This window comes from Marinicella sediminis, from assembly GCF_002000055.1.
GTDB classification, from domain to species: domain Bacteria; phylum Pseudomonadota; class Gammaproteobacteria; order Xanthomonadales; family Marinicellaceae; genus Marinicella; species Marinicella sediminis.
The window spans coordinates 57,672-173,014 of sequence record NZ_MVBD01000009.1 but is presented as its reverse complement, the minus strand read 5'-3'; the positions used below and the strand labels follow the sequence as shown (position 1 = coordinate 173,014).

Below are 115,343 nucleotides of genomic sequence, written 5' to 3'. Positions count from 1 at the left end.
GCGTGAGAATAAATACTGATGGTGCCCACATGATCTTGTGGAGGATCACCCGCTTCACTCAGTTTTTCTTCTATGACATCAACCATATCACCACTGGATTGAACGTATCCCAAACCTCTGAGGGTATTCAAGGTTTGGCTGTCCACATTGATGGAGGCATTCATCCCAGTGATTTGATACTCATCCAAATAATCCTGCAAATCGGACTTGAGGTTATTGGCCAGCGCTTGATGCTGATCGATGATGTTGTTCAATTCCCGGGGGTCATCAATCAGGTTATAGAGTTCCTGGCGGGGGCCATGGATGTATTTGTGTTCGTTTTTGATGATGCCCCGCTGTTCACCCCAACCACGGGAAAACCTTGGTGAGAGGGTTTCCAGGTATATCTCCGCGTTGGTATCAACGGGCTGATCTGCACGTGCCAACACCTGTCCTTGAATGTCTTCAGGTACCTCAAGACCTAGCACATCCAGCACTGTGGGGAAAATATCCACCAAGCCAACCCATTGCTTGATTCGGGTTCCGGCATGTTCCTGATTCGGGTACTTGATGATCAGCGGAACATGTTGGGTGGCGTTGTAAATCAACAATGAATGGGTTGCTTCATTGTGCTCTCCATTACCTTCTCCATGATCAGAGGTGAATACAATGAGTGTGTTGTCATAGACCCCCAATTGTTTCAACTGGTCAATCAACATCCCAAACGCTTCATCCGAATAGGCAATTTCTCCGGAATACAGATCATGGATGAATGACTGATCATAGGGTGCAGGTGGTTCATGTGGATGGTGGGGGTCAAAATAGTGCAGCCAGGCGAAGAAAGGTTTGTTGTGGTGGTACCTGATCCACGGCATGATTGCTTCATTGACTGCGCCGGCAGGTCGCTCATCAAAAAACAACTGATGTTTAGGTATGGTGCGCTCACCATGCACATCTTCATACTTCTGAGTGATGTGTTCGTTGTAGTAATCAAAACCCTGATCAATGCCAAATTGAGACGTGAGGGGAAATGAACCAATGGCTGCCCCGGTTTCATAGCCAGTGTTTTTCAGGATTTCGGCCAAGGTCAATTGTTCCGGTCCCAGAGAAAACAGTCCGTTGTCCCTGACTCCATGGGTGAATGGCACCTTCCCCGTGAACATACTGCTGTGAGATGGCAAGGTGATCGGGATGTGGGTCACGGCACGCTCATAAACCACCCCATCTGAAGCCAATTCATCAAGGTTGGGGGTCAGGGCATCTGACTTGCCATAAGTACCGATGTGATCAGCCCGGGTGGTGTCAAAGGTCACAATCAGTACATTGAAGGTGGGTTCCGGACTGCGTTCATCACACCCGGTGATGATCAAAAAGGCAGCCAAAAACACCAAATTCATAAACCATTTGGTTTTCATAAATGATGTTCTTGAATGATTGATAAAGTGTTACTGATCCTGGTCTTCTTCAATGGTGAAGTCGATCAGCTCAACAGGAACTGAAGCGGTGACCAGATTCCCCTGCAGGCGCATAACGGCGTTCAGGCTGTTTAAATTGGTCAGCATGGTGCCCATGGCGCCATCATTCAGGCTGATACCGTGATGGCCTTGTCCGCCGGTGGTACCGGTATCGACACCAATCGCAGTCATGGTTGGGTCAAACTGCCAAATACCAGCCAGGAATGAGCCGTTGGCATAGGCGTTGGCTGTGCCGCCGCCACCAAGGGTGATGGTGTTTAATCCAGTCATCAGTCCTGGGTATGCCATCGAAGTCACTTGTACAGCACCTGTACCCACCACATTAGAATAAACACTGAATACCGCCGATCCGAAGAAAGTATTAACCATTTCAAAGGTGGCCATGGTGATGGTGCCAGAAGTTTCGACCGGTGAACAACAAGCGGTACCCATCGTGTTAATGGCGGTATCATAGCGGTTTCCAACCATTTGGCTGGCCACACCTGCGGTTCCGGTGGTATTACCCGAGTCGTACTGAATGCCAGAACCAGGAACCCGAACGGATTGCCCTGAGTTTGCAGAGGCCTGGTTTTTATTGGTTTCAGTGGCGGTGTCTTCAATGCCCAACAATTCAGGTAAGCGGGAGCGAATGGATTTAAAGGCTTCTTGAAAACTTTTTTGTTCCGATCGGCTCATACCGGAAAACAGTTGTTCACGGTAGGTTTTACGTTCTTCAGAACCCATGCTTTGCATGTTTTTATAATGATCAACAACCGATTGTTCTGCCTCGGTGAGGTTTACCTGGGCCTGTGCTGCATGCGACCCAAAGACCAATGCGGTCATCAAAAATACCTGTTGTGTTCTGATGGACATAAACTTCCCCTTCTCTGACTTTAATTAAGCTAACAATTCAACCAAACTCGTGATGGTTACCACTGATCATTGTGGCAACTTCTCACCATGAACCATTCAGGTTTGACTGACCTGAATGCTGTTGAATTCTATCGATATATATCTTACAACAAAACACTCAAATAATCTTATGAATTTCTACAAATCTCTGTCTCAATGGCCAGGGCATCATGCCGGTCATTTTTGTTGGCTTTGACGAAGGGTTTGACGTGTTGTGGCGGAATCAGCCTGACTTCAAAGCCCATAGACTGGAACTGTCTGCCCCAATGATTGGCTGAATAACACGATTCCATGACGATGGCATCAGGCTTAATGTCCAGAATTGGTTTAATCAGTTGGGATCGTGTGACCTTCTTATTGAAGATGACATGATGGTTGTGATCTAAGCCACACAGTTGGAAGACTGTTTTTGCCAAGTCGATGGATAATAATTTACAATGTTTCATGATGAATGTCTCCGGTTAGTTGTCCTTGTAATTTTACAAGCCTGGTACTTAGATACCGTCACTGGGGGCGTTCATCACATCAGGCACTCCCTAAGAAATATCATACAGTCACTTCAGACAATGGCCACAGCTTAATTTCTTTCAGTATTCCAAAATCATGGTTTTAAAGGGTTCTGCGTAAGCCCCCCCCAAATATGGGTTTTTTAATAATATAAGAATATTTTTATTCTCGACCATTCAAGCCTGTTATAGTTATGAATTTACCTATATATTTCCAAATATAGATTTTTAATTTCAAAGTAAAAGTCCGCTTTTGCCACATATTTTGTGTGATCTCATTGCAGCTCAATATATCACTTTCATACATCAAAGGGATTTTCTGTGTAAATATTGGGTCTTTAATTTCTTGGTTTGCTTCTAAATTCCACTTGGCACTCCACAGATCAAAATTGGACGAGCCTATGGTAACCCAATCATCTACTATAATTACCTTACTGTGTATAAAATGGTTTTGGTATTCATAAATTTTAATATTGTTTTTAAGAAATTTTTTGTAGTATCCTTGACCAATGTATCGAGACATCATGCTGTCCGTCCTTTTCCCTGGCACCATCAGTTTTATATCAACACCTCGTTTGGCAGCGTGTATTAATAATCGGCGTAATTTTAAAGAAGGCACAAAATAAGCACTGGCTAACCATATCCGATTTTTACTGGTCTTAACTTTATGGTGTAAATGTGTTCTGATTTGATTAAAAAAATATCCATGGGTATGACCTATCTCCCAATTATCGCACCATGTTTATGATGATATTTTCAGATTGAAAGCGTCTACAATTCTCACGCCATACCACTATGGAAAGTGCCCGCACGGCCTTTCCAGCTATGTTCCGTCGCTCTTTATCGAAGGGTTTCCTGTCATTAAACGGGCTGTGTGTTGAGCTTCCAATTTGTAAGCCACAAGAACCTTTGTGCTTTTCGGTGGTCGATAAGTCATCTATGATCATTAGACAAACATGTATATCTGCCAAGGCTCGACCAATCATTTTCCCCTTAACAGCTAAAGGAACTCATCATGAAAATCATAACGGCTTTACTCTTTTTGACCACCTCATTCAACGCCTTTGCCGGCGAACAAAATATTCTGGAGGATCCCAAAGTTGATTTGCGGGTGGAACTGCTCAGCATCGTCTTCAGGTTAGCCGAGAGTCACGAATATAGCTCGAAAGACTTTGTTCAATATGTTGACCACATTGAAGAGCATTATGACCCGCATAAAAACCACCCACTGATCAACTTCATCAAAAAGGTCCGGGATGAAGACAGCCTGGGTTATGACCGCATCATGAACATGGCCATCAGCATCAGTCCACCACCCAACATGCAACTATTGAATCTGGCGAATCAAGGGACACCAGAAGGCTGGAAAAAAACAACCACAAAGACGTTCCTCAAGCTGTTGAATGAGTTTTACAGAGACTCCAACAGTGAACAGTTTTTTACTGAACAGGCAGCGATGTATCAAAAAGTTGCTCAACGGTTCCGCCATTCTTATGATGATTTAAACCTCAATTGGTATCAATCATTTTACGGCCAACAGCCCAAAGGAGCTTACCGTCTGGTGAATGCCGTAGGTAATGGCGGTCATAACTATGGACCAAATGTTCAACTGGCTGATGGTACCACCATTATTTATGGCATCATCGGCGCCTGGACCATGGACAAATCTGGTTTGCCGATCTATGAAAAGAAAGATTACTTTTCCACCATCCTGCACGAAATAAACCACTCCTTCATCAACCATTTGGTCGCAGGATATGCCAAAGATTTATCCGACAATGGACGGCTTTTATTCAACAAGCTGGAACCACAAATGAGCAGACAGGCCTACACCAAATGGCAGACCATGTTCTCCGAAGCTCTGGTTCGTGCCGCTGTGATTAAATACCTGAACGACCATGATGCCACAACAGAGGAAATCGAGAGGGAATTGGCTGAGCAACTTGATTCAGGCTTTGTGTGGACAGCAGAACTGGTCAATGAACTGGAACGCTACAGCAAAAACCGGAAACAGTTTCCAACCCTTGAATCATTCATGCCTGAAATCGTCGGTTTTTTCCGGCATACGACAATGAACATTGATAAGCTCGTCAATACAGTGGCCGACCAAAAACCCAGAGTGGTCTCTGTGACACCGGACATCAACCAATCCACTGATGTTGATCCAGACATCTCCCGGATCACATTCACCTTTGACAGAGTCATGAGGGGATCTTATTCATTCCATTTTGGCAAAAAAGGCCGGGAAGCCTATCCAGCAATCGATCAGGTCAGTTTTGCAGATGACCGCAAATCGGTGACCATTGAAATCAGCTTAGTTCCAGACAAAGACTATCAACTGGTCCTCACTGGCCTCGGGTTTAAGTCGCTTACTGGGTTTGGTTTGGTTGAGCACGAATTGAATTTCAAAACCACATCATCACCTTCCAGTAGTCATTAAAAATCAGCTTTGGCCGTCCTGGTAATTCAGGCCGGCCAATTCTCTGACTGAAATGGCATCAGCCATTCACCCAATGCCAACTAAATGCCAGGACAGCGACTTCCAGCAAACCCAGTTTGAGTGATTAACTGGTTAATTTTGCAGAGAAGTGTAGAAATACAGGGATATGGTATAGCTTGAAAATTCGAGACTCTTAAAATTTGGATTCTCATTCTTTTCATGGTGCTGGTATTGAGAAAATGGTCAACCAGGCATCCGGTTACCGCTTCTTTCTTTGTGCCGGTGGATTGTTATTTAATCACAGGTCAGATATGATCAGCAGGTCATCAAAACGCTCAGCTTATGCCATCAAACACGCACATCAAATCCTTGATCAAGAAACTGAAAAGCCCTGCTACCAGTGAAAGCGAATCGCTCAGACAGGAATTGAACCAACTGATCAATGACGACTTGTTTCTCAATTCCTATCTGCAGGATGTGATCGATGCAGCCAAACAAAACCAATCAGATGATGAGTTGTTGCGATTGTTTGGTATCATCAGCCAACGACTTGAGTATGTTGAACACTGGGACAACGGTGAAGTAAACCTGACCCGGAAATTAATTGAAGATGGGATGATTGCACCTCACCAAATCAAGCCACATATCCGCTATTCTGATGAAGAGTACAGCCGCTTTTATGCCAAACAAAATGCGGTGATTGCAGGTCGTGTTGCTGGAAACAAAAATGCCTTCAATCGATTTCGCGATCACACACAATTAAAATTCAAAAGAAACTATGATCATTGCATCAGAAAAAGTCACGCCATCAGTGTGATCGAATCTCACATGTCCATGCTGGATTCAATGAACCTGCGATGTAACAGGAAATGGCTGGACATTGGTTGCGGCAATGGCTTGATTGCCAATGCGGTTCATCCAGGGCGCCATACTGGCAATCATTGGCAGGTTGTGGGTTGTGATCTGCAGGAAAGTAAAATACAAATTGCCAACAACAACCGGTGTAAAGGTCGCAGTTTCTATCAGCAAAATGTGCTGGACCAGTTGAATTTACACCACAGCAATGAGGCTCATTTCGACATCATCAGCATGTTTGAATTTTGCGAACATTTGAGTGACCCATTTTCCCTGTTAAAACAAATCAACGAACACCCCTTTAAGCTGATGGTCATCGCCACGCCACTGGAACAAAAGTTTAACCTGATTGGTGATGTAACTCCCGACCCGGTTCATTTGTGGTCTTTTTCTGTCTCTGCGATCAGTCAAATGCTGAGTTCTATTGGTTTAGATGTTGTGTACGATTCTGAAATCAAAGTGGGTCGCCATGGTAAAGGCATGGACTGGTTAACTGTGATCGCATGCAAACCGGAATATACGGCCTCATTCAGATCCTTCTGAAAGATGTCCATAACAGCATGCCTGTTACTCATCTTTTTCACTGTGATCTGATTCCGTTTCCTTCTGAATCCCCGCTCCAAACGTTTCCTATCCAATAAAGACATTAAAAAAATATGGAAGACCGAATCACGGGAGGGGTATTTGACAATAAGTCCAAGGTTGTAGGAATGCTTGTTCAATCCATCAAGCGAACAAAAGCAGCTCCGGCCCTCAGAAAAGTTCACCAAAATCCTCTGGCCCTTTGATTGCTTTGTTGTACAGATGATGTCAGGGCCATTTAAGAATTTAGATGGCCCTGACTTTAATGTGCCATGATCAGATCGCCACTGCTCATAAGATTGAATGCAACTGCGATTGGATCATAACCTTGCCGATTCAGTCTGCATACCCGCGTTGTAACAACCGACGCACGGCTTTGCTGTCAGCAGAAACCGTTATGACAGTGACCACATAGCGTTTCAGCCAAGCCTTTCTGGCCAGTTTTCGTATGGCCCCTTCACGGCTGAAGAAGCGTAAATGATGGCCATTGTATGCTTCCAGGGTAAAACCTTCGAAATCACCAAAATGATCAAAGATCAAACCACTGACCTTGCCGGAAAAAGCCCGGGATTTGCTTTTGCCAGGAGGTTGCAATCCATTGGTTTCTGACAGCCAGTCATCACCGTTGGGCTCAAAGAATCCATCATCAGATCCATTACTTGTGCCGTTATCAACGCCTTTACCAGGACCGTCATCACCTGGTTTGTTTCCCCCTTCATCTTTGGGGTCAGTAATGACACCGTCAGGAGTGGTTGGAATGGCATTGATGTCGCCACCCAATGCGGCTACTTTTCTGGTGAACAACTCCAGATAACGCATGAATGTTGCATGCCAATAGCTGTCTGCCTTCAGGTGCTCTGCACGCCAGCGAAACATGGAAAGTAACCGCAGGTGCCTGTGCACCATGTCGGCTTTCGTGCTGACTGGAATACTCACCTGAAAGGCACCCACCACTTCACGCCAAATGCTGATTTTTTTTCTGGCCCGCTCAATTTCTTTCGGGTCAGGCTGTTGAATCAATACTGCATGGTCACCAACGGCATCAAAAACTGACAAGTCAGTGATCAGCGTGCGGTTATTGCCCAGATCATAGACTCCCCGAGGTATGGCCTTCTTGCCTTTGGTTGTTTTAGTATCATCCACATTGATGTCAATGGATGCCAATAACTTCACGGCTTCTTTGAGGCTGATCTCCTGTGATTTGGGGCGAGGGAATTTGACCCGACGGCCATTGTTGGTAATTTGCTGGATGGCCAAATCATAGCGCTGCCCCTTTTTGATGCCCAATGGAAAATGGATCGAGATCACGCCATTTTGACGACCAAAATGTTGTGGAATGGGAACATATTTGGTACCACCAGCTGGAAACACAATGGTGTGATCATCCACTTTGCGAATCTCGTGACGATGATACATCTGATCAGCCAGCTGGATCACCGCATCTGCTTGCCAGGAGGGAATATAGATCTTTACATCCGTGCCTTCCGGGGCTTTGTGTTGCCAGTCAATGAACAGTTCATCAGCTGGCAATTCCGCTGTTATTGGCCGGGGCGTGGCTTCAATCTCAAAGGTACTCAATCCCATTCTTGAGGCGTCGATGCCTGGATTAGCCACTTCTGTGACCATCAGGTTGCGTTGGGACAATTTATCAGAAGTCGATGGTTTGGATCCACTGGGTATCGGGGTACCGGCATATTCAACCTGAGCCACCAGGCACTGATGTTCATTCATCAATAAGGTTGATATGGGTACGCTGTCGCCCGCTCCAGGGGCTGATTCCATGCTGAAATCAGTTAAATTGTTATCAATCAATGCGCCAAAAAACTGTGACACTTCCGAGCCAGTGGGTTGAATGGTCTGTTCATTCGGGGCGTCTGCATTTTGAGGTGTGGTTCGCGTTGCCGCATAGAATGGAATGGACAGCCATTGACTGTCCGCTGATTGACCAGGCACCGACAACGGTGGAGTGGCACCATTGTCCATATAGCCCTGAATGGGATCACCACTGCCGTTGCGATTGAAAGTCAGGGCCGCTGTGGTTTGTGACCTGAAAATCCGGAAAAACACCCGCACATCATCTGCTGAAGCAGCATTGCCATTCAGTCGAACCCGTGCAACTGCAAAGTTGTAAACTTTTTTCGGATTAGGCCCAGTCGTGTCAGGTAAAGCACTCAATGCCGATTCTGACTGTTTGACTTTCAGTTCATTTTCAAACTCACTGATGCCAATGTTGTTGATCAGATTTTGAATAAAAGCATTGGCATCACTGCGTGAGGCCCCCATTTGCAGGGTTTCTCCAGCAATGTCATCACCTTCAGTCAACCGGAACACGCGCAAGTCTGAACTGAGCCAGGTTTTCGCATCCGGATCATCCAGGTCCAACATAAAGGGGTTGGCTGATTTGACTAATTGGATCCAGGCCCGGTCGGTCAGCACAGCAGAGGCTGCCGGGGTATTTAAACTTGCATTGACCTCCATGTCCTGATGGTTGCCACCAAAAGAAAAGGCTGTGCCTGCATCAATGGTTACCTGATAAGTAAAGGTGATGCGTTGCAGACGATCTGGAAACCCGGGATCATCGGAATCCACAGATATGGGCGTGATATCAACACCGGTTAATCCAGCAAATGCTGGAGCCCTTGAAACCAATTGTGCCGGTGTCAAACCAGCAGTGATGCCTCCACCCGGAAACTGATTGGGCTTGACTCCCTGAACGGTAACCAGCACAGCAGCATTGAACACTGGGTTGCCGGTGACTTCATCCTGGCTGAACGTGCTGCGCTCTAAGATAATTTCTATCGCTGGTTTGGGTTTGGCCAGCCATTTAGTGATGTTGACAAAAACAGCTTTGATTTGATTAAAAGTGCCCATGTCATCATTAAAACCATGGTTTTTAGCTGCGTCAGGTCCCGTTTTATTCAGCAATGCGCCCACCATATCGATGTCACCGGTTAAATTGATGTCAATGTAATGGTGGAAGGTTGAGCCGGTGACCACGCGACCAACACCTGACTTTCTGCCATCGTAGGTACTCATGGTATTGACTGTTTTCACTGCAGCAAAAGGATCCAGCGCTGATCCGACAATGTCTTCAAATGTGTCGCCGCTGGCGGCATCCCTGTTTTGCTGAGCAATGGATTGACCGGTTGCGATCACTGCCGGTAACTCCCGATGACCTGCCACCTCAGGAAACTCAGTAAATGATTCACCATCAAAACTCAATGATTGGGTGTAATCATAGTCCAGGGAATAGCCCTGATCGATGGTCACCAGCCCCAGGGTTCTGCCTTCGTGCATATGATCAGGATAGATGATGATGTCACTGCCATCATGGCGTAATATGGGATGTGTTGGAGCCACTGGCACGATGGGTTGTGGCACCGAATCAGATTGGTTCTCAAAATAGACGAAGGCACCCGAACCGTCGTCATCAATGGTGTAGTCCCCCAGCGGGTTGGTTTGTACGGTGTCTGCCCTGCCCGGTCCTATCACATCAAAATTACTGGGAAATCCAACCGGCATTGGACTGGTCGAATCATTCGGACCAAACCAACAACGCATGGCCCGGACCCGTGGGATGTGGCCACACATCACAGAACCAATGGAATCGTGGTCACCAGTGGCAAACACCCCACCTCCGGCATCCATAAAGCGGGTCAATGCAGCAATTTCCTCATCTGGTATACTTGCAGGACTGCTGTTACCGGATGGCGGTATTGAATTGCGGCCATGATAGCCAATCAGCCAGATGACGTCATACTGCATCAGGTCATGAGTGGCCAGATTAAATGCATCGGCTGGATTGGCCGCATGCAGGGTGGCTGTGGTATCAAGGTTTTCACGATGGGCCGTGGCCACATTCATATTGGGATCCGCGTTCAGCGTGTCCACCAGGGTTTTGTATGTAAAATCTTTGGTCGCAGCCGGTTCATCAAATCGATAAACACCGTCTATAATGATCAGTACATTGATTGTCATGTTATTCTCCAGATTGGTTAAGACAACCTGCTCGTACACAATTCCTGTTCTGAGGATCTGTTGCCACTCATCAGGCTGTCATGAATTACGGACAACAATCATTGGGTTTTAAAAGGGTAACAGGAAACCCTGAGTGGTTGAATTCCCCTTCATTCAGCATTGACTTCGTATCATGAATACACTTTAAATGATTATTTCCATGTACTATATTTCACTATTTATTTGCAAATACACATGGGTATATTCTGATGAACCTGTCAATGTATTCCTACAACGGGCATGTGCATTTGCTTGATGGCACAAATAACAATGGAAATCATGGGTAAGGTTTAATGAAGTGAGGTTTATTCAGGACTTCTTTATTCGCTGAAAACCACACGATAATCAAGCCGATGAAAAACCTGCAATGAACGAATAAGTTAATTCAATGACCAAAATTATCAATTTGTGCAAATTAAAAAGGCCTTCATAAAGAAGGCCCTGTCATGAGATTAAAAGACGCTGATGTCAGTGTTTTCTGGTTTGATAAAATGCCATGGTTAGCAGACCAAACAGCAGTAGCACCAAAAACCTTGGGTCATTGACTGGTACCATTCTTAACAATTCCACACCAAAGGTCACCGGTGGTGAATTGGGGGTATTGGTATCCAACTCAATGGGTTCTTCTTCAGGAGTGATGGGCACATTACAGCTGTCCAGCACTGGGTCCTGAGCGTCAAAGGTGGTTACGTAACATACCGGACTGTTGGGTGGTACAGGTGCCAGACCAACAGGTAATTGCTCAAACAGGAAAGTACCATCAGCAAATGCAAAATTTTAAGACAACTTTTCTCTGACAACCATGTGAAAATGATGACATAAATATAATCAAATAGAGTATGAAAAGAGAAAGTTAAAAAATGTGTCAGTCATCTGAATGATTTTCATTGAAGTCTTGTTGAAATGAGATGCTCCACAGTGGTCTTAACGCCCCCAGGGCTGATAACGACAATCCTCGTGAATATGGTGGCCATGAATTAAGGCGGCTGAAAAGACATTGTGTTTTGACATTACGCCCAGTTCATTTATGATGAACCTGACAATGTGTGTGTTGAGTCCGTAACAAAACCCGGGTTTCAAATTGAGCATTCGTTACTTGTGCGCGTCCCAGATGCGCTGTTTCATAACCAACCAAGAGGAAGCTAAATGACAACCAATATTGATGTGATTGTTGATTTCGATGGCATCGTTGCCAATGTCCCACATGACAGCAACGATTATTACACCCGCTGCGAAGGGTATGTTACCTATCAGGGCGAAGGGGTTGATGGCGCCACGCTGAACCTGATTCAGGGACAGCAATATACCCTGACCTTATATGCCAAGGATGGTGATCAATGTAGCATAGAAGGGCTGCATGGTTTCACCGATACCGACCTTCAGTTCCTGAATGACGGCAACCCGAATCAACTGGCGTTTGTGGCTCAGGTAATTGATAAAGAAGGCAAGGATGTGTTCTTTGAAGCCAACTTCACCAACACGATGGGAAGTGCCTGTACAGCCAGATGGGATCCCACCATCATCATCACAGATGACCCGGATTGACCGGCAGCAACAAATCCATGAAAAGTCACAACAAACTGTTGTGGCTTTTTATTTGCTGACAACTTGATCCCACTCTGCACTTTGACGAATCTGGCTGAGCAAAGGTGACTGTGTAATTTCTTCAAGCGGATATTTTTTTTCAATGGCCTTGATGAGATGATGTTGAGTTAAACGCAGATTACCGATTAAGTCATGGGTTGTCGCTGCCACAAAGTGCTCCAGTCCCGTGTGACCCTCACTGATGTCATTGACATACGCCATGGCTTCATCCAACCGGGACAAATTAGCTAAATAATAAGCAAGGTGAACCCTTGCCATTGAGTCTTTCGGATTGGTTTTCAATTCACTCTGCGCCAGCTCAGCTGCGCGTTGATAAGCTGGATTTTTGTCTTCATTACCACTGAGCTTATAGGCATCAGCTAAGTTGCCCCACAATAAATATTGATTGTCCCGTAACGCCACTGCCTTTTGATAAGCTTCTACAGCTTCATTGTAGTTTTTGATGTAAAACAACATGGTACCCAAGTTTGAATATGCCACATCAGAAGGCCTTTGATCAATGGCCAAACGGGTATACCTGATCGCATTCTCAATGTCGCCCATCACATAATAAACCCCTGCGGCATTTCGATAACCGTAATGATTGTTGGGACTGATTTCAGTCAGTTTAAGAAATGCACTGAGGGCTTTTTCATATTCACCATTCTGTGAATGAAATATCCCGGTTTTCGAAATCACCCGCCAGTTATTTGGCGCCATTCGTCTTAATTGCTCATAAATACGCTCAGCATCCACCGGACGACCAAGCTTGTCCAGCGCACTGGCCAGGCCCATGTGTGCCCGGATCAGCCGATCGTTTTGTTCGATGGCCAGTTGGTATAAATCAGCAGCCTGTTGATAGCGGCCGTGTTTCATCGCTGCTTCTGCCGACAGATAATGGGTGCTGGCATCAGGGCCACTGATCGCTTCCAGTTTACCGATGGTATTTTGCATGGCTGTGAGCCACTGTTCATCACGGCTGACGGTGTATTGAACCAGTTGGGCTTCAGCCAGCCCTTCATAAGCCCGCGCGTAATCAGGTTCCAGCTCAATGGCCTGTTGAAAGGCCTCAAGCGCTTTTACCTGGTTATCCGTCTGATCATAACGGTATAAGTATCCCCTGCCCTCCACATACGCTTTGTAAGCCCCATCCAGCTGCGGTTTATCGGCATTCAAAGAGTCAATCAAGTGATCTGCAACCTGCCAATCCAGCAATGCCAATGCCTGTTCCCTGACTTTGGCATGGCCGGTAAACAGTTCATTGGCACTGACTTCGACTTCCGAGGTTTTCAATTGCTGACCACTTTGGGCATCTAATAAGTTGAGCACAATCAACCGGGTTGAACCCAGGTGTTGCATGCTACCAGTCAGGATCAGCTCAACGCCGTACTTATCGGCAACGGCTTTGGGAGTGGTTTCCTTCATCCGACTGATTTCTGTGGCTGGCACCACCCAGGTATTACCCAGCTCACTGGCGACTGTGGCCAAATCAGTGCCCAGATTCACCGCCAAACCATCTCCAAAAAGCTGAATCAAAGGATCTCCACTGATGTTGATGAATGGCAGAATAGCGACCTTGCTTGCCTCCTGTAATTGCCGCTGTATCAATTGCTGAGTGGTTGCCGGAAAGACCCATTCTTTGACTGTCCATCCCATGGCCAGGACAAAGGGAATCAAAATGGCGACCTGACTGAACCAATGACGACGTTGCCACCAGTTTTTTTGAAGAGTCAGCTCATCATGCAGGCGATGCAATTCGACTGCCAGATCGGCAGAATTCTGCCAGCGCTGGTCTTTTTTGGTGGCCATCATGCGCTGCAAAAGGTGCACCACATCAACCGGCAAGTCTGGAATGTGTGTGGTCACTGGCTGATGATCACCACTGCAGATGGCTTCCCTGACTTCTTTGACATCAGCGCCCTTGAATGGCTGTTTGCCAGTCAGCATCTGGTACAGCAATGTGCCCAGCGAAAAAACATCTGAACGTTGATCCAGGTTGAGATTCTGGGCTTGTTCAGGTGACATGTAAGCCGGGGTACCTGCCGCTGGTGTGGTGGTATCGGGATGGTGGGGAGTTGGTGACCGGTCTGGCAGCTGGCTGATGAGCCCGGCGATACCAAAATCCAGAATTTTGATGGTGCCATCATGAGTTAGCATGATGTTTTGTGGTTTGATGTCACGATGAATGATGTATTTTTGATGTGCGGCAACCAGCCCGTCTGCAATCTGACAGACCATACCAATGGCTTCACTCAACTCAAAACCATTATCAGGAATCAGTTCACTGAGTGCTTGACCGTCAACCCACTCCATCACGATGTAATTGCTGTTTTCAGCCCTCGCTATGTCATAAATTGTTACGATGTTGGGATGATTGAGTTTACTGGCCATACGGGCTTCTTCCAGCAAAGCATCATCATTCAGCAGTTGAGAAGCGGCGAACGGGCGAAGCATTTTAAGGGCCACATCGCGGTGCAGGGTTTTGTCTCTGGCATGGTATACCGCGCCCATACCACCCTGGCCAAGAATTTCCAACACTTCGAAATGAGCCAGGTCACCGGCCAGATGAAAGGTGTGCTGTTCACCCAATGGTTGTTGATTGATCGTTGACTTTCCAGGTGCCAGGGTCTGATCAGGGTCAGATGCTGTGGATTTTGGTGCCATGGTTCGATCTGGGTCAGTGTCAGCTGCATCTGATGGGTGCTGGATTTGATTTGGATTTCCCTGGACGGTGGTGATGGCTGCCCAATTCACATCGGTCGAGCCACAACCATTCAGTGGATAATCGCACAAAGCACACTGCGCGTTTTGAGGTGGATTCTGATGCAGACACTGCGGACAAACTGTCCATTTGTTATCGGTCATGCGATTCCCGTTCTTTCATCAGTCAGCCACTAAGAAATTAATTATAGAATTTAAAAATACCTACGTCAAATCAATCAACTGGGTCATTTCATTGAAGTGAATTATCAGCTAACTTCAGGCACACACCGTTTGATTCCTGCCTTGTTCTTTGGCCTGATAAAGCGCCTTGTCTGCCGCTTCAATAAACAACACAGTGTTATTGTCCTGGCTGACATGTGCACTGGCGGCACCAATACTGACCGTTAAGCTGATCGATTCTCCAGATTTATCGATGCGCAACTGCTCGGTGGCGTGTCTGATGCGTTCAGCCAGGATGAATGCTCCTTTGATGTCAGTCTCTGCGAGAATCACGATGAACTCTTCTCCACCAAATCGCCCGGCCATGTCACACTCGCGGATGTGCGCTCTGATGATCTCAGAAAAAGCCTTCAGCACCTGGTCACCAGTGGTATGCCCATGACTGTCATTGATGGACTTGAAGTGATCCAGGTCAAGGATCAACAGTGACAAATCATGTTCATAACGAATGGCGCGCTGCATTTCAAGAGCCAACGCCTCATCAATGTGTTGTCGGGTAAAAAGCTGAGTCAGGTCGTCTGTGATGGCCCGTTTGTACAACAAGCTGTTGTGCAAAGCGATGCTGGTGTGTGCCGCAAATGTGGTCAGGAATGGTATTTGTTGTGGATTGAAATTATGTGCCTGTTGCTGGTTGTCCAGATAAATCACACCAATTACCTGGGTATCCTGTACCAATGGAATCACCACCACACTTCGCCCACCACCATCTTCGGTTGGCGCCAGATCGTCCATGCTGTCATTCAGCATGCTGTCTCCAATGATCAGAATTTTGTTTTGCCGGAAACATTTTTGTACCAGTTTCTGGCTGAAGGCTCTGGGTTCAGCCGGTTGTGAGTGCCACTCGAAATCCTCAAAATGACGCACAGCCGGAATCTCCATCAGTTCATTACCAGGATCTTTAACCACCACAAAACCACGCTCCGCATTGAGCACTTTACTGACCAGATTCAGTGAGGTTTTCAGCAGTTCTTTGAGGGTCAGACTGCGATTAAGAATATGACTGATTGAATTTAAAATGCGCTGTTCTTTGAGCCTGAGCTCCTGGGCATTGATCAATTCGTGCAATTCATCATCAATTTTTCGGATCAATTTAATATTCAGGGTGTTGTCACCAAAATTGTCTTGAAGCAAAAACAAAAGTTTACGGCGGAAGTCATTGAATTCTGATGATAACTCGACCTCATCATCCTTGGTAGGCGGATGAAAACAAGTTTGAAACATTTCTTGTGATTCATTGTCCAGCCGTCGTTCATACCACATACTGAGGTTACCCAACTTTAACTCAGTGTCGGCATGCAATATTGGGGTGTCATCTCGTTCAACGCGCTGATTATCAGCCCAGGTTCCATAGCTCGAGCGCAAATCACGAATCAACAACGCTCCTTGTTGCCAGAACAACTCCAGATGTTGCCTGGAAACACTGGTGTTGAGTACTTCGACGTCTGCCTGATCGGACCGGCCAATCACATAACGCTGGCCAGCCAGTAAGCGCACACTGTGAAGCTCATTATCAACATCAATCCAGGAGAGGTAATGAATGGTGTTCTGCGTCATATCATTGTTGTTTGAAGGTGACTCATTATGTGATTCATTCACCGGAAATGTCAAATTGTCATGGATGTACCAATCGCTTGTATACTAATGTCTATCGACAATGTTTACTGGTGTGGCGAATGGACTGATAGAACAAGAAAATGGACCTGTAAAGGATCATTACAAGGCCCTGAAAAAATCAAAACCCCGGTAATGAGCCGGGGTTTTGTGCATGCTCACAGGAGCACCACTCAGTGAGAATGAAGCGCAGACGCCTGGACTTTAACTGATGTTAAACTGCCCTTTCATGATGGCCCAATGACCAGGAAAAGAACAGAAGAAAGTGTACTCCTCACCGGCATTCAGCCCTTCAGTTGAAAAGGTGATGGTGGTGCTTTCTCCACCGCCAATGACTTCGGTGTATGCCAGCACTCGATCATCATTCACAGGAACATAATGATTATCAAGACCAGCAGTCATTCCAGCCTGAGCAACACTTTGAAAATCGGATGTTTTACTCAGCACCCAGTTATGCCCCATGACATTCTTTGCCAATTGACCGGTATGGTTAAGGGTGAGTTTAACAGTTGTGCAATCCGCATCAACAGACAGTTCTGTTTGATCAAATTTCATTTGATCAGTGCTGTTGATGGATAACTCGCAAATCTTTGCTTGTGTGGACAAGGAGAGCAACATCAGGTTGGTTACAATAAACAGTTTCATAAAAATACCTCTCAGGATTGTGATTCATTGCCATGCAATGTTGTGGATAATGTATTGATGAATCGGATTAAAACACAGCCCATGTCAATGCCGATGCAGTATTGCGTGAAAGTCTGGTTCACACCAGCTTTTACAGACTGAGGATTCAGCCTGTATAGTGGTTGAACTTATGCGTATCATGGGTTTTAATGATCATGCCGCTCCAAGCAGCTGCAATACAAAAACTTTAACCAACACCATTTCTAACAAACAGGGAACCTGACGTTGAACACCCGCACCGCGCCTGATCAATCAACCACCTCCAACATGCCGATGAGCGATCGTTTGTGGTTAATTCCCGCAGTGTTACTGACAGCGGTCAGTTTGTTCAGTTATGCCAACACCGACACCACACGTGATTTCCTCATGGCCTGGCAGATCGCCAACACGGGGCATCTTCCTTTATTGGGTCCACAAATGGCTTTCAGCTTTGACATAGGACCCTGGTGGTTTTATCTGCTTTCCCCTGGGCTACTGGTGGGCCAAAGCTGGCTGATCAATGCCATCATCACCGCCATACTCAACGCCAGTAAGTTTTATCTGGTTTACCGGATCGGTCTGTTGGTGGCAGACCGAATGTTGGGCTGGTGTTTACTGGCTGGGTTGATGATGATTGCTTTAAACCTCATGCAAAGCATTACCTTCACACACACCAATCTGGTAGAACCCATGGTACTTTGGGTCATTTATTTGTCCCTTCAATTAAATGGCCAAAGTAAACCCATGCGGTGGTTGTTCGCCGGGGTTGTGTGCGGTTTGGCTTTTCATGCCCATCCTACGGCTTTCCTGGCTGGCTTTTTTGTGTTTCAGAAATGGCTCAGCAGTGAGCGCAAAGCAGTCAGTGCCGGTGCTTTCCTGATGGGCCTGGTGTTGGTCTTTCTACCGGTCATCATTCACGCCCTGATCAGCAATGAACCCATGATGTCCGGCTTGTTGACTTATGCGGATAAATACAAGCCCGCCTTGAACATGGGTGGTTTTCTGGATTTATTGGCAGGTATCTGGGTGGTTGGACCATTTGCCATGTTTAAGGCGATGTTTAACCCCACTGTGGCTTATGGGTTAACAGGGCTGCAACTTTTGTTGCAAATCACTGCTTTCCTGGCTCCTTTGTTTGTTTGGCGCTCCACTGGTCAACAACTAAAAACACTGCTCCTGAATGTGTGGCTGTTTATGCTGTTATCAGCCATTGGCTTATTGCTCATTCGCGCCAATACCCCCTGGTACATGACTTACATCATCAGTTTGAGCACTTCCCTGGTCACAGGCATTGGTTGGTATTTGATTGCCTGTCAAGGACATACGGTATTCATCACACGTTTATTCCTGGCTGTGATGCCTTTGGTTTTTGTCACCACCCAATTACAAACCACCTTGCATTTACACCACAGCACCTTAAAAGTACCCAGCTTGGTGCTGCACGACGCCAAATCTTTTGATGCATCCTTATCATTTGACAGTTATGAAATCCAGGCCCACCAGGCCAAGGCCCATGGCAATTACACCTGCTCACAACAACCACTTGCCGTACACGGCCCTTACAGTAACCTGTTGTTTGCCCACAGTGGCATGGAGCACCTGGGGATCTGTGGAAAAGGCTTGTATTATGGCCCGGCAGCAGTCAGCCGCCATGTGATCGGCGTGCCTCCTCAGTTTACTGAAGTCATCAGCGCTTCTGCCCTCAGCCAAATTGGCAACACCACCTTCTATGAGCCGGTCGATATATCAGAGCAGCAAATGGCCTGGGAAGAAAATTACCAGCATGATTACCAACGTCGAATCAAAAAGAACCCTGACTGGCAAAGCACTGAAGTCAAAGTTGAACTCAAGGGAGGTCAGCACCTGTTGATCACCAATTTGCCAGGCTTTAAAATGCCCATGAAGGTCATCAGTGTGTCAGTCAACGGCCAGTCTGTTGCTGCCATCCGCACTCATACCTATTCAAGCCTGTACCGCTGTACTGATTGTGCAGCACAAAGTGCCAGTTGGCAGGTAAGCTACCTGGAAGGCTCACCAGGAATGACCAATGTGGTGAGTTTTTAATGCGTTGTGTCTGATTTACCTGCTCAGATACTGATCAACTCATGTCATCATTGACGTGCAGGATCAAAAAACGGGTTGGACAACGGGGTCAACGTGGCATTGGTGGTGTTCCAGTTAATTGGTAGAGTTGGAGATTGCAAAGTCACATCAAATTGAATGTTCCGCTCATTCAAAAACACCAACCCCTGCACGCCAGCCAGTTCAAATGTCGGCTCCTGATAAGCACAATCAGGGCAAAAACCCCTGTTGGTATACATATCCAAACTGGTTACCTGATCATTTTGACCCGCGCCAATCGCCCAGACCGGCGCTCCATTTTCATTAAAATAGTAAATGATTGAGACGATGGCACTGCCTTGGGTACCCACTGTGATGCCCCAACCACTGTCTGAAGCGTCATAATAAGAGCCGGTCCATTGATTCACTGTGTCAGGCGCGCCAAAAATAAAGTATTGAAAATCTTCCGTTCCAGTCCGTCCACCGATGTCCCAGGAAAAAGTCGCTTGTTGTGCTGTACTGAAATCAAGATGAACTGAGCCAACCACGTCGAACTGAGTACTGCGGGTTTGTTCATCCCAGGTGAATGACACCAAATCAGCCTGCCAGTCTGGTGAATACTCATTGGCTGCCAGGTACCAGGTTGGCGTGCCGTCATCGTTGTAGGTATACCAGGTCATGAACAGGCGGTTTCCTGCCATTTGAATGTCCATGCCATGGCCGCTGCGTTGCGGATTAAACCACAAGCCGGCTGTGGGTTTGATACCCGCAGACAGGGCATCAGTCGGATCAGAACCATCGATGATTTCCTGATCATCATAAACCCCATCACCATCCCGGTCGAAGGCGAGACGTTCGCCTAAACCGCTGGGCAACAGCGTGTATGTAATCGGGTTTTCATTGGTAACCAGTGCCATCAGCCCCAATGGGCTTAACCGGTTGTCTAGTGAGTCAGCAAACTGCTGAACTGAAGGTTTGTATAAATAGTCGTTACCATGCCCTGATCGTGCCACCAGATCGACTTTGCCAGAATCGGCCACCTGCAAAAGTTCACTGACCCTTGCATCCACCTGAGAAGCTTGTGTGAGGGTGTATTGCTGCCCCACCCCAGCATGGCTGTCTTGTGACACCGGCGCGGTGTTACCCAATGGGACGAAGCCTGTATTCAGCTCAGAGCCCGAAAATGCCATCATCAAGGCGACCAAGTCTGCCACTTCCTGATCAGATGCAACACTGAATGCCCCGGCACTGAGGAATCTGGCAACCGAATCTACCGCTCCATCATGTAAAAAACCAAAACCAGCAAGCGATTGAGCACGCGACGTCTCAAACCCCACCTTGTCATACAAATTCCTTAATTGCGGGGTCTTGATGGATTTCTGGGTCGAACCGTCGACACTGACTACCCCCAGGTGGTTTTCTCCCATGGGGCCAATGGGCATGATGCTGCCACCCACATCTAAATTCAATATACCTGGTTTCAATGCACCATTGACTGCCATACCGGTAGGTAGTGTGTGGCAACTGGCACACTGAAACACACTGTCAAGCAAACCACTGTTATAAAGCGCCAGGCCATTGACCGGATTCCCCGTACCCAGTGGCTGACCTGCCGGCGAAAATCGTCCCGATGTATAATGATTGGTTAAATCGATGCTTTGAGGCAATGTATTGTCAATTTTTCTGAAAGGGTTTGGTGGAAAGGTGATGGTATCCAGCATGTCCTCAAATTGCTGCATCTGACTGCCATTCAATGCTTGATCATCCCCATTGAGGCCAATGAAAGCAGCGTTGAATTCTTCTAAACCATCTCGGTCTCCCCGCCAATGAAAAGGTTCATGCCCAATGATATCCTGGAAAGTCTGGGTCATCATCGGTCCTTTCATGGGATGGAAATCATCACATCCGGGGGTATTTAACAAGGCCACGGTGGTCTGACAGTTCTGATTGAAGCTTTTCATTTCACCAGCCGGATCGCCCAGATCCCAGGCCAGGCGGTCCATTCGTCCATCAACATGGCAGGACGCACAGGCGATGTGGCCCAAGCCAGAAGTCTCGTGGGTGTCATAGAGAAACCGGCGACCGTTTTTGATGGATTCTGGCAACGGGTTAAACACATCAGTCACCGAAACCTGTTGTTGTGTGCTGGTGTCAATGACAGAAAGCGTGGCTGCAAAATGATTCCAAACATAGAGCCGTTGCTGACTTTCATCCAAACCCAAACCTGTGGCACCCTCCCCCACTTCTATGATGCCCTGTCGTTCACCATTGGCATTGATCACAATCACATTATTAGAGCCCATACCTGAGACGTAGCCCCTGGAGCCATCATCTTGCCAAATCACTCCCCGGGGATCACCCAAGGATTGATCGCGGCTTTCCTGAGCAATGGTGCCGGCTTGGTAATCCAGGTGCGGGTTCAGATCGACCACCATCGGTTGATGAGGGTTATTCTCGTCAACCACACCCAGGTTAACGCGCAGGAACACCCCTTTAAGCACCGGTTCGAAACGCACTTCATTGGTCGCATCGGTACCTACCAGGGTGATTTGAGCAGTGGCTGAGTTATAACCGATGGCCATCCCAAGGTTCATCAGCCCGGAAACATAACTGACTTCAAAGGTATCGGTGTTGATCACTGAAATGTCATGATCCAACAACTCCCAACCAGGAACCCTTCCAGATAACCCAGCCTGTGGGCCGGAAATCATATGCGTCCAGTCTTCACCGTTGTCATCCAGCCAGCGACCATCAGGCTGTTGTTTAACAATCAGCGACACTTTAGGAGGCGTGGGTAGTTCAGGATCAATCGCCGGAAAAAATTGATTGCCATCATTGGGCGGTGGATTTTGCCCACCATAAGGAGAGGCTTGGCGATTGACCGGGTTGATCGACGGAAGGGTGTTTTCAGTTTCATCAATGCCACCTCCAAGGATGGTGGTTCGATTGCCTGACTCAAAACTGGCCACATAAACCCGACTGCCATCTGTGTTGACTGTCATAGCCCTTGGGTCCTCTGCCATCACATCTATGATCATGACAGCCTCTTCGGGGTCAGCTGGGTTGAATACCCAAACCTGGTTAACCTGGGAACAGCTGACAAAGGCACGTTCATTGGCAAAGACCACATCAAAGGGCTCATCACCAGTTGGTATCGTTTTAACTACCCTGCGAGCATTGAAATCAACCACTGAAATTGAGTCCGAAATGTGATTAACCACCCACAATTCATTGTTGTTGCGAAAACGCACTGAAACCGGATCCACACCCACTTTGACATGACCCATGCGCACCGGGTAACCCAATGACACATCAAACAACTGTACCCGGTTGTCAGCCGTATGGGTCACAGCCAGCCGGGATTTGTCTGGCGATATATCCAGGGCATGTACCGGGTGATTCTCCCAATTCACATAGGCAACTTCACTGGCCATGGCTTGTGGCGGGACCACCAACAGCAAAAGGTAAATACCAGGGATGATCAACAGGTGCAGGTTCAGATTGCTCAACATATCAAATGATTCTTTTTCAGAACCACATAAGATATCATCATTATGACCTGAAAAGACAGTGAAAATCGTCATTGATGCATCACAGCAAAAACGACTCCTGTGAATCCTCAGCCAGGAGTCTGTTTTACTCCGCCCTGTTGATGATGGATCAGGGACAAGTGGCAAACCAGGCAGTGGTGTCACCGGATTCAAAGCCATCTTTAAAAACTGAATCAACACCCACCTGGCGCATGCGCAAATCCGTGCCATCACTGCCAATTCTGGGCCCACCAACAACCAGATTTGTCTCCTGGGTATACTCGCCTGTCAATTCCAATTGACAAACATCGACCGGACCACCAATACCACTGAGCGGAAATGTAGGATCAACAGCTGTGGGTGCTGCCCCATTGAAAGAATCAAAAAACCAATAATCGCCCCAAAGGGCTTTGGTAGTGACAGGCTCGTTGTCCATATCAAAAAAAGTAAATACGGCACCGCCTTGGAAAGTGAATTGCGACCCTGTGTTATTGATGGGGCCCAGATCACGCTCGACCACACTGAAAGGACCTGCTTCAGGAAACTCAACAACCCTTGCGGTACCTTGCGAATTGTAGGTAAAGGTTACCCCGGCTCCATTGAATCTGGCACCGCCTTCTTTAACAAAAGTGAACCCATTGGGTGGTGCAAGCAACTCAATGGGTGTGTGATTGAAATTTGGTGAAGGTCCGGCGGTACTGGTATGAGTCACTCTGACCTGTCCATTAGGCAATTGATTTAACCCCATGAGTGTCCGGTCATCGAAATTGGATGCATAAGGTTCCCTGATGGCCCCGTCAAAAGGTCCGCTGGATGTATATCTTCCATAGAATGTATAACTGCCCCCTGCATTGGTGGATTGATAGATTTCAGTTTTACTGTCGGTCAAATCATGCGTACTGAGAAACATCCCATCAGAAGTTTGTGAACAATCCGCATTGTCAAAATTATTGGTGGTGGTGCCTGGGACAGTAGACTGACTCCATGAATTGCCGTTGTACCTGGACACTTCCAGATTGAAATCTTTGATGTAGGGAACCACCACATTCATTCCATCGGTACAAATATCTCCAAGGGCGAACAATGTGGCGGTGTTCTCCAGTGAAGTGCTGGTGATACCTGTGCCATCATACGGCGCGGGTATCCTGACCGCATCAAGGCGGTTGTTGTTACCATCATTCCATAATATGGCAAACAACAAGTCTGGGTTGGCACCTTCAGAATAGGTCCCGATTTTAACCTCCAATGGTGCCTGGTTAAATACCGGCACGGTATGCCATGCACCTTTGGTGGCACCTGCCATTAAAGGCATGGCAAGGCTAGTTAAGCCAAGCAAAAATAATAACTGACTGATCCGCATCATCTCACCTCAAGTTGTTGTGAACTTAACAACCATGCGTCAGTTATGTATTAATTACGCCACTATTTTGTGATGTTTTGCATCAAAAAAGTCAGTCTGCCAGTATTCAGTCAAATCCATTGGCAAAAATAACACTGAAGGAAGAAACCCGTAAAGTGAACTGCGCGGTTTCAGAAATGCTGTCATACCCAGGCCAGGTACTGATGTCACCGATGGTCAGGTGAAAATTAAGATTCAGGTTGGCGAGGTCTTCAATCAGATCGATTCCAAAGTCATCCGGATTGGCTGCCCAGTCGTTTAAGGTGGATTCTGCTATTGAGCCATCCAGTAAATTGGTATCAGGAATGGGCAGCATAAAATCCAGCCACCACTGATCTGGCCGCAAGGTATACCAACCAGCCTCTGTCTGATGAGCAATGAGATAAGGGTCGGTTTCATCGTCATCATCATGATCCCAGAAATAACCACTGATGGCCTGGGATTTAGCCAGGAAATCGCCAAACACGTTATGATAATTGGCAGAAATACCGGTACTGATGATTTGACCCCTGTTGGCTCTGAGGTTAAACCGGGCTCTGTCTGTGGCGTCAAAGTAGCCATCAAGATCATGATTTGGATCTGTGGCCGCATCACCAAACAACCCAAACGGAAACAAGGCATCAAGATTGATTGAATCGGTCTCACCGGTATTGACATCAGCCATCCAAATAACGCCATCACGATCTGAAAAGTCCAGCCCCATGCCACCAGGTGCAGGCACAAAATCACCGCCCAGTCCAAATCCAGGTTCAATCCTGATGTCAGAAATGGTTCGGTTCGTTGAATTGAGGTATTTGGCCAAAAACCGGTAAGGTTTGGATACCCCTCCAGCCAAATCAACATCAAACACCAGGTCCAACACACCGCCAGTTGAGGTGGTTGATAGTTTAAACCGCTTACTGGATTGAAATGGATCACTGCATTGTTTGACTGTTAAATCATTTGGGTTAACCCCGGCAGTCATCACACAGTTCGAGCCGTTGACATCATCATTGTTTACGATCCCGAGCCCTGGCGACATGACATCACTTTCCACCCAGATAACAGAACCCAGTTCATGGCTCAGGAATTCATCATCATAAATATGACTTTGATAGGTGAATTCAGGGATGTATGGCCCCGGGTCAGTGATCACATTGAGCATATTCCATTCCGTGATTTCGCCTGCCTGATTGGGTAATGATGTCATCAACAGTGTCATTAAACTGATGGTTGTGATGTAACAATAACGAATGGTTTGTTTCATGATTTTCCCCTGGCTTGATATATCAATATCATTTCATATAACTGGGCGGCATAACTTGACAAGAATCAAAGTAACTGTTGTTAAGTCAGGGACGTTTTTGCTTTGGGGGTTCTGATTTTCTGGTATACACCAATTCCACTGACTGGTCATCACCCTGAGTGGTTTGCAAATTGAGGTATTGATTGATGCGGTATTTTAATACCCAAAATCCGAGCCGGTTAAACAAACCCTGATTATAGGAAATGTAAAGGTCATCATTGATTTTTTTACCTGCTTCAATCACTGATTCTGATTGTGCGCCATTGCGTTTCACCGTCAACACATCAATCCCAAACTGCTGTTGTATTTGTTTAAATACCGGACTGCTCTGATTCAGTCCCAGGACGATGGCAGCTTGTTTCAGTGATTCAGAATCGAGATTACCGGCCCCTTTGATGCCTTGGCCAGTCATGATATAGGCCAGTTTTTCCACATCCGGCATGGTTGGTTCAGAATACAATTCTGAGCGCAGGTTCTCGACCGTCCCCGTCAGCTTCACACCCGCCTTTACATCATCCACAGTGGCTTGTCTGGTTGCTTTCACATTAAGTCTGGGGTTTGCAAGGTCGCCGGCAAAATTCAGTTCACCTGTGTCGATGTTGAGTTTTTGTCCATAAACTTCATACCGTCCATTGATCAGCTTCAGGTCACCATAACCAGTTAACTGTTGTTCAATACCTTGCCTGATATTCAACTGGCCGGTCATGTCCGCACTTAAGCCAATCACGTCCAACTGAACAGGATCTATAATCCTGGCATTGACATCCAATATTATGGGATAACTCAATTCTTCCGGCTCATTCTTTTGGTCTCTGATTACCACCAAATCTGGTGAGTTACTGACCCCCTCCGGAGGCAGGGACTTGATGGCCACATGACCGTAAGGGATGGTCACATCACCAGCGATACGCGCCTGCTTCTTGTTGGCTTCAACAGTCAGATCAGGTGAGATATCTATGGTCAGTTCAGGCAAATTCATCACGGTGAAGTGAGTGCCTTGCAGCTGACCTTTAAACACCCATTCTGGCTGAGTAATCATGCTTCCGGTCAGTAACAACTCACCCCGGTGACGATCACTTTGACTGAACCCTTGGAGTTCAATCTGATAAACCGGATCACGTTCCCGGCGGGTTTCAATGCTTAATGCCACCTGTTCGAGGCGGGTACCCATGCGGGTCAGCTTCAGGTGACCTTCAGGTTGCGACAGTTCCCAGAAAATATCCGGGCTGCGCAAAGAACCCGCAACCCTGCCAGATAAATGAACCGCGCCTCTGAGTTCACTGATTTCATCAGTCAACCCAGTGACCAGAGCCTGGTTGTTGATTTGACCTGACATGTCGGCATTGATCTGCCAATCCTGTTCACTGTCCTGCTGAAAGAGTTCTGCCTTGAGGCGAATAAAACTGTCATCATCAAGTACAACTGATGATGAGACACCGACATTTTGCCCTTCATTTTTGGCATTCAATGTGAGCTCATTGATACCCTGTGTGATCCACTGACCATCTGGCGTTCTGACGCCAAGCTGTCCGGCGGCTAAATGAAAATCCGAACTGAGCTGAACGGCCTGTTCACTGAGCTCATAACTGGCAGTGCCATTGATCAACCCAGTCACTCGCCATTGCTCAGGTAACAATGGTCTGAAAGCATCTGCACTGAATGACTGCACTGACAGCTGACCCGTGACAGGCGCCGAAGCACTGATTTGATCCGATTGCACACACAGTTGTCCGGCGGCCACTCCGTTCCAGCACACTTCAGAAATTTCAAACACTTCGCCCCAACTGATTTTGGCCGGCTGGTTCATGCTGATTTGTCGTCCGTCTGCCAGTACCACCTCGTGTTTCATCAGTATCCCTTGCCAGATTGGCATTGGTTGTGTTGTCATTAACTGACCTTGCAGATTGAGTGTTGTTTGTATTTCACCGGCCGCCATATTCAAATCAATGTCATGGCTGTTCAACCAACCTGTGGCGTTGAGTTCCACAGCACTGAGACTGCGATTCCTGAAGACCAGATCAGCAATCTGAAGCTGACTGTGCAGTCGCTTGTCCCAGGTACCGTCAAACAACCACTTGACTCCTGATGCCTTTACACCGGCGTAAGCAACAACAGCTGAATTCAGTGATCCGGAAAAATCAGGGTTTCCAAAGTCACCACTCAGCAAAATCTGCCCTTTAGCCTGACCCTTCAATTGAGGATCGATCAATGTCAGTTCCGGCCAATCCACTTTGATGGAACCTTCAACCATGCCATCACCATACTGACCATCAATATGCAGTTCATTGACCCCCAGACGAAGAATCAGGTCATTGGCCTGGTAGTTGTCTTTCAACCATTGACCGGTCCCACTGAATTTAAATGCCTGACTTTTCAATGTTCCTTGCAGTTGACTGTGATTAAGACGCAGATACCAATCATCATTATATTGCTCAGCATCCATTTGTAATTCGCCTGACACCTGTCCCGGCCAATCAAGTCCCCACCTGCCAGGATCAAACTCATTGACCGTCAAATGTGAATTGATGGTGACCGCTTCTTGCCACCCTACAGACAGGGACGCCAGTAGTTGTTGATCATCAGCTTCCCATTTGAGTTGTTCGACATCAAAGCCACCCAGACCACCTTTACCGGTCACCTCCAACCGACCTTCTGGGAACTGGCCATACAGCACTTTTGCCTGCATGCTGGCTTGATAACTATCAGGCTGACCACTGACTTCAGCCTGGGACAAGTCAAGCTGAACATCACCCTGCGCCATCTTGACTGTCAGTTGTCCTGGTTCAGCCATTTGTATATTCAGCACAGATCCGGCGCCGCTGCTCAATTGTGTCAGCCAACGAGTCTTGCCGGAGATGTGAGGGTGATCAACCGCCAATAGATGCCGGCCCGTTATACGATTGGCAGTTCCGTCAATGCGACTCTCCCCTGAGATTGTGAAGGCTTCTGCAGATTGATCATTCTGCCATTGCCAGCTGATGTCAGTATCGAATGGCCAATTTGCTGACATCATGACAGCTCCCCTTGCATTGAGATTAATTTGCTCGTGATCAATTTTCAACTCAATCACATCAAGATGGTCATTCTGCCAACTGAGTGCTGCTGAGATTTGCGGGATATCTTCGGCAAATTCCTGGTCCTGATAAGTCAGGTTGTTAACTTCAAATTGATCGATCATTAACCGCCCTGGTAAAGACAATGCTGGCAAAACCTGGCTGGTATCTGAGTTCTGGATATGATTCATACTTTGAATGTTGACATCATTGATTTGCAACATTGAAATGTGTACCTCACGCTTCCACAGCGACCAATCCAACTGGTATTGCAGCTGACCAATGGTGAGGTGATATTGATCATCATGATAAACCACTTGCCTGATCTCCAGCTGCTTGCCAAGTTGGCCATTCAGCTCTCCAAAGGTGACCGGTAACTGCTGATGATTGATGAGGTATCTAAGGGTTTGACTGGCACCTGCAGACGTATACAGCAAGTAATAGGCAATGATTGCGACCAGCAGCATCAGCACCATGGATATCAGCAACAGTTTTTTCATCAACCGAAGCATCATAAATCTGGTCCCACAGTGATGTGTAAGCGGTATGAAGCATTGTCCTGACTGATGGATTTAGCCAGATCAAGCCTGATGGGACCAATGGGTGAAAACCACCTGATGCCAGCCCCCACTGATTGTTTGAAGTCCAACTCTTTAGAAAAAGCATCCCCAAAGTCGGTGAATACCGCAGCAGCCCACTGGGCAGCCAGTGGGTGTTCATATTCTACACTTCCTGTCAGCAGATGTTTGCCACCGATGGCATCACCCTGCTCATTACGGGGCGTGACTTGTTCATAATCAAATCCACGAATGCTCTGGTCACCACCCGCATAAAACCGGTAGCTGGTGGGTAATTGCTCAAAATCACTGGTTGCGGTGCTGCCCAGTTGCATTCGGTACAGTAAGCGGCCTGCCTCACCCAAACCATGTATGTATTTACCATTAAACGTGAACTGGGCAAAAGATGCATCAGACAACAAATCCGTGCTGGCCAACTTAAGTTCGGCCTGCATCCTGTATCCTCTGTACGGCCTGGAAACATCATCAGCCTGAGTCAATGACCAACTGGTACCCGGCACATAAAGCACGGTCTTGCCGCTGGCAACACCGGTATCAAATGACTCCTGAACCCAATCCAGAAAATTGATGTTTTGCCAATGATTATCACTGATTCTGGTCTCACTGATTCCCCACTTCCTGATTTCCCGACTGACTTGATCAGTCTCTTCATCCTTGTAGGCAAGGTGTAGCCCATACCATTGATTCGTCGGGTTTTGTTGAGCTGGAATTTTATATGACATGTTTAAATCAGATGCCAGTTCAGAACCTTGCAGGTTTAACTGATATTGATGCCCCATTTTATTGACCCGGTGGTTGTTATACTGAAATGAGGCTTTGGCACCGGCATCTGTGGAGAATCCAACGCCCGCAGAATAATCAAACTTGGCTGCAGGGCTGAGCATAACAACCAGATCCAAGGTTGCAGCAAAATGTTCATCCTGCCGGACATCAAACAATACCTGGTTGAAATATCCGCTTGAATTGAGTTTTTGTTGAACATCGTACAATTCGGACCTGGATATATACTGTCCACTTTCCAATGGCAACAGATGATTCAGTAAATCGTTGTCCAATACGGCAGGCTCTTCCTTGATGGTGATGTTCTTCAGGCGATACCTGATTCCGGTATTGAATGACAACTCAACGGCTGCCTGGTTGGTGTCAGCCTGCACACGAATTTGCTGAACCGTAAAACCGGCATCCTGATAGAACAATTCATCAGCCTGATTCAACCACTTCTTTTTCACTGCCTCATAAGCAGATTGAATCAATGGTTTACCCACCTGTAACTGATGATTTTTGGCGGCTTCCTGCCACCAAGGTAAGTCTGCACCTTCACCAGTGATCTCCAGGTTTAGCTGACTGATCAGCGTCACCTGACCCGGATCAATGGTCAAACGGATGGGTTGACAATCGCTTCCAAGCGGAGAATTAATGGTGGTATCGGGATTGAAGTAACCAAAAGGCTGCATGGCAAGACGGACCTGGTCCCTGACTGCCTGACGTTGTCGACTGTTGGGTGTTCTTATCGACTGACAGTCAAACCTTGATCCTTCCAGATACAGTCTGATGTTGCTTTGTTGTTGGTCATTGACGCCATTGATGTCCCAATTAATGACTGATTCACAATGTGCAACCATCTGCCAACTGAGAAGCCCAATAAACAAACCGGTTCTGAGCTGTAATAAACCCATCAAAAAGCTAAAACCAGCGGCTCTTCTTGAACCATATCAGCAACACAACTGTCAGGCCAACACTGAAAGCAATGACCCAGTTAAAAGCCTGTGGATCCTCTGTGCCGGGTAACCCGGCTACATTCATGCCAAACAACCCCGACAAGAATGTCAATGGCAGAAAAACCGCAGACACAATGGCCAAAATGTATAACCGGCTGTTCTGCTGATGACTGATGATGGCCATGTATTGCTCCTGGAGCATCATGCAGCGTTCGCGCATCAGATCAAGGTTTTCAATCAATTTCATGAACTGATCAGTTTGCACATACATTTGATCATAGAACTGTTCAGAAAACGCCTTGTTCTTGGTTCGGTATAATTTATCTATGGCTTCCTTCTGGGGCAACAGATAGCGCCGAATGCTGGCGGTTTGTCTTCTGATTTGACTCATCATGGGATTAAATTGTGACAGGTCAATGGACTCCAGCTGGTCTTCAATGTCATCCAGCCGTTCATCCAATTTGTCAACAAAATCGTCAGTCAGTTCTGCCAATTGCTCAATCAGCATCAGAATCAACTCTTCACCATTACCCGGTCCGGTTTTTTGTTCCAGTTTGGCCCGGATGTTGCGGATGGATTGACTGCCATGACTGGCACTGGTGATGACCACATCAGGCCCCATCCACAAGCGCACTGAAATCATGTCCTCAGGTTGTGCCGCCTCATTGAAATTGATGCCTCTGAGAGACAGCAACACTTCATGATCATTCAGGTGTGCACGTGGGCGGGTTTCCTGATTCAGCAAAGTCAGTTGGGCCAACTCTGACAGGCCTGGGTGGTTGGCGATCCATTTACTGGCCTTTCGGTCGGTGTACTTCACATGGTGCCACAACCAGGCAGGCTCTTCACCTTCATTGGCCAAGCCGCCTTTGCCATTGAGCTGTAAAGTGGATATTTTGGATTCTGTCATCACTGAGCTCCTGGTTGACGGAACAGTTGGTCTGCATTGGTGACGTTTAAGTGAACATCTCGTTGTGGGAACGAAACCACCACCCCATGCTCGTTAAACCGTTGTTCAATTTTAAACCGAACGTCGCTTCTGACCAGGCGCATTTCCCTTCCTGATTGCACAGATACCCAAAAAAAGGCATCAAAAACCAATGCACTGTCACCAAAATCTTCAAACACCACAACCGTTTGCGGATCTGCCTGAATCAATTCATGATCAGCCATCACTTCACTCAGTAAGCGCTTGACCAACGCCACATCACTGCCATAGGCCACCCCTACCCGTACTGATGTGCGGATGTACGGATCATGCAAGGTCCAGTTGATCAGCCTCGATTCCAATACCTGGCTGTTGGGCACCACAATATGTGCACCGTCATTGCGCTTGATCTGAGTCGACCGATTACCAATCTCGATCACCATACCCAGGTTTCCATCCATTTCAATGATGTCACCAATTCTGATTGGCCGTTCCGACATCAGAATCCAGCCACTGAGGAAATTTTCGATGATGTTTTTTGCCCCAAATCCAAAACCTATGGCCACTGCACCGGAAATAAAAGCAAAGGTGGCCAACGGGATCCCCAGATAGCTCAAAACCGATAAAACCACCATTATCAGCATGGTGAAGAACAATATGCGTTGAATGATTGCCTTGGTATCCTGACTGATTTTGGTTTTGCTGAGGATTTTACGCACGATCAGATACGCCAACAGGCGACTGGCATACCAGGCCACAAAGATAAAAACAATGGAATAAATGATTTGCAGCCAGCTGACTGTAACTTCATTGCCTAAAGTGAAGGCGGTTGTTTTCAGGGCTTCAATCATCTTGAATCAATGTATAAATGAATAATCATTATAGTTCTGGTCAATAGACACTGTTGGCATATTTTCGTTCACCGGCTTCAATGAATACCGGCAAACGATTTTGCCTGGGAGGCAAGGTGCAAGTTGAGTAAGCAGTGAAAGCACACGGAGGATTGTAAGCCTTGTTAAAATCAATCACCACCTCGCCTTGTTCATTGACTTTACCATCGGTATACACAAATCTGCCTGGGCCATAGGTGCTTCTGCCATTGGTGCGATCTGCAAAAATCATGTAATAGGCATTGTCGGAATCCAGGGCATCCAGACTGTAAGACTTACCAGCAATATTGAACTCCAGGCGTCCTGGTGAGAGCGAATCATTCAAGACCCCTAAAACATTGACAGTGGGAATAATTTTAGCCGGTTCATAAGGCACAAAACGGGCCACTATACGCAAATCAGGGTCGTAGGGAAAATAATCGAGTCCTTTGAAATCTATCCGTGTTGGTGCCCTGGCATCTTTGATGCGAAAAGCCATTTTGTCGCGTTCGACCACATAAAACAAAAAACTGCCAATGGTGAATTCGGTGGTGACCTGTTCACTGGTATCAGCAAACACATCAATGGTATCTGCCAGTGGTTCGCCGTTGGCCATGATGCCACTGTCAGCAACGGGCACAAAACGCATGCTGCTGTCTGCTGACAACTGCAAATTACCTAAATAATCAGGACCGTGGGATAAGACGATGTCATTATCAGCCGCTGCTCCTATTCGGTTGTCACCGGTGTACAGCCATTCCAAACCGACCAGACTCAACCAACCGTGAGGCTGTGTTAACCGTTCAAGCCGTCCGTCTTTCCAATCCAGGTATTCCTGTGGCTGTGCCTGGGTATTGATGCTGGTTGTCAGCAAGAACGAAGTAATTAACAAACGTATCATGGGATTCCTTGGTGTTGTGTTAAATCCACATGATAAGGCCTCAGCAGTTAAATTCCAGTCAATTATCCAGCCAGTGGTGATTTAACGGTGCATGATCTGAAAACAATGATGTATACCGGAGCCCTGAAAGTCGGGATCAAAACTCGTTTTCGTGATATTTTCAACTTTATATTTATCTTTAATATCAGCATCTAAAGAAAATTTCTTAAAGTTATTTGAGAAATACATTCTGCCGTTATCAGACAATATATTCATGCATTTATTGATCAATTGACTGTGGTCTTTTTGTACCTCCCAATCTTCATCACGTGAATGGGAATTAGAAAAAGTCGGGGGATCTGCTATGATCAGGTCAAATGGGTCGCCCTGATAACCATCAAGAAAACGCAGTACATCCTGACGAATAAACCGATGTTCCGGTTGCCGCAAACCATTGAGTGCAAAGTTCTCTTCAGCCCACTTAAGGTAGGTATTAGAAGTATCCACACTATGTACTGCAGCGGCATCACCACAGGCCGCTGCCACAGAAATAGCACCGGTGTAACAAAACAGATTAAGCACCCGTTTGCCTCTGGCTTCAGACTCAACCCGGTTACGCAACCATCGATGATCAAGAAACAGTCCGGTGTCCAGGTATTGCTCAAGATCAACCAGGTATTTTCGCTGATGTTCCTGAATCACAAAACGATCTTCTTGTTCATTGAGTTTATTGTATTGCTGGTTGCTGCGTTGCTTTTGCCGGGTTTTTAAATGCAGTTTCTCTGCTTTTGGCTGAATCACAGACTGTACTGCCAGTAAGACTTGATTGAGGTGGTTTTGCGCTGCTTTGTCAGCAATGGTTTTGGGTGCCTGGTACTCCTGTATGTGAACATGATTTTGATAACAATCGATGGCCACTGCATATTCGGGTATATCTGCATCATATAAACGGTAGGCTTCAATGGCATGGTCATTGATCCAACGTTGTAGTCCTTGCTGATTTTTTTTCAGCCTGTTGGCCAGCATTTGTGCCGCTGCAGGCAACGCAAACAATTGCCCCTCAGGCACTTGAAGTTGTTGGGATTTATTGATGTCAAATAAACGCAATTGAATGGGGATGTTGCCATTGAGCAAGGCATAAGACCCACTGCCACGATAACCCAGCAACCAGGCCTTGGCTTCGTCAGGACACAAAATCGCTGCTCGCCCATCTTTGACTTTGCTGTGCAACCAATCCCTCAATTGTATCCAGCTGGACAGGTAGTTCTTTTGTAGCCTGACTCCATAAGGCGGATTACAGACAATGAGGTTGTTGCGTGGCGGAATCCTGAATTTATCCAGGGTTTGATATTGAAAAGTGATGCGCTTATTGTGAGGCAAATGAGCCAGGTTGTCATTGGCCTGCTTGACTGATGCTTTGTGGTGATCAACGCCAATTAACTGCCCTCTGAATTGCTGCATGCCAGCCTCAGCCCGCGCTTCTGCATTGAGCACCAACTGACTCCATTGCTGGGCATGAAACCCTTGCCAGGAGAATAATGCATGGCTTTTAAGCTGTTGGTTGGGGGCCATATCACAAGCCATTTGCCAGCCCTCAGTTAACAGTGTGCCCGATCCACACATAGGATCAATCAGGTTATGGTTTTGAGCAGCTGCCGCTGACCAGCCAGCCCTGATTAAAATCGCTGCTGCGAGGTTTTCCTTCAAAGGCGCCAGGGTATTGGTGCCTCGGTAACCCCTTTGGTGAAGGCTGTGACCAGTCAAATCCTGAAACACATCCAGCTGTTTATACTTCAGCCGGCAATAAACGCTTAAATGGCCATCGTTTTTTACCACTTTGGGTCGCCAGCCATATGTCTCATTGAGCTGATCACAAATGGCATCCTTGACCACCTGTGAAGAAAAGTGAGTGTTTTTCAATGCCTGATTGGTGCCTGAAAAACGGATGGCCAGGGTTTTGGGGGAGTCCAGACACAACGCATTCCAGTCAACCGAAGACACCGCTTTATACAGGTCATTCTTATCTGCACACGGTGCGGTATCGAGTTTCAAATAAACCCGGTTGGCCAATCGTGTCCACATGATGATGGTCATCAAAGCGTGGGCGTCGGCAGTGATGTTGACTCCAGCCAGACCTTCTGCCGCTTCTGTGGCCCCCAATTCAAGCAGTTCATCTTTCAACAGCAATTCGAGGTGTTTGGGGCAGGAAACAAAAGCTTGGTATGTGGTCATATCAATCCTGGTGAATGTGAACCTGAATGGTTTCAGCCATGTCTGAGGCTTTCTTTCTGGCGGCATTCAATGACCTGGCTGTGGCCAGACACACCCCTAACCGCCTTTTACCGTTGATTTCCGGCTTACCAAACAGACGAACCTGTGTTCCACGCTGAGTCAATGCTTCACCCACTTTGCTGAAGGTTGGATGATGTCCGGTACCATGAGCCACGATCACATGTGATGCAGAAGGCCCGTTGTGCTCTATGGTTGGAATGGGCAAACCAAGAATCGCCCGGACATGCAAGGCAAATTGACTCAGGTCCTGTGAAATCATGGTCACCATTCCGGTGTCATGAGGTCTGGGTGATACTTCAGAAAAAATCACTTCATCACCCCGAACAAACAGTTCAACTCCGAACAAGCCATAACCACCCAAAGCATCTGTGACTTTTTTGGCAATTTCTTTGGCTTTTGCCATCGACACATCTGTCATCGGCTGAGGCTGCCAGGACTCCTGATAATCTCCATCTTCCTGGCGATGACCAATGGGTTCGCAAAATGATGTGCCATCGCAGTGCCTGATGGTTAATAAAGTGATTTCATAATCAAATTTCACGAAACCCTCGACAATAACCCGCCCGGCTCCGGTTCTGCCTCCACTTTGTGAATAATCCCAGGCTTTTTGAATATCGTTTTCGGCATGAATGGTTGACTGTCCTTTGCCTGATGAGCTCATCACTGGTTTTACCACACAAGGCATACCCACCCGGTCTACAGCCTTGCAAAAGGCGTCATAATCTTCAACAAACTCATAGGCACTGGTGAGCACTTCCAACTCTTCAGCGGCCAGTCGCCTGATACCTTCTCGATCCATGGTCAACCTGGCTGCCAGGGCGGTTGGCACCACCCGCACCCCTTCTGATTCCAATTTGAGCAGTTCTTCAGTCGCAATGGCCTCAATCTCAGGCACCACCAGATCAGGTTGATGTTGTTCAATGACCGACCTCAACGCCTGCGGGTCTGTCATGTCGATGACCGCTGACTCATCAGCGACCTGCATGGCTGGGGCCTGCGCATAACGGTCAACAGCGACCACATGAACGCCTAATCGCTGCGCCTCTATGACCACTTCTTTACCTAATTCACCAGCACCCAGAAGTAAAATTTTAACGGGCTGTGTGCGGGCAGAATGAAACAATGATTCCATGTATTTATATTAGTGCTTGAACGAATCGGCATTATAACAGTTTGCTGTTCTGGCCGATAGACAAGAGCACTCCCATGACTTGCCTTCTGCAAAAAAAACCGATCAGTGACCTGACAAACTGGTAAAAAAACAAATGGCAAGTTATCATGTTGTGCTTTGAAATTCCAACGTGAGCAAGACATGAATAAAATCTTTGTTTTAGCAGCCATGATGCTGACCAGCTTCTCTTTGATGGCACAAAATACCCTGGTTAAAATGAGTACTTCTGAGGGCGACATCTACCTCAAACTGTATAATGACAAAGCACCTTTGACTGTGGAAAACTTCCTCAGTTATGTCAATGAAGATTTTTACAATGGCACGGTTTTTCATCGGGTCATCAGCACCTTTATGATACAAGGCGGAGGCTTTACTGAAGACCTTGAACGAAAACCCACCAAAGCCCCCATTCAAAACGAAGCCAACAACGGCCTGAAAAACCTGCGTGGCACCATCTCCATGGCCAGATTACCGGACCCACATTCTGCCACTGCTCAATTTTTCATCAATGTTCAGGACAATGCAGCATTGAACTTCACAGGTGAGCAAAACACCCAAACCTGGGGATATGCTGTATTTGGCGAAGTCGTGAAAGGCATGGATGTTGTGGATGAAATCAGGTTCAAACCAACCGCAGGGCGTATGCCATTCCGACAAGATGTACCGATGCAAAATGTGGTGATCAAGTCTGTGGAAGTGATTGAACAATTACCACAGGCTGGTGCCACAGAATAAACCATGACCACCTTGTTCATTTCTGATTTGCATCTGTGCGATCAGCAACCACAGACAACAAGGTCATTCATTCAGTTTTGTCATACCCAGGCCCGTCATGCACGGGCCTTATATATTCTGGGTGACTTTTTTGAATACTGGCTGGGTGATGATGCGCTTGATAAAACCGCGCAGCTGGCTCAACAAGCCCTGTGCGGGCTTCGGGAAAACGACGTTGAGCTGTATTTCATGGCGGGAAACCGTGATTTCCTGCTGGGTGAAACTTTTGCCGACTCTTGTGGCATGAAATTATTGCAAGAACCACATGTCATTGAATTACAAGGAGAACCTGTGTTACTGGTTCATGGTGATGCCGAATGCACTGATGATCTGGCATACCAGCAGATCAGGCAGCAGTTTCGTGATCCTCAGTGGCAAAATCATTTCCTCAGTTTAAGCATCGAACAACGCATAGAATTTGCCCAAAAAGCCCGCCAGGCCAGCCAACAACACACGCAGTCAAGCGAACAAACCATCATGGATGTTAATCAACAGGCGATTGATGATTTGTTTGATCACCACCAGGTCAAAACCCTGATACATGGTCATACCCACCGTCCTGCCATTCATGCCAACAACGGCCGGCGCCGCATTGTGCTGGGTGACTGGCACCACCAATCCAGTTTCCTTAAAGTTGATGACAAGGGGTTTGCTTTGTTCAGCCAATAATACAGTTGTCACCAGACCCATCACTCAACACTTGTGATGATTGGGTTTCAAGGCTTTTCATGATAAAATCCATCCCCTGATAATTAACAGAGATTGAGAATGACCGTATTTAATCATTTACTTCAGTTGAGAAGTGCACAAGGATCCGTATTAACCCATGGATTGAGTGACGAAGTGATCCAGGATTTCATCGCTTCAGATGAGCAATTGGTGACCGCCATTGAACTGGCGATGAAAGAATTTCAGCAGGTAAAGAGCCTTTATCCTGAGTTGATTGATATGGATGAAGAAGCACAGTTAAGTTTCATCCACAAAGATTTCATCAACTTTTATGCCGCTGATGCCGTAAACCCTTACGTGGCACTGGCTGGCAAAGGCCCGTGGGTTATCACCCTCAAAGGAGCCGTGTTACATGACAGTGGCGGATACGGCATGTTGGGTGCTGGTCATGCTGCTGACCATGTTTTGCAAACCATGGCCAAACCTCATGTGATGGCCAACATCATGACACCTAGCTACTACCAGAGACAGTTGTCTGACCTGCTGAAAAAAGAAATTGGTGTGGCCCATGAGGTATGTCCATTTGAAAAATTCATCTGCATGAACTCAGGTTCTGAAGCCGTCACTGTGGCCTCCAGAATCTCCGATGTCAATGCCAAGAGACAAACTGGCATCAATGGTGAAAATTATGGCAAAACCATCAAAATCATGGCCTTGGAAGGTGCTTTTCACGGCCGCACAGATCGCCCTGCCCAATACTCAGACTCCTCTCTGAAATCCTACAAAAAGAACCTGGCATCATTTCAGGGTCGAAATAACCTGATCACGATACCCATCAATGACGTTGATGCACTGAAACAAGCTTTTGATGATGCTGCCAACAACAATGAGTTCATTGAATCCTTCTTTATGGAACCTGTCATGGGTGAAGGCAACCCAGGTATGGCCGTGACTCCGGAGTTTTATCTGGCTGCCAGAGAATTGACCGAAGCTCATGGTACGTTGTTCCTGGTGGACTCAATCCAGGCTGGTCTGCGTGCCCAGGGTTGTTTGTCGATTTGCGATTACCCGGGATTTGAAAACCTGCCGGCACCTGATATGGAAACCTATTCAAAAGCCCTGAATGCAGGTCATTACCCACTGTCGGTACTGGCCCTGAACAAAAAAGCTGCCAGCATGTACGTGGTTGGGATCTATGGCAACACCATGACAGCCAATCCAAAAGCCTTGGATGTGGCCTACAATGTCTTGACTCAGTTGACGGCTGAAACCAGAGAAAACATCCGCGAAAAAGGCAAACTTTTTGTCAGCAAACTGAAGCAACTGGCAGAAAAAATGAATGGGGAAATCACCAATGTGCAAGGTACTGGCCTGCTGTTTTCATGCGAGTTGGACCCACAATACAAAGCCTACGGCAAAAACAGCATCGAAGAATACCTGCGTTATCACGGTCTGGGAGTGATTCATGGTGGTGAAAATTCATTGCGTTTCACCCCTCATTTCAACATCACCGAAAAAGAAGTTGATTTGATCGTCAACGGTGTTGAACAGGCTTTGATCAATGGACCAAAAGCCAATTCGCTGGATAAAGCCAGCTGAAGACAATCCGATTCAGTTAATAATGAAAGCCACTGCAGGCCAGTGGCTTTCTTATAAGGAGTTACAAACCTATGCAAACCCATGCAATTAAAGCCTTGTTGAATGACACCGTCGGCGTAGACACTGCCGTTGAGATCAAAGGCTGGATTCGAACCACCCGTCACTCCAAAGGCGGTTTTTCATTTCTGGTGGTACATGATGGTTCCTGTTTCGATGGCATCCAGGTCGTGGCCAACAATGAACTGGATAATTACGATGACATGCTCAAATTATTTACCGGGTGTTCGGTGATTGTGCAGGGTAAACTCGTTGAATCCGGTGGAAAAGGTCAAAAATTTGAGATTCATGCTGACCAGGTTGAAGTGGTCGGCTGGGTTGAGAACCCGGATACTTATCCGGTTCAGCCTAAACGCCATACCATGGAATTTTTGCGTGAAGTGGCCCACCTCAGACCCCGTACCAACACCTTCAGCGCCATGTTGCGGGTCCGCAACACGATGGCTCAAGCCGTGCATCAATACTTCAACCAAAATGGTTATTTCTGGTTGCATACCCCCATCATCACAGCCAGTGACTGTGAAGGCGCCGGCGATTTGTTCAGGGTTTCTACGCTGGACCTGATGAACCTGCCCAAGGACGACAAAGGAAAAGTTGATTTTTCCAAGGACTTTTTTGGAAAAGAAGCCTACCTGACGGTATCCGGGCAATTGAATGCAGAAACATACGCCTGTGCGCTGAGCAAGGTCTACACTTTCGGACCTACCTTCCGCGCCGAGAATTCACACACCCAAAGGCATTTAGCTGAGTTCTGGATGATTGAACCAGAAGTGGCATTTGCTGATTTGAATGATGCCGCTCAATTGGGTGAAGATTTTCTCAAATTTGTCATCAAACAAGTTTTGGATAACAACATGGATGACATGACCTTTTTCAATGGTTTTGTGGATAAGACAGCCATTGCCAGATTGGAAACACTCAGTGATGATCACTTTGAACGGGTTGATTATGCAGACGCTCTGGAGATTCTGAAAAAATCAGGCAAAACATTTGAATACCCGGTTGAATGGGGGCTGGATTTGCAAACAGAACATGAGCGATTCCTCACAGAAGAGCATTTCAAAAAACCCATTGTGGTAATGAATTACCCGGAAGAAATCAAGCCATTCTATATGCGCATGAATGACGATGGTAAGACCGTCGCTGCAATGGATGTCCTGGTTCCAGGGATTGGTGAAATCATGGGTGGTGCTCAGCGTGAAGAACGATTGGATTATCTGCTAAAACGCATGGAACAGCATCAGCTCAACCCTGACGAGTATAGCTGGTATACTGATCTGAGGCGTTATGGAACGGTGCCACATGCCGGCTTCGGTGCAGGCTTTGAACGCTTGGTGAGTTATGTGACTGGATTGTCAAATGTCAGAGACGTGATCCCATTTCCGAGAACACCTGGATCTGCGCGTTTTTAACAGACTTTGAACTGATCAGAAAAAAGGCAGCTCACGCTGCCTTTTTTACAGGTCTGGGTTTATTACTCTAGTTTTAATTTATTATAATACGCGGATTTAATAAACTGAGCATTCATGCACGTCGTCGAAGAATTTTTCACCCACCTGTGGCAACAATACACTGCCATCAATCCACAAGCCAAGGCCATTCATGCTTTACTGGAAGACCGCGGTGAAACCGTGGTTAATGACCATGTGGCATTACGTACATTCAACACTTCAAAATTAGGTATTGATGTCCTCAGCGATCATTTTCTTGCCATGGGTTACGAAAATCGCGGTGATTATGACTTTGTCGCTAAAAAACTGCGTGCTTATCATTTTGAACATGCCAAAAATGCAAACCTGCCAAAAATATTCATTTCTGAATTACTCACTGAACAATTTTCAAATGATTTACAGGACACCATCCGTGAACTCGATGAACAAGTCACTCCAGATCAAGTCAGGGAACCTGACTTTCTGTACAGTGGCAGACCCTGGTCATTGAGTTTCTCTCAATACATTGCTTTACTTCAGGAAAGCGAATACGCTGCCTGGACGGCGGCTTTTGGGTACCGTGCCAACCATTTCACCGTTTCCATAAATCACCTGACCACATTTTTTGATATCGAAAGCCTGAATCAATTCATCATAGATCATGATTTTGCCATGAATGAATCAGGAGGGCTGATCAAGGGAACTCCTGAACAATTGTTAGAGCAGTCATCAACCATGGCTCCAATGGTTAACCTGGAATTCAGTGACGTCAATCACCTGGTGCCCAGTTGTTTTTATGAATTCGCAAAGCGCTACCCCACTGAAACTGGTCGTTTGTACCAGGGATTTATTGCAGCCTCAGCTGATAAAATATTTGAAAGCACCGACACCCAATGATGTCTACCACAGCGGAATAAAAAAAGGGCTGTTTTTCAACAGCCCTTTTTGGTGTTACATCAAGCATCAGTTGCTTTCATTAACTTCCTGTTCAATTTTCGACCAGGAATCCCGCATGGAAACCACCTGATTGAACACCGGTTTATCGGTCTCATGGGTTTTATCCCTTTTGAAATAAGCATTGCGCTCAAACTGATAAACCACCTCGCTGTCCTGGTCTGCTATGCCTGGCTCCAACATGGCATTGGGAAGAATTTCAAGGGATTCAGAATTAATCGCATCCGTGAAGTTTTCCAATGAGGCTGGTTTAGGATGGTTAAACAGTCGGTCATATAAACGCACTTCGATGGGCTCAGCATGTTCCGCCGAAATCCAATGGATGGTACCTTTAACTTTGCGTCCGTCAGCTGTACCGCCACGGCTTTCCGGGTCATAGGTGCAGCGCAATTCAACCACATTACCCTGTTCGTCTTTGATGGCTTCACGACAAGTGATGTAATAAGCGTGACGCAAGCGCACTTCCCTGCCTTCAGTTAATCGAAAGAACTTACGATTGGCATTTTCTTTGTAGTCACTTTGCTCAACATAAATCTCCCGACTGAAAGGTATTTGTCGGCTGCCAAAGGATTCGTTCTGTGGATGATTGGCTCCGTTGAGCATTTCAACCTGACCCTCAGGATAATTCTCAATAACCACTTTCAAAGGGCGCAAAACGCCCATGACCCTGGGGGCGGATTGATTCAGGTGATGACGAATCGCATCTTCCAGCACAGTCATGGAAATCACAGATTCTTTTTTACTGACTCCAACCTGTTTAACAAAATCACGTATAGCTTCTGGTGGGTAGCCACGTCGGCGCAAGCCTGATATGGTTGACATCCGTGGGTCATCCCAGCCATCAACGATGCCTTCTTCGACCAATTTACTCAACCGTCGTTTTGATGTGATGGTGAAAGACACATTAAGGCGGGAAAATTCAATCTGTTGTGGATGACAATCAATGTCTATGTGATCCAGGAACCAATCATACAATGGCCTGTGATCTTCAAATTCAAGGGTACACAACGAATGGGTGATGCCTTCAATCGCATCAGAAATGCAATGCGTGAAATCATACATAGGGTAAATACACCATTTGTCACCGGTGTTGATGTGGTGCAGACGCCTGATGCGGTAAATCACCGGATCACGCATATTGATGTTTCCTGACTGCATGTCAATTTTAGCCCGCAACACCCTGGCACCATCGGCAAACTCACCGGCTTTCATCGCCCTGAAAAGAGCGAGGTTTTCTTCAGGACTGCGATCGCGAAAAGGGCTGTTCACACCCGGGCGGTTGAAATCGCCACGATTTTCCCGCATTTCTTCCGGGGTCTGGTCATCGACATATGCCAGGCCTTTTTCTATCAGCTCTTCAGCATAGGCATACAACTGATCAAAATAATCAGACGCATGAAATTGATTGGTTTTCCAATCGAATCCCAACCACTGAATGTCCCGCTGAATCGATTCTGCATACTCCCTGCTCTCTTTTTCAGGATTGGTGTCGTCAAATCGCAAGTGACAGGTTCCCTGGTAATCAGCAGCGACGCCAAAATTCAGGCAGATGCTTTTGGCATGCCCGATGTGCAGGTACCCATTGGGTTCTGGTGGAAAACGGGTAACCACATGGTTGTGTTTTTTATTGGCCAGATCTTCATCAATGATGTGGGTGATGAAGTTTTCGGTAACGTTTTTATCAGTCATCAGTCGCGGTCAGTTTTATCAACGTGTAAAGCGCCATATTTTGCCAGCAAACTGCTGAAAAATCGAGCTTCATGATGGTTTTAATTGTGGCCATCAGAGGACTGACTGCAGGCACATGACCTGTGGGAAGAACCCATGCTCATCAGACGCTGAATAATTGCCGGTCTTCCAGTCTCATGGCAGTGAGCTGACCACCCCACACCTTACCGGAATCCAGGCACGTGACATGCTGATCCTGATACAATCCCAGCGCCGACCAGTGACCAAAAATAATGTGTTGTGGTAATGACTGGATGACAGGGAAAGTAAACCAGGGTTTTAAAGAGGCTGACTTGGGCTGCTTCTTATTCTCTGTGAAATTCAAAGACAGGTCAGTCTTAACAAACCGCATACGGGTTGTGGCATTGATCACAAAACGATGTCTGAGCGGCTCATCCACTTCAGGGTCCCAGCTCTTTGGATTGTTGCCATACATGGCATTAAAAAAAGCAGTTGGATGGCGGTTCATCTCAACATGGGTATCATCAGCCAGCTTCTTGAATGCGGTGAGGTCCCAGCCCGGATAGAGTCCGGCATGAATCACCACCTGCTCGCCCAAATCCAGATACAAGGGACATTGCATCAGCCATGCCATCAATAAGCTGACATCCGGAGCCCTGAAAATGGCTTTAAACTCTTTGTTTGATACGCTTCCAGGGTTTTTATAAAAACGACCCAGCAAACTGAGATCATGATTTCCCAACACAGTCTGACAGCATCTCTGGTGGGCATAAATCCAGCGCAATGTATCCAGGCTACGACCACCGCGGTTAACCAGATCACCACAAAAAACCAGCCGGTCTGATTGCTGGTCAAAACCAATCTTCCTGATGAGTTTCATCAGTGCATCAAAACACCCTTGTACATCGCCGATGACGTAAGTGGCCATCTCAGTCAGACACCATATTGATCACGATAACTCTGCACTTTCTTCAGCGTTTCCTGGTCATCTTTGAGGTATTCAAATAATGAGGACAAGTTAGCTATGCTGATGGTTTGTAAGCCATACTGTTGCTGTAATTCCTGCATGGCAGATAACTCACCTGCCCCCTTTTCCTGCCTGTCCAGGGCCACTGCAATTCCAACCACACTGGCATCATGCTGGCTGATAAGCTCAATAGATTCACGCACTGAAGTGCCTGCAGAGACCACATCATCAACGATCAGCACCCTGCCCCGGACTGGTGCACCAATCAGCTGTCCTCCTTCACCATGGTCTTTCCGTTCTTTGCGGTTGAACGCCACTGGCAGATTTTCCTGATACAACTCATACCAGGCCACAGCAATTGTGGTGGCCAGTGGAATGCCTTTGTAAGCGGGTCCGTACAACATATCAAATTCGATACCGGAATGACGAATGGTCTGGGCATAATGGTGTCCCAGTTTCAGTAAAGAATGACCATCATCAAACAATCCGGCGTTGAAAAAATAAGGGCTTACCCTGCCTGATTTGAGGGTGAACTCACCAAAATTAAGGACATTTTTGTGGATGGCCAATGCCAGAAAATCCTGGGCTACGCTCATAGTAAATACAGTGATGAATGAGCGACTATCATCGGAGAACTGCGGCTATTTTTCAAGCCCTGAAATGTTATAATTAACCTTTTCAATTTATTTGACCCATGAAAATCATTACCCTCAATGCCAATGGCATTCGTGCAGCCCAACGTAAGGGTTTTTTTGACTGGATGAAGCAACAGGAAGCCGATGTGGTGTGTATTCAGGAAACCAAAGCACAGCTGCATCAACTGGATCCCAAACTCTTCGTGCCGGCAGGGCATCATTTTTATCAGGCCGATGCCGTTAAAAAAGGTTATTCCGGGGTTTCCATCTACACCAAGCACCAACCTCAAACTGTACGCTACGGCATCGACTGGCCTGAGTTTGATCAGGAAGGGCGCTGGGTAGAAGTGGATTTAGGAGATCTGATCGTGGCCTCATTGTATTTGCCATCAGGGTCAGCCAAAGAAGAAAGGCAGGCATTCAAATACCTTTGCATGGAACGCCTGGAACCAGTGCTGGACAATTTAAAAAACAAAGACAAGCCCTTCGTGGTTTGTGGAGATTGGAACATCGCCCACAAGAAAATTGACATCAAGAACTGGCGTGGCAACCAAAAGAATTCGGGATTTTTACCCGAAGAACGGGAATGGATGAGCAATTTGTTTGAACAGAAGAATCTGGTCGATGCTTTTCGCGTAGCTGAACCAGGAGAACACCAATACTCCTGGTGGTCAAACCGGGGGCAGGCCTGGGCCAATAACACCGGCTGGCGAATCGATTACCACATCACTTCTCCCTGTTTAAAGGACAAAGTAAAAAGCGCTCATATTTATAAAGATGAACGCTTTTCTGATCATGCACCAGTGGTCATTGAATACGACCTCTGAGTGAAAACAGCCCTGGCTTACTGACTTTTGACATGATCAATTTCATACCATGGTGTGGGATTGATCGGGCACCTGAAGCGAAACCCATCTGTGGTGATCTCAACGCGTGATACACGGCTTTGGTTTGGCTCAAGCGGAAATTTATCCAGTTGTGCATGGGTTTTGTTGTTTTGCAATTGAAAACCCACCAGTTTATTGGTTTTGTTGGTCACCACAAACTCATATGTACCGGCTTTCAGAGACCCCAGGGTTTCTTTGGTCTCAAAATAACCGCCATATTGATCCAGGTGAATGGTAGTCACACCATTCACTTGCCTGGCTTGTTCAGCCATTACCGGCCATGCAGAAAAAAATGACAGGGCCAAAAGTCCCATCAGTGAAAATAATTTAATCTGATTCATAAAAATACTCCTGTTGATTGATAATAATAACTCACAGGTCCAATATTACGAATTTAATGATACGATACATGTCAGATAATCTTTATTAATAGCTCATTAGTCCAATGGATGTTGTACAAGAAATTTTCAAAGCCATACATTTTGATGCCAACATATATTTGCATTCTGAATTTTGCGCTCCGTGGGGAGTGTCACCAGAACCAACCAACAACAGCAGCTTTCATGTCATTGCTTATGGCAACTGTCAGCTACAGATGGACCATTTGCAACCGATCCATCTGAACGCAGGTGACTTGATCTTTTTTCCGCGTAACTGCCCACACCAACTGATCAGCCCGGAATCAAACAACGAATCATCTACCACACTGATTTGTGGACAATTAACCTTCAGCCACATCAACAACCCGATTCTTGATGCACTGCCGGATGTACTACACATCAAAGCCAATGAAATGGAACATTGCAGAGGATTCAAGGGCTTGTTTCAACAAATTGTGACAGAAGCTGAAAACCAGGATGATGGCCGTCAGTTGGTACTGGATAAGCTGGCAGAAGTGATGTTCATTTATATCATTCGGTACCACATCACCTCTGCACAGGATAGCCATGTGTACAAAACAGGGTTACTTTATGGACTCAGCCACCCTCAACTGGCTCATGCACTGGTGGCTTTTCATGCAGCACCTGATTATGCCTGGAGCCTGGCTGAACTGGCCGGCAAAGCAGCGATGTCCCGGTCTAAATTTGCTGCTCTGTTCAGCAAAATGGTGGGCATGACGGCATTACAATACATGACGCACTGGCGCATGGAGCACGCCAGGCATTTACTGATATCAGAAAACACATCTGTCTGGCAGGTGGCTTTATCCTCTGGTTATCAGTCTGAAGCGGCTTTTATCAAAGTATTTAAAAAGCAATATGGCATGACTCCAGGACAGTTCAGAAAACAAGCAAGCTGACTCAATCAGCTTTTTGATTGCCCAGGTCATTGATCAACGAATGTTCATCCCAGCCAGTGTCCTGACTCAGACTGTATTGTTTGATGTGCTGATCATTGGCAAGGATATTGGCCACATTGTCCAATTGTTCCTGCACGTTGAGCACATGGCCTTTCTCATCTTTCTCGAAGTATGATTGGGCCATTTTACGGGTCAGAATCTCATCCTCATGCTGATACCTGAGTTTCGCTCGCTTAGCCTGATAGGCACGCATACCCAATTGTTTGAGCACAGCTTCTCCCATGGATGCCGATGACTCAAATGTTTCCCGATATATATGCCGAATACCCAACTGATACAAATGATAGGCAGTGGTGCGGTCTCTGGCCCGAACAAACAAATTCAATTTTGGGTGGTGTTCATGCAAATAAGCCGCCAGATCAATGACTTTTTCAGGATCATCCATGGCAATCACAAAACAATGAGCCTGTTCAATTCCAGCTGCATGCAACAAATCCATCCTTGTGGCATCACCGAAAAACACCTTCCAGCCAAATTTTCGCAACGTATCAATCATGTTGGCATCGTTATCCAGTGCAGTCACCTTGAATTGGTTGAATTGCAATAATCGACCAACGATTTGACCAAAGCGCCCCACCCCGGCAATGATGACTTTATTATGTTCATCGATGTCATCGGCTTGCCTTTGTACATCATCACCTTGCAAGATTTTTTTCAATAGCATTTTCTCATAATACAAAAACAGCAATGGCGTTATGGCCATCGACAAGGCCACCACAATGCGCAGGGTATCAGCAATGGCCGGTGCGATGACACTCTGGCCCACAGCAAGGGTGAGTAACACAAAGGCAAATTCACCGCCCTGAGCCAGCGCCAGGAAAAACAAGGCATGCTCTATTTTTTGCAACCTGAGAACCTTTCCTACGATGTACAAAACCAGTCCCTTGAGCACCATCAGGCCCACTGTCAAGGCAATGATCAACCAGAATTGTGCCGCAAACAAAGTAAAGTTAAAGGCCGCCCCTACGGTCATGAAGAAAATTCCCAGCAACAATCCTTTGAAGGGCTCTATATCCACTTCCAGTTCATGCCGGTATTCACTTTCGCTCAAGATAACCCCGGCGATAAAGACCCCCAGTGCAGGAGACAATCCGATCAATGACATCAATGCCGCTATCACCGAAACCAACCCGAGTGCTGCAGTGGTGAATATTTCTTTTTGCCTGGCCCGGGCAATGTAATCAAATAATGGGTTAATCAAATAACGTGATAATACATACACCACCACAATGGCACCGATCACCACCAATGGCTTGAGCCAGTCAGGTAAATGAGTGGTGATGTCAATGCCATGCGCAAGGTGTTCCCCTCCCTGGGGACTGACTGTCGCCAGCAATGGAATCACCGCAATGATTGGTATCACTGCAATGTCCTGAAACAACAAGGCAGAAAAAGATGCTTTGCCACCAATGGTGTTTTGCCAGCCTTTTTCATTCAATGTTGACATGATGATGGCAGTAGATGACAAAGCCAGGGTCAGACCAATGGCCAAACCGACCTGCCAACTTAAGGCAAAGCCGAACATGGCAATCATCATTATAAGAAGAGCTGTCAGCGAAACCTGCAAGCCACCTGCATTGAGAATTGTGATTTTCATCTTCCACAGATGACTGGGCTGAATTTCCAGGCCAATCACAAACAGCATCAATACCACACCGAATTCAGAAGCGTGATTCAACTGTTCAAGCAGGTGGGCTGAATCCATACCCAGCCATGGAGCCACCAGCTTGAGTACCACACCAACTAAACCACCGGCAATGAGGTAACCAAGTACTGAACCCAGGTTCAGGCGATTGGCCAATGGCACCAATAAAACCGCCATACCAAGAAACAAACTGGCAATGATAAAAGCTTCAGTCATGCTGAATTTCCAGCTGATCAAAACGGTCATTCATGGTATCAAATGCCAGACAGTTGGCTTCATTTATCCGCTGATGAACCAGATCATCCAGCAATGCACGAAATCGCTCGCGTTGTTCTGTCAGGTACTCTTTGGTTAGCAGCTGATCAAAATTACCTGCCTTGATTTTCAATCCACCATAGGTGATAAAAGGTGGCAGGAACTGCATGTTACATAATCGTGCGGTATGTTCAAAAGGTTTGAGTAAATCCCTGATGTTTCGTTCACCTGCATAATTAGCAGCATCACCACCAGAAGTGATGGATGAAATGAAGATTTTATCCTGTAATGCGTTGGCACCCGTACCATAAGCATAACCATGCTCCAAAACCAGATCCATCCATTCTTTGAGCAATGCCGGACATGAATACCAGTATAAAGGATGTTGAAAAACAATGACATCGTGCGCATTGAGCAGATTTTGCTCATGTGCCACATCGATCATAAAGTCAGGATAATGTTCATACAAGTCATGTACAGTGACCTGTGCTGTTGATTCCAGACCTTCAAGTAAAGTCCTGTTAAGCAGTGATGTTTGGTAGACCGGATGGGCAAACAGCACCAGAACTTTATTCATTTCCGGTGCTTGTAGATCGACAATGTTCAGTCAGTCTCATTACTGATGTCTTTGTATTTTGCTTTGGCAGACAGCAATGCTTCTCTTAACTGAGCTTCGGTTTGTTGTAATTCTTCAACCGCACCTTCGCGTTTGGCACGACCTTCTTCAGCGATTCGCAGGCTGTCATCAATGGTTTCAATCAGTTTCTTGTTCGCCAATTTAACCACTTCGATGTCAAACACCCCTCTTTCCATTTGCTCCCTGACTTTGCGGTTGGCCATCTGCAGGTTTTCTGCATTGGCAGCCAGCATTTCATTGGTCAAATCAGTGGCATCTTTGATGGTGTCCGCCGCTTGTTCAGAACGCCAAATGGTCACAGTCTGAGCCAATTGCTGACGCCACAGTGGAACTGTGTTAGCTATGGTTGAATTGATTTTATTGATCAGGCCTTTGTCATTCTCCTGAACCAGTCGAATGCTCGGTAAACTTTGTAAGGTAACCTGTCGGGTCAGTCGCAGATCATGAACCCGACGCTCCAGATCAGCGGTTGAAGATCGCAGGTCCCTGAGTTTTTGTGCCAACAACATGTCATCACTGCCTTCGGCTTCTTTTTCCATCGCAGGGATGGCTTCACTGTGTAATTGGTGGATTTTTTCCTCGCCGGCTTTGATGTAATCTTCAAGGGTGTGAAAATATTCCAGGTTGGCCACATACAGACGATCCAGACTGGTGATGTCTTTCAACAAAGTGGTTTTGTGAGACTCCAGTTTGTTGGTTATTTTATCAATTTGTTTACGCACTTCCTCATACTTCTGCAGGAATTTCACCAATGGTTTAGCGCGGCCGAACAGACGGGCAAAGAATCCAGGCTTTTTGTTGGGGTCTAACTCATCAACATCGAACCCTCTGATGGTGGCTACCATTTCATTGAGCGCTTCACCTGATCTGCCCAAATCTTTGTTTTTCACCCCTTCCAACATTTTATCTGAAATTTCAGTGACTTTTTCCTGGGCTTTGCTGCCAAAAAAGATCACCGAATTGGCATCAGCCATGTTGATCTCATTGATCAACGCATCGATGCGGGCTTTTTCCTCTTCATCAACGTCTTTATAGGGAACCATTTCATTCATCACGCCTGGTACGATTTCACCTTCAATGGTGCCCTGAATCTGCTCAGTCGCGGTTTTTGTGTCTTTTTCAGTCATTTTGTCACCTGTCAATTAATGCCTTGCTTTTCCATCAAGGTGTTCAGCACCTCAATGTCTACGTCCAGGTCAAACACCTGGTTTTCTAACAATTTTTGGTTTTGCTCCAGAAACACCTGATCGATGTTTTGTAGCACCTGTTTAAAATTCTGTTCCAATTGCTGATCATCCACCAATTGATGGGTTTTGGCATACCGTTGGATCACACTCTCGGTGGCTCCCAGGTAAGAATGCAAAAAGCGTCTGGCCTGAGGTAATTTTTCAGGGTGATTCATCAGCGTATCAATGACTTCACGACTGGTCTTTACAATGCGCTCCAGATAACCTGATAACTCACGGTTGGCAATGTGTTGATTGGCTTGTTCAATGTTGACAATCGATTGCTCACTGTGCGCCAGTATTTCTCTGGAATCCTGGTCTTTAATCCCGCCAAATGAAGAATCAGTGGTATCATCCAAACCATACCACAACACCGAACCGATCGCTGCACCCAGCCCAAAAGCAACGGATTCAAACAACCCCATCCCTGCCACCAGCCAACTGCCTGCCAAAGAGCAGGCACCGAGGGTTAATGATGACAACATCATCAATGGGTAAGGTTTTTTGATGACAAACCGACGTTGCCGGTAATGATGTCTGTTCAATAAACCAGAGGTCATCCAGTGTGCTGCCAAGAGGTTGCCAAAGAAAACCCCTCCTGATATCAAAAAGCCCATCAGGCTGCCTTGTATCAATTGTGCCAGTGACGCACCGAGGAATAACAATGAATACGTATATAAAAGCCAGGCAGTGGATTGGAATTTGACGATGGATTTCTTGGCTTTTTCGCGATATTTAACCGGCATCAGAACATCCGCACAGCCACATAGGCCAATGAAACAGTCATGAGTCCGAAGCCAGCCAGTTTTCTGATGAAGTCGAGCATATTATTTAATGATTTTATAGCTGAGTAACTGATCTGGACGGGAAAAGTCCATCTCTCCAAAAGCAATGGTTCCTTGATTGTGCAGCACCATGGATTCACGATGTATCCGAATAGGCTCATCACCACCCTGTTGTACCCATGAGCCATTGGTACTTTCGTCGGTGTATTTAAACAACCCGCCACTGAATTGTATTTCACCGTGGTATCTTGATGCCAGCAGCATGGCAATCTGTATGTCACAATCATCACCACGGCCAATGGTTTTGGTGGGTGACTGATCGGTCATTATTTGTGTGCGGCCATTGAGTTCTATTTCCAACTGAGACTTGGTTACTGGTACTTTGATGTCCAGTGCAGAAGTCACCCTTGTGACCTGACTGGTATCCTGTTGCCAGATGATTTCAATGATCTCTACAGGCAACAACTTGCCTTTGACCTTGGTTCGACCCAGAGAACGATGATTCAGAAACGGTGGCAAAATACATTGTTCAAAGGTAATGGAATTGGTGATGACCTGTTCTTTTTTGGCGAAACCTGTCATTCTGGCGGCAACATTGACCGCATCCCCAAACACGTCATTGTCTTCTTCAATCACATCACCAAAGTGAAAACCTACGCGGATGTTGATCGGATGATTGCCCAGCACAAAATTACCACTGACGGCATTTTGCATGTCAACGGCCGCCAATAATGCATGATTGGCCTTGGGAAAGACACACATGATTTCATCACCGATGGTTTTAACCAATTCACCCTGGTGCTTTTGTGCTTCCTTCAACAACACATCCAGTACCGATGAAATGGCATTTCTGGCCGCTTCATCACCGTGTTTTTCAAACAACGTGGTGCTTTCAGCAATATCAGCAAATAAAATGCACAGTCCAGTCAACTTATTCCTCGGAATTAATCAGTGTTTTAAATATCAGTTGTTCATCAGGCAAAACCAATTTAGCCGCATCAGCCAATGGGGTGAAACAATCGGCTCCGGTGATCAGCTTTAAGTAAGTCGGGCGGATGTTTTGTTCTGCCAAAATGGTGACGACACCCTCTCCAACACATGCTGAACGACGGCCTTCATCAACAATGATTATTCTAGCAAATTTTTCTGCATGTTTCTTGATTGCTTTTGCATTCAATGGCTGAAGCCAGCGTAAATCCATCACTTTTACCTGCGCATGGCTTTGATTCTGATAGCGCCTGGCTGCGCGCAGACTCATCAGCACGCCATTACCATAAGTGATGATAAGGACATCTTCAGCCTGGGCGTTGTATACCCTTGGGGAACCCAATGGAGCATATTCTTCTGGTGCAGGATAAGGTTTGTTCCATAAACCATCCCCTTCATCATACAAATCCTTCTGCATGTACAGTGCAATGGGCTCGATGAACAGTGAGACCCGGTGGTTTACCTTAGACAATGCCACCAGAGTACGCATCATTTTAACTGCATCATCACCCCTTGATGGACAAGCCACAACCACTCCGGGGATGTCTCTGATGGCTGCTATGGAATTGTCATTATGAAAATGCCCCCCAAAGCCTTTCTGATACCCCAAACCGGCAATTCTCACCACCATCGGGTTGCTGAACTGACCATTTGAAAAAAATTGTAAACTCGACGCTTCACCCCTGATCTGATCACAAGCATTGTGGAAATAAGCCAGGTATTGGATTTCAGGAACCGGTAGCATGCCCATGGTTGCATAGCCCTGAGCCAGGCCAAGAATGGTTTGCTCATCAAGCAAAGTATTGAAAATGCGCTTGGCCCCAAATTTTTTATACAACTGTTTGGTGATGGTATAGACCCCACCTTTTTGGGCCACATCTTCACCAAACATGATGGTTTCAGGATACTTCATAAGCAAGTCCTGCAAACCTCGGTTGATTTGGATGGCCATGTGCTTATCAGGTTGATTCTCGGGTAAGGCTTTAGGTGAGCCAAAAACCGCAATCCGTTCATCTTGCGCACCGGTACGGGCAGCTTCCAGATGAACTTTATCCCGGTCTGTCGGAGCCAATGGGGCCATCACTTCCTGCAGTGTGGTTAACCTGTTCTTCTGGTGTGCTTTGTTGGCCTTATCCATGCATTCACGATGGATGTCCTGATACAGTGTGATGATTGCTTCGGCACTCATCAAACCATGGTTCATGGCACTGGCAGCAGAGGACAGCAAAGGATCCATGGCTTCACAAGCCTCCAATTCTTTGATGTTGCGGTAATCCACCTCAAAATCCGTACCCGCATGACCCATCAGCCGGGTTGTTTTCAGGTGCAAAAAGACTGGTTTTCGTTCCTGACGGCAAAAGTCGACAGCCCTTTTCACTTGTTGAAAACCATTTTCCAAATCCAGACCATCGGCATAAAAATATTGTAACCCTGGTCGGTATTTGAAGTTTTCACTGATCCAGTTTTCCGGTGTTTTCACTGATATCCCGATGCCATTGTCTTCACAGACAAATAATACCGGCGTTTTCAGACCCTGAAAGGCTGACCAACTGGCAGCATTGAAAGCACCCTGTGCAGTTGAATGATTGCTGCTGGCATCACCAAAGTTACACAACACGATGGCATCATCAGGGACCGGCAATCCAGTTTGATTGCGCTGCCCTAATTCAATACCCAGTGCGCAACCTACTGCTTTGGGCAAATGACTGGCAATGGTCGAGGTTTGCGGGATTACCCACAGCGGCTTAGATCCCCAGACTTTGTGCCGCCCACCTGAAGCAGGATCGTCCTCACAGGCCGCAAAAGACAAACAGGTATCCCAAATAGGATCAATATCCGGAACCTGTCTGGAACGTTCCATCATCAATCCACCACTGCGATAATGCAAAAAAGCCGGATCGGTGTGCCTGACCAAATTGCCCAACAACACATTGCCTTCGTGACCCGAAGATCCAATGGTGTAAAAAACTTTGTTTTCCAGTTTGAGGATTCGGGCCATCAGATCCAGTTGCCGGGATCTGATTTGTGACTCGAACAGTTGCATAAACAAAGCTGGTGTGAGGCCATTTGCTGACAGTGATTGCTTGGGTTCAACAGGTTGATACTGTTGAACATACTCAATGAAATTACGATCAACAACCTCTGCCCGGTTGATGACTTTACTTTGACCTGTACTCATGGGTCAGAATGCGTTCTTACCGGTTAACTCCCGCCCAACCACCAGTTGGTGGATGGTTTCTGTGCCCTCGTAAGTAATGACACTCTCCAGATTCAACATGTGCCTGATGGCTGAATGTTCAGTGGTGATTCCTGCTCCGCCAAGCATGTCACGACATTCGCGGGCCACATCCAATGCCATACGAACATTGTTCCATTTAGCCATGGAAATTTGCGTTGGTTGTAATTGACCGCTGTCCTTTAACTGTCCCAATCGCCATGCCAGTAATTGAGCGGTGCTGATGCGTCTGGACATGTCTGCCAGCTTTTGCTGGATGATTTGATTGCTGTTCAGAGTGCGGTCAAATAAAACCCGCTCCTCGGTATAATCGAGCACTTCCTGCAAGCAAGCTTGTGCGGAGCCAATAGGCCCCCATGAGATACCATACCGGGCGTTGGACAAACAACTCAATGGTCCTTTCAATCCTTTGACATTGGGTAAACGATTGGCATCAGGAACCCTGACATCATCAAAAAACAATGCTGAAGTCACCGAAGCCCGTAATGACATTTTCCGGTGGATCATTTCCGTATCGAATCCGGGCATCTCTTTTTCAAGCAGGAATCCCTGAATACCGTCTTCTGTTTGCGCCCATACCACCGCCACATCGGCGATTGACCCATTGGTGATCCACATCTTTGAACCATTGATGATCCAGTCATCACCATCTTTTTTCGCATGAGTCTTCATTGATGCGGGATCTGATCCGGCATGCGCTTCAGTCAAACCAAAGCAACCAATCACTTCACCTTTGGCCATGGGTGGCAGCCAGCGTTGTTTTTGTTCCTCACTGCCAAATGCATCTATCGGGAACATGCACAATGAACTTTGTACCGAAGCAAAACTACGTAAACCACTGTCACCGCGCTCCAGTTCCTGGCAAATCAAACCATATGAAGTGTAATTAAGACCTGCGCATTCATAACCCTGAATGGTGCTGCCAAATAATCCAAGCTCTGCCATTTCGGGAATGATTTCCATCGGAAATTCGTGCTTGTCGAATGCGGGCCCAATGATGGGCAAGATGCGTTCATCAACCCAGCGGCCAATGGACTCCTGAACCATTAACTCTTCTTCAGTCAACAGTGATTTGATGTTAAAAATGTCAAGTTTGTCGAGTTTTGACGACATAGGTTTATCTTCCTGGGTCAAGTGAGTGATTATTTTACTCGACTCACCCAGGAAGGGGTAGTGGCGGGGATGAATTTAAAACAACTGTTTAAATCACTTGTCTGTCAACCAATACATGCTGACTGTGGCAAGCATCATGAATCCGATTGGCCGTGCCCTTCGGTATACTCCAGATATTTAGCCAATTCATGGTCATATTTCGTTTTGGTGGTCTCAATTTCAGCAGTTTTATCAATGATGAATTGCTTTTGATATTCAATCTGATCTTTGACTTGCTGCATTTGATTCAAAAAATTATCTGAAACCACTTCTCCACTGCGTTCTTTGTCAGCAGCTCTGCGCATCAGGTCCTGTTCATTCTTTTGTTGAATCACCAGATTCTCTTCTGCCATTTGTATGTTTCTTTGTAAAGCGTTGATGCGTTCAGATTTTAACCTTTTAATCTGGTCAGCACTTGAGTAGGAACGCAACAGTTGCTTTCGTTCAGCTTCCAGCCGTTCAACTTCAAGCCTTTTCTGTTCTTCCAGTTCTTTTTGTTGCTTGATCTCTGCAGCTCTTGCTGCTCGTTCTTCTGGCGTCAAGGCACGGTCTACTTCTTCTTTTACCACACCTTGGGCACTGAGTTCTTGTCGGGCATGTTTGACCTGATCTGGCGGAACTCTGTCACTGTAGTGGACTTTACCATTTTCATCCACCCACTTATACATTTTTGCGCTTTCTGCATTGAAGCTCAGCAGCAATACAGTCATCAGTAAATATTTCATGTTTTTCATTTGTTCTAACCTATCGAAAATATAACCATTAATGCGGCAAATACCAGCCACACCACCAACATGCGGGTCAGCACAGTATATGTGGTGATGCCGATGATTTTCACATCGTGCGTTTCCGCTGTATCCACTTCACACTGTTCAACAGCATAATCCATGGACTTATACAGGAATTGACTGTTCAATGTGCGAATGGTTTCACCATTTAAATATTGTTTACAATGCTTCCAGATGCGATCAAAGTCACTGGCCAGTGCCAGAGAAACCGTCATCAATACCGCCACAGGAAATTCCAGCAGTTTTAAAGTGGCACGAATTGAATCATCATCTTTGTTAATCTTAACTTGCTGTAGATGACAAACCATACGAAAAAGCACAGCCCCATATACCCCGAGCACAGCATACCAAAAGAAAACACCAAACCATCGATGCATTGCGGCATCTGTCATATGATTGATTAATTGTTCTGTTTCAGACTGGCTGCCTTGAGCCACCTCATCAATGACTTTATGATGACTGTCCAACAGGCTTTTCATTGTTTCAGGGCCCAAACAATAATATACAATAACCACATGTAACAGCAGGTGAAGCAATGAGTCCTGCTCAAAAGCAAGAATTGATGAGAACGCCACCAGCATCACCAATAAAGGAGTCACCAAGGTCAACGCATAAACCTGATCAAGCCCAGAACAACGTTTTGCAAGCCATTGGTGCAGTGACTCAACCCAATCAAACGATTTGATTGAATGGGGCTTTTCCAACCACCTGAACATGGCAAAAGCCAACAAAATGGTCAATAATTTCATGTCATTAGCTCGCTGCTCATGTGATTATTTTAGCACACACCACAGACCTTCATTGCCGGGTAAAAATAGCCATAGATTCCACATGTGAGGTGTGGGGAAACATGTCCATAACTCCGGCTTTGGTGCATTTAAAACCGAATTCATTCACCAGCCTTTCGGCATCCCTCGCCAGGCTCGCCGGATGGCAGGATACATAGACCAGGGTTGTTGCCGATGTTTGTGCCACCAGAGGCAAAATCTCCCATGCGCCACTGCGCGGCGGATCGATAAGTACTTTACTGTATGGCTGGTTAAACCAACTGCTGTTCAAGTGGTCTTTGGTCAGGTCTGCCACATGAAAGGCGGCATTGTTCAAGTCATTCAATGAGGCATTGTGACGAGCCCGTTCAACCAGCTTCTGATCACCTTCAACACCCACCACACTGGCAGCTTGTTGAGCCATTGGCAAGGTGAAATTGCCCAGGCCACAAAATAAATCCAGAATCACATCGTTTTCGTTGATGTCCATGGCTTGAAGTGCCTGCTTGATCATCTTTTCATTCATGCGGCTGTTCACTTGAATAAAATCATTCGGCAAAAATTCATAATTCAAGCCATATTCATTCAGCCTGAAATTCAATGACTGTTCATAGGGTTCGAGCGGAACCACAGTATCCGGCCCTTTGGACTGTAAAAATATGTGTAATTGATGGTCATTGGCAAAATCCCTGAGCAGAGCCAGGTCATTACCCACCAACGGCTTCATGTGCCGGATGATCAATGAAACAGCGTGTTCGCCAACTGAACATTCAACCTGAGGAATGAAGGCTTTGATGTCCATCTTCAGGAACAATGCCTGCAAGGGCTTAATGAGCTCAGCCAATACGGGTTCCAATACATGACAATGATCCATGTTGGCAACAAAACGGCCATTTTTTTCCCGAAAACCCACCAGGACTTTTTCTTTTGGTGCAACCCATTTAACACTTAACCTCGCCCGTCTGCGATAGTGCCAGTGTGAGTCAGTCAATGGCTCAAGCCAGGCAGCTGGTTCCACATGAGCAATCTTGTGAAAATTACTTTTCAGGGTGTTGAACTTAAAATCAATCTGCCGTTCTTCTTTGAGGTGCATCATCGAACAGCCGTTACAGGTCGTATAAAATTCACATCGCGGCTCAACCCGGTCTGCCGATGACTCAAGAACTTCAGTAGCCAATGCTTCATTGTAGTTGCGTGTTTTGCGGTTCAGGGTGGCCATCACCCGTTCACCTGGCAATGCATTCTGCACAAACACCACCTTGTCATTCCATTTCGCCACACCCCTGCCATCGTGACTCAGGTCTTCGATGAACATTTCGATGGGTTCTTTGGGCAATTTACCCCGGTATCTTCTTCCCATGTGTTTCAGATCCTATTTCTTAACCCATTGACCGGATTGGTTTTGGTACATCCAGCCACTATTGGCCTGAGCGATCCATTGCTTGACAAAGGCCTGACGAATTTGTTCTTCCCACTCAGGGTGATCGTTGGCAATGGCCACCTCCCGATACAAAGCCGTGCGATCGCGATTTTCATCGGCCACAACGGCTTTGACAGTTTGCCTGTCACGCAATGGCAGATTGCTTGCGTCAACCACTTCAACAAAACCATCATTGGTGAATCCAACAACATTTTGATTCAGATATCCCTGCAATGAAAGGCTGAACCGGGATTTCATTTTTTCTTTCAGGGCATTGATCGCTGGTGACGACAGGGTGATGTCTGCTGACTGTGCATGGGCCTGACCTATGAACCAATTCAGGGGATTGAGTTGGTGAGCCATCAGGCGAATATCATGTCCGTCAAACAAAGCCGACTGATCATCTTTTGCAGGTTGTTCACTGCCATCACCTTTCAGTACATCACCAACAAATTCTTTGGCGGCAGACTCAACTTCTGCAGCTGGAAAATACACATTAATGGTGACACAGGCTGAAATCCAAACAAAGGAAAACAGCGTCATTGAACGGCTCCATTTTTTCATGCTTATTACCTGGTTTTAATTAGTTGAATTATACAATGAGGTGCTTAATGAAGTCTGAATCAATTGCCATAATTTGCATTGAGCAACCGGTCAATGAATTCTTCCCAGTTGATTGACCTGACAAAGCCGACGATGTTGATCTTGGGTATGCCGCCACCTTCCACAATGACAAATTGATTGCCCTGGTTTTTCAATCCACCAATCTGGCAAACTGAATTGTGCAACACACAACTCAGCTTGATTTTCTGATAGCGAAAATCATCAAAAAAGCGCAAAAAAGTATTGGAAATAGCACCTTTGATACCTCCCAATGAAGAAATGTTATCGATCGCACGTTGGCTGATGGTTTGTTTCACGCCCTTGGTTTTCACGGTATATACCCGGGCATCCAGCCGATCGGTTTTCCAGTTGGTGATCCGTAAACCATTTACTTCGCCAGATAACAATCCGGTGATGCGACCAAACCCAAAAGTTTCGGTCAACTGTGCCAGATCAAAGCCTGAAAAACTGATGTCAGCTGCAATCACTGGCGCCACCCCAAACAGTCGCTCCATTGACAGGTTATCAACTTTCATCTGCCCCTGGAAAACCGCCAGATTCAACCCACCCAGGAACTCGATCACCTGACCTCTTTTCACCAACCCCGGAATGTCTCCGCTGATACTGCCACTCATTTCCGGCCAGCCCAGCTTTTCTGTGATCAGACGCAATGAAATGGGCGCTATGGTTGCTTTCAGGCTGAGGTCAACGGCATCAGACAACAGCCCGTCTGCCGTAAAGTCTCTGAGTTGTATGGAACCATCAAACACAGGGAATTCATGGATACCATTTAAAGCAAACTGATCTGCCAGATAGATAAATTCCACCTGTGATTGATTCACCGGCATCCCGGCCAGTACCAATTGCTGCCAGCGCATTTGAGAATGCTCAACAGGCTGTTGAGCACCCCAGTTAACCACGCCTGTCATGGCGTCGGCCTGCAATTTTCTTCTGTCATTCAACAGGTAATAATCATCCAGCAACAACTGCCATTCTGTCAGCACACCAGCAGGATCAAATGCTGCGCTGAGAGAAAATCCACCAGACATTTCTGTTTGACCAAATCCATAGATACGCAACACACTGGCCAGAATTTGCTGATTAAAATGATGACTGTCGGGCACTTTTATGTCGACTTTCCGGATGATTAACTCATCTTGTCTGATCACTCCGGTTACGGCAGACTGTAGCGACTGACGGTTATTCACGGCAGTTGAAAAAGTGATTTCATCTGTGAACAAACCGGCCAACTGTCCCCGGATACTGACCGGATAAGCCACGAAATTCACATAGAGTTGATCAAACAGCATCTCACCTTGATTCAAAGTGATCTGATAGATCATTTGCTGACCGGATTGATCCAGCTCAGCACTGATCGTTCCACCCAGTCCTGCCACAATGATGTCGGTGGAATACTCAAAATCAAGCCCAGAAAAGCTGGCTTCCTGAGTACTTGATTGACCGGAGAGCAAATGGTGAGTGACCAACCCGCTGAATTCCATGCCAATTGACCTGGCCCACTCAGGTAAACCAACAAACCGTTCCACCAACATCAATGGATTGACTTTATCCAGGTTCATCAACACCTGCGGATCAGCTGAATCCAGCTTGAAATAGACATTGGCATCAGACAGCTTCACATCTGCCATCCAATGCTTATCTGACCAATCAAAGCGCGTTTTACCGGCCACTTGAAACTTTTGGCCGGCATACTCAAAGCTCAGCGCTGCCTTGTCACAGCTGTGTATGGGATATACAGTAAGCTGCTCCGGGCAACGGTAAAATAATTGATCCACATGATCACCCTGCCAGTACAATCGCTCAATGAACAACCCGCCAGATTGTTCATCATTGATGCTTTGCAGGCCCAGCACTTTCCAGTCATCATCGGCCCAGGCATGCTGGCAAACAAGCAACAGTAAGGCAGACACAACGGCGAACACCCTGCTCAACTCCCGGAGACACAGTGCTTGCATTTGGCAATGGGACACTTTATTCTTAAGCATCAGGGAACAGCTGAGATCATCATGGATAAATCATACATTCTAGTGGTTGATGACAACCACATCAATCGTCTTTTTTTTCAGTCTGCATTACAAAAAATGCACCATCAGGTTATGCTGGCTGTTAATGGTTATGAAGCCGTCGAATGCTGCCAGCAAAACACCTTTGATGTGATATTGATGGACATCAGAATGCAAGGACTCAATGGCATTGAGGCAGCCCACGAAATCAAACAAATTCCCCATTGCAAAGCCACCCCAATAGTGGCCATTTCAGCCGATGTGTTTGACCACAACCAACACCCTCAGTTTGCTGACGGCCTGATGAAACCAGTCAAGCCAGAAGTCATGCAACAACTCATCAAAAAATGGACCCATCAGCAACCCTGGTTTGATGAACAGCTGGCATTAAGCATCTCGCACCAGGACAGCCATATTGTCAGCAAATTACGGACCCTGATGAAAAATGATTTACCAGCGCAGACGCTTAAAATCAAACAGTTATTCGAGGAAGCTCAATACAATGATTTACAGGATTGCCTGCACCAATTACTTGGCTCAGCCAGGATTTGTGCCGCCTGTCGATTGGTTAATGCCATCGAACAATTCAGGAGCCGTCTAGAAAATGAACACGATGAAGCACACTTGGAGAGTGAAATGATGAACCTGATACAAGTCATCAGGGAAACCGAGTTACACGCCGAATAAGACAAGGTTCAGTCTGTTATTTACCTACTTTGTCTTTAACCCGCTCCTTCAGATCTTTTCCGGGTTTAAAGTGTGGCGCATATTTAGCCCCTAATGGCACCGGCTCGCCGGTTTTGGGATTGCGACCCATTCTGGGGTTACGCTGACGCAAGGTAAAACTACCAAAGCCCCTGATCTCGATGCGATCACCATTTGCAATGGTGGTACTCATGTGATTAATGATTTCACGAACAGAGAGACTGATGTCAGATTTTGATAATTCACTGCCTTCGAAGCGTGCGGCAAGCAAATTGATGAGTTCAGAGCGTGTGATTGAATCTTTCATTGTGGGTTAATTATAACGAAACAGACACAAATAGAAAGCGAATTATTTGAGAAAATAAAAAAGGAACCGATTTTGTTAAAAATCGATTCCTTTCAATGACTTAAAAGTCCGGATCAATCGTCCAGTTGCTCTTTAAGCAAATCACCCAGACTGGTGGTTCCAGAGCTGCCTTTCTTGTACTCATTGAGCACATCATTCAGCTCGTCACTCTCTTTGGCTTTGATGGACAGTACCAGCATTTTTTTGCGACGATCCATAGAAACAAATTTCGCTTCTACTTCATCACCGACAGACAACACGGCACTTACGTCGTCGGTGCGGTCTTTGGCCACATCAAAAGCTTTGATCAAACCATTCACACCTTCATCCAGTTCAACAATGGCTTGCCTTTCGTCAACTTCAATCACTTTACCGGTGACCAAAGAGCCTTTGGGGTTATTGGCCACGTAAGAACCAAATGGATCCTGAGCCAGTTGCTTGATACCCAGAGAAACACGTTCTCTTTCAGCATCAATAACCAGTACAGTGGCTTTCACCAAATCGCCTTTCTTGAAGTTGCGAATCGCAGTTTCACCAGGCTCATTCCAGGAAATGTCAGACAAGTGAACCAAACCATCGATACCACCTTCCAGTCCGATGAAGATACCAAAGTCAGTAATGGACTTGATTTTACCTTCAATGACGTCACCTTTCTGAGCTGTTTCAGAGAAGATAACCCATGGGTTAGGCTTACATTGCTTCATACCCAGAGAGATGCGTCGTTTGTTTTCTTCAATTTCAAGGATACAAACTTCAACTTCATCACCAGGCTGAACCACTTTAGCTGGATTGATGTTTTTGTTGGTCCAATCAATTTCAGAAACGTGAACCAAACCTTCGATACCGTCTTCAATTTCAACAAAACAGCCGTAGTCAGTGATGTTGGTTACGTTACCAAAGTGTCTTGAACCGACAGGATGACGTCTGGACAGGTCTTTCCATGGATCTTCACCCAATTGCTTCAGACCCAGAGATACACGCTGACTTTCTTTGTCGAATTTCAATACACGAACTTCCAGTTCCTGACCGATCTCAACCACTTCTGATGGATGGTTGACCCGTTTCCATGACATATCAGTGATGTGCAACAGACCATCAATACCACCCAAATCAAGGAAAGCGCCATAATCAGTCAAGTTCTTAACAATACCCTTAACAATAACGCCGTCTTCCAGTGAATCCAACAATTTATCACGGTCTTCCGAGTACTCAGACTCAACCACAGCACGACGTGATACAACCACATTGTTGCGTTTTGGATCCAGTTTAATGACTTTAAACTCCAGATCCTTACCTTCCAGGTAACCCGGATCGCGAACAGGTCTGACATCTACCAAAGAACCAGGCAGGAATGCTCTGATGTCTTTCAGCTCAACAGTGAATCCACCTCGAACTTTAGAAGTGATCTGTCCAATCACGATTTGATCGGTATCCATGGCGATTTGTAATTGATCCCAAACCAGCATGCGCTTGGCTTTTTCACGAGACAATACGGTTTCACCAAAACCATTCTCATATTTTTCCAGAGCCACTTCAACAACTTCACCGATTTCGACTTCGTTGCCAAATTCTTCCAAAGGAATCACACCTTCAGATTTCAGTCCCGCATCAACCACAGCAAAGCCGTTTTCGATATCTACTACGGTACCTTTGACGATGGTACCTGGGACGATGTTTTTACTGGACAGCTCTGATTCGAGCATTGCTTCAAAATTATCACTCATTATGTATTCCGGTAAACCAAAAGACTTGTTTACCTAAGTCATCTGCATCAGCTTGCCTGATGCTCGTTAATAATAAGGCCTGACTGCAAAGTCAAACCTTCACATGTTGCCCAACCAAATTCATGATTTGAGCCAAAACTTCTTCGATACTCAGGTCACTGGTATCAATGACATGGGCATCCATTGCCGGCACCAATGGTGCCACTTTACGGGTTGAATCCCGGTGATCCCGGGCTTCAATGTCCCTTAAAAGGTCGCGGATTTTAACATCTACACCCTTCTCTTTCAATTGTTTATGCCTTCTTTTTGCCCGTTCTTCGGCATTGGCCGTCAAAAACACCTTCAGTGGCGCACTTTTGAACACCACAGTGCCCATATCCCTGCCATCAGCCACCAGCCCTGGTGGTTGCTGAAAGGCCTTTTGACGCTGCAACAGGGCCTGACGCACGGCTGCAATGGGTGCCACCTGAGAAGCCATGTCACCACAAGCTTCACTGCGCAGCTGATCATTGACCTGCTGTCCATCCAACAGAATCCTGGCATGCTGACCGTCGGCCTGAAATGACAACCGCAATGCCTTGGCAGCTTCTGCCAGTTGAGCTTCATTGGCTGGGTCTAAGTCATCATTCATGACCTTTAACGCCAGCGAACGATAGATCGCACCTGAATCCAGTAAATGCCACCCCAATCTGGCTGCCAGTAACGCACTGGTGGTGCCTTTGCCAACCCCTGAGGGTCCATCAATGGTTACCACCGGTACCGGCTGTTGATGTCGCATGCCCAATTGTTCGACGAGGGTGAAAAACTCAGGGAATGACGTGTCAATGTTGTGACATCCCCTGACCACAGTATCCACTTCCGGCCGCAATGCACCGGCAAGTAAAAAACTCATGGCACAACGGTGGTCTCCGTGTCCATCAACCATACCACTGTGTAGCGGCCCTCCGGTAATCTCTGCTCCATCAGGCAATTCTTTACAGTCAACACCCAGCAACTGCAGCCCTTTGATCATCACAGTTATCCGGTCACTCTCTTTATGCCGCAGCTCCTCAGCGCCCGTCAGGCGGGTGGTACCATTTGCCAGAGCTGCTGCAATGAACAACACCGGAAACTCATCAATGGCACTTGGGATCAACGCTTCAGGAATATCAATACCCCGCAGCTGTGAGGATTGGATCCGCACATCGGCAACGGCTTCCCCGGCTTCTGTTCTGGGGTTTTCCAGACTCAGGCGACCACCCATGGCCTGGAGGATTTTAATCACCCCGTCCCGGGTGGGATTGATGTTGACATTTTCCAACAACAAGTCTGCATCCGGATGACACAACCCCAGTACCATAAAAAATGCCGCTGATGACACATCAGCTGGCACCTTGATGGCTTGTCCACGTAAATGTGGCTGACCATGAACACTGACTTTGAGTCCGTCAACCTGTAAATTACAGCCAAAACCTTTGAGCATGGTTTCAGTATGATCTCTGGACTTATTGGGCTCTGTCACTGTGGTGACACCATCGGCATACAGTCCAGCCAATAAGACCGCGGATTTTACCTGGGCGCTGGCAATCGGGCTGTGGTAATCAATGGCTTTCATTTGTATGGACGGACTGAATTCCAAAGGTGCGGTGTGTTCATCTGATTTGATCTGAGCACCCATTTGAGTCAATGGTGTTATCACCCGCCCCATCGGTCGGCCTGATAATGATTCATCACCCACCAGTGTGCTACTGAATCGCTGTGCAGCCAACAACCCGGATAACAACCGCATGGCCGTACCGGCATTGCCACAATCCAGATGACCAGCAGGCGGCTGAAGGCCGTGCAATCCGACGCCGGTGACAACCAAATCATCTCCATCCTCAACAATATTCACACCCAATTGCCGCATGATGTTCAGCGTCGCCAGGCAGTCTTCTGAACGCAGAAAACCGGAAATCCGGGTTTCCCCTTCGGCCAAAGATCCAAGGATCACCGAACGGTGTGAAATTGATTTATCGCCCGGTATTTTACAGCGACCTGAGAGCTGTCCGGTGAATGTCAACGAATGCAGGTCCAGCGGGTGTTTTTCAGCCACAGACCTGTTCCATAACGCTGACCATACGTTGCATCTCTGTTTCAGTACCTATGGTGATGCGCAGGCAATTTGTCAAACCATAATTAGCCACCGGGCGGGTGATGATCCCCAATTCAAGCATGTTTTGATAAACTGGCATGGCATCCTGTCCAAAATCAACCAACAAAAAGTTTCCTTTCGAAGGCACATACCGTAAACCCAACTGCTCACAACAGTCAGCCAGCATTTGCATTCCTGAAGCATTAACTTGCATGGAACGCGCTAAAAACGCCTCGTCCCCAATGGCCGCAGTGGCCGCAGCCAATGCCAGCGAATTGACATTAAAAGGTTGGCGAATGCGGTTCAGGACATTGGCAATTTCGGGATTGGACAAACAATACCCAACCCTGAATCCGGCCAGGCCATAAGCCTTTGAAAAGGTTCTGGTGATGACCAAATTCGGAAATTCATCCAACCAGAGACTGCCATCCACGCGCTCTTCTGGTGAGGCGTATTCCAGGTAAGCTTCATCCAAGACAATGATGACATCTTCAGCCACGCTCTTGATGAATGCATAAAGCTCTTCTTTATGTAAAAAAGAGCCGGTCGGATTGTTCGGATTGGCAATGAAAATCATCCGCGTCTTTTCATTGATGGCTGCTTTCATGGCGGGCAAATCACATCCCAGAGGACGTTCATCTTCCCAGGTTGTGGCAGGAATCATCTGATGAATTGCACCAACGGCCTGAATGGCAATTGGATAAACCGCAAAACTGTACTGCGAGTACATGGCCGAAACATCGGGACTCAGATACGCTTCTGCCAACAGTACCAACACATCATTGGAACCATTACCCAGGGTGATTTGATCCATGCCGACCTGATGTTTCTCAGCCAACACTTTTTTAAGTTCAAAACCGTTACCGTCCGGGTACAAAGCCAACTCATCCATTTCTTTTTCAATGGCTTTCATGGCTTTGGGGCTGGGCCCCAAAGGGTTTTCATTGGACGCCAGCTTGATGATGTTTTCGATGCCCAGCTCCCTTTCCAGCTCTGAAATGGGTTTACCGGGAATGTATGGGTTCAGTTGCCGGACCCCGGGAACAGCGAGTTTTTTGAAATCGGTCATGGTTTTTTGGTGTTTCATTGAGATGCCGCTATTGTGCCCATTCACACGTCATAATTCAAGGTAAGCCGGCACAAATCAAAACAACTCATTGGACTGATACTTGACTGATGTCAAGGCAACAAAAATGCAAATCAATACAATGGGCATCATTCACCACAAATCATCGTATTAACATGCAGTTAAAGCAATCATCAGGCAATAATTTATTTGACAAACAGTTGATTCAGAAATACAACCTGACCGGTCCCAGGTATACCTCATACCCCACGGCTGTGGTATTCAATGAGCAGTACAATTCCGGTAATCACCGCAAAAATCTGCTCAGCTGTTATGAGGCTTCAGTAAACAAACCACTTTCCTTGTATGTGCACATCCCTTTCTGTGACACCTTGTGTTTTTTCTGTGCCTGCAACAAAATTGCCACCAAACGTCGGGAAAAAGCCGATGTATATCTGGATTATCTGGAACAGGAAATGCAACTACAGGCGGCATTAATCCCTGATGGCAGGGAGGTCGAACAATTGCACTTAGGTGGTGGGACACCGACCTTTCTGACTCATGAACAAATGCGCAGATTAATGAAAATGATCGCCAAACATTTCAACCTGATCGGCGATGAAAAGCGCGATTACTCGATCGAAATTGATCCGCGTGAAGCCGCTCCTGAAACCATTAATCTGCTTGCAGAACTGGGGTTCAACAGGTTTTCAATGGGCGTACAGGATGTGCAGAAAAAAGTGCAGCAAGCGGTGAACCGCATTCAGCCCATTGAGTTGACTGCCAAGGCCATCAAGCAATGTCGGCGATCAGGTGCCAAATCCATCAACATCGATTTGATCTATGGCTTGCCCCATCAAACCCATGAATCATTCAAAGACACACTGACTCAGGTCATCCAGCTTTCACCTGATCGCCTATCGGTATTCAACTACGCACACTTGCCACATTTATTCACGCCTCAAAAGCGCATCAATGAAGCCGATCTGCCATCAGCCGATGAAAAACTACGCATCCTGGAAATGACCATTGAGGTGCTGACCGATGCAGGCTATGTTTATATTGGTATGGATCATTTTGCCAAACCTGATGACGAGCTGGCCAAAGCCCAGCAACAAGAAACCTTACAGCGAAACTTTCAGGGCTACACCACCCACGCTGAATGCGATTTACTGGCCATGGGTGTCAGCGCCATCAGCCTGATCAACCATTGCTTTTCTCAAAATGTCAAAACCCTGGATGCCTATTATCACCAGTTAGATCAGGGACAGATTCCTGTGATGAAAGGCTATCAACTGGATAGGGATGACCAACTCAGAAAAATGGTGATTCAACAACTGGCCTGCCACTTTGTGATTCATAAGCAACAAGTGGAAGTCGCTTTTGACATCTGCTTTGATGACTATTTTTCCAACGAACTGCAGCAACTCAATTCATTCATCACCGATGGCCTGGTGGAAGTGCTGCCGGACACAATTGTGGTTAATGATAAGGGACGACTACTGATCCGCAACATCTGCATGGTATTTGATGCCCACCTGAATCAACAAACCAAAAAACAGTTTTCAAAAGTGATCTGAAGTGACTGTCATTCAAGCCGGACCGGGTAAATCACCTTGTCCTTTGCGTGGTAAATGAGAGTGCCCCATGAGATAACAATCAACCTGATATGCCAATTCACGACCTTCAGAAATGGCCCAGACGATCAGTGATTGTCCCCGCCGGCAATCCCCGGAAGCAAACAAACCATGATCATTCAGACGATAATCGCTGTCACCGGCCATAAACAGTTGTCTGGCAGATAGTTCACAGCCAAAAGATTTTGCCAGTTTCTGGTCCGCACCACTGAACCCCATGGCCAATAAAACCAGATCACATGACCACTCTTTTTGTGTATCAGGCAACATCACAGGAGCTAATGTGCCCTGATCTTTACACCACTCCACCTCAACCGTTACCAGGCCGGTTAAACGCCCTTTGGCATCACTGACAAACGACTGAGTGGCCAACGACCAATGTCGCTCACCTCCTTCCTGATGAGATGAGCTGGTCCGTAGTCTCATTGGCCAGAATGGCCATGGCTCGGCCACCGAACGTTCGGCAGGTGGTTTGGGCATGATTTCAAAATTCAACACTGAACTGGCACCCTGACGCAATGCGGTGCCAACACAATCTGAACCGGTGTCACCACCACCAATGACAATGACTTTCTTGTCTTTGGCGCAGTGCGAGGATTTCAAGTCAACTTCACCACTGAGGACCTGGTTATTGTGACAGAGATAATCCATGGCCTGCATCACACCAGCTGCTCGCCGGCCAACCACATCAAGTTCTCTTTTCTGACTGGCACCGGCACACAAAACAACCGCATCAAATGCCTGTTGCAGGTCAATTGCAGAGATCTTTTGACCTACCTCGAAACCACATTCAAATTTCACACCGGCTGCTTCCATCAGCATAACGCGCTTGTCTATGAGCTGTTTTTCCAGCTTAAAATCAGGAATACCATACCGCAACAAACCACCGGGCTTGGCGGCTTTTTCAAAAACCGTGACATCATGGCCAACACTGTTCAATTGTTCTGCGGCAGCCAGTCCTGCAGGGCCAGAGCCAACAATGGCCACTTTTTTTCCCGTTCTGACACTGCCCCGAACAGGTTTGTGCCAGCCATGTTCACGGGCTTGATCAGCCACTGTTTTTTCGATGTTTTCAATCGCCACAGGTTGTTCACTGATGTTCAGCACGCAGGCTTCTTCGCAAGGTGCGGGACATAAGCGGCCGGTAAACTCAGGAAAATTGTTGGTTTGATGCAACAACTCACTGGCTTTTTGCCATTGACCACGATACACCGCATCATTAAAATCCGGAATCAGGTTACCCAAAGGACAACCGCTGTGACAAAAAGGAATCCCGCAATTCATACACCTGGCACCCTGATCCTGCCATTGGGGCAAACTCAATGGTCTGGTGAATTCATGAAAGTGCCTGATCCGTTGCCTGGTTGATTCCAGCTGATCAGTTGCCCTTCGAACTGTCAGGAATCCATCTGCTTTGCCCATTACCCCACCTCCATCAATTGGGTTTCTTCATCCATCCTGAGCAATGCCTGCCGGTATTCCTCTGGCATTACCTGCACGAAATGTCTGCTCTGGTCTGCCCATTCATCGAGCAACATCCCGGCCAGCGGACTGTCGGTGTATCCCATGTGTTTGACCAGCATTTCTTTGATCTGTTGTTCCATGGCCTGGTCAAGTTGATTGAAATTCAATTCTCCAGCCGCACACAAATCCTTCAGTGAATCATGAGGGTCATACACATATGCCACACCGCCACTCATACCGGCAGCAAAATTACGCCCAACAGCACCCAAGATCAAAACCACTCCACCGGTCATGTATTCACATCCATGATCTCCGATGCCTTCGACCACCGCCTGGGCACCTGAATTTCTCACCGCAAATCGTTCACCAGCCTGCCCATTGATATAAACCGCTCCTGAAGTGGCACCATACAGGGTGACGTTGCCAGTAATGATGTTTTCCTGGGGCACAAAGTCCGAACCTTCCGGTACGCGAATAATGACTTTAGCTCCACACAGTCCTTTGGCAAGGTAGTCATTGGTGTTGCCGTTGACCGTCAGGGTCAGACCATGAGTGGCAAAAGCCGCAAAACTCTGTCCCGCAGAACCGATGAAGTCAATGGTCAAAGTGTCTTCGGGCAGTCCTTCAGCTCCGTGTACCCTGGATATTTCATGGCTAAGCACCGCACCCACAGCCCGATCGGTGTTGCTGATTTGAAATGACATGCGGGTGGTTTCTTTTCTGAATAAGGCCAGATGTGCCTGTTTGATGATGGTGAAATCTATGGCCTGTTCAATGTTGTGTTTTTGTGTCTCCGTACAATGCTTGGTGGCATCCTGGTACCCGGCACTGCGGTACAGTACTGGCGACAGGTCAAGCCCCGGGTGCTTGTCATGTGGCACAGATTTTTTAACTGTCAATTTGTGTACCTGCCCCACCATTTCATCCACAGAACGAAAGCCCAAAGAGGCCATGATCTGGCGTAACTCTTCGGCAACAAAATACATGAAATTGACCACATGTTCCGGTTGGCCAGTGAATTTTTTTCGTAATTCAGGATTTTGGGTGGCAATGCCCACAGGGCAGGTATTCAGGTGACAAGCGCGCATCATCACACACCCGGAAGCAACCAGAGGAGCCGTGGCAAAGCCAAATTCTTCGGCACCCAAAAGGCAGGCAATGGCCACATCCCGACCGGTTTTAAGCTGTCCGTCACATTCCAGGGTCACCCGGCTGCGTAACTGGTTTGCCACCAAAGTTTGCTGTGCTTCCGCCAGGCCAAGCTCCCAGGGTAAACCCGCATGCTTCAAAGAAGTCAATGGTGCTGCACCAGTGCCGCCATCGTGACCAGAAATCAGAATCACATCAGCTTTGGCTTTGGCCACTCCGGCAGCCACAGTTCCTACTCCCAACTGGGATACCAACTTGACATTGATGCGCGCTTCCCGATTGGCTGATTTCAAGTCATAGATCAATTGCGAAAGGTCTTCGATGGAGTAGATATCATGATGTGGTGGCGGTGAAATCAATCCGACATAAGGAGTTGAATTGCGTGTACTGGCAATGTCTGGATTCACTTTACTGCCTGGTAACTGCCCGCCCTCGCCTGGTTTGGCACCTTGTGCCATTTTGATTTGAATTTCACTGGCATGGGTCAGGTAATTGGCAGTCACCCCGAAACGGCCTGAAGCCACCTGTTTGATGGCTGAATTTTTCCATTCACCATTCGCACGCTGAATAAACCGTGATTCCTGCTCACCGCCCTCTCCTGAATTACTCTTGCCACCAATCCGATTCATGGCAATGGCCAGGTTTTCATGTGCTTCGGCTGAAATTGAACCATAGGACATGGCTCCTGTTTTAAAACGCTTCACCACTTCTGTCCAGGGCTGCACCTCAGCCAGTGGGATGGGATCGAGTTCAGTAAACCCCAGCATTCCTCTGATGGTCATCAATTGTTCAGCCTGGGTATTAACAGCTTCTGCATACTGATCATACATTGACTGACTACTGAGGCGCACAGCCTGTTGCAGCCTTGTCACAGTCAAAGGATTGAACTGATGATGCTCACCTTGTCTTCGCCAACGGTAATCGCCACCCACAGACAAAATCAGCGGCTGCTCATGCTGGCCAAAAGTGGTGTTGTGGTTGGTCCTGATCCGAGATTCAATGTCATATAAACCGATTCCTTCTATTCTACCGGGTGTACCTGGAAAGTAGGTGTCGATGGTGGCGTTGTTTAAACCCACGCATTCAAATAATTGCGAACCCCGGTAAGAGTTCAGCGTCGATATGCCAATTTTATTCATGACCTTCAACAAGCCTTTGCCAATGGCCTGGTTATACCGGTTCACTGCCTGTTGATAATTAACTGCTGTTAATTCTTTGCGCTGAATCATATCAGCCAGGATGTCATTCACAAAATAGGGATTAATGGCGCTGGCCCCAAAAGCAAACAGTGTGGCAAAATGATGCACTTCACGGGGCTCAGCTGACTCAATAATGACACTGCACCTGGAACGTTTATTCAGCCTGTGAAGACCATTATTCAGGTGTGCACAGGCCAATAATGCAGGGATAGGTGCCAGGTGCTGATTCACCGACCGGTCTGACAATATGATGATGCTGCAGCCTTTATCAATGGCAGTGGCCGCCTGATCAACCATTGATTCAAGAGCATGCTCCAACCCATGCAAACCATCTGAAACCGGGTAAACCATATCCACTGAATGGGTTGTCAGTCCTAATCCCTGATGGCTCTTGATTTTTTGCAGATCCCGCTTGGAAATGACCGGGTTGCTGATTTTGAGCTTCCTGGCATGTAAAGGATGATGTTGCATCACATTTTGATCAGCACCAAGGGTCAGGCTGATGTCTGTTACCAGTTTTTCACGAATCCCATCCAGGGGTGGATTCGTCACTTGAGCAAACAACTGAACAAAGTAGTTATACAACAACTGTGGCCGACCAGACAACGCCGGAATGGGTGTATCTGAACCCATCGAGCCTATCGGCTCTGCCGCATCCAGTGCCATGGGCTGAATGATCAACTCCAAGTCTTCACGGGTGTATTGGAACATACTCATTTGTTGTTGTAAATCCAGTGCCACAGTATCCTCACCCTGTATGGCGTAGGGTATGTCTTTGAGATGAACCAGATGCTGGTCCAGCCACTGCTGATACGGGTGCTTATTCACCACCCAGGTTTTGATTTCCTCATCTTCGACAATGCGCCCTTCCTGCATGTTGACCAAAAACATTTTTCCTGGCTCCAACCGACCATGCTTGGCCACATTTTCTGGCTTGATATCAACCACACCTGTTTCTGACGACATCACCACATAGCCATCACGGGTCACCGTATAACGAGAAGGACGTAAGCCATTGCGATCCAGTACAGCTCCCAGAAAACGACCATCAGTGAACGGAATGGAAGCCGGACCGTCCCAGGGTTCCATAAGACAGGCATTGAATTCATAAAAGGCTTTCTTGTCAGGCGGCATATGTGGGTTGTTTTCCCAGGCTTCTGGTATCAAAAGCATCATCACCTCAGGCAAACTCCGACCTGACATCAACAACATTTCAACCACCATATCCAAGGATGCAGAATCTGACTTGTCAGGTAACACAACAGGCAGAATTTCCTGTAGAGCCTCACCCATTTGAGGAGAATTCATTAATTCCTCCCTTGAGTACATCCTGCGTACATTGCCTTTGAGGGTGTTGATTTCTCCATTGTGACAGATGTACCTGAATGGCTGGGCCAGATCCCAGGTAGGAAAGGTATTGGTGGAAAACCGCTGATGCACCAATGCCAGACGGGTCACCACTCGTGGGTCCTGTAATTCCAAAAAATATTTTTTGATGTCCCCGGGCATCAGCAGTCCTTTATAAATGATGATTTTGGGACACAAACTGGGGACATAAAAATAAGCGGCATCGGACAATCCAGACAATCTGATACGGTGTTCTGTTGACTTTCTTGCCAAAAATAACTTCAGCTTGAAAGTGACCTCATCCATGCCATCTGGTTTCCCCACAAAGAGCTGCCTGATGTGGGGTTCATTGCGGGCTGCAATGTCACCAAGAACCGTGCGGTCGACCGGCAATTTACGCCAGCCAATCACAAATAATCCTTGTTGTTCAATCAGCTCCCCAAACAGTTTCATGCAATATGTTATTTGGTTATTGCGGGGTGGCAAAAACACATTGCTGACCGCGTAATCACCAGGCTGCGGTAATGAGAAGTGACATTCCTGTTTGAAATAGCCATGAGGAACATCAATCAGGATTCCTGCACCATCTCCGGTTCTGCCATCAGCACTGACTGCCCCCCGGTGTTCAAGCTTGTCAAGAATATTAAGGGCTTTGTGAATGATGTCATGCGACTGCACGCCGTTGAGGCTGCAGATAAAACCTGCGCCACAGGCATCATGCTCAAAAGCTGAACGATACAAACCTTTGCGAGATAATTCAGGGTCAATTCGATGCTTCATGAGACACTCCTGCTGGGTGGTGACAATCAATCAAATGGGGTTGAGTTGATTGCTAAAGCATTGAAAATAGCACAAAGAATTAGAGCACAAGCTCTAATTCAGACCAAAGCACTAGGTAACAGGAAAGAAACCACTCGTCACGGAAAGTGTCAATACCCCTAACTGGTAGGGGCATTGTTTGGGGAAAACCAATCAGTTCAATCAAATAGACTGGGTCACTGTTGGCAAGGCAGGTTCAACTCGTTGCTGATCTTGTTTTTGTTGGTGGAACTCTGCCGTGGCCTGATCCAGCAAAGCCTGTTCTTTGAGTAATGCCACATGCATTTTGCGATACATTTTCAGGGAGTAAAAACTGAAAGGACTGAAGAACAATTTGATGATAACCGGCATCAGCTCAATGGCGATAAAGAATATTTTCAGCATCCAGCTGAACAACACCGCTGCTTCACCCAACTCAGGATCAGCATGAATTTTATTCAATGCCAGATAGCGCACCAGCATGCCGGTTTTTTGTTCATAAAACAAGCCATCATTGATCAGCTTAGTGCGGTAAGCCAATAGCTTATCCTGCTTGTCTTCAATTTGTTCAGTCAGCAACAATTGCTGTTGTTGCACGTCTGCATTTAACTGATCCAATCGTTCATCATTGATGGTCAGCGTGGTGGCTTTCTCACTCAGGGTGTTACTTTTCAGTTGATAGTCATTCAGGGTTTCAGTGGTGGCAAGAATATTGGCTTCGATGGATTGCAATCTGGACTTGGTGTCATCGATTTCCGCTTCAATGACCGGTATCAATTCAGCCAGCTGGGTATATGTTTTAACCGCTCTGTCGTATTTGGGGCCCTCTGTCGGGGGCCTGCCATCTTGCCCGGTACGCTCCAGAATGGCTTCATTGAACCAAAATTGATAGTCACTTCTGGTTTGGGTCAGGCGCTCATTGAGTTGCGAAATGGTGTTTATGGTGTTCTTCTGATCCCTTTGCAATTCTTCCAGGGTCACCTGATAGTTATCAATGCTGTTACCCACTGTATCCTCATCATAAGACTCATCAGTGTTGCGAATTTGTTCCTGGGTGGTACGCAACTGCAACACTTCCTGTTGCAATTGAGCCAGTTTATTTTCCGTGGCGTTCACGGTTGTATCTAATTCAGTTTCGTAGTCCGCCATCCTGGCAAAGTACTCCTGGTTATTTGAAGCCACATCTTTTTGAATTTGTTCGTCGATGGCATTGGCTTGCAAACTGATTTCGGCCAGGGTAGCCAGACCAATGGCAATGATCAATGAGTAAATTAACCTGGGAATCAGGCCAAACAATTGCCTGATCGGCAGTCCTTGCTTAAACGGATTTCGCAACGCCCAATCCGAACCAATGATGGCCTGATCGAGAAAGAATAAAGTCAGCGCAAAGACAAAGCCAATGGTGTATGCTGCAGTGGGATTGAGGAAAATCGACACACCATAGGAGAACAGCAGGAAGGTGAAGGCGAATGTCACCAGTTGTCTGAACACCATGGCATATGCCAACATACGGTCATAGCGACCACTCTCGGCCAACACATCGGTATCAGTCAGTGACAGGAAAGCGCATATTCTGAACCAAACAGACTCACTGACAGATTCATTTCTACTCATATACAGACCTCTTTTTTTAATGTACAGAAGTCTTTGTTAAGGACTTCACAAATTATCCGGTTGCCATGGATTTAGATTTGTGACTTCGTATTGTTGAATAAGTTCAGTTCAATTGCTACAAATTTAGCATATTTTTAAAGAGCAACTCAAGACTCTGGAAACAGTTCCTGTTTGAGGAGTTCTAATTCACTGGCCTCGTCATGTTTTCCCAATGCCTTGAGGACAATGACCAGATGCTGGTAGGTTTCCTCGTCCTGAAGGTTGTCTTTGATGGCCATACGCAAGTATTTCTCTGCTTGCGATAATTCACCCTTTTGATAGTAAATCCATCCTACTGAATCCTGAATGGCTTTGCTCTCTGGATTCAATTCATAGGCCTGCATGATGTATTCATAGGCTTCTTCAAGATTGATGCCTCGCTCTGCCCAGGTGTATCCCAATGCATTCAATGCGTCCGCGTGATCTGGATTGTTGCTGATGATGGCGCGTAAGTCACGTTCAACATCAGCCAATCGATCTTGTTGCTCATACAACATGGCCCGGCTGTACAATAAATCAGCTTGCTCAGGAAACAACTTCAGTGCCCGGTTAACCAACATCAGGGCATCATCATAGCGTGCTTGCCTGCGGTTCAATTCTATTTCAAACTGATAAGCCGGAATGGCATGTTGTTCAGGGCCATTCTGCACTTGACGGAACACCACAGCAGCACGGTCATCATTGCCCTGCTGCATGTAAACCCGACCCAATAGCAAGCGGGATTCGGCAAGTAACTCTCCCGAGCTTACCTGAGACAACAGCCTGATGCTGTCATCATAGGCTTCCATCCACATGGCCAGCTCACCCATTTCCAACATCTGTGTTTCTGTCAGTTCATGGGTTTGGGTCAAGGCAGCCAATTGGGCATAGTCTTCAGCTGCCTGTTGCTCATTGCCGTTTTGCAGCAACAACACTATTTTTCGGTACAGCAAGCCAGGTGATTCAATATTATTTTCAAGTAATTCAATGGCTTCATCGCTTTTATTTAAGTAATTTAGCAAGGTAGCATATTGACCAATATAATCATCATTGCGAGGATCCTTGCTCAGCAGCCATTGGTAATCTTCACTGGCCAATTGCTCGTTTTCCAGCAGCAAATATAACCGTGCACGCCAGTAAACAAAACGTTCTTTTTTTTCTATACCTATGGCTTGATTGATCAGTTCCAGGGCTTGTGGGTGTTTTTTCAATTGGGTATTCACCCTGCTGAACCCAAACAATTGCTCAGCATCCCGCCTGACAAATCGCATTTGCAGGGCTTCTTCAATCAATGGCGATGCCAAATCATCTGGCATACTCACCAATGCCATACGGATGTACTCCCAGCGGTCATGCTCTGTTCCTGCCAGGATCATCATTTGCCTGATCTGATCAACGGCAGTACCATATTGTTGCGCCTTCAATTGTTCCAAAGTGATTTGTTGCAAATGAGTCCAATCGAGAAAGGACTGGGCCGGGTCTTCCTGATTAATTTGTTGTTGTTTTTGGCATGCGGTCAACATCATGGTTAACAGCACAATTGAGGCTATGTTTTTGAATTTCAGGTTCATGGGTATCATTGGTTTAATTGGGTCAGCAAATCGGCCTGGTTTTGTTGTATGAGTGGCTCTATCACCAGATCCAGGTCACCATCTATGATTTCATTCAATTTATAGATTGTCAAGTTGATCCTGTGATCACTGATTCGACCCTGAGAATAATTATAAGTTCTGATTCTTTGCGAACGATCTCCACTGCCTACCTGAAGTTTACGGGATGCCGATTGTTCTGCTTTGACCTTGGCTTGTTCCGCATCAAGGATTCTCGCTGACAACAGGGACATCGCCTTGGCTTTGTTTTTGTGCTGTGACCTCTCATCCTGACATTCCACCACTGTATTGGTCGGCAAATGAGTGATTCTGACCGCTGAATCAGTGGTGTTGACGTGTTGCCCCCCTGCGCCAGATGAGCGAAAGGTATCAACCCGCAAATCCGCCGGGTTGATGTTGATGCTGTCTACACTGTCAACTTCAGGCAAAACCGCTACGGTACAAGCCGACGTATGCACCCTACCCTGAGACTCGGTTTCCGGAACCCGCTGAACCCGGTGTGTGCCGGATTCAAATTTAAATTTTGAGTAGGCTCCCGCTCCATCAACCAGGGCGATGATTTCTTTGTATCCACCATGATCGCCTTCATTAACGCTGATGACACTGATTTTCCAGCCTTGCTTTTCTGCATAGCGACTGTACATCCTGAATAAATCACCAGCAAAGATGGCCGCTTCATCACCACCGGTACCGGCACGTATCTCCAGGTAGATGTTTTTATTGTCATTGGGGTCTTTGGGTAGCAACAGTATACTGAGCTCCTGATCAAGCTTTTCTAATTGCAATTCACTCTCATTGAGACTTTCCCTTGCCAGGTCTTTTAATTCATCATCCTGCATCATGTCCAAGGCATCAGCACGGTCCTGGCTGGCTTGCTGATAGGCGCGATAATTGAGTACCAACGGTTCAATTTGCGCATATTCTCTGGCCAGGTCACGAAACCGGTCGGTCGAGGACATCACCTCAGGATCAGACATCAATAAAGCCAGTTCTTCATAACGCTCTTCGGCCAATTCAAGCTTTCTGGCAATTTCAGATTTCATGACTGCCATCCAGGTCAAACAAATCAGCAATCAGGTCGATGTGTTCCTGATTACCTGAGTCAATGACTTTTTTCATCGCCACCATGTTGACATGGGCCATTTTTTGACTGAGTTGATGAGCCACCGTATTGATTTTTTCCTGCCAATCATCCGGTAGTTTTTCAGCTCCATTGTTGGTCAATACCTGTTTTTTCAGGCCGGCAACTTTTTGCTGGTATTGTTTCAATAAATCATGGTGTTTTCTGGACTGCAACCATTGATTCAATAACGCTGCTTCCGCATCAATGATTCGCCTGGCTTCTTCCAATGTGCTTTGCCGGCGGTGCATATTTTTGGTGATCACAGCCTCCAGGTCATCCACCGTATACAGAAAAGCGTCATCGAGGTTTTTAATCTTTTCATCAATGTCTCTGGGAACAGACAGGTCAATCAAAACCATGGGCTTGAACTTTCTCAGCTGTAAAGCGTTGTTAACGGCTTGATGATTAACCAGGATGACAGGGCTTGCAGTGGCTGTAAAAATCAAGTCAAAATCGGCCAGGTTATGCGGTAAACGATCAAGTGGTAAGGTATTGGCAGAAAAATGGCCTGCCAGTTTTTGTGCCCGTTCAACAGAACGATTACTGACCGTAATATGCGTGGCCTGATGATTGATCAGGTATCTGATCAACAATTCAGCGGTTTCACCGGCACCCACAATGAGTATGTTTTGTTCATCAAGCGAGCCAAATATCTGTCTTCCCAACTGAACAGCGCAATGCGCCACTGAAACAGGGTTTCTGCCAATTTCTGTTTCCGAACGAACCATTTTTGCCGTTTTAAAAGCCAGTTGAAATAGTTTATTTAACTCACTGTTTATATTGCACTTTTTTGCTTCATCGAAAGCCCTTTTCACCTGTCCTTGTATCTGTGTTTCACCCAATACCAGTGAGTCCATACCTGCAGAAACAGAAAACAAGTGGGCCGCACACTGCTGATCTGTTTTTAAATAAACATAATCTGCCTGATGATTGAATTCAAGGATGTCATCAAGGGCATTGAGCAACCGACTGACAGAAGGCGTAGAAAAATAATACTCTGTGCGGTTACAGGTACTCAGAATCGCGGCAGAATCGATTTCGGGGTGATGACAAAGGTGATTGAGGTGCTCAGCGTAATCGGTTTCAGCCACCGTGAACTGTTCCCTGATGTTAACATCAGCAGTCTTGTGATTGATTCCAAGCAAACATATGGCCATGGTTTGTGTTTTTGCACGACGCCGAAGCGACTATAGCTGAACGCCTAACTCTTTAACTAGATTGACAATTTTATCATGCAACTCCTGCGCAGTTGGGGCCAACAAGGTTGAATGACCAATTTTTCTGCCCGGCCGTGGCTCTTTACCATAAACATGCCAGTATAATTTGGGCGTATTGATGCTGAGGATATGATCAGGGAATGCGCCGATCCAATTGAGCATAGCCGCCATTCCATCCATTTCAGTAGAACCAAGTGGTAAATTTAAACCAGCCCGCAAGTGATTTTCAAATTGTGAGGTATCAGCTCCTTCAATGCTCCAGTGACCTGAGTTATGTACCCTTGGTGCCATTTCGTTGACAAAAACTTCATCACCCGTTTGGAAAAACTCAACCACCATGACACCCACATATTTGAGAGTTTCAGCCATCTTCTTTGCACAAGCAACAGTCAGTTCATCAAGCTCTGAATGTTTGGCAGGTACTATGGTGGTGGTGAGGATGCCTTCTTTGTGTTTGTTCTCACACAATGGCCAGGTGGTTATATCACCCAATCCATTACGCGCCACAATCACCGATACTTCACGGTTGAATGCAATGCGTTTTTCCAGAATGAGGTCTTGGGCAAACAATTCATCAGGAATCTGGTTGATGTCAGTTGGTGCACTGATGCGGTATTGACCCTTGCCATCGTAACCCATGCGCCGGGTTTTCAGAATGGCATCATAATCAAATTTTTTAGCCGCAAACTTCAGTTCCGAAAGGCTGTTGATGGGTTCAAACTGCGTGGTGGGAACCCCAACTGAATGACAGAATTGCTTTTCCATCAGTCTGTCCTGAGCGATTTCCAAAACCTCAGGACTGGGAAAAACCGGTTTCTTCTTTTGTACAAAACGCAGGGTTTCTACTGGAACGTTTTCAAAATCAAGGGTCACCACATCGACTTTTTGGCAAAATTCTTCAAGTGCCAATTCATTGTGGTACTCAGCTGTCATCAATTCACCAACCTGGCCGGCACAGGCCGTAGGCTCAGGGTCAAAAAACACAAATTCAAAACCAAGTGGATAGCCAGCAAGGGCCATCATTCTGGCCAATTGTCCGCCTCCAAGTATGCCAATGACAGCACTCATTATTCAGCCAGCCGGATCCGGGTTATTCAATACTTGATCAGTTTGATTGAGCCGGAATTGACGCAAAGCATCAGCCACCTGATCATCTTGCAGTGCCAGAATGGACGCAGCTGACAAGGCTGCATTTTTGGCTCCTGACAAACCAATGCTCATGGTCAACACCGGAATACCTGCTGGCATTTGAGCAATTGATAATAAGGAGTCCATGCCACTCAATGCTTTGGACTGGATAGGTACTCCAATCACCGGCAGTTGTGTTTTGGCCGCTACCATACCCGGTAAATGTGCAGCTCCACCGGCCGCTGCTATGATAACCTGAAGGCCACGATCGGCAGCCTGTTCAGCATACCTGAACATTTTATCTGGGGTGCGGTGAGCGGAAACCACTTCCTGCTCAAAAGCCACGCCGAGTGTTGTTAATAAACCGGCACAATGTTGCATGGTCTCCCAATCTGAGCTGGAGCCCATGATCAGACCTACCTGTGGTAATGAGTCACTCATGTCACAGTGTTTTGGTAACCATGATGCAGTAAGAGAACAGCGCCGGCAGAATGACCAACAAGCCTAATTGGGCCAGGGCATTGATGCTAAGCACCGTCTTGACATCAAAACCAATGTCAATGGCCTGGTCAGTATCAGACTCTTCAAAGTACATCACTTTGATGATTCTGAGGTAATAGAAAGCACCGATCACAGCAAAGATAACCGCGATGACTGCCAGGTAGATAAAGCCTTGATCAACCACTGCTTTGAGCACATACAATTTTGAGAAGAACCCGATCAATGGAGGAAAACCGGCCATAGAACCTACCAACAATAACATCATGAAGGCATACCAGCCATTGCGTTGATTCAAGCCTTTGAAATCACTGATTTTATCAGCTTCAAACCCTTTGCTGGAAAGCAATACGATCATACCAAAACCACCAATGGCCATGATGGTATACACAATGATATAGAACATTGCTGCAGCCACACCGTCAGGTCCACCAACCAATCCCAACAGCATGAAACCAATGTGCGAAATAGTTGAATAGGCAAACAGCCGCTTCAGATTGGTTTGTTGCAAGGCAAAAATATTACCCACCACAATGGAAACAATGGCCAGCGTGGCTAACATGGACTGCCAGTGAATGGCCAATACATCCAGACTTTGCCCAAGGATTCTGACCGCCAGGGCAAAGGCCGCAATCTTGGGTGCTGAGGCGATAAATAAGGTGGTTGCAGTTGGCGCGCCTTCGTAAACATCAGGAACCCACATGTGAAAAGGGGCCGCACCCAGTTTAAAAGCGATGCCCACAATCACAAAAATCAGCCCTACAATCAGAAACATGTCATTGTCCTGACCAGCGATGGCTTGTGAAATTTCATTGATTTGCAAGGTGCCTACGGCTCCATATATCAGTGACATGCCATACAGCAACATGCCCGATGCCAAGGCACCAAGGATGAAATACTTCATAGCGGCTTCGTTGCCATGTATGTCATTTCGGTTATAGGCCACCAGTGCATAAGAACACAAAGCCAGCAATTCAAGGCCAAGGTACAAAGCAATGAAGTTATAACCGGAAATCATAACCATGATTCCCAAGGTGGCAAATAACAACAAGGCGAAGTATTCACCTTTCATGTTATTTTGTTGTCTGAGGTATTGTTTGGCATAAAAGAACACACCAATCATCAACAGGTAAACAACAATTTTCAGCATATCACCAAAACCATCACGAATGAAGGTGTCGTTGAACAACAGTTCTTGACTGAATTCAGCGGTAGCCACATGGTCTTTCACCGTCAGGATGATGGCAAACACCATGGTGATGGCTGACAGGAACACCAGAAAACCACCTTTGTTTTTGTCCGTAAACAACCCAGCCATGAGGACCACACAGGCCATACTGAGTACCAGGATTTCCGGTAATGCGGGAATTAATTCTGACCAACCAAACATTTATATCACCTTACTGACTGAAACATATTCAATAACTTGTCGAACTGAAGCGCTCATCACTTCAATCAACGGCTCAGGCCAAACGCCCACAAGTAAAACCATCACAGCCAAAACGGCCAAAATGAAAAACTCTCTGGCAGTAACATCTTTCAATGACGCCACAGAATCATTGGTGATGTTGCCAAATATCACCCGTTTAACCATCCACAATGAGTAAGCTGCGCCCACAATCAAGGTAATGGCGGCCAGGAAAGCGATCCAGAAACTGGCTTGAAAACTGGCCAGAATTACCATAAATTCGCCGACAAAGCCGGAGGTGCCCGGCAAACCTGAATTGGCCATGGCAAAAAACACGAAGAACGCACCAAACCATGGCATGGTATTGACCACCCCACCATAATCTTTGATCATTCTTGAATGTAACCGGTCATAAAGCACTCCCACACACAGAAACATGGCGGCCGAAATAAATCCGTGGGAAATCATTTGCACCATCGCACCTTCAATGGCCATTTGGCTGTTGCCACCATTTTTCATCAGCATGAACACCAGGAACAAACCCAGTGTGACAAAACCCATGTGTGAAATTGAAGAGTATGCGATCAATTTTTTCATGTCTTTTTGAACCATCGCAACCAGTCCAATGTAGACCACGGCAATCAGTGAAAGCGTGATCAGTAACCAGGTGAATTCACCACTGGCATCCGGGGTGATTGGTAGTGAAAAACGCAGAAACCCGTAACCACCGATCTTCAGCATAATGGCTGCCAGGACCACAGAACCACCTGTGGGTGCCTCCACGTGGGCATCAGGCAACCAGGTGTGTACCGGAAACATGGGGATTTTCACTGCGAAAGCTGCCAGGAACGCAAAGAACAACCAGCTTTGCTCCTGTAATGTCAACGGTTGTAATGCCAGATCAGTCAGGTTCCAGCTGCCGGATTTATTGTATAAATAAATCAAACCAATCAGCATGAATACCGAACCAAGGAAGGTGTACAAGAAAAATTTGATGGTTGCATAAACCCGATTAGGACCACCCCAAATACCGATGATGACAAACATCGGAATCAACATGGCTTCAAAGAAAATATAAAACAGCAACGCATCCTGCGCTGTGAATACGCCGATCATCATACCTTCCAGAATCAGGAACGCCGCCATGTATTGATGGACGTTTTCTTTAATGACCTGCCATGCGGAAAGCACAATCAGCACGGTGATGAATGTGGTCAGGATCACCAGAGGCAAAGCAATACCATCGATCCCCAGGTGGTAATAGATCTGAAAAGCATCGACCCACAGCACTTTTTCAACATACTGTAAATCTGCCGTAGATGGATCAAACTGAGTCCATAAAGGCAAACTGATGATCAGGGTCAGTAAGGAAACCAGTAAGGCCACCACTTTCACCATACCTGCTCTTCCATTGCCCATCGGCAATATGGCCAAACCGCCTAATATCGGCAGCCAAATGAGCACACTTAATATTGAACCTTCAAACATATGATAACTGCCTATTTAAATACATAAAGACCAATGAAAACGATGACGCTGACCACCATGACGAGAGCATAGTGGAACACGTATCCGGACTGTAATGGTCGGATCAGTTTAGAAAAACCATTCACAACTTTGGCACTGCCATTAACGATCAGACCATCAATGAACTTGGAATCTGACCATTTCCAAAGGGCTTCGCCCAACTTGACACTGCCATTGGCGAATACTTTTTGGTTAAAAGCATCAAAGCCGTATTTGTTATCCAGGATGCGGTGAATGGGTGCAAATCGTTTCTTGAGTTTGCCGGCCAATGCCCGGTGTTTCATGTAGATGTAAGTGGCCACAGCAAATCCGGCCAACATCAGGTAAAACGGTAATGTGACAAATCCATGCAGTGCAAATCCGGCAGGACTGTCAAAATGATAGAGTCCGATTTCTTTGACCACATCATTGGTTGGTGCCACCTGAATGGCATCGGACATGAAACCGCCAAACAACAGTGGTTCAATGGTTAACCAACCGATCACCACAGAAGGAATGGCCAACAAGATCAATGGCATGGTGACTACCCATGGCGATTCATGCAGATGCTCTTTGGTGTGGTTATCCATGCGTTCTTTACCATGGAAAGTCAGGTATAGTAGCCTGAAGCTATACAATGAAGTGACAAATACGCCTAACAGCACTGCGATGTAAGCCACATCGGAGCCCCACCGGTCTGATAAACCAGTGGATACAATGATGGCATCTTTAGAGAAATACCCGGATAAACCAGGGAACCCAACCAATGCCAGCGTACCAACCCAGGCGGTGATAAAGGTTATGGGCATGTATTTTTTCAGACCACCCATTTCCTGCATGTCTTGTTTGTGATGCATGGCGATGATCACTGAGCCCGCACCAAGGAACAACAATGCTTTAAAGAAAGCATGAGTCATCAGATGGAAAATCGCCGCTGAATAAGCCGAAACACCCAGTGCCACAGTCATGTAGCCCAATTGAGATAACGTAGAATATGCAATCACGCGTTTGATGTCATTTTGCACAATACCAATCAAACCCATAAAGAAGGCAGTAAACGCGCCCACCAGCATGACAAAACTCAGTGCCACATCAGACATTTCAAACAATGGTGACATGCGGGTTACCATAAAGATACCAGCTGTTACCATGGTGGCAGCGTGTATCAATGCAGAAATTGGTGTCGGCCCTTCCATTGAATCTGGTAACCAGACATGCAAAGGCGCCTGGGCCGATTTACCCATGGCTCCAATGAATAAAGCGATACAAATGAATGTCATCATTGACCACTGACTGTCACCAAAAACTGAAATGGTTTCATCGGCCATGGCTGGTGCCTGATTAAAGACTTCGACATAGTCCAGGCTACCAAAGGTCATCAGTACAGCACCAATACCCAACAGAAATCCAAAGTCACCCACGCGGTTAACCAGGAAAGCTTTCATATTGGCGAAAATGGCAGTTTCTTTTTTATACCAAAAACCAATCAACAGATAAGAAACCAATCCCACGGCTTCCCAGCCGAAAAACAATTGCATGAAGTTGTTGGCCATCACCAGCATCAACATGGCGAAAGTAAACAATGAAATGTAGCTGAAAAAGCGCTGATAACCAGGATCATCACTCATGTATCCAATGGTATATATGTGCACCATCAAAGACACAAAGGTCACCACGCTCATCATGATGGCAGTGAGTGAATCCACCATAAAACCAACGTGCATTGACAAATCCCCGGTTACCATCCAGGTATACAGGTTTTCATTGAAGGTTGTGGCTTCACCATTGATGAACTGCATCAGCACCCTGATGGACAGGACACAGGATAAACCCACGGCACCGATGGTGATCGTGTGAGCTCCAATCCGGCCGATCCGTCTACCAAATAAGCCAGCGATGGCCGCTGCCGCCAAAGGCGCAAAAGCAATGACCATTAATGTTGTTTTCATGTCCATGACTTATCCTTCCAGCTCATTAATTTCTTTGACTTCCAGTGTTTTCTTGTTGCGGAACAACACCACCAGAATGGCCAGACCAATGGCTGCTTCAGCAGCCGCCACCGTCAGAATGAAAAACACAAACACCTGACCTTGCACATCATCCAGGTATTTGGAGAATGCAATCAGGTTGGTGTTCACTGCCAACAGCATCAGCTCAATAGACATCAGCACCACCAGCACATTGCGCCGGTTAACAAATATGCCTGCCATACTGATGACAAACAGCATGCTGGAAACAATCAGGTAATGTTGTAAACTCATGAGTCTTCTCCCTGGCCTTTCTCTGCTTTCATAGAAACCACCCGAATGCGTTCAGACGGGTTAATGTTGATTTGCTTACTGGCATCCATTTGTTTATTGCCGGGACGTTTTCTCATGGTCAGCATGATTGCTGCCACAATGGCCACCAGCAAAATCACTGCCGCGATTTCAAACGGATATACATATTTGGTGAACAGTTCCATACCGACTTCAGCAACGTTACTGTATCCCTGCTCTTGTCTGATCAGCTCATTGGTAGGAATCTGTCCGCTCAGCTTGTAACCAAACAACATCAGTAATTCCACCAACATGGCAGCAGCAATCAATAAAGCCGCCTTGGTATAGGACTGTTTCAACTGTGAGGCTTTGGCTTGCTTAACATCCAACATCATCACCACAAACAGGAACAGCACCATCACTGCGCCCACATAAACCAATACCAGGGTGATCGCCAGAAACTCGGCTTCAATCAGCAACCAAAGGACCGCTGTGTTGAAAAAACACAGCACCAAAAACAAAGCAGAGTAAATGGTGTTTTTTACACTGACCACAGCCATGGCAGAGCCAACTGTGAATGTGGCAAACACATAAAAGATTATCTGCTGGAATAATTCAGGACTCATCATCGGTATTTCGCATCTTCTTGTTTGGTTTTAGCAATCTGCTCTTCATACATGTCACCCACAGCCAATAATTGCTCTTTGGTCATGACATTCTTACCCATGGATTCAAAATGGTATTCATGAATGTCGGTCTCTACTATGGAATCCACCGGACAGGATTCTTCACAAAACCCACAATAAATACATTTGAATAAATCGATTTCATATTTGGTAGTTCTTCTTGATCCATCTTCCCGAACATCCGAGTCAATGGTAATCGCTGCTGCTGGACACACCGCCTCACATAATTTACAGGCAATGCAACGTTCTTCTCCATTGGGATAACGACGCAATGCATGTAAACCACGAAACCTGGGTGACTTTGGCGTTTTTTCTTCAGGGTATCTGACCGTAAACTTTCGCTTAAAAAAGTACTTTTGTGTCAGCATCAAACCCTTGCGGATTTCATTCAACGTTAAACTTTTTAAATACCTAACTATTTTAGTCATTCTATTTCTCTAACAATCAGTTCCACCAGGGGCCCACGTGATAGACTTTCATCACAGCGACCACAAAGATCCACACAATGGTAATGGGGATAAAGACTTTCCAGCCCAAACGCATGATTTGGTCATAACGATAGCGAGGCAGTGAAGCCCTTAACCAGAAATATGCATACAGAAAAATTGAGGTTTTACCCAGGAACCAGAAAATACTCGGTTGAGCAATCCAGCTGTCACCGGTGAATGGTGAATACCAGCCACCCAGAAACATCAATGCGGTGAGCGCAGAAATGATGATCATATTGGCATATTCACCCAGGAAAAACAGTGCAAAAGCAGCCCCGGAGTATTCCACATGGAAGCCAGCCACAATTTCAGATTCACCTTCTGCCACGTCAAATGGAGCCCGGTTCGTCTCTGCCACACCGGAAATATAGTAAATCAAAAACAAAGGCAATAGTGGCCAGATGTACCAGTGAACCAAACCACCCTCTTGTCCACGAACAATTTCTGACAGGTTCAGACTGCCTGCAGCAACCAATACCCCGACCAAAGCAAATCCCATGGCAATTTCATAAGAAACGATTTGTGCTGCCGAACGCAAGGCTCCCAATAAGGCATATTTAGAATTCGATGCCCAACCTGCAATGATCACCCCATAAACACCCAGCGAAGTCATGGCCAGCACATAAACCAGACCGGCATTGATGTCAGCCAACACCATTCCATCGGCGAATGGCACCACAGCCCAGGCAGCAAACGCAGTTGCCAGGGTAATGATTGGCGCAATCAAAAACAGGAATTTGTTGGCATTTTTAGGGAAAATGATTTCTTTGGTTAATAACTTCAACACATCGGCGAAAGGCTGCAACAAACCTCTGGGGCCTACCCGGTTGGGCCCCATTCTGACGTGCATAAAAGCGATCACTTTCCGCTCAAAATACGTCAGATATGCCACCGTAAGGATCACCCCAAGCACAATAGCCAGAATGTAAATCAGATTATCAAATATCAGAAATTCCAATAATTCCATCATGATTGTGCTCCTATGATGCCTACACTCAGGTCTCCCGCATCGATATTAAGACTGCTGCTTCTCCCCATGTTCACCACGGCAGAACCTTCAGGCACCTGATCCGATACAGACAGGGTGAGTTCAGCATAACGACCGCCCTGCTCAACCGAAACCAAATCACCTTCGTTAAAGCCAATTGATAATAAATCACTGGGGTTGACACAAACCGTGTCACTGGTAGCCAATACCGAATCTTGTAATGGCTGTGACCTGCGAACCAGTTGATCACCGTCATAAATCCCCTGATGAGGATATAACGCAAGGCCTTTGACCGCTGGTTGTAGCACTTTGCAATCCTGATGGATGATGGCAGGTTCAGCCTGGTACCGCTCAGTTTTGGACATCACATCGTTAATGTCTTCATAATCAAAGCCATCAAAACCCATCAAATTACCCAGTACCCTAAGTACCCGCCAACCAGGTTTGGTTTCACCAGGCGATCGTTGAGCCACCATAGTGACTTGTCGCTGTGCATAATTGTTGGTCATACTCCCGGTCACTTCCGGCAGTAAAGCAATCGGCAAAATCAGATCAACCCTCGCTTTGAGCGCATCATCACAAAATGCATTAAATGCAACACAAAAGTCACTGTTTGTTAAAGAATTTTTTATAGATGCCTGATCCGCAAAATCCTGGATTTCTGCTTGATAAATCAAATTCAACCGGTGTTCTTTTTGCTTGATGTCACCATCGGCAAACAAACCTGCCTGATGTGCACCCACTGCATTGGCACCAGTAAACAGCTCATTGACTTTGCCACCAGTGACCTGTGCCAGCCAGGCAGTCAATGCTTTGATCATGTTAGCCTGAGGGTGCTGCTCACTGATCTGTCCGATCACAAACAACGCACAGGTGTCTTTTTTCAACAGTTGTTTGGCCAGGTGATTGATGTCTTCATCGGTTTTTTGTTCCATCACCCAATCAGCCAATTGTCCGGTTGGTTTTTGTTGGCTGATTTCAGCCACACTTTTTGCCAATGAAGCCAGTTGCTTCACCCAATTGATTGAATTACCAGTAAAGTCATGTAGCAGGTCATAATTTGGAGCAAATGCCTGTGGGCCGAATGAAGACACTGTTGCACCAGCCAACCAGGCTTGTCTGATTTTGTGGTTCAAAATGGGCTGTTCATGACGGATATGACCACCGACAATCACTATTTTCTGTTGTTCTGCCACATCAGCCAATGCAACATCAACCCGTGGCATGCGATCATGTTCACTGAAATCAGTCATGTGAATGCGGTGCTCGTGATGATGGCTGCCCAAGTGATCAAACAATTGTTTTAACAGGTGATATTCTTCTGTGGTGGCGTAGTTGGAGGTATACAGTGCAATTTCATCGCCATCAAACTTTTTGAATTGGTTAACCAGCATATTCAGAGCATCTTCCCAACTGGCTTCACGCCATTGACCATTTTCTTTGATCATGGGTTGGGTGACTCGATTTTCCTGATTTTTCAAACCATGAATTCCATACCTGTCACGATCAGCAATCCATGCTTCATTGATGGCTTCATTGTCCTGAGGTACGGTTCTCAAGATATCGCCATTTCTGGTGTGATAGTACAGGTTTGAACCCACTCCATCATGCATGGCAATGGCTGAAGTGGCCATCAATTCCCAGGCACGGGCTTTGTATCTGAAGGGTTTATTGGTCAGGGCTCCAACCGGACATAAATCAATGACATTGCCTGACATTTCTGAACCAACCGAAGCGCCCACAGCCGTGCTGATGTTGGTACGATCACCACGCCCGATTCCACCCAGCTCATCAGTACCGGCAATTTCATTCAGAAACCGCACACAACGGGTACACAAAATACATCGGGTCATGTCAGTGGCTATCAGTGATCCCAGATTCTCATCTTTGACCACCCTTTTCGAGTCTACATATCGTGATACATCCCGACCATAACCCATGGACACATCCTGTAATTCACATTCACCGCCCTGGTCACAAATTGGACAATCCAACGGGTGATTGATCAACAGAAACTCCATCACATTTCGCTGTGCATCGGTGGCTCTTTTCGATTGCGTATAAACCTTCATGCCATCCATCACGGGTGTGGCACATGCAGGTAATGGCTTGGGGGCTTTCTCGACATCCACCATACACATCCGGCAATTGGCGGCAATGGACAGTTTTTTGTGGTAGCAGAACCTGGGGATTTTGATGCCCTGTTTATCAGCAGCCTCAATGATCATGCTGCCTTTATCGGCTTTCACAGGCTGACCATCAATTTCAATGGTTACTGTGTTGTCAGCCACTTGATTGGTGGTATCGGTCATGAAGTAAACCTCTCATTCATTGCTTTTTTGTGTTCCACAAAATATTCAAATTCATCCCAGTAATATTTCAAAATGCCCTGGACTGGCCAGGCTGCTGCTTCACCAAATGCACAAATGGTATGACCTTCAATCTGGCCAGCTGCCTGTTTCAGCATTTCAATGTCCTGCTCTTCGCCTTTGCCTTCAAGGATGCGAGTCAATACGCGGTACATCCAGCCCGTTCCTTCACGGCAAGGGGTGCATTGGCCACATGATTCCATGTAGTAAAAACGGGACAGCCGGTGACAAACTTCCACCATACAGGTGCCTTCTGCCATCACAATCACTGCACCGGAACCCAATCCGGAGCCGGCTTGTCCAATGGCGTCAAAGTCCATGGTGATGCCCATCATCACTTCGGCTGGCAATACTTTCATGGATGACCCCCCTGGGATCACCGCTTTGAGTTTCTTACCATCCAGTACACCACCAGCCAATTCCAGCAAATCTTTGAACGGTGTACCCAGCGGTATTTCATAGTTACCTGGTTTGTTGACATGGCCGGAAACCGAGAAAATTTTCACCCCACCATTGTTCGGCTTTCCTAACTCCAGGAACCATTCAGCACCATTGCGCATGATGGCAGGTACTGAGGCAAATGACTCGGTGTTGTTGATGGTGGTTGGTTTGCCATAAATACCAAAATTGGCAGGAAATGGCGGCTTGAACCTGGGTTGACCTTTCTTACCTTCCAAAGACTCCATCAATGCGGTTTCTTCACCACAAATATAAGCACCGGCACCGTGTACCGCATACAGATCAAAATCCACTCCGGAATCTTGAATATTACGGCCCAGTAAACCAGCGTCATAGGCTTCTTTTAATGCCGCTTCAAAATTCTCAAAGGGCTCATGATGGAATTCACCACGCAGGTAGTTGTAACCCACGGTTGCACCCATGGCATATCCGCCAATGGCCATGCCTTCAATCACGGCATGAGGGTTGTACCTCAAAATGTCCCGGTCATGACATGTGCCTGGCTCAGATTCATCTGAATTACACAACACATATTTTTGGCCAGGTGCATCTTTGGGCATGAAGCTCCATTTCAGACCTGTTGGGAATCCTGCCCCGCCTCGGCCGCGCAAGGCACTGGCTTTGACCGTGTCAATAATTTCGTTCTGATCGGTTTTTTCCGCCAATATTTTCTTCCAGGCCTGATAACCACCCTTCTGCAGATAATTCTGCAGAGAATGATCCTTATCAGGGTTCAGACAGACGTTCAATTCAGTCATGAATTCAGCCCTCCGAGTAATTCATCGATTTTTTCTTCAGTCAGATTTTCGTGGTAATGACCATTGATGATCATCATTGGCGCGCCTGTACAAGCAGCCACACACTCTTCTTCCTTGACCAGCGTGATCTGACCGTCTGGCGTGGTCTCACCCAACTTAATGCCCAGTTTTTGTTCTGCATACTTAACCACTTTTTCTGAACCGCGTAACATACAGGAAATATTGGTGCAAATTGCAACCTTATTTTTCCCGGATGGTTTGGTGAAAAACATGGAATAAAAGTTAGCAGCTTCATATACCCAAACCGGAGGAATCTCCAGGTATTGAGCCACCGCCTGCATGATCTCCTGACTCAGCCAGCCACCGTTTTGGTCCTGCGCTGCATGCAAAGCTCCGATCACAGCTGACCGGCGTTGATCATGCGGGTATTTACTGAGCCATTCATCAATATGGGCTCTGGTTTCCCCTGTCAACAATTCGTTGGCCAGGGTTTTGTCGTTTGATTGTGGATTGACTTGATACATTATCGATCGATCTCCCCAAATACAATGTCCATGGTTCCAATTACTGCCACCACATCAGCCAACATGTGACCTTTGACCATGTCATTCATGGCCGATAAATGAGCAAAGCCCGGGGCGCGTAATTTCATTCTGAAAGGTTTGTTTGAGTCATCTGAAATCAGATACACACCAAACTCACCCTTGGGTGCCTCTACTGCGGCATAAACTTCACCAGCCGGCACGGTATAACCCTCGGTAAACAGTTTAAAGTGATGAATCATCGACTCCATGTCTTCTTTCATCATTTCCCGACTGGGTGGTGCCACTTTAAACTCATCAACCATCACCGGACCCGGATTGTGTTTCAGCCACTCTACACATTGTTTAATGATGCGGGTTGACTGAACCATTTCTTCCATACGTACCAGATAACGGTCATAACAATCACCATTGACACCCACTGGAATGTCAAAATCAACCTTATCGTAGGCCGCATAGGTTTGCTTTTTCCTCAAGTCCCAAGCCACACCACTGCCTCTGAGCATCGGACCAGAAAATCCCCAGGCCTTGGCTTGTTCTGGAGAAACCACACCGATACCCACAGTTCTTTGCTTCCATATACGGTTGTCTTGCAACAGGGTTCGGTACTCATCAATCTTAGAGGTGAAATCATTGGCAAATGCTTCAATGAAATCAAGTAGTGAACCTTCACGCCATTCATTCACATAAGCCAGGTTCTTGCCTTTGGTCCATTTACTCTCGGCATATTGCGGCATGCGTTCAGGCAAATCCCGATAAACACCACCAGGCCGGTAATAGGTCGCATGCATCCGCGCACCTGAAACGGCTTCGTACATGTCCATACAATGTTCACGCTCACGGAATGCATAAAGAAACAGAGCCATGGCGCCGAGATCCAGGCCATGGGTTCCAATCCACATCAGGTGATTTCTGATGCGAGTGATCTCATCAAACATGGTTCTGATGTATTGAGCACGGATGGGCGCCTCGATGTTCAGCAACTGTTCAATGCCACGCACATAAGCATGTTCATTACACATCATTGAGACATAATCCAGCCGGTCCATGTAACCAATAGACTGATTGTAAGGTTTGCTTTCAGCCAGCTTTTCAGTACCACGGTGCAACAAACCAACATGAGGGTCAGCGTGCTCGACAACCTCACCATCCAACTCAAGAATGAGTCGCAACACACCATGTGCTGCCGGATGCTGCGGACCGAAATTCATTGTATAGTTTTTAATCTCAGACATTAGGAAGTCTCCTGATCATTCATGCTCTCAACATAACGTGAATCACGCCTGATGGTTTTCGGCACCAGGACCCTGGGTTCGATGCTAACTGGTTGATATACAACCCGTTCTTTTTCTTCGTCATAAGCCACTTCCACATTACCAATGAGTGGAAAATCTTTTCTGAACGGATGACCAATGAAACCATAGTCTGTCAGGATTCGACGAAGATCAGGATGACCTTTAAATATGATGCCGAACAAATCAAAAGCTTCGCGTTCAAACCAATTCACCCCTGGCCAGATATCAACCAGAGAAGGGACCATTAACATTCCCTCGTCCGGGGCATAACACTTGATTGTCAGGCGGCGGTTATGCGGCACAGACAACAACTGAGCCACCACTGCAAAGCGTTTTGGCATAGCTTCTTGACGTCGTTCGTGCCAGGAGAACCGTCCAGGTCCTTTGGCATTGACACCACGACTGAAACCAGTTGATGAAACACCGTCTGTCTGCCACTCGGCTTCACCATAGGTGAAATAATCAACACCACATACATCCATGCACTGATCAAACTGAAAAATCGTGGCGTCACGCAAGGTCTTGGCAACTTCCAGCCAGGACTCAACCGGCACCGTGCAAACCACCCCGTGAGCACTTTCTTCAATCTCCAGCTGAACATCAGTGAAATGCTCTGCCAGCTCTTTGGTTAACTTATATCGGTAATTACTCATGATGTTCTGGAAATGGTGTTGGTGCGTTTGATTTTCTTTTGTAACTGTAAAATACCGTAAATCAAGGCTTCTGCAGTGGGCGGACAACCTGGCACATAAATATCCACCGGCACCACACGGTCACAACCCCTCACCACTGAATAGGAGTAATGGTAATAACCGCCACCGTTGGCACAGGAACCCATGGAAATCACGTACTTCGGCTCTGGCATCTGATCATATACTTTGCGCAAAGCCGGAGCCATTTTATTGACCAGAGTTCCAGCGACAATCATCACATCAGACTGTCTGGGCGATGGTCTGAAAATCACCCCAAAGCGGTCCAAATCGTACCGTGAAGCACCTGCCTGCATCATTTCTACAGCACAACAGGCCAAACCGAAGGTCATGGGCCATAACGAACCAGTCCTCGCACCATTGAGCAAAGCATCAACAGTGGTGGTCACAAACCCTTTGTTTTCAAAACCCTGATCAACAACGGGTTGAATGATGTTATCAACTACTCCCATTCCAACGCTCCTTTTTTCCACTCATAGATAAAGCCTATCACCAGCAACATCAAAAAGATAAACATAGAAACCAACCCAAAAGCGCCTAATTCTTCAAGCACAACGGACCAGGGGAACAGAAAGGCAATTTCAAGGTCAAAGATAATGAACAGAATGGCCACCAGATAAAACCTGACATCAAATTTCATGTGAGCATCATCAAAGGCTTCAAAGCCACACTCGTAAGCTGAAATTTTTTCATCAGTGGTTTTGCGGGTTCCGAATAGCAAACCCAGAGACATGAGCGCAATGCCCAATCCGGTAGATACTGCCAGAAACAATAAAATTGGAAAGTATGGTGCTATCATTCAGCCATCCCCTATTTTAAATGTAAAAAGATTGGTGCCGAAGGCCGGACTTGAACCGGCACGACCGTTGGCCACTACCCCCTCAAGATAGCGTGTCTACCAATTCCACCACTTCGGCACGTGTTTGCATGACCCGCAGGCCATGACTTTCAATAACAAGTACCCAAAGGGCACTTATTGAGGATTACTTAATTACTTATTACTTATTCCCACCATCTGAATCTTCTTCAGACGCTGTATTTTCTGTGTTTTCTGTATTTGAATCAATGACCTGAGCAGCTTCTTCCTGAACGTCAGTTGCTGCTTGCTGAACATCATCCAACACCTCAGCAGCTGTCTCATCAGCCGCATCAATGGCATCCAACACAGCCTCAGTTGACGGTGCTTCATTGACTGGATTAATGGCAGGTTCCTGAGTGACTTCATCCAATGTGCCAAAAACCCCCAAATCCTGCTCAGCAGCTTCATCAGTGGCCGAATAAGTATCCCTGGCATCAATGGCAATCAGCATGGTGATGATGAAAAACGCCGTGGCCAGGATGGCCGTGGCCTTGGTCAGGAATGAACCAGAACCTTTGGCGCCAAATACAGTACCAGAAGCACCGCCGCCAAAAGCAGAACCAGCCGTGGCACCAGGGCCTCGCTGAATCAGAATAAAACCAATCAGTGCCACCGCAACAATGACCTGAAAAATATTTAAAAAGTTGATTGTCATTTATTTATCTCCTTGCGACAACTTGTCTGCCTGCTCACAAATTGCCAAAAAATCTCGGACTGTCAATGAAGCCCCTCCAATCAGGCCACCATCAACATCTGGCATCGAAAAAAGCTCATGTGCGTTAGAACCTTTACAGCTTCCTCCATAGAGGATGCGGATGCGGCGCGCTATTGTATCATCATTTGATGCCAATTGAGAACGGATAAATTGATGAACTTCCTGTGCTTGTGCCGCACTGGCCGTCTCCCCTGTTCCTATGGCCCAAACCGGCTCATATGCAATGACACCACTGGCCAAACCAGCCATCCCAACTTCATCAATCACCGCCTGAATCTGCTGCCATACCACAGCAAAAGTTTGTTCACTCTGGCGCTGCACCAAAGACTCACCCACGCACAATACCGGGGTGAGGTTATGCTTGATGGCCTGGGCAAATTTTTTGGCCACTTCAGCTGACTGTTCATTGTGCATGGTTCGTCGCTCTGAATGCCCCACCAGCACCATATCGCACCCCAGGTCTTGTAGCATGGCCGCACTGACCTCTCCGGTGACGGCGCCATCGTCATATTCACTCAGATTTTGTGCACCACAATAAATTCCTTCAGGCTTGTTGTTGATCACTTCATATAAATGTATGTAGACCGGAAAAACCGCCACATCGAAGCCGGGGTCATTGGGTAACCCAGACTTCAAACCGGCCATCATGTCCCTGGCAAAAGCCAGGGAGCCATGCATTTTCCAGTTGCCGGCAACCAACAGTTTACGATTCATTATCGTCCCCTGAGGCCATTCCCTCATCGCTGGCACCAGCATCTTCTTCGGCGTCGGCGTCGGCATCATCATCTCCTTCGAGATGAACCACTTTGGCTATACTCACCAGGTTTTCCTTGTCTGACAAGCGAATCAATGTCACACCCTGGGTGTTACGACCAACAGTTGAGATACCACTGACCGCTGTTCTGACCAGGGTGCCGCCGTTACTGATCAACATGATCTGGTCTTCAGGAAGCACCTGACACGCACCCACCAAGGCACCATTACGCTCACTGGTCTGTATGGCTATAACACCCTGACCCGAACGTTTGATGCGGGAAAATTCTTCCAACCTGGTTTGTTTACCAAAACCGTTTTCAGTGCACACCAATACATTACCTTCTTCTGCCACAAACATTGAAACCACCCGATGGTTATCTTTGAGGGTGATCCCCCTGACACCGCGCGCTGTGCGTCCCATTGAACGCACATCAGTTTCATTGAACCTGATGCATTTTCCAGAGCTGGAGAACAGGAACACATCCTGGTCACCGTTGGTGAGTTCAACATTCACCAAATGATCATCATCCAACAGACCCAGGCCGATGATGCCATTGGCTCGCGGTCTGGAAAAGTTTGACAACGGGGTTTTCTTCACCACGCCTTTCGCCGTGGCAAAAAACACAAACTTATCTTCATCGTAATCCCTGACCGGCAAAATGGCAGTGATCTTCTCGTCTTTATCTAACGGCAACAAGTTCACCAGCGGCTTACCTCTTGCTGTGCGCGAGGCCATCGGCAACTCATACACCTTCAACCAGTAAACCTGCCCTTTGTTACTAAAACACAGCAAGGTGTCATGGGTGTTGGCCACCCACAGACGTTCAATGAAATCTTCATCTTTCATGGCAGTGGCGGATTTACCTTTACCGCCACGGGTTTGCGCCCGGTATACATCAACCTGTTGCATCTTGGCATAACCTTCATGCGACAAGGTGACCACCACATCTTCTTCAATGATCAGGTCTTCCATGGTCAGGTGACGCTGGCGGTTCATGATCACGGTGCGGCGCTCATCACCGAAATTTTCTTTGATTTCCTCCAGCTCTTCACGAACCACTTCCATCAAACGATCGGGGTTGGTGAGGATTTCGAGGTATTCTTTGATGTGCCCAATGATTTCCTTGAATTCATCAGTGATTTTTTCCTGCTCAAGCCCGGTCAATCGGTGCAATTGCAGGTCGAGAATCGCTTTGGCCTGAATCGGCGACAGCTGATATCCTTCTTTGAAGAAACCATATTGATCTTCCAGATCCTCCGGACGACATAAGTCACCATCATCATCCAACATGGCCTGAATCAACGACGAATCCCATTTCTTGGCCAGCAACTTTTCTTTGGCTTCTGTGGGATTCTTGGACTGTTTAATCAACTCAATGATTTCTTCAATATTGGCCAGTGCCACTGCCAGGCCTTCTAATACATGCGCCCGGTCCCTGGCCTTTTTCAATTCATAAATGGTACGGCGAACCACCACTTCACGACGGTGTTTGATGAACTCATGCAAGATTTCCATCAAACTGAGCGTTCTTGGCTGACCATTGACCAGAGCAACCATATTAATACCAAAAACAGTTTGCAATTGAGTCAGCTGATAAAGTTTGTTCAACAACACTTCAGCCACTTCACCACGGCGCAACTCGAACACAATCCGCATACCGTCCTTGTCAGACTCATCACGCAAAGCAGTGATGCCTTCTATTTTTTTCAGTTTGACCAGTTCAGCCACTTTTTCGATCAACCGGGCCTTGTTGACCTGGTAAGGCAGCTCATTAACCACAATGGTCTGTTTGCCGGAAGCATCATCGGTTTCAATTTCCGTTCTGGCCCGCATGTATATTTTGCCACGGCCGGTTTCATAAGCTTCTCTGATGCCTTCTGCACCATTGATGAACGCGGCTGTAGGAAAGTCAGGCCCCGGCAAATGAACCATTAAGTCATCCAGGGTGGCCTCTGGATTAACGGACATTTCTATGACCGCATTGATGACTTCAGAAAGGTTGTGCGGAGGTATGTTGGTGGCCATGCCCACTGCGATGCCTGACGACCCATTAACCAGTAATGCCGGCACGCGGGTTGGCAACACTTCAGGCTCAGTATCAGTCTCATCGTAATTGGGAATAAAATCAACGGTGTCCTTGTCAATGTCGGCCAACATTTCGTGGGAAATTTTTGCCATCCTAACTTCGGTGTATCGCATCGCAGCTGGAGAATCTCCATCCACAGAACCAAAGTTACCCTGACCATCAACCAGCATGTACCGCATGGAAAACGGCTGCGCCATTCGCACAATCGTGTCATATACTGCGGTGTCACCATGCGGATGGTATTTACCAATCACATCACCCACCACCCTGGCGGATTTTTTATGAGCCTTGTTCCAGCTCACGTTGAGCACGTTCATCGCATATAACACCCGGCGATGCACCGGTTTCAAACCATCTCTGACGTCAGGCAAAGCCCGCCCAACGATCACACTCATCGAATAATCGAGGTATGATTTTTGCATCTCATCTTCGATGTTTATTTTGATTATATCAGTCGAATTTTCAGCCATTTTTCAGCCAACTTCCCAGTATTCACAAAGCGGAAAATTATAACACATCCAACAAGCCGGCAGAGCAACAAATTGAGCAATATGCGAATTGAAAGGCCCACAGCAAGCCGATCACCACAATCCTTGCACCAACAGCACAGTGAAGATAAAATCGCTCAGAACGAACGAAATTAATGATCCAAACAGTTTCAGGTCAACCTGCGTTTGGTTTCAGGCCCACCCGATCATAATAAGCCCTCGCAAAATCAGCCAATGTACCGGCCTCAATGGCCGCCCTGATGCGGCGCATAAATTCCTGGTAAAAATACAGGTTGTGGATGGTATTTAAACGTGACCCCAGCATTTCACCACATTTATCCAGATGCCTGAGGTAAGATCGGGAAAAATGCTGGCAGGTATAACAACCACAATCAGCATCCAAAGGCCTGGTGTCATGCTCGTGTTTGGCATTGCGGATTTTAACCACACCGTCCCAGGTAAATAAGTATCCATTGCGCGCATTCCTGGTAGGCATGACACAATCAAACATGTCAACACCAAGCAACACCGCCTCAAGAATATCTTCAGGCTTACCGACTCCCATGAGATAACGCGGCTTGTCTTTGGGCAACAACGGCGTGGTGGTTTTTAACACCTGCTCACGCAAATCCTTGGGCTCACCTACCGACAAACCACCAATGGCATAACCATGGAAGTCCAGATCCGTCAGTCCTTTTGCTGATTCTGCCCTCAGATCATTGTACATACCACCTTGCACAATCCCAAATAGGGCATTGGGATTATCAGCAAAGGCGTCCAGACTGCGTTTAGCCCAACGCAATGACAGCTCCATGGAAGTTTTGGCTTCCTCATGTGTGGCCGGGTAAGGCGTGCACTCATCAAAGATCATAACGATATCCGACCCAAGATCCCGTTGCACAGCCATGGACTCCTCAGGTCCCATGAATACCCTTGAACCATCAACCGGAGAGGCAAAAGTAACCCCCTCCTCAGTGATTTTTCTGCGTTTGGCCAGCGAAAACACCTGAAAACCACCAGAGTCAGTTAATATGGGCTTATCCCAGCCCATGAAGTCATGTAAATCACCATGGGCTTTGATGACTTCTGTCCCAGGCCTCAACATCAGATGAAAGGTATTACCCAGGACGATTTCAGCACCAATCCCCTTGACCTCATCAGGCGACATGGCCTTGACCGTTCCATAAGTACCCACTGGCATAAAGCAAGGGGTTTGCACTTCACCCCGATCAAAAGTCAATGCCCCTCTGCGGGCCATACCGTCCTGTTGTTTAAGCTGAAATTCCATGGTGTTTCCGGATCATAAAAATACGACCGCTCATTATACAGGCTGTACGGATTGATCGGACAAAAATTCATAGAGCCCTTCACTGGCCTGTTCCAACAGATCAAGAACCAATTCAAAACCATCCCCGGAACCATAATACGGATCTGGAACCTCACTGTAGTCAGCCTCATCAGCAAATCGCATCATGGCCAGGATCTTCTGATGATCCTGGTCTGGGAACCGCTGCAACAATTCGACACGATTGGCCTGGTCCATGACCACCAACCAATCAAACCGGGAAAAATCGGCCTGCACAACCTGCCTGGCACGTAAATGAGCCATTTCAATCCCCCTGCTCCTGGCTGCAGCCACTGATCTGGAATCTGGCGGTGAACCCACGTGATAAGCATGGGTACCAGCTGAATCTATATGATACCGGTGGGCTTGTTGTTGATTCTTTACCAAGCGGGCAAACACAGCCTCTGCGGTAGGTGAACGACAGATGTTGCCCATACAGACAAACAATACTTTTTTGCGATTCATGAATTTACCCTCTGATTAATATTGGTTAAGATGGGTGTTTTCCCACCAGTCACATTATGTCAAAAATCACTGCTTTTCAATACCAAAAAGACCAGCCAAGACCAACCCAGGAACAATTGATGGATTACATCAGCACCCATCAAATCAAACTGAAGCCAGAAGCCAAATCATTGGCAGCCGGACTTGAAGCAATCAACGCCGAAGCCAAACAGGCTGTATTGGTGGTGTTCCAGGCTTTGGATGCGGCCGGTAAAGACAGTACCATACGCAATGTATTTCGCTATTGTGATCCAGGGCATATGAATGTCGCGGCCTTCAAAGCACCCAGCAAACGAGAAGCAGCGCATGATTTCATGTGGCGTTGTTACCAAGAATTTCCAGCCAAAGGCCAGTTGTCGGTTTTCAATCGCAGTTACTACGAAGAAACCCTCGTGGTTCGCGTGCACCCGGAATTCCTCAAGGGACAGGGCATTGTCCAAAAACCCAACAAAACATTCTGGAATAAACGCTTTAACTTCATCAAACAAACCGAAACCCACCTGGTAAATTCAGGAACCAAAGTGATCAAATTTTTCCTTGATGTCAGCCAGGATGTTCAACACCAAAGGTTCATCAGGCGCTACAGCACCCCAGAAAAACAATGGAAGTTCAACACCAGAGACCTACAGGAAAGCCTGCGATGGGATGATTATCAGAAAGCATTCAACAAAATGCTGAAAAAAACGTCAACCCGGATTGCCCCTTGGCACATCATCCCGGCCAATGACAAACCAGCAATGCGAGCCATGGTATCTGCCATTATCCAGGCTGAAATGAGCAGCATGAAGCCCAGTTATCCTGGCATGCCGGCCTTTGATGAAAATGAATTGAAATTGATCGACCAGCTGGTCAGTGGAGATCAACCGTAATGAATCACCGAATGGGTGATTTGTGGAGGCAGCTGCAAATGAAACCCCTGATCCTTTAACTGTTTTCTGACCTGATCAATGTCTTCACTGGCCAGTTTGCTGTGTTTGTTCAGGTTCAGCTGCATGGCCACTTCACAGTGACCCAACATGGAGGTCAATTCTTCAGGCAAGTCATTCCAATCAAAATCCCTCACGAGGTAGAGATAAACCCCTGTTTTTTTGGTTGAACGATAAACTGTACACAACATCAGTTTTTACGCTCTTTATCCGACCCTTTCTCTTTGCGATCTGCAGACTGATGATCACCAATGACCCCTTTGAGGGGACAAACTTTCACGATGGGGCATTTGCTACAGCTGGAAACCAACGCATATGGACACAGTGTCATGATTAAATCCTGATTATTAAACCCCGCATTTTATCATGACCATGGCCTCACCGGACACCAGATATGCGACAGGACTGTAATTCAGGGTGGGTATCAAGGATGGTATATCCCTCATCTCCCATGTCCGCTTTCAGCTGCCGGACGCCACTGCGCAAAAACCAGGTTACCTCAATATCACCAACTGTCTTCAGGTAACTGCTCCATCGATCACCTGGCTGTCTGCAAACCACTTCACAACCTTGTTGCTCATCACATGTGATGGTCTCTTTCTTGACCCAGGATTGTTCCGCTTCATGGGCCCCGGCAGCACCACCGAAAAACAACGCACAAACCAAAGTAATTTTTTTCATGACACACCTGTTATAAATAGAATGCCACCATTTTATTGCACAGCCATGAACTGACAGTTAACCGCAACTACATTGAATTGTGACTCAGGTCTCACTCAGGGTATCAGTCATTTGCTGAGCAATCCGATGGATCACTGCAAAACTTTCTGCCACATCCTCCGTTGTGGTTTGCCAGTTGCACACACTGATTCGCATCGCCAGTCGATCTTGCCAAATGGTCTGACCCACCCAGCAGGTGCCTTCTTTTTGTACCGCATCAAGCACCGCCAGATTCAGGGCCTCAGAACCCAGGTCAACCACCACCTGATTCAATACCACTTCATTCATGACATGATAACCAGCCTGACTGAATAATTTGGCAAAATAGACAGCACAATCACAACAGCGGTCCACCAATGCTTCCACACCTTTATACCCAAGGTGACGCAACACCGCATAAACATCAACACCCCGGCCACGCCGGGATAATTCAGGGGTATAATCAGATGGATTGCGCACGGCCTGTTCAGTAGGCAAATAGGCCGCCGTGATGGCCATCGCACTCTTCAGGGCTTCCGGATGTCTGACAAAAGCCAGTCCGGAGTCATAAGGTACGTTCAGCCATTTATGGGCATCAGTGGCCCAAGAATCGGCTTTCTCCATTCCTTCACCCAAATGGCAATGCTGCGCTGAAGCCATGGCCCACAGGCCAAAAGCGCCATCCACATGGACCCAGGCATTCTTGCCTGCTGCCAGATCACAGATCTGACCAATGGGATCAAAAGATCCTGAATTGATGTTCCCGGCCTGAGTGATGATCACGCTGTTATCCATCACCTCAGGGAATGCTTCGGGACGCATCCGACCCTGTTCATCAGTGGGTATTTTGATGACCCTGTTACGCCCCAAGCCCAACATGGCAAGTGATTTATAGACAGTTGGGTGAGATTCTTCACTGATGATGATGTTCAATTCAGGCGAGCCCTGTAACCCATCGGCCTCGACATCCCAGCCGCTCCTTTTGAGCACCAGATTTCGGGCCGCCGCCAATGCGGTGAAATTGGCCACTGTGGCACCGGTCACAAAAGCTGTGGCAGACTCTTCAGGCAGACCCAGTAAATCCAGCATCCAGCGGGCAGAAACTTTTTCCAGCAGTGCAGTGGCAGGTGTGGTTTTTTCCAGTCCACTGTTCTGGTCCCATGCTGTAGCCAGCCAATTCGAAGCGACACTGACCGGATATGCCCCACCTATGACAAAACCAAAAAACCGCGGCGAACCCATTTTCATGGTCGCGGGGCTGCCAAACTGATGGAGAGACTTGATCACATCTGCGGCAGATTCACCAGCCATACTGAGTGGCACATCGAGCTGCTGCAAGGCCTGGCGCGCCACATCAGAAACCTGGATTGCCGCGTGGTTGGACTGCTCAAGGTATTCTGCTGCCAATTGTGCTGTTTGCGTGTAGAGTTTATTCATGGGGGAGCAAATTCAGCCAGTCTATCAAAAAAAGAGAGTCACAGACAATCAACATGCAGGATTCACACATATTTGTCATGCATTCTCTATAATTAAGTCATCAATTTACCCATTCATGTTATGTCCGAAACCATCCAGGTCGCCTTATTTCCCATTCCACAGATGGTGGCCTTTCCTGGCACCACCTTACCGTTGCATGTCTTTGAACCCCGGTACCGCGCCATGATCAACCATTGCATCAGTCAGGACATGATGCTGGCCATCAGCCATACCCGCAAGGCCCTCTCAACACCCAGAAAACCAATTTCACCGGAAGTCGCTCTTCACCAAAATCAAACCACATATGAATCCTGTGATGTATTTTCTGCAGGACATTGTGAATTACTGAAGATCACCGATGACGGCAGGATGTACATTGACGTCAAAATAATACACCGACTGGAAAAGCTGCAAGTTGTACAAGAAGTGCCTTTCCAGGTCGTTGATTGCCACATCTTGGCAGATCAGCCCACTCAGATGAATGCCCGGGATGAACAAGATATGGTCAATGACATCAACCAACTACTCCTGATCATCAGTCAACAACACAGTCCTGAATTGTACGAGATCATCAAACAACCCCAATGGCAACAAATGGATCCGGCAGAATTCAGTTTCAAAGTGTTCAGCTATTTCAGGTTTGAGGCAGATTTCATGCAACAAGTACTGGAACAAACAGTTGTTGCCAACCGATTAAAACTCATTTGGCAAGGCCTCAGTCAAGGCATATGAACCAGCCTCAGCGATAAATTTTCTCATTGGTGCTGCGCCTCAATCTGGCAAACAAATCCAACTCCCAGGGACGCATACCCACAACCATGGTGGTACCATGCCGGAGCTTCATGTCCAGATGCTGATCCTGTTCTGATAACAAAGTAAACTGTTGTTTGAGCTTCAGAATGTGTTGCTGCATCGAGTCATTGGATTCTTTGCTGAGCATACCATTGACCAACAACCGGATTTCTCCTGGACCAATGAATTGACTTTGCCAGAAATCTGCTTGAATGTGCTGTTCAAAAAATCGTTGTATCGGGCCGTTTTCAATCCAGTGAAAATGCGGTGAAACTTTAAGCCTGATGTGATTATTGGGCAATAACTCGATCAGTTCAATTCGCTCCAGCTGGAGCAGCATGTTAATCAATTCGGCTGATTCAAACTGATAAATATCCAGGATTTCTACAAAGGTCCAGTGATTGCACACACAAACCGTGACCAGCAAATAGCGCACATCGCTGACCATCAATCGCTCCTGTTTCTCTGTGAGCTGAACCAGCTGAGTTGATTCTTTTTTGATGACCTGCATTAAATCCACCAGCTCTAAATCCATCATCGCACAAATCGCCAATAACCGCTCCAGGCTGATGTGCCCCTTGGACAGGCTCCGTTTGATGCTGGATTCTGACAAACCCAATTCTTTGGCCACAGATGCGTAATTGATTTTATGCTGTTTCAGCAAGCCCTTCACAGCCTGGAGGATTTGATGTGTTTGCGTCATAAGGTCCTGTTACGTGCTACTTTGGTGTATTGTAACGCTCATTACCACGCAACTGTTGCAAAAAACGATACTGATTTATTAGATTGCCCTCATTTAACTCAGGAGTTGTTATGCGATTCATTGTACTATTGATTTCTTTCATCAGCCTTTCTGCCTGCTCCATGTTCGGTACAGAAAGGGTCCGCCACAACAAGACCACCAGTCTGGTCCAGTTTCTTTACCCTGATGGCGTCATTCCACAGGATCTGGCATCGCCGGTTTTGCAATTGCCGCTGCGCGTGGGATTGGCCTATGTGCCTGGCAATCATCAGTCTGGCAGTCTGGACCCGGCGTTAAAACTGGAGTTGCTGAATCAGGTCAAGCAATCTTTTACAAACCTGGATTATGTGGATCGCATAGAAATCATTCCGGAGCTTTATATGTCCGGACACAACCAAGGTCACCAACTGGATCAATTGCGGCAGTTATATCAACTGGATGTCATGGCCCTGATTTCTTATGATCAACTGGTCAATCGCAAAGAAAATCTACTGGCCGTGACGTATTTAACCATCGCAGGCAATTACATATTTCCAGGCTCACACTTCAATGTCAGCACCCTCATTGATTTGGCAGTGATTGACCTGCAGAGCAAACGCTTGCTGTTCAGAGCTGCCGGCACCAACAGCTCCAAAGGCACCACCGCAGAAGCTTATACCCGCCACCAGTATGACAAGCACCAAGCCAATGATTTTGTATCCGCCATGCACCTGATGGTGAGCCATTTGGGCACAGAACTCATTAACTTCGAACGCCGGTTAAAAGAACAAAGACCAGGTGAAGAGATCAGGGTTGAAGCCAGACCTGGCTACAAAATGTCTGTTGACTGGAGCATACTGTTGATATCAGGACTGATCATATTGGCCCGGACGTTTAGCCAGTCCTGAACAGCTTCATGACAACGTCTGAAAATAACACAAAACTGTGGTGCATCCTGATGACTGGCTTGAATGCCATGGTGGCTGTTTTTGTTGGCTTTGCCTCTCCTTCCACCATGTATCGGGCAGGACCTGAAAACCCATGGTATGCTTTCATCACGACTCATTTCAGTCATATTGATCACCAACACCTGTTCAGCAACCTCACGGCACTTTGGCTGTTGAACAGTTTGTTTCCCATCAGAACTTCGTTGATTTGCGCAGCCTATCTCACATGCATCATGGCTACAGCCTGGTATGCCGGCGCCAATCACACAGAAGCCTATCTGGGGTTTTCAGCATTGCTATACTGTCATCCAGGTTGTTACCTGATAAAAACCCTATGCAAAGGTAAGTTCATTGCAGCCGGAATGATTATTTGGGTCCTTTGCTGTCAACTTTATATAATGACGCCGCTGCACACCTCACCTCTTGATTCGTGGATTCCGATGTCCGATGCGCATTTAATTGGATTTTTCAGCGGAACTTTGGTGACATTTTTCCATCAGATATATCATGAGCACCTTACTTCAACCCGTTACTTTCAAGACAGTTATCACCACCCTGATGATCTTAACGACGGTGTTGCACAGCACCATCGGGCAAACCGAAGAACAACCTCAGCCCATTCAATCGTGTGGAAACAGTCCTGAGGCCATGGCTCTGGCAAATCTCATACGCAACCATCCCCGGCAGCAAAGAAAAAACCTTGTCTGCAATAACAAGTTGGCCCAAATTGCCCGGATCAAAGCCAAACTGATCATTGATGGCCAAAACATCTGGCACAACGCAGGACACCTTACGCCCAATCAATTACTTCGACATCATGGCTATCATTTACCCGCTTCTTACCCATGGTTTGGCAATCAAGTGGAAGCGCTGGCTGGCGGCAAGCATCAAGCTGATGACGTTTTGACTGATTTTTTAGACAGTTTCTCCCATCGCACACTGCTGTTGGGAGAAGATCCGTTTTTTGTGGCACAGCAACAATTGGGCGTCGCCTATGTTCATCATCCTGACAGCAGTTATGAACATTATTGGGTGGTGATCATTGCTGACGAACAGGATCAGACCAGAACTCCTCCCACAAATACAATCCAGAAAAAAAACAAGCCATCTGCGCAGCTTAAAAGGGATCAAATCAAAGAAAAACTATACCGGCGCAAAGTTCGCTCCACCCTTTGGCACAGATGAATCTGGCGCTGACTTATTCCAGGCCGGCAAAGCCCAATTCGCCCAATGCATGATAAAGCACAATGGCGACAGTGTTGGATAAATTGAGGCTGCGTGATCCTGGCTTCATGGGTATCCTGATGTTGTTTACAACTTTGGATCGCAAAACCTCATCCGGCAAACCCCTTGTTTCAGGACCAAATAACAAACAATCTCCTTGCCTGAAAGTCGTTTGATGGTGATAGTCTGTGGCCTTGGTGGTCAGGGCGTGGATGGCTCCAAATTGGGTATTGCTGAGGAACTCGTCAAAGTTCTGATGCTCAATGACCTGAGCCCACTCATGATAGTCCAGCCCCGCCCTTCGCAATGCTTTGACTTCCATATCAAAACCCAGTGGATGTATCAAATGTAACTGGGCACCGGTATTGGCACACAGGCGAATGATGTTTCCGGTATTCGGAGGGATTTCAGGTTGGTACAGGGCAATGTGCAGCATGCGCATCCAAAAGCGGTTATTTTAACTTCATCAAGTTCATAAGTCAGCTTGAAATACATTCCTGAAAGGCACTCTGCCACCCAGCCATGCACAGGGTTCAGACAAAGCTTGTTAAAGCTGTTTTATCTGCTGTGGATTTGTTAACATAGCAAACATCAACATCATAACAAAACAAAGGGGCCTATGAAAAAAATCATTCTGTTGCTGTTGAGTCTGTTTACTACCGAAATCTCCCTGGCCGCGGTTGCCCGCGACTGGAACGAAGTTTTACTGGATGCCATTCGTGAAGATCAGGCACGACCGACGGTACATGCCAGAAACCTTTACCATGTTTCCGCAGCCATGTACGATGCCTGGTGTGTTTATGACAGTCAGTGTGACGGGGTTTTTTATCAACAAAAACACACCCCTGAAACGAATCTGAATGATGATCGCGCTGAGTCCATCAGCTACGCAACTTACCGCCTTTTGCTCTGGCGATTTTCACCCTCAGTGGGTGCAGATGTTTCAATTCCGGCCATCAACACACACATGACCACCCTCGGTTATGACCCAAACGTAACCACCCAGCAAGGTGACTCACCTGCCGCCATAGGTAATCGCATTGCACAATTGATCATTGATCAAGGATTGACCGATGGAACCAATGAATTGAACGACTATGAAAATCAGTTTTATGAACCGGTGAATGAACCGCTGTTACCTGATTTTCCCGGCAACCCAGACATCACCGATCCCAATCGCTGGCAACCCCTGGCTTTGGAGTACTTCAAGGATCAGTCAGGCATCATCATTGGTGAATATCCTGATTTTCTGAGTCCGGAATGGGGCCAGGTAGATACTTTTTCATTACGGGCAGCTGATGCCACCGATTACCAACGTGACGGTTTCCCATACCGGGTGTACAAAGACCCCGGAGCGCCTCCATATATCGGCGGAACTGGTGATGCCGATTATAAAGCCGGATTTGAGCAAGTGGTCTTGTTCAGTGGCCTGCTTGATCCGGCCGATGGCGTGATGATTGACATCAGTCCGGCATCTCGTGGCAACAACGATCTGGGAACCAACAATGGAGCCGGTTATGACCTTAACCCAATCACCGGACTACCCTATCAGCCTGAATGGGTACCGGCTGGTGACTATTACCGGGTTCTGGCCGAGTTTTGGGCTGATGGACCAGACTCAGAAACCCCACCGGGGCACTGGTTCACCATACTCAATACGGTTTCAGATCACCCCTTACTGGAAAAAAGATTCAAAGGACAGGGCCCGTTACTGGATGACCTGGAGTGGGAAGTCAAGAGCTACCTGGCACTGGGCGGAACCATGCACGATGCAGCGGTCGCCGCCTGGAGCGTCAAAGGCTGGTATGACTACATTCGTCCGGTTTCTGCCATCAGATACATGTGCGATCAGGGACAAAGCTCTGATCCCAATGCTGCCAGCTACAACCCCAACGGCATTGGCTTGTACCCAGGTCAGGTTGAACTGATCACACCCGTCACCATTCAACCAGGTGGTATCCATCAACACCTGGCCGGACTCGGCAACGAAAACCTTGGCAAAATTGCTGTGAATGCCTGGCGTGGACCGGATTACATCATTGACCCTGACATCACAGTTGCGGGGGTCGGCTGGATATTGTGTGAAAATTGGTGGCCTTACCAGCGCCCCAGTTTTGTTTCGCCGCCTTTTGCCGGCTATGTGTCTGGCCACAGTGTTTTTTCCAGAGCAGCTGCTGAAGTAATGACTTTACTGACCGGTAGTGCATTTTTTCCGGGTGGAATGAGCGATTTTTTTGCGCCTCAAAATGAGTTTCTGGTTTTCGAAGACGGCCCAAGTGTAGACATCACCCTGCAATGGGCCACATATCAGGATGCGGCCGATGAAACCAGTATTTCAAGAATCTATGGTGGCATACACCCCACTGCAGATGACATTCCCGGCCGGTTCATGGGTTATGACATTGGCCATCAGGGGTTTGCCTTGGCAGAAGCTTACTTTGCAGGGTTGGTCAGGGGTTCGATGATACCTGTACCGGTGAACCAATGGCCGGCCTTGCTGTTTTTATTACTGTGCATGACATGCTCAGCGTTTGTCATTTCACATCGCAATAAGCATTCATGAATCAACTGTCCACTCTGTTCAACCAGAGTCGTCCTTACCTGCTGCTGATGCGAATGGATCGCCCCATTGGCACCCTGCTTTTGTTGTGGCCAGCCTGGTGGGCATTGTGGTCTGCCAGTAACGGACAACCTGAATTTTCAGTCTGGCTGATATTTTCCATTGGGGTCTTTCTGATGAGATCTGCAGGTTGTGTAATCAATGACATTGCAGACAGAAACATTGACGGGCATGTCAAAAGAACCCAAAACCGTCCGCTGACCAGTGGCAAAATCAGCCTCAAACAAGCGTACATATTATTTGTTGGACTGATGATCTGTGCGGCAATTTTACTGCTGTTTTTATCGCAATTGACCATTATGCTTGCGCTCATTGCAGCCTTCCTTGCCGTCACGTACCCACTGATGAAACGCCATACATACCTTCCTCAGGTTTATCTCGGTGTGGCATTCTCATTTTCCATACCCATGGCCTTTGCAGAAATCACAGGGCATGTTCCCCAGGAAGCCTGGCTGCTGTTTGTGGCCAACATACTCTGGACCACTGCATATGACACCATTTACGCCATGGTGGACCGCAAAGACGACCTCAAAATAGGCGTCAAATCAACCGCTGTTTTATTTGGCGATCTTGACCGGGTCATTATTGGCATCATTCAGCTACTCACACTCATGGCACTGTTTTTGTTCGGTAAACAGATGTCATTCACTGCTCCATATTTTCTGGCATTGGTGGCTGTTATTTGGTTGTTTGCCCATCAACAACTATTGATTCATCAACGCAATGAAGCCAAATGTTTCAAAGCATTTCTGAATAATAACTGGGTAGGAATGATCATATTTCTGGGAATATTCATCCATACCCTCTTGAAAAATTAAAGTCCATTCATACATACTCTTTGAGCCAGATTGCCGGATACGGGATCTGGCCAATAACCCGACCTGGCGATAGCAGGTCACTTAAATTTAATATTGCTTTTAAGGAGAATATGATGAATTTTGATTTAACCCCTTTATTTCGTACATCCATTGGTTTTGATCGCATGGCTCAGTTACTGGACCAGGCCAACCGCATTGATCAAACGCCCAGTTATCCACCATACAACATTGAAAGTATAGAGGAAAACCGTTATCGGATTACCCTGGCGCTGGCTGGATTCAGTGACCATGATTTGGAAATCACTTCAGAACAAAACACCCTAACGGTCAAAGGTAAGAAAGAATCTGAGGTGGAAGGCAACTTCATCCATCGAGGCATTGCCAACCGCTCATTTGAACGCCGTTTCCAATTGGCCGATCATGTTAACGTGAAGGGCGCCAGTATGCACAATGGCTTATTGCACATTGAGCTGGAACGTGAGATTCCTGAAGCCATGAAGCCCAGAACCATTGCCATTGGTTCAGACAGCAACACGGTAGACAGCAAACCCAAGGCTGTGGAATCAAAAAAGGAAGTGGCCTGATCACTTTGTACCCATAACCAAAAAAAAGGCCTGTTAACCAGGCCTTTTTTTATTGATTAAGATACAAATTCACCATTTAACACTGTCTCGGTGAACCGGCATGGTCATACAACGACAGCCTCCTCCACCCCGTGACAGCTCAGAACCATCCATCGCCACCGCAGCTTTGCCAGCTGGCAAACTGCGTTTTTTGTTGATTAAATCATTGGCATCAATTACCTCAAAACCAGCCACATCAAGGGCATCCAAAGTGGCTTTATTGTGTTTGTAACCGATGATTTGCCCTGGTGCAAAAGTAAAGAAGTTTGCACCACTGGTCCATTGCTCTCTTTCCTGAGCAAAAGGACTGTCACCGCCACAGTTAACAAAGTTTAATTCCAGGCCAAACAAACGTAAGGCTTTGGGCAAACCGGAATATTCATTGATGTAATTGATTTTCCCCTGGGTGCAGCTCATATGAAACGCTTTGCATTTCCCTGCTCCAGTGATCAAAGGAGCAAAATTCATCACAGTGTCGACATCCAACATGGTGAAGATCATATCCAAATGTATGGTCGCCCTGATTTTCGGCAATTCAACCACCACAATGTCCAGGTTGTCATGACCCATTGACAACTTTTCCGCCATTCGATCAATGGCCCTTGCAGAAGTGCGTTCAGAATAACCTATCACCAGCAAGTCATCACGTATAACCAATAAATCA

93 protein-coding genes, 1 tRNA gene and 2 pseudogenes (2 of these 96 cut by a window edge) are annotated in these 115,343 nt (G+C 46.8%); 21 read left to right on the top strand and 75 right to left on the bottom strand.

What is annotated here, in order from left to right; genetic code table 11:
- From B0475_RS13190 to B0475_RS13175, 4 genes are all read right to left on the bottom strand, one after another.
- A protein-coding gene (locus tag B0475_RS13190) for a sulfatase (protein WP_077412334.1) crosses the window boundary here: on the bottom strand, positions 1-1,394 show its 5' portion. It extends 739 nt beyond the left edge of the window; only the first 1,394 of its 2,133 coding nucleotides appear in the window; it begins with the start codon at positions 1,392-1,394; its stop codon lies beyond the left edge, outside the window.
- 30 nt (positions 1,395-1,424) lie between these two features.
- Positions 1,425-2,306, bottom strand: a complete 882-nt coding sequence (locus tag B0475_RS13185) for a hypothetical protein (RefSeq protein ID WP_077412333.1) — start codon at positions 2,304-2,306, stop codon at positions 1,425-1,427.
- Between the two features lie 167 nt (positions 2,307-2,473).
- On the bottom strand, positions 2,474-2,791 hold the full coding sequence (locus B0475_RS13180) for a hypothetical protein (RefSeq protein ID WP_077412332.1): 318 nt from the start codon (positions 2,789-2,791) through the stop codon (positions 2,474-2,476).
- Between the two features lie 223 nt (positions 2,792-3,014).
- Positions 3,015-3,539: a phospholipase D-like domain-containing protein gene (locus tag B0475_RS13175; RefSeq protein ID WP_269799125.1), complete on the bottom strand. Its 525-nt coding sequence runs from the start codon at positions 3,537-3,539 to the stop codon at positions 3,015-3,017.
- Between the two features lie 327 nt (positions 3,540-3,866).
- Between B0475_RS13175 and B0475_RS13165 the strand changes: the two genes are divergently transcribed.
- Positions 3,867-5,291, top strand: coding sequence for a DUF4932 domain-containing protein (locus tag B0475_RS13165; protein WP_077412329.1), 1,425 nt, complete (start codon positions 3,867-3,869; stop codon positions 5,289-5,291).
- A gap of 342 nt (positions 5,292-5,633) precedes the next feature.
- Entirely contained in the window at positions 5,634-6,689 is a 1,056-nt protein-coding gene (locus tag B0475_RS13160; RefSeq protein WP_077412328.1) for a class I SAM-dependent methyltransferase, read from the top strand.
- Between the two features lie 375 nt (positions 6,690-7,064).
- On the opposite strand, the gene B0475_RS13155 is transcribed toward B0475_RS13160, so the two are convergent.
- Together B0475_RS13155 and B0475_RS13150 are read right to left on the bottom strand one after the other, a co-directional pair.
- Positions 7,065-10,706 (bottom strand): hypothetical protein, encoded by a 3,642-nt coding sequence (locus tag B0475_RS13155; RefSeq protein ID WP_077412327.1) that lies wholly within the window; start codon positions 10,704-10,706, stop codon positions 7,065-7,067.
- Positions 10,707-11,213: 507 nt separating this feature from the next.
- Positions 11,214-11,408 (bottom strand): hypothetical protein, encoded by a 195-nt coding sequence (locus B0475_RS13150; RefSeq protein WP_077412326.1) that lies wholly within the window; start codon positions 11,406-11,408, stop codon positions 11,214-11,216.
- A 483-nt stretch (positions 11,409-11,891) separates the two neighbouring features.
- Here B0475_RS13150 and B0475_RS13145 point away from each other — a divergent pair, with 483 nt between their 5' ends.
- Positions 11,892-12,290: a hypothetical protein gene (locus B0475_RS13145; RefSeq protein WP_077412325.1), complete on the top strand. Its 399-nt coding sequence runs from the start codon at positions 11,892-11,894 to the stop codon at positions 12,288-12,290.
- 48 nt (positions 12,291-12,338) lie between these two features.
- On the opposite strand, the gene B0475_RS13140 is transcribed toward B0475_RS13145, so the two are convergent.
- From B0475_RS13140 to azu, 3 genes are all read right to left on the bottom strand, one after another.
- Positions 12,339-15,194, bottom strand: coding sequence for a serine/threonine-protein kinase (locus B0475_RS13140; protein WP_077412324.1), 2,856 nt, complete (start codon positions 15,192-15,194; stop codon positions 12,339-12,341).
- Positions 15,195-15,308: 114 nt separating this feature from the next.
- Complete coding sequence (locus B0475_RS13135; RefSeq protein ID WP_157892947.1) at positions 15,309-16,826, bottom strand: sensor domain-containing diguanylate cyclase; 1,518 nt, start codon at positions 16,824-16,826, stop codon at positions 15,309-15,311.
- A gap of 261 nt (positions 16,827-17,087) precedes the next feature.
- Positions 17,088-17,528 carry an azurin gene (gene azu / locus B0475_RS13130; protein ID WP_077412322.1) on the bottom strand — a complete coding sequence of 147 codons (441 nt, stop codon included), beginning with the start codon at positions 17,526-17,528 and terminating at the stop codon, positions 17,088-17,090.
- Positions 17,529-17,792: 264 nt separating this feature from the next.
- Here azu and B0475_RS13125 point away from each other — a divergent pair, with 264 nt between their 5' ends.
- A complete protein-coding gene (locus B0475_RS13125) occupies positions 17,793-19,610 on the top strand; it encodes a glycosyltransferase family 39 protein (RefSeq protein ID WP_077412321.1) in 1,818 nt (605 codons plus the stop codon).
- Positions 19,611-19,657: 47 nt separating this feature from the next.
- Here the strand turns inward: B0475_RS13125 and B0475_RS13120 are convergent, their stop codons facing one another.
- The 10 genes from B0475_RS13120 to purT all read right to left on the bottom strand — a co-directional run bounded on the left by B0475_RS13120 (position 19,658) and on the right by purT (position 37,271).
- The gene (locus B0475_RS13120) at positions 19,658-23,119 is read right to left on the bottom strand and encodes a YncE family protein (protein WP_157892946.1); all 3,462 of its coding nucleotides are present in this window, start codon (positions 23,117-23,119) and stop codon (positions 19,658-19,660) included.
- 148 nt (positions 23,120-23,267) lie between these two features.
- Entirely contained in the window at positions 23,268-24,500 is a 1,233-nt protein-coding gene (locus B0475_RS13115) for a hypothetical protein (RefSeq protein WP_198538272.1), read from the bottom strand.
- A gap of 103 nt (positions 24,501-24,603) precedes the next feature.
- A complete protein-coding gene (locus B0475_RS13110; protein ID WP_077412319.1) occupies positions 24,604-25,782 on the bottom strand; it encodes a choice-of-anchor F family protein in 1,179 nt (392 codons plus the stop codon).
- Positions 25,783-25,867: 85 nt separating this feature from the next.
- The gene (locus B0475_RS13105) at positions 25,868-29,374 is read right to left on the bottom strand and encodes a translocation/assembly module TamB domain-containing protein (RefSeq protein ID WP_157892944.1); all 3,507 of its coding nucleotides are present in this window, start codon (positions 29,372-29,374) and stop codon (positions 25,868-25,870) included.
- Positions 29,375-29,385: 11 nt separating this feature from the next.
- Positions 29,386-31,074 (bottom strand): autotransporter assembly complex protein TamA, encoded by a 1,689-nt coding sequence (locus B0475_RS13100; RefSeq protein ID WP_198538271.1) that lies wholly within the window; start codon positions 31,072-31,074, stop codon positions 29,386-29,388.
- 61 nt (positions 31,075-31,135) lie between these two features.
- Positions 31,136-32,080, bottom strand: a complete 945-nt coding sequence (locus B0475_RS13095) for a zinc transporter ZntB (protein WP_077412316.1) — start codon at positions 32,078-32,080, stop codon at positions 31,136-31,138.
- Positions 32,080-32,949: a mechanosensitive ion channel family protein gene (locus B0475_RS13090; RefSeq protein ID WP_077412315.1), complete on the bottom strand. Its 870-nt coding sequence runs from the start codon at positions 32,947-32,949 to the stop codon at positions 32,080-32,082. The genes B0475_RS13095 and B0475_RS13090 overlap by 1 nt, the downstream gene beginning before the upstream one ends.
- Positions 32,950-32,989: 40 nt before the next feature.
- Complete coding sequence (locus tag B0475_RS13085) at positions 32,990-33,868, bottom strand: DUF1684 domain-containing protein (protein WP_077412314.1); 879 nt, start codon at positions 33,866-33,868, stop codon at positions 32,990-32,992.
- 81 nt (positions 33,869-33,949) lie between these two features.
- Positions 33,950-36,079: a bifunctional 23S rRNA (guanine(2069)-N(7))-methyltransferase RlmK/23S rRNA (guanine(2445)-N(2))-methyltransferase RlmL gene (rlmKL, locus tag B0475_RS13080; RefSeq protein WP_157892943.1), complete on the bottom strand. Its 2,130-nt coding sequence runs from the start codon at positions 36,077-36,079 to the stop codon at positions 33,950-33,952.
- 1 nt (position 36,080) lies between these two features.
- On the bottom strand, positions 36,081-37,271 hold the full coding sequence (gene purT, locus B0475_RS13075) for a formate-dependent phosphoribosylglycinamide formyltransferase (RefSeq protein ID WP_077412312.1): 1,191 nt from the start codon (positions 37,269-37,271) through the stop codon (positions 36,081-36,083).
- A gap of 180 nt (positions 37,272-37,451) precedes the next feature.
- Here purT and B0475_RS13070 point away from each other — a divergent pair, with 180 nt between their 5' ends.
- The 5 genes from B0475_RS13070 to B0475_RS13050 all read left to right on the top strand — a co-directional run bounded on the left by B0475_RS13070 (position 37,452) and on the right by B0475_RS13050 (position 42,736).
- On the top strand, positions 37,452-38,045 hold the full coding sequence (locus B0475_RS13070) for a peptidylprolyl isomerase (RefSeq protein WP_109862398.1): 594 nt from the start codon (positions 37,452-37,454) through the stop codon (positions 38,043-38,045).
- Positions 38,046-38,048: 3 nt separating this feature from the next.
- On the top strand, positions 38,049-38,753 hold the full coding sequence (locus tag B0475_RS13065) for a UDP-2,3-diacylglucosamine diphosphatase (protein WP_077412311.1): 705 nt from the start codon (positions 38,049-38,051) through the stop codon (positions 38,751-38,753).
- Positions 38,754-38,852: 99 nt separating this feature from the next.
- On the top strand, positions 38,853-40,352 hold the full coding sequence (locus B0475_RS13060) for an aminotransferase class III-fold pyridoxal phosphate-dependent enzyme (protein ID WP_077412310.1): 1,500 nt from the start codon (positions 38,853-38,855) through the stop codon (positions 40,350-40,352).
- Between the two features lie 71 nt (positions 40,353-40,423).
- On the top strand, positions 40,424-41,821 hold the full coding sequence (gene asnS, locus B0475_RS13055; RefSeq protein ID WP_077412309.1) for an asparagine--tRNA ligase: 1,398 nt from the start codon (positions 40,424-40,426) through the stop codon (positions 41,819-41,821).
- A 114-nt stretch (positions 41,822-41,935) separates the two neighbouring features.
- A complete protein-coding gene (locus B0475_RS13050; RefSeq protein ID WP_077412308.1) occupies positions 41,936-42,736 on the top strand; it encodes a DUF1338 domain-containing protein in 801 nt (266 codons plus the stop codon).
- A gap of 66 nt (positions 42,737-42,802) precedes the next feature.
- Here B0475_RS13050 and B0475_RS13045 read toward each other — a convergent pair whose 3' ends face one another.
- The 3 genes from B0475_RS13045 to pyrE all read right to left on the bottom strand — a co-directional run bounded on the left by B0475_RS13045 (position 42,803) and on the right by pyrE (position 46,045).
- Positions 42,803-44,482 carry a glutamine--tRNA ligase/YqeY domain fusion protein gene (locus B0475_RS13045; RefSeq protein WP_077412307.1) on the bottom strand — a complete coding sequence of 560 codons (1,680 nt, stop codon included), beginning with the start codon at positions 44,480-44,482 and terminating at the stop codon, positions 42,803-42,805.
- A gap of 142 nt (positions 44,483-44,624) precedes the next feature.
- Entirely contained in the window at positions 44,625-45,410 is a 786-nt protein-coding gene (locus tag B0475_RS13040; RefSeq protein ID WP_077412306.1) for a symmetrical bis(5'-nucleosyl)-tetraphosphatase, read from the bottom strand.
- 5 nt (positions 45,411-45,415) lie between these two features.
- Positions 45,416-46,045: an orotate phosphoribosyltransferase gene (pyrE, locus tag B0475_RS13035; protein ID WP_077412305.1), complete on the bottom strand. Its 630-nt coding sequence runs from the start codon at positions 46,043-46,045 to the stop codon at positions 45,416-45,418.
- A gap of 98 nt (positions 46,046-46,143) precedes the next feature.
- Between pyrE and B0475_RS13030 the strand changes: the two genes are divergently transcribed.
- Positions 46,144-46,911, top strand: a complete 768-nt coding sequence (locus B0475_RS13030) for an exodeoxyribonuclease III (protein WP_077412304.1) — start codon at positions 46,144-46,146, stop codon at positions 46,909-46,911.
- A 17-nt stretch (positions 46,912-46,928) separates the two neighbouring features.
- Here B0475_RS13030 and B0475_RS13025 read toward each other — a convergent pair whose 3' ends face one another.
- Positions 46,929-47,312 (bottom strand): hypothetical protein, encoded by a 384-nt coding sequence (locus B0475_RS13025; RefSeq protein WP_109862397.1) that lies wholly within the window; start codon positions 47,310-47,312, stop codon positions 46,929-46,931.
- Between the two features lie 104 nt (positions 47,313-47,416).
- Between B0475_RS13025 and B0475_RS13020 the strand changes: the two genes are divergently transcribed.
- The gene (locus B0475_RS13020; RefSeq protein ID WP_077412303.1) at positions 47,417-48,271 is read left to right on the top strand and encodes an AraC family transcriptional regulator; all 855 of its coding nucleotides are present in this window, start codon (positions 47,417-47,419) and stop codon (positions 48,269-48,271) included.
- A gap of 1 nt (position 48,272) precedes the next feature.
- Here B0475_RS13020 and B0475_RS13015 read toward each other — a convergent pair whose 3' ends face one another.
- The 12 genes from B0475_RS13015 to B0475_RS12960 all read right to left on the bottom strand — a co-directional run bounded on the left by B0475_RS13015 (position 48,273) and on the right by B0475_RS12960 (position 62,838).
- A complete protein-coding gene (locus B0475_RS13015; protein ID WP_198538269.1) occupies positions 48,273-50,192 on the bottom strand; it encodes a cation:proton antiporter domain-containing protein in 1,920 nt (639 codons plus the stop codon).
- Positions 50,185-50,808: an NAD(P)H-dependent oxidoreductase gene (locus B0475_RS13010; protein WP_077412301.1), complete on the bottom strand. Its 624-nt coding sequence runs from the start codon at positions 50,806-50,808 to the stop codon at positions 50,185-50,187. Before B0475_RS13010 ends, B0475_RS13015 begins: the two co-directional genes overlap by 8 nt.
- A 26-nt stretch (positions 50,809-50,834) precedes the next feature.
- Positions 50,835-51,995: a toxic anion resistance protein gene (locus B0475_RS13005; RefSeq protein ID WP_077412300.1), complete on the bottom strand. Its 1,161-nt coding sequence runs from the start codon at positions 51,993-51,995 to the stop codon at positions 50,835-50,837.
- Between the two features lie 11 nt (positions 51,996-52,006).
- Positions 52,007-52,840, bottom strand: coding sequence for a 5-bromo-4-chloroindolyl phosphate hydrolysis family protein (locus tag B0475_RS13000; protein ID WP_077412299.1), 834 nt, complete (start codon positions 52,838-52,840; stop codon positions 52,007-52,009).
- Between the two features lie 81 nt (positions 52,841-52,921).
- Positions 52,922-53,809 (bottom strand): adenylate/guanylate cyclase domain-containing protein, encoded by an 888-nt coding sequence (locus B0475_RS12995; RefSeq protein WP_077412298.1) that lies wholly within the window; start codon positions 53,807-53,809, stop codon positions 52,922-52,924.
- A 1-nt stretch (position 53,810) separates the two neighbouring features.
- Entirely contained in the window at positions 53,811-56,045 is a 2,235-nt protein-coding gene (locus B0475_RS12990; RefSeq protein WP_077412297.1) for a thiamine pyrophosphate-dependent enzyme, read from the bottom strand.
- Positions 56,046-56,048: 3 nt separating this feature from the next.
- Complete coding sequence (locus B0475_RS12985) at positions 56,049-57,215, bottom strand: acyl-CoA dehydrogenase family protein (RefSeq protein WP_077412296.1); 1,167 nt, start codon at positions 57,213-57,215, stop codon at positions 56,049-56,051.
- Between the two features lie 134 nt (positions 57,216-57,349).
- On the bottom strand, positions 57,350-57,979 hold the full coding sequence (locus tag B0475_RS12980) for a DUF4124 domain-containing protein (protein WP_198538267.1): 630 nt from the start codon (positions 57,977-57,979) through the stop codon (positions 57,350-57,352).
- A gap of 14 nt (positions 57,980-57,993) precedes the next feature.
- Positions 57,994-58,791 carry a hypothetical protein gene (locus B0475_RS12975; RefSeq protein WP_077412294.1) on the bottom strand — a complete coding sequence of 266 codons (798 nt, stop codon included), beginning with the start codon at positions 58,789-58,791 and terminating at the stop codon, positions 57,994-57,996.
- Positions 58,792-58,840: 49 nt separating this feature from the next.
- The gene (gene rlmD, locus B0475_RS12970; RefSeq protein ID WP_077412293.1) at positions 58,841-60,169 is read right to left on the bottom strand and encodes a 23S rRNA (uracil(1939)-C(5))-methyltransferase RlmD; all 1,329 of its coding nucleotides are present in this window, start codon (positions 60,167-60,169) and stop codon (positions 58,841-58,843) included.
- 12 nt (positions 60,170-60,181) lie between these two features.
- Positions 60,182-60,793, bottom strand: coding sequence for a YdbL family protein (locus tag B0475_RS12965; RefSeq protein WP_077412292.1), 612 nt, complete (start codon positions 60,791-60,793; stop codon positions 60,182-60,184).
- Between the two features lie 59 nt (positions 60,794-60,852).
- Complete coding sequence (locus B0475_RS12960; RefSeq protein WP_198538266.1) at positions 60,853-62,838, bottom strand: hypothetical protein; 1,986 nt, start codon at positions 62,836-62,838, stop codon at positions 60,853-60,855.
- A gap of 21 nt (positions 62,839-62,859) precedes the next feature.
- Here B0475_RS12960 and B0475_RS12955 point away from each other — a divergent pair, with 21 nt between their 5' ends.
- Entirely contained in the window at positions 62,860-63,543 is a 684-nt protein-coding gene (locus tag B0475_RS12955; protein ID WP_157892942.1) for a response regulator, read from the top strand.
- 16 nt (positions 63,544-63,559) lie between these two features.
- Here B0475_RS12955 and B0475_RS12950 read toward each other — a convergent pair whose 3' ends face one another.
- The 5 genes and pseudogenes from B0475_RS12950 to hisC all read right to left on the bottom strand — a co-directional run bounded on the left by B0475_RS12950 (position 63,560) and on the right by hisC (position 68,831).
- Positions 63,560-63,856 (bottom strand): integration host factor subunit beta, encoded by a 297-nt coding sequence (locus tag B0475_RS12950; protein WP_077412363.1) that lies wholly within the window; start codon positions 63,854-63,856, stop codon positions 63,560-63,562.
- A 125-nt stretch (positions 63,857-63,981) separates the two neighbouring features.
- Positions 63,982-65,631, bottom strand: coding sequence for a 30S ribosomal protein S1 (gene rpsA, locus B0475_RS12945; RefSeq protein ID WP_077412289.1), 1,650 nt, complete (start codon positions 65,629-65,631; stop codon positions 63,982-63,984).
- A gap of 91 nt (positions 65,632-65,722) precedes the next feature.
- Entirely contained in the window at positions 65,723-66,409 is a 687-nt protein-coding gene (cmk, locus tag B0475_RS18100) for a (d)CMP kinase (protein WP_232781889.1), read from the bottom strand.
- A pseudogene (gene aroA, locus B0475_RS18095) lies at positions 66,410-67,687 on the bottom strand (3-phosphoshikimate 1-carboxyvinyltransferase); the annotation flags it as partial.
- Between the two features lie 10 nt (positions 67,688-67,697).
- Complete coding sequence (hisC, locus tag B0475_RS12935) at positions 67,698-68,831, bottom strand: histidinol-phosphate transaminase (RefSeq protein ID WP_232781886.1); 1,134 nt, start codon at positions 68,829-68,831, stop codon at positions 67,698-67,700.
- A 155-nt stretch (positions 68,832-68,986) separates the two neighbouring features.
- Here hisC and hemN point away from each other — a divergent pair, with 155 nt between their 5' ends.
- Entirely contained in the window at positions 68,987-70,390 is a 1,404-nt protein-coding gene (gene hemN, locus B0475_RS12930) for an oxygen-independent coproporphyrinogen III oxidase (protein WP_077412287.1), read from the top strand.
- A gap of 12 nt (positions 70,391-70,402) precedes the next feature.
- Here the strand turns inward: hemN and B0475_RS12925 are convergent, their stop codons facing one another.
- The 28 genes from B0475_RS12925 to B0475_RS12790 form a co-directional block, all read right to left on the bottom strand.
- Positions 70,403-71,869, bottom strand: coding sequence for a glutamate synthase subunit beta (locus B0475_RS12925; RefSeq protein WP_077412286.1), 1,467 nt, complete (start codon positions 71,867-71,869; stop codon positions 70,403-70,405).
- Positions 71,869-76,386 (bottom strand): glutamate synthase large subunit, encoded by a 4,518-nt coding sequence (gene gltB, locus B0475_RS12920; RefSeq protein ID WP_077412285.1) that lies wholly within the window; start codon positions 76,384-76,386, stop codon positions 71,869-71,871. Before gltB ends, B0475_RS12925 begins: the two co-directional genes overlap by 1 nt.
- A 201-nt stretch (positions 76,387-76,587) precedes the next feature.
- Positions 76,588-78,018, bottom strand: coding sequence for a DUF4407 domain-containing protein (locus B0475_RS12915; RefSeq protein WP_077412284.1), 1,431 nt, complete (start codon positions 78,016-78,018; stop codon positions 76,588-76,590).
- Positions 78,019-78,164: 146 nt separating this feature from the next.
- Complete coding sequence (locus tag B0475_RS12910) at positions 78,165-79,607, bottom strand: tetratricopeptide repeat protein (RefSeq protein WP_157892940.1); 1,443 nt, start codon at positions 79,605-79,607, stop codon at positions 78,165-78,167.
- A gap of 5 nt (positions 79,608-79,612) precedes the next feature.
- Positions 79,613-80,689, bottom strand: a complete 1,077-nt coding sequence (gene prfA, locus B0475_RS12905; protein WP_077412361.1) for a peptide chain release factor 1 — start codon at positions 80,687-80,689, stop codon at positions 79,613-79,615.
- Positions 80,679-81,926, bottom strand: coding sequence for a glutamyl-tRNA reductase (hemA, locus tag B0475_RS12900; protein ID WP_077412282.1), 1,248 nt, complete (start codon positions 81,924-81,926; stop codon positions 80,679-80,681). The genes prfA and hemA overlap by 11 nt, the downstream gene beginning before the upstream one ends.
- A gap of 30 nt (positions 81,927-81,956) precedes the next feature.
- Positions 81,957-83,054: a 5-(carboxyamino)imidazole ribonucleotide synthase gene (locus B0475_RS12895; protein ID WP_077412281.1), complete on the bottom strand. Its 1,098-nt coding sequence runs from the start codon at positions 83,052-83,054 to the stop codon at positions 81,957-81,959.
- A gap of 3 nt (positions 83,055-83,057) precedes the next feature.
- Positions 83,058-83,555 (bottom strand): 5-(carboxyamino)imidazole ribonucleotide mutase, encoded by a 498-nt coding sequence (gene purE / locus B0475_RS12890; RefSeq protein ID WP_077412280.1) that lies wholly within the window; start codon positions 83,553-83,555, stop codon positions 83,058-83,060.
- Position 83,556: 1 nt separating this feature from the next.
- Positions 83,557-85,002 (bottom strand): NADH-quinone oxidoreductase subunit NuoN, encoded by a 1,446-nt coding sequence (nuoN, locus tag B0475_RS12885; RefSeq protein ID WP_077412279.1) that lies wholly within the window; start codon positions 85,000-85,002, stop codon positions 83,557-83,559.
- The gene (locus B0475_RS12880; RefSeq protein WP_077412278.1) at positions 85,003-86,508 is read right to left on the bottom strand and encodes an NADH-quinone oxidoreductase subunit M; all 1,506 of its coding nucleotides are present in this window, start codon (positions 86,506-86,508) and stop codon (positions 85,003-85,005) included.
- Positions 86,509-86,519: 11 nt separating this feature from the next.
- A complete protein-coding gene (gene nuoL / locus B0475_RS12875) occupies positions 86,520-88,481 on the bottom strand; it encodes an NADH-quinone oxidoreductase subunit L (RefSeq protein WP_198538264.1) in 1,962 nt (653 codons plus the stop codon).
- A 3-nt stretch (positions 88,482-88,484) separates the two neighbouring features.
- Positions 88,485-88,787, bottom strand: coding sequence for an NADH-quinone oxidoreductase subunit NuoK (nuoK, locus tag B0475_RS12870; RefSeq protein WP_077412277.1), 303 nt, complete (start codon positions 88,785-88,787; stop codon positions 88,485-88,487).
- Positions 88,784-89,413, bottom strand: a complete 630-nt coding sequence (locus tag B0475_RS12865; protein WP_198538263.1) for an NADH-quinone oxidoreductase subunit J — start codon at positions 89,411-89,413, stop codon at positions 88,784-88,786. The genes nuoK and B0475_RS12865 overlap by 4 nt, the downstream gene beginning before the upstream one ends.
- On the bottom strand, positions 89,410-89,898 hold the full coding sequence (gene nuoI, locus B0475_RS12860) for an NADH-quinone oxidoreductase subunit NuoI (protein WP_077412275.1): 489 nt from the start codon (positions 89,896-89,898) through the stop codon (positions 89,410-89,412). Before nuoI ends, B0475_RS12865 begins: the two co-directional genes overlap by 4 nt.
- Before the next feature lie 16 nt (positions 89,899-89,914).
- Positions 89,915-90,928 (bottom strand): NADH-quinone oxidoreductase subunit NuoH, encoded by a 1,014-nt coding sequence (gene nuoH, locus B0475_RS12855; protein WP_077412274.1) that lies wholly within the window; start codon positions 90,926-90,928, stop codon positions 89,915-89,917.
- Entirely contained in the window at positions 90,925-93,258 is a 2,334-nt protein-coding gene (nuoG, locus tag B0475_RS12850; RefSeq protein WP_077412273.1) for an NADH-quinone oxidoreductase subunit NuoG, read from the bottom strand. Before nuoG ends, nuoH begins: the two co-directional genes overlap by 4 nt.
- The gene (gene nuoF, locus B0475_RS12845; protein ID WP_077412272.1) at positions 93,255-94,532 is read right to left on the bottom strand and encodes an NADH-quinone oxidoreductase subunit NuoF; all 1,278 of its coding nucleotides are present in this window, start codon (positions 94,530-94,532) and stop codon (positions 93,255-93,257) included. Before nuoF ends, nuoG begins: the two co-directional genes overlap by 4 nt.
- Positions 94,529-95,056: an NADH-quinone oxidoreductase subunit NuoE gene (nuoE, locus tag B0475_RS12840; RefSeq protein WP_077412271.1), complete on the bottom strand. Its 528-nt coding sequence runs from the start codon at positions 95,054-95,056 to the stop codon at positions 94,529-94,531. The genes nuoF and nuoE overlap by 4 nt, the downstream gene beginning before the upstream one ends.
- Positions 95,056-96,309 (bottom strand): NADH-quinone oxidoreductase subunit D, encoded by a 1,254-nt coding sequence (locus tag B0475_RS12835; protein ID WP_077412270.1) that lies wholly within the window; start codon positions 96,307-96,309, stop codon positions 95,056-95,058. The genes nuoE and B0475_RS12835 overlap by 1 nt, the downstream gene beginning before the upstream one ends.
- The gene (locus B0475_RS12830; protein ID WP_077412269.1) at positions 96,309-97,022 is read right to left on the bottom strand and encodes an NADH-quinone oxidoreductase subunit C; all 714 of its coding nucleotides are present in this window, start codon (positions 97,020-97,022) and stop codon (positions 96,309-96,311) included. The genes B0475_RS12835 and B0475_RS12830 overlap by 1 nt, the downstream gene beginning before the upstream one ends.
- The gene (locus B0475_RS12825; protein ID WP_077412268.1) at positions 97,019-97,531 is read right to left on the bottom strand and encodes a NuoB/complex I 20 kDa subunit family protein; all 513 of its coding nucleotides are present in this window, start codon (positions 97,529-97,531) and stop codon (positions 97,019-97,021) included. The genes B0475_RS12830 and B0475_RS12825 overlap by 4 nt, the downstream gene beginning before the upstream one ends.
- Positions 97,522-97,878: an NADH-quinone oxidoreductase subunit A gene (locus B0475_RS12820; protein ID WP_077412267.1), complete on the bottom strand. Its 357-nt coding sequence runs from the start codon at positions 97,876-97,878 to the stop codon at positions 97,522-97,524. The genes B0475_RS12825 and B0475_RS12820 overlap by 10 nt, the downstream gene beginning before the upstream one ends.
- A 32-nt stretch (positions 97,879-97,910) precedes the next feature.
- Positions 97,911-97,996, bottom strand: a tRNA-Leu gene (locus B0475_RS12815).
- A gap of 81 nt (positions 97,997-98,077) precedes the next feature.
- Positions 98,078-98,593, bottom strand: a complete 516-nt coding sequence (gene secG, locus B0475_RS12810) for a preprotein translocase subunit SecG (RefSeq protein ID WP_077412266.1) — start codon at positions 98,591-98,593, stop codon at positions 98,078-98,080.
- On the bottom strand, positions 98,594-99,367 hold the full coding sequence (gene tpiA, locus B0475_RS12805) for a triose-phosphate isomerase (protein ID WP_077412265.1): 774 nt from the start codon (positions 99,365-99,367) through the stop codon (positions 98,594-98,596). It lies immediately after the preceding gene.
- A complete protein-coding gene (gyrA, locus tag B0475_RS12800; protein WP_077412264.1) occupies positions 99,357-101,966 on the bottom strand; it encodes a DNA gyrase subunit A in 2,610 nt (869 codons plus the stop codon). The genes tpiA and gyrA overlap by 11 nt, the downstream gene beginning before the upstream one ends.
- Positions 101,967-102,159: 193 nt before the next feature.
- Positions 102,160-103,272: a tRNA guanosine(34) transglycosylase Tgt gene (gene tgt, locus B0475_RS12795; protein ID WP_077412263.1), complete on the bottom strand. Its 1,113-nt coding sequence runs from the start codon at positions 103,270-103,272 to the stop codon at positions 102,160-102,162.
- Positions 103,273-103,305: 33 nt separating this feature from the next.
- On the bottom strand, positions 103,306-103,794 hold the full coding sequence (locus B0475_RS12790) for a low molecular weight protein-tyrosine-phosphatase (RefSeq protein ID WP_077412262.1): 489 nt from the start codon (positions 103,792-103,794) through the stop codon (positions 103,306-103,308).
- Positions 103,795-103,850: 56 nt separating this feature from the next.
- Here B0475_RS12790 and B0475_RS12785 point away from each other — a divergent pair, with 56 nt between their 5' ends.
- A complete protein-coding gene (locus tag B0475_RS12785) occupies positions 103,851-104,702 on the top strand; it encodes a PPK2 family polyphosphate kinase (RefSeq protein WP_077412261.1) in 852 nt (283 codons plus the stop codon).
- Here B0475_RS12785 and B0475_RS12780 read toward each other — a convergent pair.
- The 4 genes from B0475_RS12780 to B0475_RS12770 all read right to left on the bottom strand — a co-directional run bounded on the left by B0475_RS12780 (position 104,693) and on the right by B0475_RS12770 (position 106,895).
- Positions 104,693-104,950, bottom strand: a complete 258-nt coding sequence (locus tag B0475_RS12780) for a YcgL domain-containing protein (RefSeq protein WP_077412260.1) — start codon at positions 104,948-104,950, stop codon at positions 104,693-104,695. The genes B0475_RS12785 and B0475_RS12780 overlap by 10 nt on opposite strands.
- The gene (locus B0475_RS17815) at positions 104,950-105,090 is read right to left on the bottom strand and encodes a hypothetical protein (RefSeq protein WP_198538262.1); all 141 of its coding nucleotides are present in this window, start codon (positions 105,088-105,090) and stop codon (positions 104,950-104,952) included. Before B0475_RS17815 ends, B0475_RS12780 begins: the two co-directional genes overlap by 1 nt.
- Positions 105,091-105,137: 47 nt before the next feature.
- Positions 105,138-105,440 (bottom strand): hypothetical protein, encoded by a 303-nt coding sequence (locus B0475_RS12775; RefSeq protein WP_077412259.1) that lies wholly within the window; start codon positions 105,438-105,440, stop codon positions 105,138-105,140.
- 84 nt (positions 105,441-105,524) lie between these two features.
- The gene (locus B0475_RS12770; RefSeq protein WP_077412258.1) at positions 105,525-106,895 is read right to left on the bottom strand and encodes a pyridoxal phosphate-dependent decarboxylase family protein; all 1,371 of its coding nucleotides are present in this window, start codon (positions 106,893-106,895) and stop codon (positions 105,525-105,527) included.
- A gap of 120 nt (positions 106,896-107,015) precedes the next feature.
- On the opposite strand from B0475_RS12770, the gene B0475_RS12765 reads away from it, so the two are divergent.
- Positions 107,016-107,666, top strand: a complete 651-nt coding sequence (locus B0475_RS12765; RefSeq protein WP_077412257.1) for an LON peptidase substrate-binding domain-containing protein — start codon at positions 107,016-107,018, stop codon at positions 107,664-107,666.
- Positions 107,667-107,673: 7 nt separating this feature from the next.
- On the opposite strand, the gene B0475_RS12760 is transcribed toward B0475_RS12765, so the two are convergent.
- Complete coding sequence (locus B0475_RS12760) at positions 107,674-108,429, bottom strand: helix-turn-helix domain-containing protein (protein ID WP_077412256.1); 756 nt, start codon at positions 108,427-108,429, stop codon at positions 107,674-107,676.
- A 110-nt stretch (positions 108,430-108,539) separates the two neighbouring features.
- On the opposite strand from B0475_RS12760, the gene rhlP reads away from it, so the two are divergent.
- The 3 genes and pseudogenes from rhlP (at position 108,540) to B0475_RS12745 (ending at position 110,579) form a co-directional block, all read left to right on the top strand.
- Complete coding sequence (gene rhlP, locus B0475_RS12755; protein WP_077412255.1) at positions 108,540-109,355, top strand: rhombotarget lipoprotein; 816 nt, start codon at positions 108,540-108,542, stop codon at positions 109,353-109,355.
- Between the two features lie 8 nt (positions 109,356-109,363).
- Positions 109,364-109,876, top strand: a pseudogene (locus B0475_RS18060) (rhomboid family intramembrane serine protease); the annotation flags it as partial.
- 25 nt (positions 109,877-109,901) lie between these two features.
- Positions 109,902-110,579 (top strand): CAP domain-containing protein, encoded by a 678-nt coding sequence (locus B0475_RS12745; RefSeq protein ID WP_232781884.1) that lies wholly within the window; start codon positions 109,902-109,904, stop codon positions 110,577-110,579.
- 13 nt (positions 110,580-110,592) lie between these two features.
- On the opposite strand, the gene B0475_RS12740 is transcribed toward B0475_RS12745, so the two are convergent.
- A complete protein-coding gene (locus B0475_RS12740) occupies positions 110,593-111,054 on the bottom strand; it encodes a tRNA (cytidine(34)-2'-O)-methyltransferase (RefSeq protein ID WP_077412359.1) in 462 nt (153 codons plus the stop codon).
- A 183-nt stretch (positions 111,055-111,237) separates the two neighbouring features.
- Between B0475_RS12740 and B0475_RS12735 the strand changes: the two genes are divergently transcribed.
- The 3 genes from B0475_RS12735 (at position 111,238) to B0475_RS12725 (ending at position 114,640) form a co-directional block, all read left to right on the top strand.
- Entirely contained in the window at positions 111,238-113,181 is a 1,944-nt protein-coding gene (locus tag B0475_RS12735) for a vanadium-dependent haloperoxidase (RefSeq protein WP_077412252.1), read from the top strand.
- A complete protein-coding gene (gene ubiA / locus B0475_RS12730; protein WP_198538261.1) occupies positions 113,178-114,056 on the top strand; it encodes a 4-hydroxybenzoate octaprenyltransferase in 879 nt (292 codons plus the stop codon). Before B0475_RS12735 ends, ubiA begins: the two co-directional genes overlap by 4 nt.
- Before the next feature lie 110 nt (positions 114,057-114,166).
- A complete protein-coding gene (locus B0475_RS12725) occupies positions 114,167-114,640 on the top strand; it encodes an Hsp20 family protein (protein WP_077412251.1) in 474 nt (157 codons plus the stop codon).
- Between the two features lie 69 nt (positions 114,641-114,709).
- Here the strand turns inward: B0475_RS12725 and B0475_RS12720 are convergent, their stop codons facing one another.
- A protein-coding gene (locus B0475_RS12720; RefSeq protein WP_077412250.1) for an arginine deiminase crosses the window boundary here: on the bottom strand, positions 114,710-115,343 show its 3' portion. The gene runs 620 nt beyond the window's last position; only the last 634 of its 1,254 coding nucleotides appear in the window; the start codon falls outside the window, past its right edge; it ends in the stop codon at positions 114,710-114,712.

Bases quoted from the DNA above. Each gene is read 5' to 3' on its own strand.
- B0475_RS13040 (WP_077412306.1), bottom strand. From the start codon at position 45,410: ATGGCCACTTACGTCATCGGCGATGTACAAGGGTGTTTTGATGCACTG.
- B0475_RS12865 (WP_198538263.1), bottom strand. From the start codon at position 89,413: ATGATGAGTCCTGAATTATTCCAGCAGATAATCTTTTATGTGTTTGCC.
- B0475_RS12775 (WP_077412259.1), bottom strand. From the start codon at position 105,440: ATGAAAAAAATTACTTTGGTTTGTGCGTTGTTTTTCGGTGGTGCTGCC.
- B0475_RS13165 (WP_077412329.1), top strand. From the start codon at position 3,867: ATGAAAATCATAACGGCTTTACTCTTTTTGACCACCTCATTCAACGCC.
- B0475_RS12910 (WP_157892940.1), bottom strand. From the start codon at position 79,607: ATGAACCTGAAATTCAAAAACATAGCCTCAATTGTGCTGTTAACCATG.
- nuoF (WP_077412272.1), bottom strand. From the start codon at position 94,532: ATGACTGAATTGAACGTCTGTCTGAACCCTGATAAGGATCATTCTCTG.
- B0475_RS13005 (WP_077412300.1), bottom strand. From the start codon at position 51,995: ATGACTGAAAAAGACACAAAAACCGCGACTGAGCAGATTCAGGGCACC.
- nuoK (WP_077412277.1), bottom strand. From the start codon at position 88,787: ATGAGTTTACAACATTACCTGATTGTTTCCAGCATGCTGTTTGTCATC.
- purE (WP_077412280.1), bottom strand. From the start codon at position 83,555: ATGAGTGACTCATTACCACAGGTAGGTCTGATCATGGGCTCCAGCTCA.
- B0475_RS13025 (WP_109862397.1), bottom strand. From the start codon at position 47,312: ATGAATCAGATTAAATTATTTTCACTGATGGGACTTTTGGCCCTGTCA.
- B0475_RS12740 (WP_077412359.1), bottom strand. From the start codon at position 111,054: ATGCTGCACATTGCCCTGTACCAACCTGAAATCCCTCCGAATACCGGA.
- B0475_RS13100 (WP_198538271.1), bottom strand. From the start codon at position 31,074: ATGGTTGCACATTGTGAATCAGTCATTAATTGGGACATCAATGGCGTC.
- B0475_RS17815 (WP_198538262.1), bottom strand. From the start codon at position 105,090: ATGACACTGTGTCCATATGCGTTGGTTTCCAGCTGTAGCAAATGCCCC.
- B0475_RS13160 (WP_077412328.1), top strand. From the start codon at position 5,634: ATGCCATCAAACACGCACATCAAATCCTTGATCAAGAAACTGAAAAGC.
- tgt (WP_077412263.1), bottom strand. From the start codon at position 103,272: ATGGAATTTCAGCTTAAACAACAGGACGGTATGGCCCGCAGAGGGGCA.
- B0475_RS12790 (WP_077412262.1), bottom strand. From the start codon at position 103,794: ATGAATCGCAAAAAAGTATTGTTTGTCTGTATGGGCAACATCTGTCGT.
- B0475_RS12830 (WP_077412269.1), bottom strand. From the start codon at position 97,022: ATGAGTAATTACCGATATAAGTTAACCAAAGAGCTGGCAGAGCATTTC.
- B0475_RS13115 (WP_198538272.1), bottom strand. From the start codon at position 24,500: ATGATGCGGATCAGTCAGTTATTATTTTTGCTTGGCTTAACTAGCCTT.
- rlmKL (WP_157892943.1), bottom strand. From the start codon at position 36,079: ATGACCACATACCAAGCTTTTGTTTCCTGCCCCAAACACCTCGAATTG.
- pyrE (WP_077412305.1), bottom strand. From the start codon at position 46,045: ATGAGCGTAGCCCAGGATTTTCTGGCATTGGCCATCCACAAAAATGTC.
- asnS (WP_077412309.1), top strand. From the start codon at position 40,424: ATGCAAACCCATGCAATTAAAGCCTTGTTGAATGACACCGTCGGCGTA.
- tpiA (WP_077412265.1), bottom strand. From the start codon at position 99,367: ATGAATCGTAAACTGTTGGTTGCCGGCAACTGGAAAATGCATGGCTCC.
- rhlP (WP_077412255.1), top strand. From the start codon at position 108,540: ATGCGATTCATTGTACTATTGATTTCTTTCATCAGCCTTTCTGCCTGC.
- B0475_RS13110 (WP_077412319.1), bottom strand. From the start codon at position 25,782: ATGAAACAAACCATTCGTTATTGTTACATCACAACCATCAGTTTAATG.
- rpsA (WP_077412289.1), bottom strand. From the start codon at position 65,631: ATGAGTGATAATTTTGAAGCAATGCTCGAATCAGAGCTGTCCAGTAAA.
- rlmD (WP_077412293.1), bottom strand. From the start codon at position 60,169: ATGGGAAGAAGATACCGGGGTAAATTGCCCAAAGAACCCATCGAAATG.
- B0475_RS13015 (WP_198538269.1), bottom strand. From the start codon at position 50,192: ATGACTGAAGCTTTTATCATTGCCAGTTTGTTTCTTGGTATGGCGGTT.
- B0475_RS13050 (WP_077412308.1), top strand. From the start codon at position 41,936: ATGCACGTCGTCGAAGAATTTTTCACCCACCTGTGGCAACAATACACT.
- B0475_RS12985 (WP_077412296.1), bottom strand. From the start codon at position 57,215: ATGTCGTCAAAACTCGACAAACTTGACATTTTTAACATCAAATCACTG.
- gyrA (WP_077412264.1), bottom strand. From the start codon at position 101,966: ATGGCTGAAAATTCGACTGATATAATCAAAATAAACATCGAAGATGAG.
- cmk (WP_232781889.1), bottom strand. From the start codon at position 66,409: ATGCGACATCAACAGCCGGTACCGGTGGTAACCATTGATGGACCCTCA.
- B0475_RS13105 (WP_157892944.1), bottom strand. From the start codon at position 29,374: ATGAAAAAACTGTTGCTGATATCCATGGTGCTGATGCTGCTGGTCGCA.
- B0475_RS13185 (WP_077412333.1), bottom strand. From the start codon at position 2,306: ATGTCCATCAGAACACAACAGGTATTTTTGATGACCGCATTGGTCTTT.
- nuoL (WP_198538264.1), bottom strand. From the start codon at position 88,481: ATGGACATGAAAACAACATTAATGGTCATTGCTTTTGCGCCTTTGGCG.
- nuoI (WP_077412275.1), bottom strand. From the start codon at position 89,898: ATGACTAAAATAGTTAGGTATTTAAAAAGTTTAACGTTGAATGAAATC.
- B0475_RS12990 (WP_077412297.1), bottom strand. From the start codon at position 56,045: ATGAGTACAGGTCAAAGTAAAGTCATCAACCGGGCAGAGGTTGTTGAT.
- B0475_RS12960 (WP_198538266.1), bottom strand. From the start codon at position 62,838: ATGCTTAAGAATAAAGTGTCCCATTGCCAAATGCAAGCACTGTGTCTC.
- B0475_RS12925 (WP_077412286.1), bottom strand. From the start codon at position 71,869: ATGGGCAAAGCAGATGGATTCCTGACAGTTCGAAGGGCAACTGATCAG.
- B0475_RS12735 (WP_077412252.1), top strand. From the start codon at position 111,238: ATGAAAAAAATCATTCTGTTGCTGTTGAGTCTGTTTACTACCGAAATC.
- B0475_RS12725 (WP_077412251.1), top strand. From the start codon at position 114,167: ATGATGAATTTTGATTTAACCCCTTTATTTCGTACATCCATTGGTTTT.
- hemA (WP_077412282.1), bottom strand. From the start codon at position 81,926: ATGGCCATATGTTTGCTTGGAATCAATCACAAGACTGCTGATGTTAAC.
- B0475_RS13000 (WP_077412299.1), bottom strand. From the start codon at position 52,840: ATGCCGGTTAAATATCGCGAAAAAGCCAAGAAATCCATCGTCAAATTC.
- azu (WP_077412322.1), bottom strand. From the start codon at position 17,528: ATGAAACTGTTTATTGTAACCAACCTGATGTTGCTCTCCTTGTCCACA.
- nuoH (WP_077412274.1), bottom strand. From the start codon at position 90,928: ATGATGGAATTATTGGAATTTCTGATATTTGATAATCTGATTTACATT.
- nuoN (WP_077412279.1), bottom strand. From the start codon at position 85,002: ATGTTTGGTTGGTCAGAATTAATTCCCGCATTACCGGAAATCCTGGTA.
- B0475_RS12915 (WP_077412284.1), bottom strand. From the start codon at position 78,018: ATGAGTAGAAATGAATCTGTCAGTGAGTCTGTTTGGTTCAGAATATGC.
- hemN (WP_077412287.1), top strand. From the start codon at position 68,987: ATGCAGTTAAAGCAATCATCAGGCAATAATTTATTTGACAAACAGTTG.
- B0475_RS13085 (WP_077412314.1), bottom strand. From the start codon at position 33,868: ATGATACGTTTGTTAATTACTTCGTTCTTGCTGACAACCAGCATCAAT.
- B0475_RS12825 (WP_077412268.1), bottom strand. From the start codon at position 97,531: ATGGGAGTAGTTGATAACATCATTCAACCCGTTGTTGATCAGGGTTTT.
- B0475_RS12765 (WP_077412257.1), top strand. From the start codon at position 107,016: ATGTCCGAAACCATCCAGGTCGCCTTATTTCCCATTCCACAGATGGTG.
- B0475_RS13020 (WP_077412303.1), top strand. From the start codon at position 47,417: ATGGATGTTGTACAAGAAATTTTCAAAGCCATACATTTTGATGCCAAC.
- gltB (WP_077412285.1), bottom strand. From the start codon at position 76,386: ATGAAGCATCGAATTGACCCTGAATTATCTCGCAAAGGTTTGTATCGT.
- B0475_RS13180 (WP_077412332.1), bottom strand. From the start codon at position 2,791: ATGAAACATTGTAAATTATTATCCATCGACTTGGCAAAAACAGTCTTC.
- B0475_RS13045 (WP_077412307.1), bottom strand. From the start codon at position 44,482: ATGACTGATAAAAACGTTACCGAAAACTTCATCACCCACATCATTGAT.
- B0475_RS12975 (WP_077412294.1), bottom strand. From the start codon at position 58,791: ATGAAATTATTGACCATTTTGTTGGCTTTTGCCATGTTCAGGTGGTTG.
- hisC (WP_232781886.1), bottom strand. From the start codon at position 68,831: ATGAAACACCAAAAAACCATGACCGATTTCAAAAAACTCGCTGTTCCC.
- secG (WP_077412266.1), bottom strand. From the start codon at position 98,593: ATGACAATCAACTTTTTAAATATTTTTCAGGTCATTGTTGCGGTGGCA.
- purT (WP_077412312.1), bottom strand. From the start codon at position 37,271: ATGGAATCATTGTTTCATTCTGCCCGCACACAGCCCGTTAAAATTTTA.
- B0475_RS12980 (WP_198538267.1), bottom strand. From the start codon at position 57,979: ATGAAATATTTACTGATGACTGTATTGCTGCTGAGCTTCAATGCAGAA.
- B0475_RS13135 (WP_157892947.1), bottom strand. From the start codon at position 16,826: ATGACGCAGAACACCATTCATTACCTCTCCTGGATTGATGTTGATAAT.
- B0475_RS12835 (WP_077412270.1), bottom strand. From the start codon at position 96,309: ATGTCTGAGATTAAAAACTATACAATGAATTTCGGTCCGCAGCATCCG.
- B0475_RS13010 (WP_077412301.1), bottom strand. From the start codon at position 50,808: ATGAATAAAGTTCTGGTGCTGTTTGCCCATCCGGTCTACCAAACATCA.
- B0475_RS12820 (WP_077412267.1), bottom strand. From the start codon at position 97,878: ATGATAGCACCATACTTTCCAATTTTATTGTTTCTGGCAGTATCTACC.
- B0475_RS12895 (WP_077412281.1), bottom strand. From the start codon at position 83,054: ATGAGTGCTGTCATTGGCATACTTGGAGGCGGACAATTGGCCAGAATG.
- B0475_RS13095 (WP_077412316.1), bottom strand. From the start codon at position 32,080: ATGACAGAATCCAAAATATCCACTTTACAGCTCAATGGCAAAGGCGGC.
- B0475_RS13090 (WP_077412315.1), bottom strand. From the start codon at position 32,949: ATGATTGAAGCCCTGAAAACAACCGCCTTCACTTTAGGCAATGAAGTT.
- B0475_RS12770 (WP_077412258.1), bottom strand. From the start codon at position 106,895: ATGAATAAACTCTACACGCAAACAGCACAATTGGCAGCAGAATACCTT.
- B0475_RS12745 (WP_232781884.1), top strand. From the start codon at position 109,902: ATGAGCACCTTACTTCAACCCGTTACTTTCAAGACAGTTATCACCACC.
- B0475_RS13065 (WP_077412311.1), top strand. From the start codon at position 38,049: ATGACCACCTTGTTCATTTCTGATTTGCATCTGTGCGATCAGCAACCA.
- B0475_RS13060 (WP_077412310.1), top strand. From the start codon at position 38,853: ATGACCGTATTTAATCATTTACTTCAGTTGAGAAGTGCACAAGGATCC.
- B0475_RS13155 (WP_077412327.1), bottom strand. From the start codon at position 10,706: ATGACAATCAATGTACTGATCATTATAGACGGTGTTTATCGATTTGAT.
- B0475_RS12880 (WP_077412278.1), bottom strand. From the start codon at position 86,508: ATGTTTGAAGGTTCAATATTAAGTGTGCTCATTTGGCTGCCGATATTA.
- B0475_RS13145 (WP_077412325.1), top strand. From the start codon at position 11,892: ATGACAACCAATATTGATGTGATTGTTGATTTCGATGGCATCGTTGCC.
- B0475_RS12760 (WP_077412256.1), bottom strand. From the start codon at position 108,429: ATGACGCAAACACATCAAATCCTCCAGGCTGTGAAGGGCTTGCTGAAA.
- B0475_RS13030 (WP_077412304.1), top strand. From the start codon at position 46,144: ATGAAAATCATTACCCTCAATGCCAATGGCATTCGTGCAGCCCAACGT.
- prfA (WP_077412361.1), bottom strand. From the start codon at position 80,689: ATGAAATCTGAAATTGCCAGAAAGCTTGAATTGGCCGAAGAGCGTTAT.
- B0475_RS12785 (WP_077412261.1), top strand. From the start codon at position 103,851: ATGTCAAAAATCACTGCTTTTCAATACCAAAAAGACCAGCCAAGACCA.
- ubiA (WP_198538261.1), top strand. From the start codon at position 113,178: ATGAATCAACTGTCCACTCTGTTCAACCAGAGTCGTCCTTACCTGCTG.
- nuoE (WP_077412271.1), bottom strand. From the start codon at position 95,056: ATGTATCAAGTCAATCCACAATCAAACGACAAAACCCTGGCCAACGAA.
- B0475_RS12955 (WP_157892942.1), top strand. From the start codon at position 62,860: ATGGATAAATCATACATTCTAGTGGTTGATGACAACCACATCAATCGT.
- nuoG (WP_077412273.1), bottom strand. From the start codon at position 93,258: ATGACCGATACCACCAATCAAGTGGCTGACAACACAGTAACCATTGAA.
- B0475_RS13140 (WP_077412324.1), bottom strand. From the start codon at position 15,194: ATGACCGATAACAAATGGACAGTTTGTCCGCAGTGTCTGCATCAGAAT.
- B0475_RS12780 (WP_077412260.1), bottom strand. From the start codon at position 104,950: ATGTTGTGTACAGTTTATCGTTCAACCAAAAAAACAGGGGTTTATCTC.
- B0475_RS13120 (WP_157892946.1), bottom strand. From the start codon at position 23,119: ATGTTGAGCAATCTGAACCTGCACCTGTTGATCATCCCTGGTATTTAC.
- B0475_RS12965 (WP_077412292.1), bottom strand. From the start codon at position 60,793: ATGAAAAAATGGAGCCGTTCAATGACGCTGTTTTCCTTTGTTTGGATT.
- B0475_RS13070 (WP_109862398.1), top strand. From the start codon at position 37,452: ATGAATAAAATCTTTGTTTTAGCAGCCATGATGCTGACCAGCTTCTCT.